This window comes from Streptomyces sp. NPDC005195, from assembly GCF_040608315.1.
GTDB classification, from domain to species: Bacteria; Actinomycetota; Actinomycetes; order Streptomycetales; family Streptomycetaceae; genus Streptomyces; species Streptomyces kaempferi.
The window spans coordinates 1-93,826 of record NZ_JBEXHZ010000025.1 but is presented as its reverse complement, the minus strand read 5'-3'; the positions used below and the strand labels follow the sequence as shown (position 1 = coordinate 93,826).

94 protein-coding genes and 1 pseudogene are annotated in these 93,826 nt (G+C 69.6%); 58 read left to right on the top strand and 37 right to left on the bottom strand.

The features are described 5' to 3' along the window. Window positions 1-79: 79 nt before the first annotated feature. Window positions 80-262: a cold-shock protein gene (locus tag ABZV34_RS24190; protein WP_356280280.1), complete on the bottom strand. Its 183-nt coding sequence runs from the start codon at window positions 260-262 to the stop codon at window positions 80-82. 202 nt (window positions 263-464) lie between these two features. After that, window positions 465-746 carry an HU family DNA-binding protein gene (locus ABZV34_RS24185; protein WP_356280277.1) on the bottom strand — a complete coding sequence of 94 codons (282 nt, stop codon included), beginning with the start codon at window positions 744-746 and terminating at the stop codon, window positions 465-467. A 204-nt stretch (window positions 747-950) separates the two neighbouring features. On the opposite strand from ABZV34_RS24185, the gene ABZV34_RS24180 reads away from it, so the two are divergent. Further along, the gene (locus tag ABZV34_RS24180) at window positions 951-1,292 is read left to right on the top strand and encodes a hypothetical protein (RefSeq protein WP_356280274.1); all 342 of its coding nucleotides are present in this window, start codon (window positions 951-953) and stop codon (window positions 1,290-1,292) included. Window positions 1,293-1,636: 344 nt separating this feature from the next. On the opposite strand, the gene ABZV34_RS24175 is transcribed toward ABZV34_RS24180, so the two are convergent. After that, window positions 1,637-2,527 carry a DNA ligase gene (locus ABZV34_RS24175; RefSeq protein ID WP_356280271.1) on the bottom strand — a complete coding sequence of 297 codons (891 nt, stop codon included), beginning with the start codon at window positions 2,525-2,527 and terminating at the stop codon, window positions 1,637-1,639. Between the two features lie 111 nt (window positions 2,528-2,638). On the opposite strand from ABZV34_RS24175, the gene ABZV34_RS24170 reads away from it, so the two are divergent. The 3 genes from ABZV34_RS24170 (at window position 2,639) to ABZV34_RS24160 (ending at window position 8,398) form a co-directional block, all read left to right on the top strand. Continuing rightward, complete coding sequence (locus ABZV34_RS24170) at window positions 2,639-3,577, top strand: Ku protein (RefSeq protein ID WP_356280269.1); 939 nt, start codon at window positions 2,639-2,641, stop codon at window positions 3,575-3,577. Window positions 3,578-3,812: 235 nt separating this feature from the next. Continuing rightward, window positions 3,813-7,265: a DNA polymerase III subunit alpha gene (gene dnaE / locus ABZV34_RS24165; protein ID WP_356280266.1), complete on the top strand. Its 3,453-nt coding sequence runs from the start codon at window positions 3,813-3,815 to the stop codon at window positions 7,263-7,265. Between the two features lie 5 nt (window positions 7,266-7,270). Further along, a complete protein-coding gene (locus ABZV34_RS24160; RefSeq protein ID WP_356280263.1) occupies window positions 7,271-8,398 on the top strand; it encodes a hypothetical protein in 1,128 nt (375 codons plus the stop codon). Here ABZV34_RS24160 and ABZV34_RS24155 read toward each other — a convergent pair. From ABZV34_RS24155 to ABZV34_RS24100, 12 genes are all read right to left on the bottom strand, one after another. Further along, window positions 8,316-8,678, bottom strand: a complete 363-nt coding sequence (locus ABZV34_RS24155; RefSeq protein ID WP_356280260.1) for a hypothetical protein — start codon at window positions 8,676-8,678, stop codon at window positions 8,316-8,318. The genes ABZV34_RS24160 and ABZV34_RS24155 overlap by 83 nt on opposite strands. Before the next feature lie 306 nt (window positions 8,679-8,984). After that, window positions 8,985-9,656: a transcriptional repressor LexA gene (gene lexA / locus ABZV34_RS24150; protein ID WP_356280257.1), complete on the bottom strand. Its 672-nt coding sequence runs from the start codon at window positions 9,654-9,656 to the stop codon at window positions 8,985-8,987. Window positions 9,657-9,770: 114 nt separating this feature from the next. Beyond that, window positions 9,771-10,826 (bottom strand): phosphotransferase, encoded by a 1,056-nt coding sequence (locus ABZV34_RS24145; RefSeq protein ID WP_356280254.1) that lies wholly within the window; start codon window positions 10,824-10,826, stop codon window positions 9,771-9,773. A 368-nt stretch (window positions 10,827-11,194) separates the two neighbouring features. Beyond that, a complete protein-coding gene (locus ABZV34_RS24140) occupies window positions 11,195-12,328 on the bottom strand; it encodes a glycosyltransferase (RefSeq protein WP_356280252.1) in 1,134 nt (377 codons plus the stop codon). A 63-nt stretch (window positions 12,329-12,391) separates the two neighbouring features. Next, entirely contained in the window at window positions 12,392-13,174 is a 783-nt protein-coding gene (locus ABZV34_RS24135; RefSeq protein ID WP_356280250.1) for an SDR family NAD(P)-dependent oxidoreductase, read from the bottom strand. Window positions 13,175-13,219: 45 nt separating this feature from the next. Further along, window positions 13,220-13,972, bottom strand: coding sequence for a 5-deoxy-glucuronate isomerase (locus ABZV34_RS24130; RefSeq protein WP_356280247.1), 753 nt, complete (start codon window positions 13,970-13,972; stop codon window positions 13,220-13,222). Beyond that, window positions 13,969-15,081, bottom strand: a complete 1,113-nt coding sequence (locus tag ABZV34_RS24125) for a Gfo/Idh/MocA family oxidoreductase (protein ID WP_356280244.1) — start codon at window positions 15,079-15,081, stop codon at window positions 13,969-13,971. Before ABZV34_RS24125 ends, ABZV34_RS24130 begins: the two co-directional genes overlap by 4 nt. Then, complete coding sequence (locus ABZV34_RS24120; RefSeq protein WP_356280241.1) at window positions 15,078-16,226, bottom strand: amidohydrolase family protein; 1,149 nt, start codon at window positions 16,224-16,226, stop codon at window positions 15,078-15,080. Before ABZV34_RS24120 ends, ABZV34_RS24125 begins: the two co-directional genes overlap by 4 nt. Window positions 16,227-16,258: 32 nt before the next feature. Further along, window positions 16,259-17,485 (bottom strand): glycosyltransferase, encoded by a 1,227-nt coding sequence (locus tag ABZV34_RS24115; protein ID WP_356280238.1) that lies wholly within the window; start codon window positions 17,483-17,485, stop codon window positions 16,259-16,261. Beyond that, complete coding sequence (locus ABZV34_RS24110; protein WP_356280235.1) at window positions 17,482-18,225, bottom strand: polysaccharide deacetylase family protein; 744 nt, start codon at window positions 18,223-18,225, stop codon at window positions 17,482-17,484. Before ABZV34_RS24110 ends, ABZV34_RS24115 begins: the two co-directional genes overlap by 4 nt. Continuing rightward, window positions 18,222-19,214 (bottom strand): NAD-dependent epimerase/dehydratase family protein, encoded by a 993-nt coding sequence (locus ABZV34_RS24105; RefSeq protein WP_356280232.1) that lies wholly within the window; start codon window positions 19,212-19,214, stop codon window positions 18,222-18,224. Before ABZV34_RS24105 ends, ABZV34_RS24110 begins: the two co-directional genes overlap by 4 nt. After that, window positions 19,211-20,515 (bottom strand): nucleotide sugar dehydrogenase, encoded by a 1,305-nt coding sequence (locus tag ABZV34_RS24100; protein WP_356280289.1) that lies wholly within the window; start codon window positions 20,513-20,515, stop codon window positions 19,211-19,213. The genes ABZV34_RS24105 and ABZV34_RS24100 overlap by 4 nt, the downstream gene beginning before the upstream one ends. 644 nt (window positions 20,516-21,159) lie before the next feature. Between ABZV34_RS24100 and ABZV34_RS24095 the strand changes: the two genes are divergently transcribed. After that, window positions 21,160-22,428, top strand: coding sequence for an XRE family transcriptional regulator (locus ABZV34_RS24095; RefSeq protein ID WP_356280229.1), 1,269 nt, complete (start codon window positions 21,160-21,162; stop codon window positions 22,426-22,428). A gap of 448 nt (window positions 22,429-22,876) precedes the next feature. Continuing rightward, complete coding sequence (locus ABZV34_RS24090; RefSeq protein ID WP_356280226.1) at window positions 22,877-24,001, top strand: sporulation protein; 1,125 nt, start codon at window positions 22,877-22,879, stop codon at window positions 23,999-24,001. Window positions 24,002-24,043: 42 nt separating this feature from the next. On the opposite strand, the gene ABZV34_RS24085 is transcribed toward ABZV34_RS24090, so the two are convergent. The 10 genes from ABZV34_RS24085 to ABZV34_RS24040 all read right to left on the bottom strand — a co-directional run bounded on the left by ABZV34_RS24085 (window position 24,044) and on the right by ABZV34_RS24040 (window position 37,286). Further along, a complete protein-coding gene (locus ABZV34_RS24085) occupies window positions 24,044-25,561 on the bottom strand; it encodes a hypothetical protein (protein WP_356280223.1) in 1,518 nt (505 codons plus the stop codon). 209 nt (window positions 25,562-25,770) lie between these two features. Further along, window positions 25,771-26,304: a hypothetical protein gene (locus tag ABZV34_RS24080; RefSeq protein ID WP_356280220.1), complete on the bottom strand. Its 534-nt coding sequence runs from the start codon at window positions 26,302-26,304 to the stop codon at window positions 25,771-25,773. 44 nt (window positions 26,305-26,348) lie between these two features. After that, on the bottom strand, window positions 26,349-27,350 hold the full coding sequence (locus ABZV34_RS24075) for a GNAT family N-acetyltransferase (protein ID WP_356280217.1): 1,002 nt from the start codon (window positions 27,348-27,350) through the stop codon (window positions 26,349-26,351). Beyond that, a complete protein-coding gene (gene trpA / locus ABZV34_RS24070) occupies window positions 27,347-28,255 on the bottom strand; it encodes a tryptophan synthase subunit alpha (protein WP_356280214.1) in 909 nt (302 codons plus the stop codon). The genes ABZV34_RS24075 and trpA overlap by 4 nt, the downstream gene beginning before the upstream one ends. Further along, window positions 28,252-29,559 (bottom strand): hypothetical protein, encoded by a 1,308-nt coding sequence (locus ABZV34_RS24065; RefSeq protein WP_356280211.1) that lies wholly within the window; start codon window positions 29,557-29,559, stop codon window positions 28,252-28,254. Before ABZV34_RS24065 ends, trpA begins: the two co-directional genes overlap by 4 nt. A gap of 41 nt (window positions 29,560-29,600) precedes the next feature. Then, window positions 29,601-30,617, bottom strand: a complete 1,017-nt coding sequence (gene egtD, locus ABZV34_RS24060) for an L-histidine N(alpha)-methyltransferase (RefSeq protein ID WP_356280208.1) — start codon at window positions 30,615-30,617, stop codon at window positions 29,601-29,603. Then, the gene (locus ABZV34_RS24055) at window positions 30,614-31,873 is read right to left on the bottom strand and encodes an MFS transporter (RefSeq protein ID WP_356280205.1); all 1,260 of its coding nucleotides are present in this window, start codon (window positions 31,871-31,873) and stop codon (window positions 30,614-30,616) included. The genes egtD and ABZV34_RS24055 overlap by 4 nt, the downstream gene beginning before the upstream one ends. Then, window positions 31,870-33,117 carry an MFS transporter gene (locus ABZV34_RS24050; RefSeq protein WP_356280202.1) on the bottom strand — a complete coding sequence of 416 codons (1,248 nt, stop codon included), beginning with the start codon at window positions 33,115-33,117 and terminating at the stop codon, window positions 31,870-31,872. Before ABZV34_RS24050 ends, ABZV34_RS24055 begins: the two co-directional genes overlap by 4 nt. Window positions 33,118-33,343: 226 nt before the next feature. Further along, complete coding sequence (locus ABZV34_RS24045; protein WP_356280286.1) at window positions 33,344-33,877, bottom strand: hypothetical protein; 534 nt, start codon at window positions 33,875-33,877, stop codon at window positions 33,344-33,346. Window positions 33,878-35,375: 1,498 nt separating this feature from the next. Next, a complete protein-coding gene (locus ABZV34_RS24040) occupies window positions 35,376-37,286 on the bottom strand; it encodes a helix-turn-helix domain-containing protein (RefSeq protein WP_356280199.1) in 1,911 nt (636 codons plus the stop codon). Window positions 37,287-37,882: 596 nt separating this feature from the next. On the opposite strand from ABZV34_RS24040, the gene ABZV34_RS24035 reads away from it, so the two are divergent. The 4 genes from ABZV34_RS24035 (at window position 37,883) to ABZV34_RS24020 (ending at window position 41,734) form a co-directional block, all read left to right on the top strand. Continuing rightward, window positions 37,883-38,494: an XRE family transcriptional regulator gene (locus ABZV34_RS24035; RefSeq protein ID WP_356280196.1), complete on the top strand. Its 612-nt coding sequence runs from the start codon at window positions 37,883-37,885 to the stop codon at window positions 38,492-38,494. Continuing rightward, window positions 38,491-39,087, top strand: a complete 597-nt coding sequence (locus ABZV34_RS24030) for a toxin-antitoxin system, toxin component (RefSeq protein ID WP_356280193.1) — start codon at window positions 38,491-38,493, stop codon at window positions 39,085-39,087. Before ABZV34_RS24035 ends, ABZV34_RS24030 begins: the two co-directional genes overlap by 4 nt. 102 nt (window positions 39,088-39,189) lie before the next feature. Continuing rightward, entirely contained in the window at window positions 39,190-40,335 is a 1,146-nt protein-coding gene (locus ABZV34_RS24025; RefSeq protein WP_356280190.1) for an MAB_1171c family putative transporter, read from the top strand. Beyond that, window positions 40,304-41,734, top strand: coding sequence for a pyridine nucleotide-disulfide oxidoreductase (locus ABZV34_RS24020; RefSeq protein ID WP_356280187.1), 1,431 nt, complete (start codon window positions 40,304-40,306; stop codon window positions 41,732-41,734). Before ABZV34_RS24025 ends, ABZV34_RS24020 begins: the two co-directional genes overlap by 32 nt. Window positions 41,735-41,853: 119 nt before the next feature. On the opposite strand, the gene ABZV34_RS24015 is transcribed toward ABZV34_RS24020, so the two are convergent. Beyond that, window positions 41,854-42,603, bottom strand: a complete 750-nt coding sequence (locus ABZV34_RS24015) for an SOS response-associated peptidase (RefSeq protein ID WP_356280184.1) — start codon at window positions 42,601-42,603, stop codon at window positions 41,854-41,856. A 203-nt stretch (window positions 42,604-42,806) separates the two neighbouring features. Here ABZV34_RS24015 and ABZV34_RS24010 point away from each other — a divergent pair, with 203 nt between their 5' ends. The 3 genes from ABZV34_RS24010 (at window position 42,807) to ABZV34_RS24000 (ending at window position 44,459) form a co-directional block, all read left to right on the top strand. Next, window positions 42,807-43,787, top strand: coding sequence for a hypothetical protein (locus ABZV34_RS24010; protein ID WP_356280181.1), 981 nt, complete (start codon window positions 42,807-42,809; stop codon window positions 43,785-43,787). A 106-nt stretch (window positions 43,788-43,893) separates the two neighbouring features. Continuing rightward, entirely contained in the window at window positions 43,894-44,202 is a 309-nt protein-coding gene (locus tag ABZV34_RS24005) for a DUF6247 family protein (RefSeq protein ID WP_356280179.1), read from the top strand. Further along, a complete protein-coding gene (locus ABZV34_RS24000; protein ID WP_356280176.1) occupies window positions 44,199-44,459 on the top strand; it encodes a hypothetical protein in 261 nt (86 codons plus the stop codon). The genes ABZV34_RS24005 and ABZV34_RS24000 overlap by 4 nt, the downstream gene beginning before the upstream one ends. Window positions 44,460-44,468: 9 nt before the next feature. On the opposite strand, the gene ABZV34_RS23995 is transcribed toward ABZV34_RS24000, so the two are convergent. From ABZV34_RS23995 to ABZV34_RS23980, 4 genes are all read right to left on the bottom strand, one after another. Then, window positions 44,469-46,160 (bottom strand): hypothetical protein, encoded by a 1,692-nt coding sequence (locus ABZV34_RS23995; RefSeq protein ID WP_356280173.1) that lies wholly within the window; start codon window positions 46,158-46,160, stop codon window positions 44,469-44,471. 211 nt (window positions 46,161-46,371) lie between these two features. Continuing rightward, window positions 46,372-47,307, bottom strand: a complete 936-nt coding sequence (locus tag ABZV34_RS23990) for a hypothetical protein (protein WP_356280170.1) — start codon at window positions 47,305-47,307, stop codon at window positions 46,372-46,374. Window positions 47,308-47,402: 95 nt separating this feature from the next. After that, window positions 47,403-47,726 carry a hypothetical protein gene (locus tag ABZV34_RS23985; RefSeq protein ID WP_356280167.1) on the bottom strand — a complete coding sequence of 108 codons (324 nt, stop codon included), beginning with the start codon at window positions 47,724-47,726 and terminating at the stop codon, window positions 47,403-47,405. After that, window positions 47,720-48,142, bottom strand: a complete 423-nt coding sequence (locus ABZV34_RS23980; protein ID WP_356280164.1) for a hypothetical protein — start codon at window positions 48,140-48,142, stop codon at window positions 47,720-47,722. Before ABZV34_RS23980 ends, ABZV34_RS23985 begins: the two co-directional genes overlap by 7 nt. An 88-nt stretch (window positions 48,143-48,230) precedes the next feature. Here ABZV34_RS23980 and ABZV34_RS23975 point away from each other — a divergent pair, with 88 nt between their 5' ends. Then, the gene (locus tag ABZV34_RS23975) at window positions 48,231-48,695 is read left to right on the top strand and encodes a hypothetical protein (protein WP_356280161.1); all 465 of its coding nucleotides are present in this window, start codon (window positions 48,231-48,233) and stop codon (window positions 48,693-48,695) included. Between the two features lie 108 nt (window positions 48,696-48,803). Further along, entirely contained in the window at window positions 48,804-48,962 is a 159-nt protein-coding gene (locus tag ABZV34_RS23970) for a hypothetical protein (RefSeq protein WP_356280158.1), read from the top strand. A gap of 81 nt (window positions 48,963-49,043) precedes the next feature. Here the strand turns inward: ABZV34_RS23970 and ABZV34_RS23965 are convergent, their stop codons facing one another. The 4 genes from ABZV34_RS23965 to ABZV34_RS23950 form a co-directional block, all read right to left on the bottom strand. Continuing rightward, window positions 49,044-49,568, bottom strand: a complete 525-nt coding sequence (locus ABZV34_RS23965; protein WP_356280155.1) for a hypothetical protein — start codon at window positions 49,566-49,568, stop codon at window positions 49,044-49,046. Next, window positions 49,565-52,192 carry a hypothetical protein gene (locus tag ABZV34_RS23960; RefSeq protein ID WP_356280152.1) on the bottom strand — a complete coding sequence of 876 codons (2,628 nt, stop codon included), beginning with the start codon at window positions 52,190-52,192 and terminating at the stop codon, window positions 49,565-49,567. The genes ABZV34_RS23965 and ABZV34_RS23960 overlap by 4 nt, the downstream gene beginning before the upstream one ends. A 1,128-nt stretch (window positions 52,193-53,320) precedes the next feature. After that, window positions 53,321-54,088, bottom strand: a complete 768-nt coding sequence (locus tag ABZV34_RS23955; RefSeq protein ID WP_356280149.1) for a GntR family transcriptional regulator — start codon at window positions 54,086-54,088, stop codon at window positions 53,321-53,323. Next, a complete protein-coding gene (locus ABZV34_RS23950) occupies window positions 54,085-54,627 on the bottom strand; it encodes a UTRA domain-containing protein (protein WP_356280147.1) in 543 nt (180 codons plus the stop codon). Before ABZV34_RS23950 ends, ABZV34_RS23955 begins: the two co-directional genes overlap by 4 nt. 82 nt (window positions 54,628-54,709) lie before the next feature. Here ABZV34_RS23950 and ABZV34_RS23945 point away from each other — a divergent pair, with 82 nt between their 5' ends. The 19 genes and pseudogenes from ABZV34_RS23945 to ABZV34_RS23855 all read left to right on the top strand — a co-directional run bounded on the left by ABZV34_RS23945 (window position 54,710) and on the right by ABZV34_RS23855 (window position 75,223). Then, window positions 54,710-55,003, top strand: coding sequence for a helix-turn-helix domain-containing protein (locus ABZV34_RS23945; protein ID WP_356280144.1), 294 nt, complete (start codon window positions 54,710-54,712; stop codon window positions 55,001-55,003). Between the two features lie 259 nt (window positions 55,004-55,262). After that, entirely contained in the window at window positions 55,263-56,075 is an 813-nt protein-coding gene (locus ABZV34_RS23940; protein ID WP_356280141.1) for a hypothetical protein, read from the top strand. 380 nt (window positions 56,076-56,455) lie between these two features. Further along, window positions 56,456-56,701: a hypothetical protein gene (locus tag ABZV34_RS23935; protein ID WP_356280138.1), complete on the top strand. Its 246-nt coding sequence runs from the start codon at window positions 56,456-56,458 to the stop codon at window positions 56,699-56,701. 78 nt (window positions 56,702-56,779) lie between these two features. Continuing rightward, window positions 56,780-56,959, top strand: a complete 180-nt coding sequence (locus tag ABZV34_RS23930) for a hypothetical protein (RefSeq protein WP_356280135.1) — start codon at window positions 56,780-56,782, stop codon at window positions 56,957-56,959. A 157-nt stretch (window positions 56,960-57,116) separates the two neighbouring features. After that, window positions 57,117-57,431 (top strand): WhiB family transcriptional regulator, encoded by a 315-nt coding sequence (locus tag ABZV34_RS23925; RefSeq protein ID WP_356280132.1) that lies wholly within the window; start codon window positions 57,117-57,119, stop codon window positions 57,429-57,431. A 605-nt stretch (window positions 57,432-58,036) separates the two neighbouring features. After that, a pseudogene (locus ABZV34_RS23920) lies at window positions 58,037-58,192 on the top strand (DUF5999 family protein); the annotation flags it as partial. Window positions 58,193-59,484: 1,292 nt separating this feature from the next. Further along, window positions 59,485-61,161, top strand: coding sequence for a DUF2637 domain-containing protein (locus ABZV34_RS23915; RefSeq protein ID WP_356280129.1), 1,677 nt, complete (start codon window positions 59,485-59,487; stop codon window positions 61,159-61,161). 225 nt (window positions 61,162-61,386) lie between these two features. Then, on the top strand, window positions 61,387-61,758 hold the full coding sequence (locus ABZV34_RS23910; protein WP_356280126.1) for a hypothetical protein: 372 nt from the start codon (window positions 61,387-61,389) through the stop codon (window positions 61,756-61,758). Between the two features lie 1,047 nt (window positions 61,759-62,805). Continuing rightward, window positions 62,806-63,234 carry a hypothetical protein gene (locus tag ABZV34_RS23905; protein ID WP_356280123.1) on the top strand — a complete coding sequence of 143 codons (429 nt, stop codon included), beginning with the start codon at window positions 62,806-62,808 and terminating at the stop codon, window positions 63,232-63,234. 2 nt (window positions 63,235-63,236) lie between these two features. Beyond that, complete coding sequence (locus ABZV34_RS23900) at window positions 63,237-63,629, top strand: hypothetical protein (RefSeq protein WP_356280116.1); 393 nt, start codon at window positions 63,237-63,239, stop codon at window positions 63,627-63,629. A gap of 85 nt (window positions 63,630-63,714) precedes the next feature. Further along, complete coding sequence (locus ABZV34_RS23895) at window positions 63,715-66,270, top strand: hypothetical protein (protein ID WP_356280113.1); 2,556 nt, start codon at window positions 63,715-63,717, stop codon at window positions 66,268-66,270. Between the two features lie 39 nt (window positions 66,271-66,309). After that, window positions 66,310-66,537 (top strand): hypothetical protein, encoded by a 228-nt coding sequence (locus ABZV34_RS23890; RefSeq protein WP_356280110.1) that lies wholly within the window; start codon window positions 66,310-66,312, stop codon window positions 66,535-66,537. A 96-nt stretch (window positions 66,538-66,633) separates the two neighbouring features. Then, window positions 66,634-67,158 (top strand): hypothetical protein, encoded by a 525-nt coding sequence (locus tag ABZV34_RS23885; RefSeq protein WP_356280107.1) that lies wholly within the window; start codon window positions 66,634-66,636, stop codon window positions 67,156-67,158. Window positions 67,159-67,330: 172 nt separating this feature from the next. Next, on the top strand, window positions 67,331-68,011 hold the full coding sequence (locus ABZV34_RS23880) for a hypothetical protein (RefSeq protein WP_356280104.1): 681 nt from the start codon (window positions 67,331-67,333) through the stop codon (window positions 68,009-68,011). A gap of 295 nt (window positions 68,012-68,306) precedes the next feature. Beyond that, on the top strand, window positions 68,307-70,826 hold the full coding sequence (locus tag ABZV34_RS23875) for a DNA translocase FtsK (RefSeq protein WP_356280101.1): 2,520 nt from the start codon (window positions 68,307-68,309) through the stop codon (window positions 70,824-70,826). Window positions 70,827-71,059: 233 nt separating this feature from the next. Continuing rightward, window positions 71,060-71,458 (top strand): RRQRL motif-containing zinc-binding protein, encoded by a 399-nt coding sequence (locus tag ABZV34_RS23870; protein WP_356280098.1) that lies wholly within the window; start codon window positions 71,060-71,062, stop codon window positions 71,456-71,458. A gap of 53 nt (window positions 71,459-71,511) precedes the next feature. Beyond that, window positions 71,512-72,636 carry a tyrosine-type recombinase/integrase gene (locus tag ABZV34_RS23865; RefSeq protein ID WP_356280095.1) on the top strand — a complete coding sequence of 375 codons (1,125 nt, stop codon included), beginning with the start codon at window positions 71,512-71,514 and terminating at the stop codon, window positions 72,634-72,636. Then, the gene (locus ABZV34_RS23860) at window positions 72,633-72,956 is read left to right on the top strand and encodes a helix-turn-helix transcriptional regulator (RefSeq protein WP_356280092.1); all 324 of its coding nucleotides are present in this window, start codon (window positions 72,633-72,635) and stop codon (window positions 72,954-72,956) included. Before ABZV34_RS23865 ends, ABZV34_RS23860 begins: the two co-directional genes overlap by 4 nt. After that, entirely contained in the window at window positions 72,953-75,223 is a 2,271-nt protein-coding gene (locus tag ABZV34_RS23855) for a hypothetical protein (RefSeq protein WP_356280091.1), read from the top strand. Before ABZV34_RS23860 ends, ABZV34_RS23855 begins: the two co-directional genes overlap by 4 nt. Before the next feature lie 13 nt (window positions 75,224-75,236). Here ABZV34_RS23855 and ABZV34_RS23850 read toward each other — a convergent pair whose 3' ends face one another. Continuing rightward, window positions 75,237-75,761 carry a hypothetical protein gene (locus ABZV34_RS23850; protein WP_356280088.1) on the bottom strand — a complete coding sequence of 175 codons (525 nt, stop codon included), beginning with the start codon at window positions 75,759-75,761 and terminating at the stop codon, window positions 75,237-75,239. Window positions 75,762-76,144: 383 nt separating this feature from the next. On the opposite strand from ABZV34_RS23850, the gene ABZV34_RS23845 reads away from it, so the two are divergent. From ABZV34_RS23845 to ABZV34_RS23735, 23 genes are all read left to right on the top strand, one after another. Continuing rightward, window positions 76,145-76,540: an RNase adapter RapZ gene (locus tag ABZV34_RS23845; protein ID WP_356280085.1), complete on the top strand. Its 396-nt coding sequence runs from the start codon at window positions 76,145-76,147 to the stop codon at window positions 76,538-76,540. Between the two features lie 95 nt (window positions 76,541-76,635). After that, window positions 76,636-77,157: a hypothetical protein gene (locus tag ABZV34_RS23840; RefSeq protein WP_356280082.1), complete on the top strand. Its 522-nt coding sequence runs from the start codon at window positions 76,636-76,638 to the stop codon at window positions 77,155-77,157. A gap of 123 nt (window positions 77,158-77,280) precedes the next feature. Further along, window positions 77,281-77,658 carry a hypothetical protein gene (locus tag ABZV34_RS23835; protein WP_356280079.1) on the top strand — a complete coding sequence of 126 codons (378 nt, stop codon included), beginning with the start codon at window positions 77,281-77,283 and terminating at the stop codon, window positions 77,656-77,658. 66 nt (window positions 77,659-77,724) lie between these two features. Beyond that, the gene (locus ABZV34_RS23830) at window positions 77,725-78,447 is read left to right on the top strand and encodes an NUDIX domain-containing protein (RefSeq protein ID WP_356280076.1); all 723 of its coding nucleotides are present in this window, start codon (window positions 77,725-77,727) and stop codon (window positions 78,445-78,447) included. 254 nt (window positions 78,448-78,701) lie between these two features. Beyond that, window positions 78,702-78,926, top strand: coding sequence for a hypothetical protein (locus tag ABZV34_RS23825; RefSeq protein ID WP_356280073.1), 225 nt, complete (start codon window positions 78,702-78,704; stop codon window positions 78,924-78,926). Window positions 78,927-79,018: 92 nt separating this feature from the next. Continuing rightward, on the top strand, window positions 79,019-79,474 hold the full coding sequence (locus tag ABZV34_RS23820) for a transcriptional regulator (protein ID WP_356280070.1): 456 nt from the start codon (window positions 79,019-79,021) through the stop codon (window positions 79,472-79,474). After that, entirely contained in the window at window positions 79,471-80,160 is a 690-nt protein-coding gene (locus tag ABZV34_RS23815; RefSeq protein ID WP_356280067.1) for a hypothetical protein, read from the top strand. Before ABZV34_RS23820 ends, ABZV34_RS23815 begins: the two co-directional genes overlap by 4 nt. A gap of 197 nt (window positions 80,161-80,357) precedes the next feature. Further along, window positions 80,358-81,317: an ATP-binding protein gene (locus ABZV34_RS23810; RefSeq protein ID WP_356280064.1), complete on the top strand. Its 960-nt coding sequence runs from the start codon at window positions 80,358-80,360 to the stop codon at window positions 81,315-81,317. 316 nt (window positions 81,318-81,633) lie between these two features. Next, window positions 81,634-81,936, top strand: coding sequence for a hypothetical protein (locus tag ABZV34_RS23805; protein WP_356280062.1), 303 nt, complete (start codon window positions 81,634-81,636; stop codon window positions 81,934-81,936). A gap of 94 nt (window positions 81,937-82,030) precedes the next feature. Beyond that, entirely contained in the window at window positions 82,031-82,708 is a 678-nt protein-coding gene (locus ABZV34_RS23800) for a GGDEF domain-containing protein (RefSeq protein WP_356280059.1), read from the top strand. Then, window positions 82,705-83,148 carry a hypothetical protein gene (locus tag ABZV34_RS23795; protein WP_356280057.1) on the top strand — a complete coding sequence of 148 codons (444 nt, stop codon included), beginning with the start codon at window positions 82,705-82,707 and terminating at the stop codon, window positions 83,146-83,148. The genes ABZV34_RS23800 and ABZV34_RS23795 overlap by 4 nt, the downstream gene beginning before the upstream one ends. Before the next feature lie 112 nt (window positions 83,149-83,260). Then, window positions 83,261-83,467, top strand: coding sequence for a hypothetical protein (locus ABZV34_RS23790; protein ID WP_356280056.1), 207 nt, complete (start codon window positions 83,261-83,263; stop codon window positions 83,465-83,467). Then, window positions 83,464-83,940 (top strand): hypothetical protein, encoded by a 477-nt coding sequence (locus ABZV34_RS23785; protein ID WP_356280053.1) that lies wholly within the window; start codon window positions 83,464-83,466, stop codon window positions 83,938-83,940. Before ABZV34_RS23790 ends, ABZV34_RS23785 begins: the two co-directional genes overlap by 4 nt. Continuing rightward, complete coding sequence (locus tag ABZV34_RS23780) at window positions 83,940-84,125, top strand: hypothetical protein (protein WP_356280050.1); 186 nt, start codon at window positions 83,940-83,942, stop codon at window positions 84,123-84,125. Before ABZV34_RS23785 ends, ABZV34_RS23780 begins: the two co-directional genes overlap by 1 nt. Window positions 84,126-84,250: 125 nt before the next feature. After that, window positions 84,251-84,595: a hypothetical protein gene (locus ABZV34_RS23775; protein ID WP_356280047.1), complete on the top strand. Its 345-nt coding sequence runs from the start codon at window positions 84,251-84,253 to the stop codon at window positions 84,593-84,595. Then, window positions 84,592-85,341: a hypothetical protein gene (locus ABZV34_RS23770; protein ID WP_356280044.1), complete on the top strand. Its 750-nt coding sequence runs from the start codon at window positions 84,592-84,594 to the stop codon at window positions 85,339-85,341. Before ABZV34_RS23775 ends, ABZV34_RS23770 begins: the two co-directional genes overlap by 4 nt. A 190-nt stretch (window positions 85,342-85,531) precedes the next feature. Then, complete coding sequence (locus ABZV34_RS23765) at window positions 85,532-85,771, top strand: hypothetical protein (protein WP_356280041.1); 240 nt, start codon at window positions 85,532-85,534, stop codon at window positions 85,769-85,771. Window positions 85,772-85,857: 86 nt separating this feature from the next. After that, window positions 85,858-86,250, top strand: a complete 393-nt coding sequence (locus ABZV34_RS23760; RefSeq protein WP_356280038.1) for a hypothetical protein — start codon at window positions 85,858-85,860, stop codon at window positions 86,248-86,250. A 71-nt stretch (window positions 86,251-86,321) separates the two neighbouring features. Continuing rightward, the gene (locus ABZV34_RS23755) at window positions 86,322-87,221 is read left to right on the top strand and encodes a hypothetical protein (RefSeq protein ID WP_356280035.1); all 900 of its coding nucleotides are present in this window, start codon (window positions 86,322-86,324) and stop codon (window positions 87,219-87,221) included. Next, on the top strand, window positions 87,218-87,745 hold the full coding sequence (locus tag ABZV34_RS23750) for a hypothetical protein (RefSeq protein ID WP_356280033.1): 528 nt from the start codon (window positions 87,218-87,220) through the stop codon (window positions 87,743-87,745). The genes ABZV34_RS23755 and ABZV34_RS23750 overlap by 4 nt, the downstream gene beginning before the upstream one ends. A gap of 229 nt (window positions 87,746-87,974) precedes the next feature. Further along, a complete protein-coding gene (locus ABZV34_RS23745; RefSeq protein WP_356280030.1) occupies window positions 87,975-88,937 on the top strand; it encodes a phage Gp37/Gp68 family protein in 963 nt (320 codons plus the stop codon). 114 nt (window positions 88,938-89,051) lie between these two features. Next, entirely contained in the window at window positions 89,052-89,981 is a 930-nt protein-coding gene (locus tag ABZV34_RS23740) for a DUF1643 domain-containing protein (RefSeq protein ID WP_356280028.1), read from the top strand. Between the two features lie 329 nt (window positions 89,982-90,310). Continuing rightward, window positions 90,311-90,640: a hypothetical protein gene (locus ABZV34_RS23735; RefSeq protein WP_356280025.1), complete on the top strand. Its 330-nt coding sequence runs from the start codon at window positions 90,311-90,313 to the stop codon at window positions 90,638-90,640. 134 nt (window positions 90,641-90,774) lie between these two features. Here the strand turns inward: ABZV34_RS23735 and ABZV34_RS23730 are convergent, their stop codons facing one another. Beyond that, window positions 90,775-91,686, bottom strand: a complete 912-nt coding sequence (locus tag ABZV34_RS23730; protein WP_356280022.1) for an AAA family ATPase — start codon at window positions 91,684-91,686, stop codon at window positions 90,775-90,777. Window positions 91,687-91,988: 302 nt separating this feature from the next. Then, window positions 91,989-93,161, bottom strand: a complete 1,173-nt coding sequence (locus tag ABZV34_RS23725; RefSeq protein WP_356280019.1) for a hypothetical protein — start codon at window positions 93,159-93,161, stop codon at window positions 91,989-91,991. Window positions 93,162-93,659: 498 nt separating this feature from the next. Between ABZV34_RS23725 and ABZV34_RS23720 the strand changes: the two genes are divergently transcribed. Then, window positions 93,660-93,826 (top strand): DUF2637 domain-containing protein (locus ABZV34_RS23720; RefSeq protein WP_356280283.1); only part of this gene is annotated, 167 nt, incomplete at its 3' end.

Here is a 93,826-nt window from a genome sequence, read left to right as displayed (position 1 = left end):
CCCTCCGCCACACCGCCCGCGACTACCACCGGCCCCTACGAGCCCTCGGTCTCACGTGACGAACCCAGACAGATCCCGATCATGCAATGACCCTGTGGCCCTGGCCCAAGTCGAACGTGACTGTCTCGCCCTCGACGAGTTCCCGGAATCCGTTGCCGGAGATGTTGGAGTAGTGGGCGAAGACGTCCGGTCCGCCGCCGTTCTGCTCGATGAAGCCGAAGCCCTTCTCGGCGTTGAACCACTTCACGGTGCCGCTGGCCATACTGATGTCCTTCAAATCCTGCCGGAATTCCCGGCCTGTCTGGGTGCAGGCCCGTCCGCGAGGGGACGGTGCCCGGCATCCGTTCTACCCCGTGGCGGCTCAAGTACGCGGCTTTGTGTGCGGCGTAGCGTGCCGCGTCCCAGCCTGACACCTGTGCCGATCCGTGCTCCCGGTGCCCGGCAGGGCACCGCGGAGCAGGGGGTCACTTGCCCTTGGCGGCTTCCTTGAGCTTGGAGCCGGCGGACACCTTGACGCTGTATCCGGCCGGGATCTCCAGCGGCTCGCCGGTCTGCGGGTTGCGCGCGGTCCGTGCGGCGCGGTGCATGCGCTCGAAGCTGAGGAAGCCCGGGATCGTCACCTTCTCGTCGCCCTTGGCGACGACATCGCCGACGCTCTCGGCGAGGGCGGTCAGCACCGCATCGGCGTCCTTGCGGGTCACCTGGGCGCGCTCTGCAAGCGCGGTGACCAGTTCGCTCCGGTTCATTGCTTTGCTCCGTATTCCTGGATCAGCCCGGTCTGCGGCGTGCAGGCGGGACAAGCCGACCATGCTGCCATCGGCCACTGACAATGCGACCCGCGGGGCCAAAACAGAAGTGCCAATATCACCCATACGTAAAATATGGTGCGGCTTTGTGCGGGTGCGGCCGGGCATGCCGCCCGGTTGTTCGAACAGCAGTACCGTGGCGGGGTGGCACAGACGTACAACTTTCCCGAGGATCTCCGAGCAGCCCAGGACGAGCTTGATCAGGTACGGGGGGACCTGCAGCGCCTGCTGAAGCGGCAGCCCTGGTCCGTCGAACCGCTGCCCTCGTGGGACTCGCACGAGAACTCGTGGCGGCCGGCATCGCGTCCTGATTCGCCTGGCTGGACCTCCGAGGACCAGGCGACGCACGGCCAACTCCGGGTAAGGGAAGCCGAACTGGCTGCGCTGATCGTCTGTCATGCCTTCTGGGAGACGGTCGAGCCGACCGAGCGGTCCACCGCACGCAGTCAGCTCAAGCACCACCGAGACCACGCGCTCGCGGCATAAGCCACCACGGCCGCCGAGGGCCCGTGCCTTGAAGCGTCTGAGCGCAGGCGTGACCACGTCCCGCCGCGCTCGCTGTAATGGCGCGGAGCATGGGGAGAACGCCTCCGGGGTTGCGGACCTGGAGGCGGTTCTTCTCCCGTCCAGCCCTGGCTCCGACATGGCATCGCTGCTGGTGGAACCGGAAGTGAATGGGTTTAGGTCAATGTCTATCCGTGTGGCCGGTTTGTGGTGCATGGTGTGCATGCGGGCGCCGCGCCAATCCCCCGGGTGAGGCCCCCTGTCGGGCCCTGCCAGTCGCTGCGACCGGTGGGGCCCGCCGCACCTCCCGGCACCCTAGTTCGGCGTCACGGTCCGCGCAGCCGGGTCGCGGTCACGACGGCGTGGCGGGTGGTTCCGGCCGCGATTTCGACGACAGCCATCCCGGGGGGAACGGCGGCGTAGGGCAGACCGGCGCTGGTGCGCCCTGTCGGTCCTGGCCCGGCGGCCGCCAGGAGCCGGCCAATCCGCGCGGCGAGCGGCGTGGCGAGTCTCTGAGTCAGTGCGGTGCGTCCGTCGGGGAGTTGGACGGCCAGGGTGCGGGGCCGTGCGGCTGGTCCGGTATAGCCAACGACCTCTGCGTCGACGGTTTCCGCGTGCCGGATCTTCTGCCATGCGCCGCTGCGGCCGGCGCGGTACGGGGAGGCGGCGCGTTTCGCGACAAGTCCCTCGATTCCCTGGTGCTGGAGGGTGTTGTACCAGGTGAGTGCCGTGTGTCGGTCGCTGGTGGCGGACACGGCCTGGATCGGGGAGTTGGCGGGCAGTGCGGACAGGACATCGAGGAGGGCGGCGCGCCGTTCGCGGTACGGACGCGCACGAACGTCTCCGAAGGGCAGGGGCAGCTGCAGGGCGTCCCAGACGATGTAGTGCGCGGGGCGCCGGCTGGCCAGGATGCGAGCTCGGGAGGGTGAGGATGCGGCCCGGGCCTGCGCGGCCTCGAAGCTGATCCGGCCGTCTTCGATGGCGACGACAGCCTCCCCATCCAGGACGGTCCCGGTCAGGAGCGGCAGGCCGGCGAGGGCGAGGTCGCCCCACACCGCGGTGACCTCACGTCCTGAGCGGGCCTGCAGCCGCACTCCTCCATCGGTCCGCCACATCAGCGTGCGGTGCCCGTCGACCTTCATCTCGAAGACCCACCCCGTTCCGGTCGGCAGTGCCGGAACGGGCTGAGCAAGGGCAACGGAGACGGGCCAGTCCACCCGTCCAGCCTGCGACGGCCGCAGCCGTGCTGCTCGCGGGGCGCTTCGGGAAGCAGACTCGGGGCCCGGCTCCTACGCTGGTGGGGCTCGGGGCCGTCACGGAGGTCCGCCATGCCCCGACCCTTGTGGAGCGGTGCCATCAGCTTCGGCCTGGTGACCATTCCCGTGAAGCTGGTGAGCGCTACCGAGGACCGGTCGGTCCATTTCCACCAGGTCCATACGGAGGACATGGGCCGGGTGCGGGTGCGCAAGTACTGTGAGGCGGAGGACCGGGAGGTGTCCGCGGGCGAGATCGGCAAGGGCTTTGAGGTCTCCAAGGACACGCTGGTCGCGGTCACGGACGCGGAGCTGGAGGCGATGCCGCTTCCGACCGCGAAGGCCATCGAGATCGTCTCGTTCGAGCCGGCCGCCTCGATCGACCCGGTCCGGCTCAGCGGGGACAGCTACTTCCTGCAAGGCGACGGTCAGGTCGCGGCGAAACCGTACGCCCTGATCGCGAAGGCTCTGGCCCGCAATACGAAGGTGGCCATCGCGAAACTGGCGTGGCACGGGCGGGAGCGCTTGGTGCTGCTGCGAGTGCGGGACGGGGTCCTGGTCGCACACGTGCTGAAGTGGGACGACGAGATCCGCGACCCTGCCGAGCTCGCCCCGAAGGAGCCCGAGGTCACGGATTCCGAGATCGACGAGGCCGTGCACCTGATCGACTCGATGACGACGGAGGACATCTCCGGCTACCGGGACACTTACCGTGAGGCCCTTGAAGCGGTCATCGAGGCCAAAGCCGAGGGCCGACGGCCGCCAGAGCCCCGCACGGGAGACGAGGAGCAGGCCGGGCAGGTCCTGGACCTGATGGCGGCCCTGCAGGAGAGCGTCCGTAAGGCGCAGTCCGCGCGCGGCGAGGACAGCAGGGACGCAGAGATCCACAAGATCCCCGAGTCGAAGCCGAAGAAGAAGACCGCGGCTACGAAGGCCACGAAGAAGGCTCCCGCCAAGAAGGCGGCGAAGAAGACCGCGACCGCGAAGAAGCCGGCCCGGCGCCGTGGCGCCTGACCCACCGCCCGTGTCCAGCTTCGAGTTCCCCTGACCGAACGAGCAGCACCAGTCTGTGATGCGTGTCATACGCGTGCTGTCCGAGGCCGAATTCAGGGCCTGACCCGCCTCGGGGAAGCCATCAGCATGGCGCGATGACCGAATCACCCATTCGCACGCTTGTGCGATTTCGTGTTGTGGGCGAACCTGGAGAGGACACAGGTCAGGGAGGGGTCTGGCGAGAGACAGGAGGTGCGTGAGCTGTGGATTTACTCATCTGCACGTCGCGTCCGGCTACTCCGCCCGCTACGGCGCCGCCCTCCCCCACGTCCTGGTCCAGCGTGCGGCCGAGCGTGGGATGACGACGCTCGCGCTGACCGACCGCGACACCGTCACCGGCACCGTCCGCTTCGCCAAGGCCGCCGCGGCCACCGGCATCCGGCCCGTCTTCGGTGTCGACGTCGCCGTCGCCCCACTCCAGCCGCCCTCTTCGCACACCACCCGCACGCGCACACCGGTACGAGGCGGCGCACACGTCGTAGAGCCGCCGCTGCGCGTCACGCTGCTCGCACAGAACCTGGCCGGGTGGGCGCGCCTGTGCCGTCTGGTGTCCGCCGCGCACGCCGAGGCCGACGGCGGTCTGCCGGTCGTGTCCTGGCGGGTGCTGCGCGCGTACGCCGACCGGGACTTGGTGGTGCTGCTCGGTCCTTCCTCTGAACCGGTGCGGGCTCTGTCCGCGGGCCGTGCGGACGTGGCCGCGCAGCTACTCGCGCCGTGGCGGGAGCTGGCGGAGGAGAGACTGCGGCTGGAGGCGGTGTATCTGGGGCAGCAGGGGACGGGGGCTGGGTCGCTGCGGCTGGCCGCGCGCACGGTGGGCCTGGCCGGCGAGCTCGGTGTGCGCGCGGTGCTGACGAACGCAGTCCGGTACGCCGACCCCGCGCAGCACCGGCTGGCCGATGTGCTCGATGCGGCGCGGCTGCTGCGGCCCGTCGACCGCCGGCACCTGGACGGTGGCGAGCGGTGGCTGAAGGACCCGGCTGCCATGGTCGCGGCCGCCGAGCGTGTCGCGGAGGCCGCCGGTGCCGGCCGGTCAGGGGCGGCCCGGCTGTTGTCCGAAACGGAGACCACGGGTCAGTCCTGTGCCCTGACTCCGGTTGACCTGGGTCTGGGCAGACCGCACCTCCCCGAACCCTCCGTCGTCGGTGCTGGCAGCGAGCGGGATTCGGCGATGCGGCTGCTGCGGCAGCGCTGTGAGGCCGGGATGGTCGCCCGAGGCCTCGACAGGGACGAGTCCGCGGTGCGGCAGCTCGACTACGAGCTGGAGGTCATCGGCCGTCTGGGCTTCGAGGGGTACTTCCTGGCCGTCGCGCAGGTGGTGGCCGACACCCGGGCCCTGGGAATCCGGGTGGCCGCGCGCGGCTCCGGGGCCGGTTCGATGGTCAACCACGCGCTCTTCGTCGCCACAGCCAATCCGCTTCAGTACCGGCTTCTGTTCGAACGGTTCCTCAGCGAGCGCCGGACGTCGCTCCCCGACATCGACCTGGACGTGGAGTCCGCGCGGCGCCTGGAGGTGTATGACGCGATCATCGAACGCTTCGGGCCGGAGCGGACCGCGGTCACCGGCATGCCCGAGACCTACCGGGCCCGGCACGCCCTGCGCGGCACCGGACTCGCCCTCGGCCTGCCACCCCAGGTGGTGAACGAGATCGCCAAGAGCTTTCCGCACATCCGGGCCCGCGACATCCGCTCCGCCCTGGCCGAACTACCCGAACTCCGGCAACTCGCCAGCCAAGCAGAGAAGTTCGGCCCGCTGTGGGAACTCGCCGAGGGCCTGGACGCGCTGCCCCGCGGCTACACGATGCACCCGTGCGGGGTGATCCTGTCGAACAGATCGCTCCTGGACCGGCTCCCAGTACAGCCGACGCCAGCCGGCTACCTGATGGTGCAGGCCGACAAGGATGACATCGAACTGGAGGGCTTCGGACTCCTGAAACTGGATGTCCTGGGCGTGCGGATGCAGAGCGCGATGGCCCATGCGGTCACGGAGATCCACCGCACCACCGGCCAGCAACTCGATCTCGACAACCCCGACCACGTCGACCTCAACGACCGCCTGGCGTTCGAACTCATCCAGGCCTCCGACACCGTGGGCATGTTCCAGCTGGAGTCCCCCGGTCAACAAGACCTGGTGGGAAGACTGCAGCCACGCCATATGGATGACGTGATCGCGGACATCTCCCTGTTCCGGCCCGGGCCCGTGTCCGGGGGCATGCCCGCCCTGTTTATCGCGGCCCGCCATGGCGCCGAGCCCCACTACCCGCACCCGGACCTGAAGCCGATCCTCTCCGACACCTACGGCGTGGTGATCTGGCACGAGCAGATCATCGCGATCCTGTCGAAGATGACCGGTTGCGACCGGGCCGCCGGCGACGTGGCCCGCCGCGCCCTCGCCGACCCCGAACGGCTGCCGAAGGTCGAAGCCTGGTTCCGCCAGACCGCGGGCGAGCGCGGCTACAGCACCACGGTGCTGGACGAGGTGTGGGAGACCGTCTCCCAGTTCGGGGCGTACGGCTTCTGCCGCGCCCACGCGGTCGCCTTCGCCGTTCCCGCACTCCAGAGCGCCTTCCTCAAGGCCCGGTATCCGGCGTTCTTGTATGCGGGGCTGCTGGAGCACGATCCCGGGATGTGGTCGCGGCGCGTCATCGTCTCCGACGCGCGCCGCCACGGTGTGCCGATCCTGTCCGTCGACGTCAACCACTCCCGCGCCCAGCACCGCGCCGAACAGACCGAGCAGGGCTGGGGAGTCCGGCTCGCCTTCAGCACCGTGAAGGGCATCAGCGAAGGGGAAGTCGGCCGGCTCGTCGGCGGGCAGCCGTATGCCGGTCTGCAGGACCTGTGGCAGCGCGGCCGGCCGGCCCTTCCCACCGTGCAGCACCTGATCCGTGTCGGCGCGCTCGACGCGCTCGCGGGCGGTCTCACTCGGCGGGATCTGCTGTTGCAGGCGGTCGAGCTGCACCGGCAGTCCCGGGCCCGGGCCGCCACCGACGGCCAACTGCCCTTCGGCGGTGAGCTGGTGTCTGCCGAGCCGAGCGGTCTGCCGGAGATGACCAGCCGCGACCGGCTCGACGCGGAGCTGGAGACGCTGCAGATCGACGTCACCCACCACCTGATGGATCACCATCACCGGCTGCTGAACGAGGTCGGTGCGACCGACGCCCGTCATCTGCGGACGATGGCTCCGGGTCAGAAGGTGCTGGTCGCCGGGGTGCGAGCCTCCACGCAGACCCCGCCGATCCCGTCCGGGAAGCGGGTCATCTTCGTGACACTCGAGGACGGCGCGGGCCTGATCGACCTGGCGTTCTTCGAGGACTCCCATGAACAGGTCGCGCACACCGTCTTCCACTCCGGGCTGCTGCTCGTGCGCGGCACAGTGGAGGCCCGCGGCCCGCGGCGCACCGTGGTCGGCGAGATGGCCTGGAATCTCGAAGAGGTCGCCGCGGCCCGCCGCGACCACGGCCCCCAGGCCGCCCTCGACCTCCTCGGCCGCACCACCCCCTCCCCCACCCCGGCCGGGAAGGCTGCGCCGCAGCGCACCCTTCAGGACGGCACCGCGGGAGCCCGCCTGCACCCGTATGCGGACCAGCCCGCCGGGACCCGCTCAGCCGACCTGCGCCGCCTCGGGCACCGCAGCCCTGGAAGCGCAGGGTGATCGCCATGAGCGGCCATGGTCACCGCACCGTCCTGCAGCTGCGGTTCGTGCTCCCGACGGACGGCGACGCGGAGCTTCGTGACGGTGTGCGCGCGTTGCTGGAGGCCATCACGCCGCGCGTGCAGATCATCGAGCCGGACACCGCGGTCCTCGACCTCACCGGCGCACTCGCCTACTGGAAGCGCGAGGCACGTGGCCTGACCGAACTCATCCAGCTCCGTGCCCTCGCCCTGCTGGGCCTGCACAGCGCCGCGGGCGTCGGCCCTAACCGGATGCTCGCCACGATGGCCTGCAACCTCACCCCGCCCGGCCGCCGCACCATCATCGACCACTCCCCCGATGCCGTCGCCGCGTTCCTGCGGCCGCGCCCGGTACGGGAACTGCCGGGCGTGGGCAGCAAGATGGCCGCGACGCTGACCTCGTACGGCCTGCACAGAGTCGGGAACGTCGCTGACCTGCCGCCGGCGACGCTGCAGCGCCTGCTCGGGGCCCGCGCCGGCCGCACCCTCCACGAACACGCCCTCGGCCGCGACGCCACCACCGTCGACCCCTCCCCCACACCGGCGAGCATCAGCACCGAGCACCGCTTCCCCCGCGACGAACTCGACCCGGCCGCCCACCGGCGCGCCCTGCTCACCCTCGCCGACGACCTCGGCACACAGCTCCGCACGTCCGGACAGATCGCGGCAGGACTGACCTGCACGATCCGCTACGCCGACCACACCAGTACCCGCCGTAGCCGCACTCTGTCCGAGGCCACCCAGCACACCGTGCTCCTGGCCCGCGCGGCATACGCGCTCTATGAATCCCTCGGCCTCCAGCGGGCCCGGGTCCGCAGTATCGCGGTCCGCGCAGATGCTCTGCGTCCAGCTGAGGGAGCGACCCGGCAGCTCACGCTCGACAGCGGTGACGAGAAGCCGCTGGCGATCGAAGCCGTCGCCGACCGGGCCCGCACCCGCTACGGAAGCCCCGTCATCTACCCCGCCGCTCTTGCCACCGGCAGACACGACCGGCAGCAGACGCTGGCACCGACCGGACGGGGTCAGACGGTCACGCGAGCGGAAGCTGTCCCAGCGGCCGTCCCGCGTCGGCCTGCGCCCGGAGATGGGCAGCGATCTCGGAGTCGCTGGTGAAGACGGGCCCCTTCCACGGTGGCGGCACGGGCACCGGTGCAAGGCACACCTCGGTCCCGTAGGTGCGGGCGATATCGAAGAGCGTCTGCAGGGTGCTGAGTCCGGCCAGGTTGAGGGCGCCTATGTGAGCGGACCATGTCTGTGTGGCCTCGTTGTATTGGGCGATCGGGCGAAGCTGGTTCAGTTGCTCGTTCCACTGGGTCTTCGCTGCGGGCGCGGACGTGATGGTGATCTGCAGGATCCAGCTCGCGCCTTCAGCAAGGTGGTGGGATGCGGTCATGCTCTGACGGTAGGGGGCACGACTGACAACGTCCCAGGCTTCTACAGGTCAGCAACCTGGAAGCAGCCACCGATTGCTTTGCGCTGGTCGACCCGGGTGGGATGCACGCGGTGTGGGCGGTCCCGCGCGGCGTGCGAACGGAGCGCGGGACCGCAATGCCCTGCCGTCCTGTCAGCGAGCCGGGCTCATACGACAATACGGACGTTGATGACGTGGGAGACGGCACCGCGCCGGAACGGGACCGTCAGCTAGGACCGTCTGTAACAGAAAGACCAAGTAAGGCATCGGGCTGGGAGGCCGACGTGGCTAGAGCATGCGCAGGACGCCGACGACCTTGCCGAGGATCTGTGCGTCGTCGCCGGGGATCGGCTCGTAGGTGGGGTTGCGGGGCATCAGCCACACACGGCCGTCTTCGCGGCGCAGGACTTTGATGGTGGCCTCGTCTTCCAGGAGCGCGGCGACGATGTCTCCGTGGTCGGCGCTGTCCTGGCGGCGGACGGTGACGATGTCGCCGTCGCAGATCGCCGCGTCAATCATGGAGTCGCCGGAGACCGTCAGAGCGAACAGGTCACCGTCACCCACAATCTGGCGCGGCAGCGAGTAGACGTCCTCGACCAGCTCTTCCGCGAGCAGGGGCGCGCCAGCAGCGATCCGTCCGACGAGCGGCACATCGACCGGGTCCGCGCTCCGGGCATCGAATTCGGGAGCCCAGGAGGTGCGTATGCGGTAGGCACGGGGACGCTGCGGGTCGCGGTAGAGAATGCCCTTGCGTTCAAGGGCCATCAGCTGGTGGGTGACGGACGAGGTGCTGGCGAGGTGCACCGCCGCGCCGATCTCCCGCATGGTGGGCGGATAGCCCTGCCGACGGACCGACTCGGTGATGAAGTTGACGATGGCTGCCTGGCGGCTGGTCAGCTCACCGCCGTCGTTCCGAGTGCCCGGGGGACGGCCCCGTCGTGCGGGCGCGGTGTTCTCCATCCCGGGCACCTCCGTCAGACAAGATCTTTACCGAATTTGACCTTATCCCGCCATGTGGCGCATAGGGAACAGTGCGTGCTGCGCTTGCCTGTCCGCGCGTGGGCCGCGTGGGATTCAGGACGGGAGGGCGCCGGGGTAGGGGTGTCCTTCCAGGTAGGCCTGCATGTTGGCGACGATGCCGGTGATCCTGCGTGGCCCCCAGGAGGCAACATCAGCGTTGGCGGCCGCGGCGGTGACGAAGTTGAGGATGAAGGCGTCGCGCAGGAGGAGGTAGGGCTCCAGCAGGCGGGTCCAGTCGTCCGGTAGGGGGCGGATCTGGGTGTAGCCGGCGAGGTATGCGCGGGCGAACTCCTCGTAGGCGCCCGGGACTTTCTGCGCGATACGGTGGATCGAGGACAGCACCGTGGCGATGTCGATGAGGTAGTGGCCGGTGCCGCAGTCGTCGAAGTCGATGAGGCCGACGCCGCTGCCGGGCAGGGCGATCATGTTTTCGCGGTGCAGGTCGCCGTGGACGCGTCCACGGTCGCGGGGCGTTCCTTGCTGCAGGGCGGGAGTGATCAGCTCGATGATCTTGCGCAGTGTGGCTGTGCCGTCGGCACCCAGTTGCTCGGGTCCGCCTGGGCCGCTGAGGGCGTGGCCGTGGTGGAGGATCGTTGTCTCGTTCCAGTTCGGCCGGTCGAAGTCGGGCATCTCCACGGTGACGGCGTGCTGGTGGAGGTGCGCCGTGGCGATGCCCATCTCGTGTGCAATGCCGCGCTGGTTGTAGGGGGGTTCGGCCGTGCCGGGCAGCCAGTGCAGCAGGGCGAGAGTGGCCGGTTCGTCGTGGCCCGGGACGTCCATCAGGACCACGTAGCTGCCGGCCGTCGTGGTGACAGGCTCGGGCACGGCGACGGTGTGGCTGGCGGCCAGGCTCTCCAGCCATCGCATCTCGCTGCGCTGCTGGGGTTCGGGGCGCCCGTCGCGGACGGACAGGCGCGCGACGAAGGAGCTGGCCTCTCCTACCGGGGTGATCCTCCAGACGGCGTTGTCCTCGTACTGCTGGAGTTCCACGCGCGCGGCCGCGCCGTCCAGCCCGTAGTGGTCGCTCAGCGTGGTGCGCATCAGTGCTTCGAGCACGGTGAGCTGCTCGGCGTGGGAGAGGTCGTGGGAGAAGTTCTGCACGGGGGGCACGGGCTTCCTCCGGTGGTCGGGGCGGGCGGGGGTGCCGGTGAGGGGCTGGCGCCGGCGGGGGTGCGGGTTTCGGCGGGCGCGGGCGCCCGAGGAGCGCAAGGGGCCGGCGCCGGTGCTGCGCTCGTGGTGTGCGCTGTCTGCCGGTGGTCCGGGGCCGCGGCGGCTGCGGTGTCCGTGATGACGCTATCAGGAGGATGCGGTCATTCCGGTCCGCTCCGCTCGCGCTTCAGCCTTGAGTGCCCGGCGGAACGGGGCCGCTCTCGGGCCGGCGAACTGCGCGCAGTACAGGCGCCTTTGGAGCCCTCGGGTGGGTGCGGCATCAGGTGGGGCGAGCGGGGCGGGCCGGGATCCTGTCGCGAGGAGCGGCTTCAGTGCTGTGGCTGTGTCGTGGTGTTGAGGGGCGTCCGCTGCGGGTGCGCGCTGGCCGGGGCGCTGGGGGCGACGATCCCGAGGAAGGCGTGGGCGTAGCGCTCCCATTCGCTGTGCAGAGCCGTGGTGTCGGGTTCGTGGGGGCGTGGGGTGTCGAACAGGTCCAGGACGTGGCGGGCGAAGGCGGAGGTGTCGTCGACGGGGACGAAACTGGCGGGGGAGGTCGCGGCGCCGTCGCGGTGGCCGGGGATGTCGGTGAGGACGAGGGGCAGGCCGTGCTGGCGGGCTTCCAGGATGGAGATGGGTACTCCTTCGAAGCGGCTCATGGAAACGAAGCCGCGGGCGCCGGCCAGCACGCTGTCCACGAGGTCGGTGTGCCAGACGGCGCCGAGCCAGATGACGCGGTCGGTGATGTGGAGGCGGTCGGCGAGCTGGCGCAGCGGGATGGTCTGGTCGCCGTCGCCGATGATGACGAGGCGGACCTGCTGGTCGCTCTGGTGGACGACGCGGGCGAAGGCGTGCAGGAGCGCGTCATGGCCCTTGTGGGGATAGAGGCTCTGGACGGCGACGACGTAGGGGTCGGCGGCCCAGGGCCAGGGCGGGGCGGCGGGTGTGGTGCGCGGTTCGGTGGCGTTGGTGAGGGTGGTGACCTTCGAAGGCTGGACGCGGACGTCGTCGAGGAGGAACCGGGTGGATCGGCCGCCGACGGCCACGATGCGGTCCTCGGTGCGGGAGAGGGCGCGGTCCAGCGTGTTCTTGGTGCGGGTGCGCAGGTGGGAGTAGTCGGAGTGGCAGAAGCGGATCACTGTGTGCGCGGTGCGTAGCGCGGGGCGGATGGAGGGGTAGAGGCGGCCGTCGCCGAACTGGAGCAGGACGGTGGTACCGCGCACGAGGCGGGTGAGGAAGCGGTGGCGGGCCGGGCGGCTGCGGGGTGCGGTGAGGAGGCGGGCCTGTGGCGGGAGTTCGGCGATGAGCGCATTGTCGCGGCCGGGGTCCAGGACGCAGACGGTGACCTGGATTCCGGCCGCGAGCAGGGTCCGGACGTGGGAGAGCAGGACGCGTTCGAGGCCGCCGACGGTGAAGTGGCGCAGGATCATCACCACGGGGCGGCCGGAGAGCTGTGCTTCGGTCATGAGGGTCTCCGGGGACTGGGTGAGGGAGCCGGGACCGCAACGGCCCCGGCCCGGCGGGTGGGGTCAGCGGGTGCGGTGCACCTTGTGCTGGGCGGCCTGGGCGAGGGGCCGGATCTCCAGCAGGTCGATGTCGACGTGTGCGGGGCGGGTGGCGCACCACACCACGGTGTCGGCGATGTCGTCGGGGGTGAGCGGGTGGTCGACGCCTTGGTACACGGCGGCGATGGCCTGCGGGTCGTTGTCGAAGCGGGTGCGCATGAATTCGCCGCCGGCGTCGTCGCCGCGCATCATGCCGGGGGCGATTTCGGTGATGCGGAGGGGTTGTCCGTTCAGTTCCAGGCGCAGGGTCTGTACGAGGGCGGTCAGGGCGTACTTGCTGGCGGCGTAGGCGGCGCCGCGTTCGTAGGGGACGCGGCCGACGGTGGAGCCGATGAACTGGACGTGGCCGCGGTTGCGGATCAGGTGGGGCAGCAGGGCCTGGGTGGTCTGGACGGCGCCGACGACGTTGGTTTCGTAGGTGCCGCGCCAGTCGGCGAGGTCGCTGTCGGCGATGGTGGCGGCCCGGGTGGGGATGCCGGCGTTGTTGACGAGGAGCGTCAGCGGCACTGGATGGGAGGCCACGGTGCACTCCAGGGCACTCACCGAGTCGGCGTCGGTGACATCGAGTTGGTGGGTGGTGATGCCGGTGGTCTGGGATGCGGTGGTCGTCAGGCGGCGGGAGGCGGCGATCACGGCGTATCCGGCCTTCTCCAGTGCTGTTGCGGTCGCGCGGCCGATACCGACGCTGGCGCCGGTGACGACTGCGAGGCCGCGCGGACAGGCGGCTGTGGACGACGGTGCGGGCATGGGTGTGTCCCTTCCGGGTGGTGGCTGGTGAACGGGGGCCGTGGGTCAGGGGTGCAGGAGCCAGGCGTGGGCCGGATCGGTGTGCAGGGCCAGGTGGGTGTCGGTGTCGCCGTGTGCGGCCCACAGGTAGTAGAGGTCGTGGCCTGCGGCGGCTGCGATGGTGTGGTAGCCGTGGGGGACGGCGGCCAGCGAGGTGTCGGTGATGACCGTGGGGTGGGCGTCGGTGACGTGTTCGTCGTAGGTCAGCAGGACTCCGAAGCCGGTGGCGGGCCGCACGCGGAAGGCGAAGGCTTCCTCGAGGGCACTCTCGTCGGGCGGGTTGCTGTGCTGGTGGCGGTGCGGGGGGTAGGTGGACCAGCGGCCGTCCAGGGCGAGGGTCTCGCCGAGCAGCAGGCCCGCTGTGCGCGGGGGCGTGAGCAGGGTGGTGACGTGGCGTTCGAACGATCCGCGGCCGCGTACCTCTGCCCGGGGCGCGGTGATCACGGTGGCGGTGGTGGTGTCGGGCCGGGTGCCGGCGAGGGGTGCGTGGACCGCGACGGTGTCGGCGCCGCCGTTCCCGGCGGTGGCGTCGGCGGCGGTGCCGGGCGGCAGGTACCAGGCGGTCGCGGCCGCGGTGAACGGGTCAGTGCGCTCGGCTGTGTGGCGGCCGCCGGGCAGGGTGAGCGTGATCTGGCCGGAGAGCAGGATCAGCGCGGTTTCCTGCTCCGGGCGGGAGTGCAGGGTGAGCTGGGCGCCGGGGGCGAGCCGGTGGCGGGTCACGTCAAGGCCGTTGGGCGTGCGGACGGTGGCGGGATTCATCGTGTACCTCCAGCAATCGGGGGTTGGGGTACGGGCACGGTCTGGCCCTGGCGGCTGGATGCGTACATGGCGGTGCCGGTGGCAACGGCCAGCGCGGCCGCGGTGGGGGTCGCGAACTGGGTCGAAGCGTGGGGCGGGTGGCGCAGGATGCGGGTGAGCTCGGTGAGCATCCGGTGGTCTGCGCCTGCGTGGCTTCCCGCTTCCCGGGCGATGTGACGGCGAGTGTTGGCGTCTTCGCTGCCGGTGGTGGTGCGCACGTGCACGGTGTGCGGGCCGGACCTGGCGTCGTAGCGAATGGTGCAGGTTCCGGCTGTTCCGCGCAGCGTGCACGTGTAGCCCTCGGTGGGCGCGTCGGCTATCAGCGTGTAGCGGGCGACGGTGCCGCAGGTGTAGTCGATGGTGGCGCGCAGGGTGTCGTGGATGTCGGCGTCGGCAGGGATGCCCTCGGTGCCGGGCCGGTAGTGACGGTGCTGGAGCTGTGCGGTGACGGCGACCGGCCGGGTGTCGAGCCACCAGGCGAGCAGGTCCAGGTGGTGGGAGGCCTTGGTGACTTCGAGTCCGCCGGAGGCGGCCCGGGTGCGGTGCCAGCGGGTGAGGTAGCTGCGGGCGTGCGACGGGCTGAGGGTGTAGTGGAAGTCGGCGCTGGTCACCGTGCCGATGCGGCCGTCGGCCAGCAGGGCGCGGATGTGGGTGTGGAGGTTGGTGAAGCGCAAGTTGTGGCCGACCAGGAGCCGTGCCGGGGAGAGCGCGTCGGCGTGGACAAGGGCGAAGGCGTCGGCGGTGGTGGTAGCCAGCGGTTTTTCCACCAGGGTGGTCACGCCCGCGGCGAGGGCCTGCAGGACGTAGTCGTGGTGGGTGGCGTCGGGGGTGGCGACGACTACCAGGTCGGGCTGGTCGCGGTTGAGGATGCGGTCCAGGTCCTGCGGCCGGGCTGCGGCGGCGCCGGGCAGGACCGCGGCCGCCGTCCGGGCGGCGTGTATGTCGGTGTCCACCACGGCCAGCGCCGTCATCTGCTGCTGGTAGGGCGGGGCGCCGGACAGCCAGGGCGCGTACAGCTTGTGGGTGCGCCGGCCGGCTCCGAGCAGCACCACGCGCGGGGCCCGGGTCACCGGGCGGTCCTTGGGCTGCCTGTTTGGGGGTGGCCGCCGAGGATGACTGCCCGCACGTGCAGATCGGGGTCGATCAGGACGGCGTCGCCGTCCGCGCCGGGCAGCAGGCTGCCCTTGCGCGGGTAGAGGCCTGCAGCGCGGGCGGGGGTCGCGGTCGCCATGGTCAGCACGTCGGCGAGGGGGGCTGCGGTCATGTCCCGCATTCGGGACATGCCGGTGGCCAGCGGGGTGATGCTCCCGCACAGGCTGGTGTGGTCGGCGGTGGCGGCGTATCCGTCGTGGACGCGGCCGAGGCTCGCACCGGTGTGGAAGGTGCGCCCGTTGTCGAGGCCGAAGCCGGCGGTCGCGTCGGAGACCAGGCACAGCCGGTCCGGTCCCAGGCAGCGCAGGGCGACGGTCAACAGGGCGGCCGGCAAGTGGTGTCCGTCCGCGATGACTTCGGCGGTCAGTGTCTGGGAGGCGAGGGACTCTTCCAGCAGTCCGGGAACGCGGTGCAGGGCCGGGCGGGTCAGCGTGGACTGTCCGCTCCACAGGTGCGCGAGGTGGCTCAGGCCCAGGCTGCGGGCGCGGGCGAGATCGTGGCCGGTGGCCGCGCTGTGCCCGGCGGACACGGTGACCCGACGCTGGGTGAGGTAGGTGATCAGGGCGTCGGCGCCGGGGAGTTCGGGGGCGAGGGTCACCATGCGCAGGGCCTCGGGCAGCGGCGTGAGCTCGGCCAGAACCTGCTGCGGGCTGCGCAGGTGGATGGTGTCGTGCGCGCCGCGCTGTTCGGGGGCCAGGCACGGTCCTTCGAGATGGACTCCGGCCAGGGTCGGGGCGAGCGGCATCAGGGCGGCCGCGGTGGCCAGGGCGGCGGCCGTCTGGTCGGGGGTGGTGCTGGCGAGGGTGGCCAGGACGGTGGTGGTGCCGGCGGACAGATGCGTGTCCAGGACCGTGTGCCAGGCCCCCGGGTCGGGGTCGGTGAGGTCGTGGCCGGCCGCGCCGTGCACGTGGATGTCCACCAGGCCGGGGGCGACGAGCAGCCCGCCGGCGTCGACCGCCACCGGATCGTGGGGGCAGGCGCGGCTGACCTTGCCCCGGCAGATCAGCAGGTCGCCGGGTTCCTGGTGGCCGGGAGCGGTGTGGACGGCTCTGGCGGAGTGCACGACCACGCACCCGCCGCCGCTCGGGCGGCCACTCATCGTGCCGGGCCGGTCTGCGCGGACGGGCTGGTGGTGCAGGCGCACGCGGTGCCGTCGGGGCTGCCGGGCAGGTGCCGGTCGTAGGAACCGCCGTCCCACAGCAGGCGGGTGCCGTCCGGGGACAGCGGGGAGGCCAGGGCCTGCGCCACCGCCGTGTGCAGGCCGCCGCCGAGCGCTTCCAGGAGATCCACCTTGCGTACCAGGCCCAGGTCGTGCAGGCGCCGGGCGTGTACGAGTTGTTCGCTCTCGCGGATCTGGCGGGGGATGACGAGGGCGTTGGCGCGGGTGGCCAGGACCTCCCCCAGCATGTTGGAGCCGGCCGCGCCGATGAACAGATCGCAGGCCCGCATCCAGGGCATCAGATCCGGCTCGTAGGCGCGGATGTCCACGCCGGCGTCGTCCTGCCACAGTTCCCGCAACGCCCGCTGGTCGGGCGGCTCCAGGTAGGGGCCGGTGACCAGCAGTGCGCGGTCGAAGGCGTGGCGGCGCCTTTGCAGCGCGGCGGACAGGGCACGCCACAGGTCGCCTGCGCCCTGGCCGCCGCCCATGGCGGCGACGATCAGGCGTTCGTCGCCGACCCCGGTCTGGGCGCGGGCCTGGTCGCGGGGGATCGTGCAGGGCTCGGCCAGGTAGCCGGTGTAGTGCAGGCGGCGGGCGGCCTCGCCGGGGATCTTGTAGTAGTCCGCGAGGTCGAACACCTCGGGGTGGGTGTGGACGTTGAACTGGCAGTAGTGGTCGAGGACCCACGGGCCGCGGCCGTTCGTGCCGAAGTACTTGCGGGTCGTCTTCTCCCTGTCGAGGAGCACACCGCGCAGGCTGAGGACCGCGTGCTTCGGGTACCGGGCCTCCAGGGAGGGCACCAGTTCGTCGTCGGTGCCGCGGGGGATGTGGTCGCTCATCAGCACGTCGGGTCGGTAGTGGCTCAGGAACGAGGTGATGAGGTCGGCGCGGGCCTGGTGCAGCGTGGCGGTGTCCATGGCCAGGCGCGGGCGCAGGTTCCAGCCGTCGGGGTCGTCGAAGTTCGCGAACGAGGGGATCTTGACGAGGTCGACCTCTGGGGGCAGGAGGTCCAGGCCACGGTAGGCGCCGGTGATCCCGGCGATCGAGGGGGGATTCGCGGAGCGCAGCAGGTAGCGGGCGACCTTCGCGGTGCGGGAGGTGTGGCCCAGGGACCGGCCGTTGTGCCAGTACAGGGCGATCGTGCGGGCGCCGGGGTTCGTCATCGGCGGGGCTCCTTGGGTGTGCCGTCCAGCAGGGCGCGGGCGGCGCGCTGCGCGGCCGCCGGGCCGGCAGTGCTGTCCAGGGCGGTGCGGAAGGCGTCGATGCTCCAGGCGGGATCGACCTGGATGCGGGAGAGGGCGTAGGGGTGGCGCAGGTCGGGGTGGTGATGCTCGTCGGTGGCCAGGGCCAGCGGGTACAGGCCGGCGACCACCCGCTGCACGCGCGGGTCGTAGGCGCCGTAGGGGTAGGCGAAGGTGCGCGGCGCGCATCCCAGCAGTTCGGTGAGGGCTTCGTGGTCGCCGGCTGTCTGCCAGGCCAGCTCATGGGGGGTGCAGCCGGTCAGCCGCCGGTGGGTGTAGCTGTGCGCGGCCACCGTCCGGCCGGAAGCCGTCCACGCCTGCACCTGGCTGAGGTCCACGGTCTCCTGAACGGGGTGCGGTACGTGGCGGGGCCGGTCGACGGTGAGGTAGCCGCCGCACACCGCCATCACGGCGGGGAGCCCCAAGTGCTCGAGGACCGGGAGTGCGGTGGTGACGGTGTTGGCGTAGCCGTCGTCGAAGGTGAGCAGGACGGCGTGGTCCGGCAGGGGCGAGCCGCGGCCGTGTGCCGTGTGGAGGTCGTCTTCGGTGATGACCGTGTACGGGCCGCGGCTGAGGAGTTCCATCTGTGCCCGGAAGTGACCCGGGGGCACGGCCATCGGGCCGGGCAGGTCCTGCACCAGGTGATACATGAGGATCTTCACGGGCGCTCCCCGAGGCCTGCGCGCGGGCGGCGCCCAGCGGCAGGCTGGGCCTGGTGCCAGGCGACGGCGCGGTGAAGGCCTTCGCGCAGCGCCACCGCGCGCACGTGCGGGAACAGTTCGCGCAGCCGGGCGGGGTCGGCTTGCGAGTGGGCCACGTCCCCGGGCCGGACGGGGGCGTGGGCGATCCGCAGGGGGGCGCCGAGGACCTCGCCCAGGAGGCGGGCCAGTTCCCGCAGCGAGGTGCGGGTGCCCAGCGCCAGGTTGACCGGCCACGGTGACACCACCCGGCCGGTGACCGCCGCCGTGATCACTTCGCACACCGTGTCCACACAGGTCAGATCCCGGGTCTGGGTGCCGTCGCCGTGCACGGTGACCGGCCGGCCTTGCAGCGCGGCGTCGATCCACACCGGGACGACTGCCGCGTACGGGTGCCCGGCCCGCTGTCGGGGCCCGTAGACGTTGAAGAACCGCAGCGGGAGCACCTCCAGCCCGTAGCAGGCGTGGTACGCGCCGAGGTACGCCTCCGTGGCCAGCTTGGACACCGCGTAGGGGCTCAGCGGCATTGCCCTGCTCGACTCGGATTTCGGCAGGGCGGGCTGGGCTCCGTAGACGGATGATGAGGACGCGGCCACCACGAGCGGACCGCCGGCGCGGCGCGCGGCCTCCAGTACCTGCAGAGTGCCGGTCGCATTCGCGTGGTGGGTGCTCAGCGGGTCGGCCACCGACCGCGGTACGGACGGCAGGGCGGCCAGGTGCACCACCGCGTCGGCTCCGGAGAGAGCCGAGGTGAGGAGCGCCTCGTCCAGGATGCTGCCCTGCCGGAAGTCGACCTCCGGCAGGTCGCTTCCCAGCAGGCCGGCGCTGCCGGTCGACAGGTCGTCGACGACGGTGACGGCGCCGACCTCGGGCTGCCGCAGCAGCCAGGACACCAGGTTCGATCCGATGAAACCGGCCCCGCCGGTGACGGTGACCCGCAGCCCGCCGCTCACAGCTGCTCCACCACGGCCGCGGTGTCCCCTCCGGCCAGCCGCCCGCGGCAGTCCAGCACGAACGCCGAACAGGCCGCTACCTGGGCGTAGTCGAACTCCTCGTGGTCGGTCAGCACCACCACCGCGTCCGCGGCGGCCAGCTCCTCACCGCTCGCGGACACCAGCTGCACGCCGTCGACGGCCGCCGGCTCGACGAACGGGTCCGCCGCCCGTACGCGGGCGCCGCCGGCCGCCAGCAGCCGGGCGACCTCCAGGGCCGGGGACTCGCGCAGATCGCCGCTGCCCGGCTTGTACGACAGGCCCAGCAACAGAATCTGCGCTCCCTGCAGGGTTGTGCCGCGGGAGGCGAGATGGCCTCTGACCCGGTCCACGACGTGCGCGGGACGGGCGGTGTTGATCTGCTCGGCGAGGTCGATCAGCCGGCAGCCCGCGCCACCGCGGGCGCGCGCCGCCCACCACGACAGATACACCGGGTCGATCGGCAGGCAGTGCCCGCCGATGCCCGGTCCCGGGGTGAAGGCCATGAATCCGAACGGCTTGGTCCCGGCGGCGGACACCGCCTCGCGTATGTCGAGTCCGGTGTCGTGGGCCACCTGCGCCAGCTCGTTGATCAGCGCGATGTTCACCGCCCGGAAGGTGTTCTCCAGCAGCTTCGCAAGTTCCGCCTCCTCGCACCGGCTCACCGGGACCACCTGGTCGACCAGGCGGCTGTAGAAGTCGGCGGTACGGTCCCGTGATTGCGCGTCGATCCCGGAAACGAGCTTCGGGGTCGTCTCCAGCGTCCAGTTCCGGTTGCCCGGGTCGATCCGTTCGGGGCTGAACCCCAGCGCGAAATCGCGGCCCATCAGCAGCCCGGACTCTTCCTCCAGGACCGGGCCCAGTACGGTCCTGGTCGTGCCCGGGTAGCTGGTGGATTCGAGGACCACTAGCGCGCCTTCCCGCAGGTGACGGCCCACCATCCGGCCCGCCGCGACCACATGCGACAGGTCAGGCTGACTCCCGCGCAGCGGTGTCGGAACCGCGATCACCGCCACGTCGAACCCGGCCGCAGCCTGCGGATCAGCAGCAGGCCGGTAAGAGCCCAGGCCGAGCATCATCTCCAGCTGTTCCGTGGTGACGTCCTCGACCGGGGACCGTCCGCTCGCCAGGTCCTCCACGCGGCGCGCGTCGCTGTCCAGGCCGACAACCTGGTGCCCGACCTGCGCGGCACGCAGCGCCAGCGGGAGGCCCACGTAGCCCTGCCCGACCACCACGACCCGCAGGGAGGACTGACGGTCAGGGGTGGTGCCGGCCCGCACCATGACATCGGCTGCAACCGGTGTGCGCACGGGCACAGGGGTAGAGACACTCGCCATCAACGGCTCCTCACGATCAAAAACGCGTGGCATTGGGGCATGCCGGCTCGTGCCGGGGCGCCTGCTGTCGGACCAGAGGGGAAGGGGGGCGCGCGGCCGACGCGCCTTACGGCGGCCGCGGGTATCGCACGGGGGGGGTTCACGCGAGTCCCGCACGCGGCAGTGGGACCGTGCCGGGAGGCTCGTGTTCAGGTAACCGGAGCCCGATGCGTGTGGGGAGGCGCACAGAGGGGGCCCACAGATCGCACACGCATCGGGAAACGGTGGGCCCGGACGGGCTCCGTACGACGTTGTTCGCGGCCGCGCTGCGGGTGGTCGTGCGCCGCCTGCGCTGGACCGCCCTCCGCGTGGGACACCGCTCGGACCGGCTGCACGACTCCCGCCTCCCTTCTGTGTCCTCTTGCGTGTGGTGGCCGTGGTGGATGGTGCGGCCACACTCAGAGAATGGGCTCAAACGTTCGACCGCGTCGACGGTGAAGAGGGAGTCCCGCGGGAGTCCCGATCCTGCCAATCCGTCACAAGCCGTACACGCTCGGTGATTTGATGGATGCGTGGAAGAGACGCCCCGTCACCCGCTGGCTGTCGCACGGATGGCACGCAGCCTGACGCAGGATGCGCTCGCGGCGAAGGTCCGGGCCGCGGCCGGCCGCCGGGGGCTGCGCTCGGGCACCGACCGGGCACGGGTGCGTAAGTGGGAACGGGGCGTGGAACCCAGCGAGGAGTCGCAGCTCTACATCGCCGAAGCCCTGGACCTGCCGGCGGGAACCGTTCGCTGCGACGACTGGCCCGGCTGGATCCCGCTCACGACATCCGGCGTGGTTGCTCTGGGCCCCTTCAGCTCTGTGCCCGCCCTGAGAGAGGCCCTGAGAACAGCCATGGAACGTCGCACCTTCCTGACGATCTCCGCCAGCGCTCTGACCGTCCTGGCCGCGCAGTGGGCTGAGAGCGACGCCGGTCCGCTCACCCCCGCCCGCGACGGCAGGCCCATCGGCGACGAGTTCGTCGCCCTCCTGGAAGACACCTCCCGGCATCTGGCCGCGCTGCCTACCGAGCAGCGCCAGCACACCGCGGCGCTGCTGGACGCGCACCTGTCCACGGTGACCGATCTCCTCGAACACGGCCGCTACACGCCCGCCGTCGGCCTGCGCCTGCACACCCTGGCCGCTTCCCTCGCCCAGACGGTCGCCTGGCACCGCTTCGACCTGGGCCACCACACCACAGCCAGCCAGTACTGGGTCGCCGGCCTGCACAGCGCCCACGCCGCCGCGGACCCCGACATGGGCGCCGGCGTCCTGGGCGACCTCGCCTACCAGGCGGCCTGGCGCCACGACCACCCCACCGCGGCCGCCATCCTCACCCGCGCGCTGACCCGCGCCCGGCACCCGGCCGCCCGCTCCCTGCTGCAACTGCGCCTGGCCCGGACCCTCGCCGCGCAGGGCGAACAGCGCCCCGCCCTGCGGGCCATCGCCGCAGCCGAGCACCACCTCAGCGACGCCCGGACCGACCGGCCCGCCTGGTGCGCGTGGATGTCGGAGGCCGACCTCGCCGTGGACACCGGACAAGCCCTCCTCGACCTCGGCGACACCACCCGCGCCCACCAGCTCATCACCGAAGGCGAACACCTCCTGCCCGCCGCCCGCGACAAGACCCGCGGCGTCTTCCTCGCCTACCGCGCCTCCAGCTACCTCACCGCCAAGGAACCCGCGGCCGCCGCTGCCGCCGCCACCGAATCGCTCCTCCTGGCGCAGCGCATCGGCGCCCCCCGGTGCGTGACTCTCGTCCGAGACCTGCTCCCCCGCTTCCAGCCCTACCGGCAGGAGCAGGGGGTGCCGGAGCTCCTGGAGCTCGCCGCCGCGTGACGCGCAAACAAAGCCGAGCCTCGCCGGGTGAAGTCCACCGACCAGGCCAGGCTGATGCGACGCAGGCGCACGGAGGGGGCCCAAAAATCACAGTCCGTGTCTGGGGTGTTCCGCGGGCCCTGGCCGCCCTACGCTCGTGCCCATTCCAGGACGACGGGGCGTTTGGCCCCGACCCTTTGGGGGCTCTGTGACAGGCACGCCACGACGCTCGCAGGAACCGAACGAGGAGCTGGAACGCCTCATCAAAGCGTCCGGGGCCAGTCACAAGTCCCTCGCTCACCGGATCAACGAGATCGCCCGGGCAGCCGGTCATGAGACCGCGTACGGCCATACCAGTGTCTCCAATTGGGTGAAGCTTGGGATGATCCCCCGAGCCCCCGTGCTCCGGTTCGTGGCCGCTGCGCTGGGAGAACGTCTCGGGCGGCCCGTCGCAGTCGAGGAAATCGGCATGTTCGAGCGTCAACGCGGCAAAGGCGACCTGGGGTTGGATTTCCCCCGCGCTCCCTCCGACGCCATCAGCGTCGCCGCGACCTTCTGGAGAACCGTGGACCGCCGAAACTTCCTGAGCAACGGCTTCGCCGTCTCCGCTTTCACCACACCCGTCACCCGGTGGCTCACCCAGCCCACCGACGCGGCCACCGCCCACCAGGGCGGGCGTCGTGTCGGCCGCACCGATCTGACCGAGCTGTGGCACGCCGCTGACGAGGCCCGCCGGTGGGACTCCAAGTTCGGCGGGGGCAACTGGAAGACCAGTTCCGTCACCGAATGCCTCCGCCTGCGTGCCGCTCCCCTCCTTTCGGGCACCTACACCGAAGCCGTCGGCAAAGAGCTGTTCTCCGCGACCGCCGAACTCTCACGCGTCGCAGGCTGGGCTGCCTTCGACTCCGGCCGCCACGAAGAAGCGCAGCGCCGCTTCGTGCAGGCGCTACGCCTCGCCCGGGCAGCAGGAGACGTCCAGGCCGGTGCCTACGTGCTGACCACGATGTCCCTCCAGACCATGCTCCGCGGATATCCCCACGAGGCCGCCGACATGGCCGAGGCCGCCTTCGAGCGGGCCAAGCACGCAGCTGCGCCACGGGTCCTTGCCTTCGCCAAACTGGCCGAGGCGCGCGCCTACGGCCGCGCCGGCGACGCGAACGCAGCCGGGGCTGCGCTCTCCCGCTCCGAGGAACTCCTCGGCTCGATCCGGCCCGGCAGCCACGATCCGGAGTGGCTGTCCTACTTCACGCACGCCCGGCTCGCCACCGACGCGACCAAGATCTACCGCGACCTCGGGCAGCCGCAAGCAGCCAGGACCTGGAACAGCCAGGCCGACGCCATGCCGTCCGGCCGTTTCACCCGAGCCGTCGGCATCCGGCTGTCCGTCCTGGCCAGCACCCACCTCCAGGACGGCGACCTCGAACAGAGTCTGCAGGTCGGCTCCCGCGCACTGGAGGTACTGGTCAACGTGTCCTCGACCAGGGCCCACGGCTACCTCCGCAGCCTCGCCACCGAACTGGAGCCGTGGAAGAAGGACAGCACCGCCGTCGCCGAGTTCATCGACAGGACCCACAGGGAACTGGCAGCGGCCTGATCAGAATCCGCCGGGTCCCGGAGCCGGGCGCACGGGCACTGTCTATTCGCGTACATCTCGCCAACAGGGATCGTCGTCCGGCCCACCGACCACGGCGCCATCGAGCACGTCAGCGGACTCTCTCTCCCACCGGGCGCGCAACCTCTCACAGGCCTGCGCTGCTGCCACGTGATCGCGGAGATGCTCCTGCCATGCATCGTCAGTGGCAGACAGCACCCGCCCTCGGCCGGCAGTGCGGCGCTCTGCTCGGGCCGCATAGATTTCACGCGGTGTCGGAGTGTCGACCCACGAATCGGCCGGGAGCGATGCGAAGAAGGCCTCTTCAGGTTCCCGCAGAACGGGCCGGTAGACCGGTGCGCCAGCAGCAGCCTGCACGCGTCGCCGCTCGCGCAGTTCGGCCAGATCGGCACGGAGCCGGGGCCGCGCCAGTTGGACGTAGCGCTGCCAGGCAGGAATGCTGCGGGCACGGTCGCGGAGCATCGCCTCGTACCGGGCACCGTCATCCCCGCGGGGCGCGGTGGAGGGTCCTGCAGGTGCGGGCGGGAGCTCTCCGAGACGCTGGCGTCGACCGGCCTCGTGGTGGACGTAGGCGGCAGGGTCCTGCAGGCGGGCAGGGACTCCCCAGGTGGCCAGTTCGGCAGCCAGCTGCACAGCGGTCCACCCGGCCGCGATGAGCGGGCGCAGGGCGTACGCGATGCGGCGGGAGCAGGCGTTGTAGAGCCACCACACCTCACGTTGAACCTGCTCGGTGAGAGCGATGGCCTGCCGGCATTCCCCCGGCGTGATCGGCGAACGAGACGTGCAGCGGGCATCGGTCTGCTTGCGGGCGCGTCGCATGTTCTTCATTTCCCCCGTGTCTACCTGCAGAGGAGATGGGGCTGAGGTGACCACAACAGAAGGGGTGCAGCGCTTCCGTGGTGTTGTGCGTGCCCGTCGTGCCTGTCGTGCCCGCGACCGGGCGGCTGCGACGGCCCGGTCGCGGCCCTTGTCCGTGTAGCCGATGAGCCGGGCCCGGTAGCCGGCGCCACGGATGCGGTGGCCGTGGGCGTGGTCCCAGGCGGGTGGGGCGACAGGGGCGTAGATGGTGGCGGTACCCCGGTAGCCGTCGCCGGGACCAAAGACGCCGCCGCGGCGGGTGCGTAGGACGTTGCGTTTCGAGCCGTGCTCGACCCAGGCGATAAGGCCCAGTTCGCGCAGGTAGCGCGCATGGTTGAGGACCGTGCGGCGGCTGAGGCCGAGCTCGCGGACTGTGGCTTCGAGGTTGAAGGCGACGTGGCCATGGCGGCTGCGGTGCATGCGCGCGGCGAACGCGGTCGCCAGGCGCATGGTCGTCGCTCCGGCGTTGGGGTGGTCCTGCACCATGTACCGGGCTGCGGCGAGGAAGGCGTCGGCGCGGCGGAGCTGGCGTGAAGTGGTGGTCCCAATCTCCTGAGAGTCCCGTTCCGTGATCAGCTCGAACCGCCTGACCCTGCGTGATGAAGTCACCGCGGTTGTCTGGGAGTTCGTGCTGGAGTCGTGATTCTGAGAAGCGTGGCGGCCGGTGGTGTGGTCGGGCATCATGGAGTCCGTCTCGGGGTTCGCCTCGGGGCTGTGCGAGGCCGGAAGGTCAGGTCCGGAAGGTCTTGTGGTTCGCGTAGAACCGTTGCTGGTGGAGGGGTGCGACCCTCGTGCTGGCGTTTGGGCGGCAGTCGGACTGGTGGCGACCAGGCCGTACGGCTGTGGGGCGGCTCGGCCTGGTGGCCGTGGACCGCCCCTTTTCCGTTGCCGGGCTATCCCGTGACGAGATGGACGATGAGTGCCGCCGCCCAGGCGGCGGGGATGAGCGCGACGTACGCCTGCGGCCGTAGCAGCACGGGCTTCCCCGGCGCGAGGGACGTCCGCCCGGGCGCCGGCACGGACGTCGGCAGAGCCCTGAACTGCCGGTGGGCGGACCGGTTGTGGAGCAGGGCCGCGGGGGTGTGGAAGAACAGGCTGAGGATGCCCCAACAGCCCTGCCACAGCGTCCTGGTCGTCATGGTGCGCACCAGGGAGATGCCGCACTGCCGACACAGCAGCGTCGTGATGGTGCGGGTCTGTCCCCACAGGACCAGCCCGGTGTGGGACCTTATCTCTGCGCGGGTCGCCGGGTGCGCCTGGCAGACATGGCAACCGGGCTCCGGCGGCGCTGGGACGGCGCCCAGAGAGTGCCAGGGGATCGGCGTGTTCGCGTCCGCGATGCCGCTCCAGGACTGGGTGGTGTACCAGGCCGGTGCCGTGTACTGGGGGACGAAGTCGTCGTCGCTGCCGGCGCTCGGGGTGGTCATGCGGGTGTTCCTCCTCCTGGAACAGGTCCTGCTGCCGAGGTGCTTCAGGCCGCCGCGGAGCGGGCCGGGGTCCGTGCCTCCGGGTGCGCTGCCCCGTACTGGCCTCGGCCCACGTACTGCCGGCTGGTGGTGGGGTCGAGGTGCAGGGTGTGGAATCCGTCTGCGGCCAGGTCGTCGACGAGGTGGCGCAGCAGGGCGTGGCCGGGGGCCAGATGTCGGCGGGCCGGGTCGGTGGCGAGGGGCAGGGTGTAGCAGTGGGGGCCGCGGGTCAGGCACAGCTGTGCTGCGATCACGGTGCTGTCCACGTGCAGAGTGGCGATGCAGGCCACGGCCGCACCAACCTCTTCCAGGACGGCTCGCCAGTCCCCCGCTCCCGCGTCATGTTGCAGCGGGTCGTGGCGACGCCGTAGATCAGCCCACGCCGTGGTCGCTGCCGCGAGGTCCTGGGAGTGCCGAGTCCTGGTGTAGGTGATCGTGTGGCTGGCGGCGAGGCGGGTCCAGGTCCGCCGCCGCCGTGCGTGCTCCCGCTGCACGGAGGGCGTCAGGGAGTCGTAGCGGACCGGCACCAGGATTGCAGTGCGCGCCGGTGCAGTGCGGGTCCAGGAGATGTCCGCGCCGACGAGATGCAGCGCGCGGCCGAGGGGACTGTCGGCGTCGACCGCCTTCAGGGCGACGTCGGTGTCCTCTTGTTCAGCGGCCAGCAGTAGGTGGAAGGCGAAAGCTCGGGCGACCGCCTGGTCGTTGGCGTGCGGGCCGATGGGGCGCAGGCACGGTGCGTGCGGCCCGGACAGCGCTGAGATCCGCAGACGCGTCCTGTCTTCATGTCTGGCCAGCGGCAGAGCAGCGACGATCCGCCCGGTCGGACTCACTGCCGCCAGCACCAACGGGGTCGCCGTGCGGGGGAGTTGTCGGGCCCAGGCTGTGAGCCAGTTCGCGGACTGGAAGGGAGTTTGCCAGCGGTCGTCGGCATAGAGGTCCCGCCACTTCCCCGTGAGGAGGTCCATGGCTTCCGGTCCCCGGAACTCTCGTACGGACAGGAGCGTCATGCGGTGGCCTCTCGGGTGGTCTGGTCGGTTCGGGGGCGGAGGGCGGCGGCGAAGTCGCGGCCGGCGGCGGCCGCGGCGGCGGTCTGTGCGCGCGGGTTGGCCTCCATGCGGCGGATGACGGCGGAGCCGACGACCACGACGTCGGCCCAGATGGCTGCGGTGCGGGCCTGCGCGGGGGTGGAGATCCCGATCCCGGTGGCCACCGGCAGGCTGGTGAGATTGCGTATGCGGGTGATCAAGCCGGGCAGGCGGGGGCTGACGGGCTGAGGGTTGCCGGTCGCTCCGTCGGTGGCGGCCGCGTAGAGCATGCCGGTGGCCGCGGCGACGGTGCGGGCCAGGCGGTCCGGCTGGGTGCGGTGAGAGACGAGAGGGATGGCGCCGAGGCCGGTTGCCCAGGCAGCGGCCAGCCACGGTGTCGCTTCCTCGATGGGCAGGTCGGGGATCAGGACGGCGTCGATGCCGGCGGCGGATGCGGCCGCCGCGAACCGCAGCGGCCCGTAGGCGTGCACGGGTTGCCAGTACGACATCGCCACCAGCGCAGCCGGTGAGCTCGACGACAGCTCGCGTGCCGCGGCGAAGAGGTCCTCGATGCGGAAGCCTGCGTCCAGAGCGGTCCGGGAGGCCTGCTGGATGACCGAGCCGTCCAGCAGACCGTCGGCGTGGTGGTGCGGGACGCCCAGCTCGATCACGTCCGCGGACTGCGCCAGCAGGTGCAGGGCGTCCAGGCCGATCAGCCGGTTCGGATAGCCGACCGGCAGATACATGCCCAGCGCGCACCGGTCCTGGGCCTGGGCCGCGGTGATGGCCTGCTGCAGACGGGAGCCCGCGCTGGCCTGATTCAGCCCGAGCGGCGGCCAGGGCTGGGCAGCGAAGGGGCGTGAGTCCGCTGCAATGTGCGTGCTCATCGCGCGCCGCCCTGGTAGAGGCCGGAGATCTCCATGGCGCGGATGACGGCATGGTCGTGGTCGATCTCCCTCGGATCTTCCGCCGCGAGCGTGAGCCGACCCGGTGAAGTCAGCAGGTCGACGGTCCGCTGGACGCGGCCGCCGGGCTCGAGCGCGCCGACGTGTCCGCGGACCGTCGGCAGGCTCAGCAGCCGCTCCACGAACTCCCCGTCGAGGACACCGTCGTACGGAGCGATCAGTGAGATCTTCGCGACGGTGGCCCGGGGCCGGTCGGCGGCCAGCCGGCGGGGCTTGCCGGTGACGACGGCGTGGACGGCGTCGCGGATGTGGTCGCTGCCGGTCGCCTCGCGCATGGAGTGCGGATCGTAGAAGCCCTCGGGCCGGGCGCCGGTCTCGATCATTACCGGGCCCCGGCCGGGTACGTACATCACCTCGGTGTGGGCAGGCCCGTTCGTGATGCCGAGGGCGTCGAGGACGCGCACGGTGTAGTCCGTCAGCACACGCGGGACGAGCCGGTTGCGGTGGAGGAGGTCGAGACGGTCGTAGAGGTGGGTGCCGGGGGTGCGGCGGTCGGCCCAGCACTCGGTGACCGTGTGCCGGGCAGCGCCCCGCAGGTTCGTGGCCGAGACGCTGTTGACGACGTATTGCGAGCCGCGGAGCCGCTCCTGAATGACCAGGCAGTTGTTGGTCCCGCCCATCGCGTTCGGGATCAGGTGGAGCCGCTTCCAGGCGGCCCGGATGTCGTCGTGACTCGCGCAGAAGCAAACGCCGTCGGATCCCGCGCTGTCGGCCGGCTTCACCACGAAGTCCCCGACGCCCGGGAGGGATTGGGCCCAGGACAGCGCGTCCTGTAGCCGGTCGGTGCTCAGGCTGCGGGGTGCGTCCAGGCCGGCCCGTGTGAGCGCGGCCGCCATGGCGCCCTTGTCCCGGCGCAGGTGGGAGGTGTTCGGGTCGTTGCCGGGCAGGTCCAAGCGGGCGGCGAGCTGCTCCGTGAGCGGGACCCCGATCTCTGTGCCGGCGACCACTGCGGTGACACGCAGCCTGCGCAGGGTCTGCGCGGTCTCGTCGAGGTCCCCGTGATGCGTGACGACGCCCTGGTAGCCGACAGGTGCGATGCCGCCTCGGTAGAGGGGAGGCAGTGCAGCGGTTGCGGAGCTGACCGCGACGCACTCCCAGCCCCGGTGCACGAATTCGGCCCTGTAGTACTGGCCGGAGCTGAACGGGGCGACCACGGCGACGCGGCCGCCGGACAGTACGGCCGGGTCGGGCGGCGGTGAGGTGACGGTGAGCGAGGACGTGTCCATCTGCTGCTCCAGACTGGGGATGGGTTGGGGGCTGGGTGGTGTCAGCGGACGCAGGCGGTGATGCGATCGGCCGCCGGGCGTAGTGCCGGCGCAGGTCGTGACGGGGCGGCGAGGGCGAGTCCGTAGAGCTCGCCGGGCGAGGTGAACCACTGCGTCAGGTCGAATCCGGCGGCAGCGAGTTCGCGTCGCACTCCGTCCTTGCGGAACTTCGCGGAGATCTCGGTGCGCAGGTCCTCGCCGGCCGCGAAGTCGACGGCGAGGTCGAGGGCGGGGATCTTCACGGTCTGCTCGGTCCGCGAAACCAGCCGCATCTCGATCCACTCGTGCTCGGCGTCCCAGACGGCGACATGGGTGAACGCGGCCGGGTCGAAGTCGGCGCCGAGCTCGCGGTTGACGACCGTCAGGACGTTCTTGTTGAACTCGGCTGTGACTCCGGCCGCGTCGTCGTAGGCGGCGACGAGCACCGACTCGTCCTTGACCAGGTCCGTGCCGAGCAGCAGCGCGTCGCCCGGGGAGAGCTGGGCCCGTACGGAGGTCAGGAACGCGGCGCGTTCGGCGGGCAGCAGATTGCCGATGGTGCCGCCGAGGAATGCCACCAGCCGCGGTTCCGGCGCGCGGGGCAGGAGAAGCTGTGTGGTGAAGTCCGCGATCAGTGCGTGGATGTTCAGGTGCGGGCGTTCGGCGATCAGCGCGTGTCCGGCCTGGGTGAGGGCGCTCTCGCTGACGTCGACCGGCACGTAGGTGTGCAGGCCGGGCAGCGCGTCGAGGAGGAGACGGGTCTTCTCGGAGGAGCCGGAGCCGAGTTCGACGAGGGTGCGCGCGCCGGTCGCGCGGGCGATGTCGGGGGCCCTGGTGGCCAGGATCTCGCGCTCCGCCCGGGTGGGGTAGTACTCGGGCAGTTCGGTGATCTTGTCGAAGAGCTCGCTGCCGTGCGCGTCGTAGAACCACTTCGGCGGCAGCGTCTTGGGCGAGCAGGTCAGGCCGTGCAGGACGTCGGCGCGCAGCGCGGCCTCGGTGGCGTCCTCGGGCAGGGTGCGGGTCAGGCGGAAGGGGCTCACGTGGTCGCCTCCAGGGAAGCAGGGGGTGCGCTGGGAGGTGTGGTCCGGGTGCCACCGTGGTCGGCGAGGTTTCGGCGAGCGGTGAGCAGGATCAGGGCGCCGGCTGCCGTGGCGGTGGGGAGGAACAGGGGGTGCAGGAGTCCGGTGGCCGCGGTACCCAGGGCGCAGCCGAGATCGAGGGCGGCCACGAGCAGGGCGTGCGCCTCGGTGACGGTGCCGCGCGGGGCGAGGGCCCCCGTCACAGCGAATGCGGCCGCAAGGAGAGGTGCCATGAACAGACCGGTGCCGGCCGTTGCGGCGAACACCGCGGTGGGGCCGCCTGACACGCTCACAGCGAGCCATCCCGCGCTGAACAGGGCAGCGAGTGTGATCAGTTGTTGGGGTGTGGTGCCGGGCCAGGGCCGTGCGCCGTAGGCGAGGCCTCCGAGGACTGCACCGGTGGACAGCACGGCGGGGAGGCCTCCGACCAGCCAGGGGGCGTCGTAGCGGGTGCCTGCGTTGATCGCGAGGGGGGTGATGGCGCCGATCGGAACGCCGATGCAGGTCATGGCGGCGTACAGGGTGCGCAGGTGCGGGGACCTGAGCGGCCCCAGCCAGTCCCCTGGGCGGTCGTCGACGGGGGTCCAGGAACGGGAGGTGCGTGTCGTGACGACCAGCGCGATGCCCGCTATGCCGAGGACGGCTGTCACCAGGAGCGCCGCCGACGGTGAGGCCACCAGGACAATGACCGCGACCACGATGGGGCCGGCGATGTAGATCAGTTCCTGGCTCGCGGCGTCCAGGGCTAGGGCCGTGCGCTGGTGAGCACGGGACGGCATCACGGAGCCCGGGCCTGTCCCCCACAGTGACCGGAGACCGGCCTCCAGCGGAGGCTTCAGTCCTCCGGCGACCGTCACCGCGGTGGCCACCTGCCAGAGCCGACTCGACCCGGCCGCGACAGCGACCAGGGCACCACAGCTGATGAGGCCGCTCACGGCGAACACCGCGGTCTGCCCGTGCCGGTCGGCCTGGCAGCCAATTAGGGGGCCGCCGACGGCGCTGGCCAGCAGGTAGAGCGCCGCCAGCACCGCCCCGCTCGCGGGACCGTATGCGTGCGTGCCGGCGAGGACGATGGCGAGTGGTGCCATCCCGTTCGGCAGCCGGCCCATGAGCGTGCCGGCCAGCAGCTGCTTTGCCTCCGGCTCGCGCAGAACGTCCCGGTACCGCAACCGGGCCGATCCAACCAGGGGCACCGTTGTCGGCTGTGCGGTGGTCATGACAGGTCAGCCGTCTGTGCGCGGGAGTGGCGCAGCAGTCGGTGCAGCGGTAGGCACGCCGCGGCGCCGAGGAATCCACTGGCCAGCGTGGTGAGCGCGGTGAGTTCGGTACCGCCGTGGGTGAGGGACCAGCCTGCGAGGGCGGGGGCGCACATGACGGCGGCGGCCAGGGTGGTGCCCCAGATTCCTGCGTAGGTGGCGCGGGCGCGCGGGGGTGAGATGCGGTTGAGGATGTCGCCGGCCGCGACGAACGCGATGATCTCGCCGGGAACGGCGAGGAAAACGGCGGCGCTGTAGCCGAGGGTGGTGGAGGCAAGGCCCGCGGAGCCGAGTCCGGCGCCGAGAACCATCCCGCTGAGTGCGAGGGGCCCGACCATCGCATGGGGGCGGGCTGCACGGCGGGCAAGGAGGGGGTTCAGGAGCGGGGAGAGTGCGAGGACTGCGACGGCGCTGGTGACCTGGGTCCAGCCGTAGGCGGCGGCGTCGAGTCCGTCGGAGGCCATCATCAGCGGCAGCGCGGAGAACAGCGCGCCGACCGGGATCAGGGTCAGAAGGCTGGCGAGCCAGAGCACCCACAAGCGCGGGTCGGTGCGCGCTTCGCGGAAGCGGCCGGCCTCGGTGTCGGCCGTGCGTGGGGTGCGGGGAAGGACAGAGAGAATGAGGACGGCGATCACGGCGCACACGGCGCCGTTGGCCCAGAACAGGAATGGGATGCCGGTGCGGCCGGCGAGTGCGCCGCCGACGGCTCCCGTGGTGGCGGCGCCAGCGTTGGTGGCGAAGTGCCGCCAGCCGTTGGCCTTGGCCCGGCCCGCCTCGCCGGGGATGAGGTCCGCGACCACCGCGGCGACGACCGGTCGTGGCGCGTCGTAGACCGCGCCGGACACCGCTGCGGCCGCGGTCAGCGCGACGGGCGTCTGCAGGTGAGCCAGCACCGGGAAGGCTGCTGCGGCCAGCAGCATGGCGCTGACGAGGGTGGCACGACGGCCGAGGCGATCGGCCAGCCAGCCGCACAGCGCCTGTCCCACCAGCCATCCGGCGCCGAACGCGGCCAGCACCATGCTTGCCGCGGACGACGTCAGGCCAAGGCCGTCCAAGCGATAGGACAGGAACGGGTAGACGAATCCGCCACCGCGAGCGGCGAATGTGGTCAGGAGCAGGGCCCAGACGACGGGTGGCCAGCGGGCCGGCACTGGCCTGGTGACGGGAGGAGTCGGGGCGGCGACGGCAATCGGTGCGGTGGACACGGGCAGCTCCAGGCGGCCGCCGGCGACACGGGTGTGGGCCGCTGGCGGTGGAAGGGGGGTGGGAAGGGGTGCCGTCGGGGGATGACGGCACCCCTCGGGAAGCTGAGTACGCCCGCAGAGGTGGAGGGGACATGCGGGCACGCGCTGGCAGGACAGCGGTCTCGGCCTCGGCCCGGCCCGGCAGGGGGACTGCTGGCCGGGAGTCGAATCGAGCGGGGCGCCTGTGCTACACGGTCGGGGACGCGGCGAAGTTGGTGGTGCGGTATGCCTTGCCGTCGTGGTTCCAGTCGAGCTGGATGTAGCCGTCGGCGAGGTACCGGTAGCCGGAGGCGGCCTTGTACTTGATCGTCCCGGTCGTGTAGCTGCCGTTGCCGGCGAAGTTGCCGTGCTCGAGCTTGTACTCGATGCCGGTGAAGTTCGCCGACTTCACGACGGGGTCGGTGCCGGAGACGGACTTCTTGGTCTCGAGGTGGAAGCGCGCCGCGTCGAGGGTGGAGGGCTCGTTGACGTACATGATGGGGCCCTCGAAGCTGACCTTGGCGTAGGTGTAGATGTAGCCCCCCGAACGCTTGGCGCACAGCGAGACGGAGAAGTTGTAGTTGTCCGCCCACGGGCCGTTGTAGGACGGGTTGTCGACGGATGCGCTGCTGGTCTTGCAGTGGTAGCTCGCCGCGGAGGCTGTCGGTGCGGTAGCGATCGCGCCGCCGAGAATCACGGCGGCGGCGGCCGCCACGGCCGCCAGGCGGCGTGGTGCTTTGATTTTGGGCACAGGTGTCTCCCTGACGTGTGCGGGGAGCTCTGTGCCAGGAGACGCTGGCCGGCAGGGACGTGCTGTCTGCGGGGCAAGCAGGTCTATTCTGGCCGCGGCGGCGTGCTCGCAACACGCTGCCGGAGCTCCACTAGCGGTTTCGTTTCGGTCCTTGCTCTGGTGGGGCGCTGTGGGTTGCCGCCCCTCTTTCCAGAGGGGCGGCGACTCGACTCCGCATGTGCTGCCCTGCCGTGCGGCCGGTACGAGGGGCTCGACCCAGGTGCATCCTGCCGCGCATGGCAGCTGCCATGCGCGGCGTCGGAATACGGGGGTCCGGCTGGGCTTGCACAGGCAACGCTATGCATATGCGCGGGACAGCACCATTAGGCGGATGCACCATTCGCAGGGTGTGGCCTTTAGGTTGTGCACCATCGGGCCTGTTTGCGGTGGCGAGGTGCACTTTCCGTACCGGTGGCCTTTACGGAGTTGCACACCCGCACGGTCGGAAGGCTGGTTTCCAAGCCTCAGAAGCGGCAGTCGATTGTCACTAAATGGCTTTCCGGGAATTTCAGTTGGAACGCCCTCAATTCAGACACCAGAAGACAGTCGCCCGCGGAGACGGCCGGTTCAGGTGCCATGTTCGGATCTCCGGATGCCCTGGTAGGGGCCTCGCGATCGCATCTGTGTGAGTGGCTCTGTCCACGAGTTCGGGCAGCGCTTTGACAGCTGTCGGGGAGGTACCTGGAGCATCTGGCGGGCTCGGATTGTTCACGAGTTCCGACGGCACCGAGGAGCCCGGCATGCCTCTGGAGACGCCACGAGAGAGATCCTTGAGGTATGGGCCGTCGCCGGTTCTGTGCCTCCTGCGGCGCCCAGGCTGCCGCTGAGCGCGTCGGCTCGGCGCCGGTACTGCGATGATGCCTGCCGTGCCCAGGCGTACCGGGACAGGCAGGTCGCAGAGCGGATCTGGGGGCTCGGGCTGATGCTTGGCGAGGCGGAGTGGAACGGCGACACCGGCATGATCTGGCTGCTGACCTGCCCGGTCTGCGGGCAGCTCACATTCGCCGGCGGAGACAGACGATGCGACGCCGTGTATTGCTCCGGGCGGTGCCGATCAAGAGCGTGGCGGCGCCGTGCGGCCCGCGCAGCGAGGCGCACAGCGTGACGTCCACCCGTCACGGAATCGGCCGCTACTGAGGCGTACGACGGCTCTACGTCACGATCAATTTGGATGCCTGCCGGGTGCTGCCCAATCTCGTGAACATCGTCTCCGGCGCAAAACGGGTGCCTCCCGTCGAGCTGAACATCTGCTGTTCAGAGTCGTGGATAAAGCCAATGGGGGGCCGTCTCACGCATTCTTTCCGTCCAAGCCGAGTTGGCCCATATTCGAGTGGAGCAACTGGCGCTACGTTAGGAACTCGTTGGAATGTCGACTAATGAATCTGGGAACTCGGAACGCGCGGTTTTTGGGCAGCTTGATGCGCCGGGTGCTGCAGGAATCGGTGTCGGGTCAGGCGACCGCGTGCAGGCCCTGGCTGGCGCCTACGGCGTTGAGTTTGCCCGTAGTGAGGTTCAGGGCGACGTACAGGTCGCGCAATCCGTCCAGCGACGAGAGGTCGCGGCCCAGGTGGGCTTCCAGGGCTCTGAGGTGGGAACGGACGGTGACGTCCGACAGGCCCAGTTCGCGTGCGGTCGGTTCGAGGTGCGCGTCCGCGGTGAGCCAGGCCGATGCCGTGGCAAGTAGGTCCCTTCGGTCCGAGCGGGCGGTGCTCAGCAGCGAGTCGGCCCAGGCGCGGATCTGGGGGGTGTCGAGCAGTGTGTGTAGTTGGGGTGTTCCGGTGTCGCGTGGTTCGGAGGGAACATCCGACGGTTGTCGGTGGGTGACGACTTCGAGCGCAAGGGCGACAGTGATGCGGTCGGTGAGGGAGGTGAAGTCCCTGCCCAGTAGCTCTGCGGCCCGCGTCATACGCCTCATCACCGTGTTGCGGTGCAAGTCGAGGCGGCGTGCGGCGACGGTGTACGGATAGGCGAGAGCGATCGGCAGCGTGTCCCGCAGCAGGTCCCAGGCGTCCGTCTGCATCAGGGGTCTGAGGATTTCCCGGGCCCACCGCTGTGACTCGTGAGGTGACAGCAGGGTGACCAGGTCCGTTTCCTGCACGGAAAGGGCTACTGAGCCTGGGTCGTGGACGGCGAACCGGGCGGCGATCGTGGCTTCGTTGAGGGCGTCGGTGAGCAGGGACAGAGAGTAAGTTCCACTGCCGCCCAGTGAGGCGCCGGGCCTGAGAGCGCAGACCAGCCGGGTGAGTTCGCCGACAACGCTGTCGGCGGGCTCGTCAAGCCAGACAGGGTGGATGATGAGGACCCGGTCGCGTCGTTGTGGGTCGGCGACGACGAGGGCCCGGCCGGCGGCGACCGTTTCGCAGCGGCGCAGGGTGGCGTCTCGTCGGGTGGCTGAAGTCTCGACTATGAGGACACGGGCCATGTCGGTGTCGAGCAGGCCTGGTTGGAGGTTCTGCATGATCCTGCGGGCCTTGCTGACTTCGCCGTCCAGGAGGAGTTCGACTGCTGCGAGCCTTGCGGCATGCGATGCGGTGGCCACCGCACGATATTCGCGGCATGCCTGCTCGACGAGGCCGAGCAACTTGGCAGCGTGCTGAAGCAGGCGTAGTTCGCTGTCGTCGAAAGGGGATCTTCGGGCGACCGCGAGGACGGCTTGCGTGCCGGTGGCTGGTGCGAGCGGGATGAGCTGGGTGTGCGGGCCGGTGTCGGGAATGCTGCCGTCCACGGACTGCCGGATGATCGCGTGGGCGAGATGCTCGGCGGCGGTGGCCGGTGAGGCAGCAAGGACACGTTCCGTCTCGCTGACGAGGACCTGGACGCTCAGGGCGCGGGCCAGCCAGTCCGCGATGCGCTGCATCGCTTTCGGGTCGGCGAGCTGGCTGGGTAGCTGCTGGACGAGGGTATGTAGCTGTTCGGCACGGTGTTCAGCCACGTTGAGGCGGTCGTGCTGGATTCTGGCATCCGCATGAGTCCACCGGTCGCTCTGCGCCGTGGTCACCATCAGCGGGATGCTGAGACTGTCGGAGAGATCCCGGATGGACTGCGGGAACGGCTGATGGCCTGGCTGCCCGGGTGCGGTGCTGACGACCAGTCCAACGCATTCGTCGAGAGCCATCTGCTGCAGCAGCGCTTCCAGAGCGGCTGCGATGCGGCCCCGGACACGGAAGGGCATCTCTCCGATGACCAGCACGAGGGAGCCCGCGGGAAGAGTACGCGTCCTGCCGGCCTCCATCAGCTCCGTCGAGGAAAGGACGGCCAGCCCGGCGATCTTCGCGGTGTGGTGGGGGGCAGGGTTTCGCGGCCAAGCAAACGTGAGTTTGAGTTCGGGCTCGGCCACCAGTAACGAGCCAAGGGTGGACATGCGCTCTCCTTGAGGGCCCGGCCCCGTGGGAAAGGGGCCGTTCCAGGGGCAGAGGGGCGGTCGGCTTCCGGGTGCTGGAGATCAGTGCCTCGTCCCCACTTGGATGAGAGGAGCAGGGTGCGGCACCTGGGCCAACTGGCGTCAGGGGCGAAGGCTGAGCCCTACGCCAACCCGATACCTTCGCGCGTCGGGTGAAGAACCGTTCGCAGCCGGTCCGATATCCGTGGTCCGACGCGTGGTCTCATCCGTGCCCTGGTGCAACTGGCGGCAGTGAGTCTCGCCGTACGGCCTGTTCATGGGGGTTCTCCGAACGTAGGCGGCAACGAACAGAGGAACAGCGGAGCGTGATGAGAGCGTCCCCCGTCACGCCTCAGGAGCGGTTTCCGTCCCGTCGTGTGACGGGAGTGGCGATGTGCTGACGCAACCGGAAGGCTGCCTCTCACGTCGAGTGACGATCCTGCTACTCCTGATCGCTCCATGTCAATTCCGATTGAGGTGTTTCGCAAAAGCTCTTGATTCGATCTGTTGGGTTCCGAGCGGAGCCGCTATCGTCCCTGTCGTCACTGCAACCCCACCGAACCGAGGGAGAGTTGAAGGTGCGTGACTCGCAAGCGACCCTCACCGAGACGCTGCGCCGACTCGAGGCTCTCCTCCAAAAGACCGGCAGGGGTCGCGACGACGTGGTGAACGTCGAGTCGCTTTCCTGCGAGAGCGGGGTCCCTCCCGAGGTCGTCACAGCCCTGCTCAGAGGCGAGGCGGTGCCCGAGGAAGACTTCGGGGCCCGGATCCGCAGCCGCATCACGCACCTGCGTGAGACACGCCGTCGGCCCGACGGAAACCGCTACTCCTACAACGAGATCGGTGAGCACTTCGGCTCGTCCGGTGCCGCCATCTCGGCGATCGTCAACAGTGGAGGGCGCAGCGGCCCTCTCGCCGCGACCCAAGCGGGTATCGAGAGCTTCTTCTTCGGTACGCCCAACGGTTTCCTTTCGGCGGAGTCGGTGCCGGCGCTGGATGCTGCTCTTCAGCCCGTGCTCAGGGAGCTCGAACGCGGCGACGAAGACGGCCGCGACGCGCTGTTCGGTTTCGATGACGTCCGTGGAGGCGCGCTCCGGCGAGCCCAGGGTCTTCCGGAGCACAGCTGGAAGGTCCTCAACGCCACGCTGAAAGCACTGCTGGAGCAGGACGAACTGGAGGACGACCGGTGAGCGGGGCGGCCAGGGCGATGCGGAAGCGAAGTTCTCAACTGCTTGCCGCGCTTGATGCCCCAGGCAGCGACAAGGACTTACTGCGGGCCGTACGTGCGGCTATCGAGCACGTACGAGGCAGGCCGGTCCGGCTGCGCGCCGTCGCCTTCCCTCCCGACGTCGCAAGCGGCCTGTGGATCGACCGCACGACTCACGACGTGATCGCCTATGAGGAGCAGACCGACCTCGACCATCAACTGGTCATCATCGGGCACGAGGTCTGGCACATGCTCGAAGGCCACTGCGGGTCCCTCACTGGGCACGGAGCTGCTACACGCTCTCAGCAGGACAGAGCAGGGTTGCAGGCGGTCGTGGCGGCGATCTCCGAGGCCGACGCAGCAGAGCTTCCCCTCATGGAGCAGATGGATGCGGGGCTGCACATCGCCCTCCGTGCCGACGATCCCTCCGTGATCCACCAGGAGGAGGAGGCGGAATTCTTCGGGTACAAGTTCGCCACCGCAGTGCGGGACGAGGTGGCCGCGGCACGGTCGCTGGCCGACCCTGAACACCTTGCCGGCCGGATCCAGCTCTCCATGGGCATGCGCCGTTTCTGACCCAACCGCACGCCGCCTGACCCTTCCCGGCCTGAGGAGAGCCACTCCGTCGTGAGCCACCAACACGGACCAAACAATGAAGTGTTCTACATATGCGGCATCTTGCTGTTACTCATCTGCCTCTTCAAGGTCCCCGCACTCCTGCGTCGGCGCCGAGACCCACTGCTGAGCTCGGTCGTCCTTCTCCTCCTGGATGGCGGCCTCGTCTTCTTCTTCACCGCGCCGGACTCGATCTCTGCCATCAACCGCGCCACTGGAATATCCAACTTCGCCGCGCCCGTCGCCTACTCGGCCCTCGCCGTGTTCGGCGGCGCCAACCTGCTCCTGCTCGTCAACTGGCGACCGTCGCCGCCGGAACAACGGCGCCGCGCGTCGAGAATCTGCGTCACCACCTACAGCCTCGTCGTCGTCCTGATCATCGGGTTCTGCTGGCTGGGAGATGCACCCGTTGAGCAGGTCACCCTGTTCGACTGGTACTACGCCGACACCCCGTGGATCCGGGAGATGATCCTCACCTACCTCGTGGCCCAGGGCGTAGCGACGATGACCACGTTCGTTCTGTGCTGGCGCTGGTCCAAGCAGGTCGACGGGTTCCTCCGCGCGGGCCTGCGAATCCTGGCCCCCGGATACCTGCTGCACGTGTGCTACGACGTCATCAAACTCGTTGCCATCTACGGCCGCTGGACCGGAAAGCAATGGGACTTCCTCATCGACCAGGTCGCACCGCAGACGGCGGCACCGTCCGCCGCTCTGGTGGTCATAGGGTTCACGCTCCCGCTCGCCGGACCGCGAACAGCCCAGACGGTGCAGGCCCTGGGGCAACTGCGAGACCTCGGCCCGCTGTGGCGGGAGCTCAAGGCAGTGCCCACTCCCGGAGCCATCCGGACCTCGCTTCCCTGGTGGTCATCCCCCGCAGTCCGTCTGACCCGCCGCAGGACCAGCATCTTCGACGCCCTCCTCACGCTGTCGCCGGCCTACGACTCAACCGTGCGTGACAAGGCCTACCAGGCGGCCCTGGAACGTGGCGCCGACGCTCCCACCGCCGAAGCCGCGGCAGACGCCACGATGATCGTCGCAGCCCGGATGCAACAGCAGAGCGGATCCAGCGGCAGCGAGACCCCGGACACCGAACCATGGCGCCCCCGCGACCTGGTACCGCTGTCCCGGGCCCTCACCTCCCCCTTCATCTCCCAGCCCGTCCTCGGTCAGCACCACGGTGCTCCTGCAGAAAGCCACCACCATGACTGACATACCGGCGCGAACAGGCACCCACGCCATCGTCATCGGCGGCAGCCTCGCCGGAATGCTCGCCGCGGCGGCAGTCAAAGACCGCGTCGACACCGTCGAGATCATCGAAGCCCACGACCTTCCGCTTGCCCCCCAGGCCCGCACCGGTGTTCCCCAGGCCGCACACATCCACCCACTGCTGTCGGGCGGAGCAAAGGCGATCGACATGCTGCTGCCAGGCACCATCGCGAGCCTGCTTGATGCTGGTGCCAACAGGGTCCCCATGACCACCAACATGGTCTACCTCTCCCCCGAGGGGTGGTACCGACGGTGGCAGCGCGACACCCACTACCTCATCGCTGCCAGCCGCGACCTGACCGATTCCGTCATTCGCCGGCACGTTCTCAGCGACGCCCGCGTCAAAGTCCGCTCCCATGCCCGGGTCGTCTCCTTGCTGGGCGATGCGCACCGGGTCACCGGGGTGAAGCTTCGGACAGCTGACGGCAGCGAACACGCTGTGTATGGCGACGTCGTCATCGACGCGTCCGGACGCTCCACCCGCACCCCGCGCTGGCTCGCCGATCTCGGCATCACGGACCTGGTCGAGGACCACATCGACTCCGGAATGGCGTACGCAAGCCGTGTCTACCGGGCTCCCGTTCCCACCGCCAACTGGCCGTTGATCAACGTCCTCCCCGATCCGGCGCTTCCCGGACCTGCGGGCGGCATCCTGCCCATCGAACAAGACCGCTGGCACGTCAGCGTCTACGGGCCCCCAGGCTCCCATCCCGGCCGAGAACCGGAAGGCTTCGAAGCGTATGTCCGCAGCCTGCGCCACCCCATCGTCTCCGACCTGCTCAAGCACGCCGAACCCCTCACCGACGTCACCATCACTCATTCCACGGCGAACCACCGCTTCTACTACGAGCGACTCAAAGCCTGGCCAGAGGGGTTGATCGCCCTGGGAGACTCGGTGGCAGCCTTCAACCCCATCTACGGACACGGCATGTCCGTGGCAGCCCAGGGCGCTCTCGCAATCCGAGACGTGCTGACCGCGGGCCTCTTTCCCGGGTTCGCCCGGCAAGCGCAGCGAGCCGTGTCGCGTCCCATCAACGTCGCCTGGTCCCTGGCAGTCGGCCAGGACGTCCTCTACGCCACCACAACAGGCAAACAAGCGACCCCAGCCGACCGGCTCCTGCACAGCTACGTCAGCCGTCTGTCACGCACCGCAACAGGCAATTTCCGCGTCGCCACAGCACTGACCGACGTCCTGACGCTGGAAGCCCCACCCGCCGTGCTGCTCCGCCCCGACATCCTCCTCGCCTCCATCATCGGGCCCCTACGGCCACCGCACATCGGACCCGGCTTCACAGCCCAGGAACACCAACTGCTGAAGCGGGCAGGCGTTCAACTCTCATAGCTGCGCCCCCAGACAGCTCTACCGCCTCAACGGCAACACAGAGGTCGGCAGGCGCACAGGACGGACCGGCCGAGACGCATCGCTCGACGTCGGCGCCCGGAAGCCGACCGGCTTCGCTCCTACTCAGGAATCCGGTTCAGCAGTTGGGCGCCGTTGTTGCGGACGCTGTTGACGGCCGTGGAGACCGGCCGGGTGTCGAGATGTCCGCCGGCGGGCTGGGTGAGCAGCGCGCGCAGCTCGTCGGGGTCCTGGTGGTGGGGGTCGAGCCAGACGTCGTAGTTCTCGGGTGCGAGTGCCAGCGGCATGCGGGGATGCACTCGCCCGGCGGCGTCCGTTGCTTCCGTGGTCAGGATGGTGCAGGTCAACAGCCACGCGGCCGGGTCGTCGTCTTGCTCGATGTCGGGACTGCGCCAGTATTCGTACAGGCCTGCCAGCGCCATCACCTGATCGTCTTCGGGGTGGATGAAGTACGGCTGCTTGCGAGGCTTGCCGCTGGCCCCGTCGTTGATCTGCTGCCATTCGTAGAAACCGTCGGCCGGCAGCAGGCAGCGGCGCTTGCCGAAGGCCCGCCGGTACGCGGGCTTCTCGTGCACCGTTTCCACCCGCGCGTTGATCATCCGCGCGCCGATCTTCACGTCCTTGGCCCAGGACGGGATCAGCCCCCAGCGCATCGCCCGGAGCTCCCTCTCCACCGGTGCATCGTCGTCGGGTTCGCGGTCGCGTGACGTGGGTTCGAGTACGGCCCAGACGTCGTTGGTCGGGGCGACGTTCCAGTTCGGCGCCAGGGCTTCCTCGGGACGCCAGTCGTCGACGTGAAAGAGCTGCACGAGGTCCTGAGGGCTGCGGGTGGAGACGTAGCGACCGCACATGCCCACCACTCTCCCACCGCCGGCATGGTGCCGGGCCTCACCAGCGCGCAGCGTGTCGAGGTAGGGGCTCGCGGTGCGCCGTGCCGTAGAGACACCATCGAGTGAACGCAATTGCGACAAACGGGTGATGCGGCCTGTAGATGCCCTGCCCGCGGGTGCAGTGTGTGGGGCGACCAGTCCACGCACAGAGACGGACCCAGTTGATGACCCTGTTCGGAGCCGAGGAGGTCCTCCCGTCCGGCAACGAAGCGTCGCTGTCCGGGGCCGCGCTGCGCGAGCAGGCGGACAGGGCGGTCGACGAGCTGTCCGCGGCCGTCGGCGAGGATCCGGAGACACTGCGGAAGCGGCTCCTCAAGCTGGTCAATCACGCTGGGCTGGGCGACTGCGACGACCACGAACTGCGCGAGGTCCTCCGTGAGCTGCGCATCTGCGCCCTGGAGGGTGGAGGGGTTTACCGCAAGAGATTGAAGCGCATCACGCAGGTGGACCGGCCGCAGGGCATCGGCCGGCTTCCCCGGCCCCGCTCGGTCAAATCGGCGGCGGCCGCGGGCGCCTGCGGGTTGTGCGGCGATGCCTACGCGACGGGAGATCTGATCGGCCGGAGCCCGTTCACTCCTGGCGTGCCATACGAGCAGATGGGCTGGCAGTGCTGGCACTGTCTCGTGGACCGCCGTCAACAGCCGCGCCGCCGCGATGTCCTGCTGCGGTTCTTCCACGCGCTGTTCGCCGGCGCGGAGGGGGTGGGTCTCAACGCTCACGAGTGCGCGGTGATTCTGCAGTGGCTGACCGAGGAGCCAGCACTGGAGAACTGCAAGCCGTGGATCGCCGACCCGCTCGAGAACACCCTGGTGCGGCTGCGTGCGAGCATCGTCGACCAGCGGCCGACGACGTGGCTGAGTGCACAGACGGCACACACGATCGTCGCGGTGCTCCAGGAAGCTCCCGCCGCTGCGGCCACCACGGCCTCAGACTCCGACACGCTCGCGGCCCTGGTCCAGCACCTCGCGGAGTGGGCCACCAACCCGGCCGCCGTCCCGAGTGCCCAGTACGGGACGGGCTGGCGCTACCGCCAGAAACTCCTTTCGCTCACTACGCACCCCACCGTGCTGTCCCGACAGGGCGGTCCATTCCATCTCTTCCAGTGCCGGGTCTCCGCCACCGGCCAACTCGTCGAAACGGACTGACCCGCACAGCGGCGGCGGCCTCCGAGCACGTACGTGGACCGCTGCAAGCGTGCGAAGCCCTCCCCGGCCAGGCTCCGCACAGCTACCGTGGGCGTACGACCCGTGTATGGAGGAGCCCGTGAGCGCGCCGTCCGAGGAAGCCCCCGCACCGCCCGCACCGGCGGCCGCCGCCCACCTGCTCGCTCAGCTGCGTGCCGACCGGCGCGCAACTTCGTGGGTGCCGGCATTCGAACGGGACTGGGCGAAAGCCCTCGAGGACTCCCGGCACACCTACAGTCTGACGCCACTGCATGACGTGGTCCGGTCCTGGCAGCTGCGCGTTGCCGGGGCGCCGGCGGTCGACGCCTTCATCGACTCCGGCCGTGACGAGAGCGGCTTCGTCGACCTGGACGATGTGCTCGGTGCCGGCCGGTGACTGGTACGCCGTGGGGGGTGCGGTTGTCGCCGCAGGCCGCGAAAGTCGTCGCCGAACTCCCCGAGGCCGCGACTCAGATGGTCCGCGACGTCCTCGATCTCGCTGCCTGGACTCCGTGGGGCTGGCCGCAGTGGAACTCCGGCGACATTGAGGGTGAAGACGTCCGGGCCGCATCGATCGGGCAGTTGTCCGTCATCTATTTCATCAACCGGCCGCTGCGCCACCTGTCTGTTCTGGACATCGTCTGGCTCGGCTGACCTCGACGCTCACCCGGTGTGGGGTGCGCGAGGTGTGTAGGCGGGATCGTCGTCTCTGGTTGGCGGAGGCTTGCGAAGGCGGCTGTTTTCCCTGGCCAGTTCGACGCGTGAGCGGTGCGGGCCGCCTGGGCTGTCGCAGCGCGTGTCACAGCCGCTGTGGCAGTCTGGACAGGTGACCTCGTACACCCTCCACGGGCGTGGGATCTGCTTCTGCTTGGCCTTGCGGGCTTCGACGATCGGCTGCAGCCGGTCATCGTGAGGAACACGACGTGGGCCGCCGGCGTTGGGGCCTGTCCTCACCATGCAGTCCTGCCCCTTGCGCGCGTGGCAGCGAGGGCAGCTCTTTTGGATCCAGTGCCGGCGTGCTACCTGGCGGTGGAGCGACGACGTGGCCTCCGGCGTTGTGTTCGCGGCCCGCTTCTTCCAGACTGCGACGTCTCGTGCCTGGCCAGCCGTGAGTCTCTCTCCGGCTACTGCGGCGGCCTGGATCAACGTCTGGACCTCATCGTGCAGGTCGTGGGTGTAGATGCGGTGGCGGCGCAGCCGCTTCAGGATGGCTCGTACGCTGCGCGACGCAGCCACGGCCGCCTTCTCGGCGGCCACCGCCGCCGCGATCGTTTCGGGCGACAGACCTTCGTAGTACCGGGTCGCCCTCGTCACGATCGCGAGTTCGGTCTCCGTACGGCCATGCGTGGCCGTCGAGTTGACTGCGGCCACCAGATTTCGGACCCTCACGATCCTTTGATAGGCCACGGCCCGGTCCAGGCGGTGGAAGAGTGCACGCCGGGTTTCGTTCTGCTCCTCCAGCCAGTGGTGCGCGTGGCGTACGGCGGTCTCCAACTGGCCTTGTAGCTGGGAGCTCACCCCGCCGAGGTCGGCGATCTCTTTGCAGACCTGCGTCACCAGGCGTGGAGACTCCGTCCGGCGCCCGTACAGCAGCCGGCGCAGCAGGGCGCGGGCCTGCTCGTCGGATCCGGACATATTCTGTGTCTTTCCGGGGGACCATTTCGCCGGCGGGCTGGTGCGGTGCGCGTGGACGATGCGTTCGACCGCCGGCGTCGACAAGCCTCGGTCCGTGATCGTGCAGTCGTCGAATGTGAACCATTCGGTTGGCCGGGCGAACGCCTCGGTGCCGATGTGCACGCGGCGGGCGGTGCCCTCGCTGTGGAGCCGGATCCGGTGAACGTACCAGCGTTCGATGAGGGTGTCTCGGTCGACGGGGACGGACATGCCGAGCACCGGTTCGTGCTCTTCGTCCCAAGCAGGGGGAACCGTCTGGTCGAGGTGCACCCGCAGTCTGTGGTCGCTGACCCGGATGTCGACGACGGAGCCGATCGGCGCTCCGGCGGCCTGGCCGAAGTCGAAGCGGCCCTGTTCCCCACGGCCGCGCAACCACGCGGCGGCCGCGGACTTCACGTACAGGTGATCGGCGCTGGTAACGCCCCGGGCGCGGCGCCTGCACTCGTGGGGTACGCCGTCAGGACCCGGATGATGGGCGAAATGACAGACCCGGTCGGTATACAGCTTGGTAGTCAGCTGGCTGCCGCAACCGCCCAGGAGCAGACCGCACCAGAACGTGTCGGCAGAGTGCGTAGCGCGGAACTGGTTCAGCTCGATGGCTTCCAACGGCAGCGTCAGCGGGGCATCAGAGCCGGGACTGCCCAGTACCGCTGTTTGTATCTGGCGTCTGTCTTCCCGCAAGAAACCCCCACCTCTCGCTCCAAGCCATCGTGCCATTTCGGAGAGCTCCTCGACAGCCTCCAGGAGGCCGGAGCACCTGCACCTGCTGCGATGGTGTGATCACTCCAAGCTGAGGGGCCCGCCACCGGTGGTGACGGGCCCCTCAGCTGTGTGCTCCTTGACTGTGGGGTCTGGTGCTGGCCGGCTGCTGGACGGTGCTCCCTGTCAGGGATCAGCCGGCACGGTCGAGGGGTCCGGTGATGCCGGTCTCGCAGAACAGGGCGTCGTCGTGGAGTACGTCGACCGGCCACAGACCCTCGCAGCGCCGTTCGTCGACGATCACGTGCCCTGTCTCCTGGAGGAAGAACGCGAACCAGGCGAAGGGCCGCTGACTGCGGTCGAGGTCGCCGCCGCCCTCGATGACGCCACGCGGATCGGACCAGGGAGAGACGGCAGCCGACCCGGGCACCGTCTCCCCCTGGTCGTCGATGACCGGCTTGAAGGCGCCGATGCGCAGGTCGAGTCCCATGCAGGCGGCGCAGTAGCAGTGTGCTCGGGTGTAGGTGCCGCGGTGGCCGGTCACGCTCCAGAGCGGCCAGTGGTTGGTGCGCGGGCCCCAGCCGAGCTTCTTCTGCTGTCGTACGGTGCGGGCGCAGGCCTGGCAGTGCTTCGGGATCCGGCCGTGCGCGGCGATCATCTTCTCGTAGTCGGCGCGGGTGTCGGGCAGGTGGAAGTCGACCATGTCGCTGCCCAGGCCGGTTCCCCAGTTGGGCTTGTCCCGGGGCCGCAGCGGCAGCATGTCCGGGGTGCTGGAGGCCTGCAGGGCGTAGGGCAGCAGGGTGCTGGTGTCGGCGCCGGCCGGCCAGGCGCCGCCAGGCAGCGCCGCGGCGATGCGGGCGGCCGCCGCTTCCGCGTCCGGGCGGGTCAGGCAGGGGAAGCGGGCCGCGGTGTGCCCGTCGGGTGTGGAGATGTTCCAGCACTGGGTGCTGTAGCCCTCGTAGGCCGGGTGCTGGCGGCGGATGTGGGGTGCGGCGTCGAGCGGGCGGGACCAGCCGGTGTGCACGACGAGGCCGCCGGGGGTGAGGTAGCCGGTGCCTGCTTCGGCTTTCACGTCGTCGGGGAAGGCCGGGGTGAAGGAGATGGCGTGCGCGAGCGTGGTGTCTGTCATGGTCGGTCTCCGGGGGATGCGGGTGTCGCTGCGCGGCGTGTCCGGGTCCTGGAATGTGACGGTGGGGCCTCCGCCGTGGCGGGGCCCCACCGGGTTCACGGGATGAGGGGGATGCGGCCCTCGATGCGGGCGAGGAGTGCGTCGGGTATGAGGTCCCGGTCGGTGGCGCCGTTCAGCTCGATGCACGTGGAGTCCATGTCGACGACCCCGTTGGGCAGGACGCGGTAGCCGGACACCTGCGCCGTCCAGGCCAGATCCCGGGACCCCGTGGCCGGCCGGTAGGCGATGCTCGCGCTGTAGGGGGCGATCGTCGTGCCGTTCCGGTCGCTCACGTGCGGCATGTCCGTGAGCGCGACGAACGTGAGGAGGGGGAACCGGTCGGCGGGCGTGGACGGTGCGGGAGGGGCGGGATTCAGCACGGGGTGCTCCGATCCGGCGGGGAGATGTGGTGCGACGGTGGACTGGTGCGGGCGTGGCGTGATGCCGTGTCACTTGTGGGCTGCGGGACCAGGACGATGGGGCGGCCGTCGGCGTCGATGACAACCAGGGGGTGGCCCTCGTTGGCGGCGTCGAAGACGGTCTGGGCAATGTCCTGGCTGCTGGTCACGGCGTCCGGGCTGCTCGGTGCGAGCCCGAGGAAGTCGACCGGGCACTCGACTGCCATACGGACGCCATCGCGGGTCTCGGGCTGAACGGGCGGGCGGAGGCCGGCCGCGCGGGCGAGCCGGTCCAAGTCGCTGTCAGAAGCGGCTTCCAGGCCGGCATTCAGCACGGCGTGGACGAGGGCTGCCTGGTAGGCGGCGGGCTGGGTGCGCTCAGTGATCCTTGCGGTCATGGGTCCCCCACAGAAATAAATGGCTTGCCACTTCCAAGGTAGCCGTCCCCATTGAAAGTGGCAAGCCACTTGTGGGAGTGTTTTCGACATGAGCAGCAACCACCGCGACCCCGGCCTCACCGTGCGCCCGCCCGTCGCTCTCAAGGCCGCGGCCCAGGAGCAGTTGGGCCAACGCGGCCGTGAGACCAAGGCTTTCGTTGTCGCCTGCCTCAACGCCCTGGTCGCAGACCCGGACGGATTCCTGGAGACCCTCGCGGAACACTGGCCGGCCGAGTCCCGCCGCGGCCGGCCGCCGAAAGAGAACCGGGCTTCGGCAAGCGACACATCCGCGGCAGGAGCAGGGACAAAACACCAGGTCACCGCGCCCGTTCCAGAAGGCTGGGGCGATCACGACGACGCACCGCGCGCCCTGCTCGATGAACCGCCCTCGCCGCCCGACCGTGGCCCTGCTGCCACCAGGTCGTTCGCCGACGGGCCGGCCGAACGGCCGGCATGGGGCGATGACGATGCCCTATCCGGTTTGGAGTTCCTCCGTGACAGCGACGCCGAGTAGGCGACAACGCGGCCCCCGCCGTCGGGAGTTGCGCGGCTAACCCCGCCACCCTCCACAGTCGCTGCGTCCCGCCGACCGGCGGGCGTCAGTTCCTCCTGGAGGTTGCGCGTGTCCCCCTCTCCCGCCGACGATCGCACTGCTCTGGCGGTCGCCCTGCTCGGCTCCGTCCTGGTCGCCGTGGTCGCTGTCCAGGTACCCGCCCTCGTATCCGCGCTGACCCTGGGTCTGGCCACCTGGGCCGTGCTCTACGTGTTCCTGCGCCTTTGACGGCTGCACTCCAATCCTGAGCGAGCAGAGCACGGTCTGCCCGCTTGAGTGAGGGCTGGAGGCGAACGTGCGGGGCCGGTCTCAGTGACCGGCCCCGCACGTGTCCGCGTTCCGCGGCTCTCCGCGTTGCTGCTGTCGTCTCGCGAGCTGGTGGTGCATCGACGGCCACGCCGTCGCGCAGGGCATCGGCGAGAGCCATTTACCGGTCGGCACGGCGCCGTCGCTGTGATCAGCCTGGGTGCGCTCCAGCGCAGCTTCGTGCCGTACGCGGGGGCTTCGGGAGGCGACGTCCAGGCGGCCGGTGTCCGCGTCGAATGTCACGGCCTGGACGTGGCCAGCGAGTTCGGGCGCGGCCGCGGCAAGGAGGTCGCCGAACTGCGCGAGGAGGCTGCTGCCGGCGGCCGGGGCGACCATGCCGCGCTCGGTCATCATCATGGTGATCGCCGTGCCGAGCCCGAGCGGCTCGCTGCCGTCGCGCTGTGCCACCTGCCTCCGGGACCGCTTGGGTTTCTTCTCCTGGCGGCGGCCGCCGTTCTTCTTCGCCGCCTCCCGGGCCGCGGCCAGGGCCTGGCGCGCGAGGTCGACCCCGCTCAGCTCGCTGCTCACGCGATCGCCGCGCCGGCCGTGTCGCCATCGAGGGGCCGGGCCGCGATCTCCGTCAGCCGGGCCGCCCACGGCGCAGGCGCGACCGTCTCGGTACGGGCCGCCGTCCGCTTACGCAGCTGATCCAACCGCATCGCCAGCAGGTACTCGGCAGTGCGCTCCCGAGCGGCGTCGGCGGCCTTCGTCGCGGCGGCGATCGCGTCCGCGCCGTTCGGGTTCGCCCGACACCACCTGCGGTTCTGCTCGGTCTTGTATGCCCGGCAGGCTTCCGCGTCGGCCTCCGGGGTGCCGCCCAACCGCCCGAGGGCGCTGCTGCGGTACTCCGGCATGGCCTGCTGCACGGCTTGGAGGGCGTTGAAGGCGAGCACCGACGCCCCAGCGATGGGGTTCGCCTCCAGCTCGCCCGGCTCCATCAGCTGAAGGAACTGCTGGTGGGTGGTCTCGATGTCGGCTTCCAGGGTTGCCCGGACGTGCGCGGCCACCGCGGCGACGTCGGCGGCGTCGTCCAGGTCTGCCGCCCAGGTGGCCGCGACCATCCCGGCCTCCGCGATCGCTGTCTCAGTCTGGCGCCGGTAACCGCACGCCTCACACAGTCCGGCCGACCGCTGCTGCCCGCAGTCCCCGCACGCCAGGGCCTGGCGCACTGCGTCGGCGGCCGCCGCGTCCCGGCGCTCGCGCTCCCCCCGCTCCCGGGCAGCCGTACGGGCCTTCTCCCGCCGGGCCTGCTCCGCGCGGGCCTGCTCACGGCGCCATACGAAGTCCTCCGCCTCCGCCGCGGCGTGCTCACGCAGCCGCTCCTCGAGGACCTGGCGGCGCCCCGCGACACCGAGCCCGGGCAGCTCCCGGTCGATGTCGGCCGCGATCCGCACGCGGCGGGCACGGCGGACGTGAATTACGTTGCCGCAGTTGGCGCAGTCGCCGCCGGTGTCCAGCCGGATCCCGTCGTCGCAGCGCACGTCCGAGCAGGCCGGCCGCTGCACCAGGCCCCGCCGGGTGATCCAGCCGAACGGGCTGCTCACCCGCGCCTCACCACCGGTCTCCTCCAGCCGGTCGGTGAGCCGGTCGGCCAGCAGCCGAGGCGCGTTCTCCGGCTGCATCAACAGGTCCTTCAGCTGCTGCAGCTCGGCATCCACAGCCTTCACGACCTGGTCCTGCTGCCAGCGGTTCAGCCCCGGCCACAGCCACGCGACCGGCCCCAGAGCAACCTGCAGATCAAGATCCTCGGGAAGGCCCGTCCTCGCCTGCTGCTGCGTCTTTCCGCCCGTCACGGTCTTGAGTCGGCCACCGGCCTTGGTCCCGGCAACACGCTGCCTCTGCTCATCGACCACGCACTTGGCAAGCATTTCCCCGCGGAGCGGGCTGACCTCCGCCACCGGCGACGCAGGCTTGGCAGCGGCGGCTTCGCCTCCCGCGGCCTGGTTCTCGCGCGCACGCACGCGCTCCGGCCGACGGCCTTCACCCCCACGGCCTTCGCCGGAAAAACCGCCAGAGAGCGGAGGAGAAGAAACCGGAGTAACCACAAACGCGTGGTCTGCGTGGAACTCTGCACCATCGGGACGCTCCCGATCTCCCGCCTTCACGGCCGCCTCAGCACCACAAATCCCAGAGGTACCAAGGCCACCGGCATCCTGGCCGGGAGCAAGATCTCCGACTGCACCATCGGGACGCAGCGAAGACACCGACCCAGAGCCCGAAACCGGCTCCACAGGCGCCAGAACACGGCCATACGCACGAGCGACCGGCAGCAGCATGACCCGGCCACGGCCGTTCATCCGTGTCACCGTTGCCTTGCGCTGCCGCGCGACGACACCGGTCTCCGTCAGCCGGGCTAGCACCTTCCGCGCCCCGGACGGCGAGCAGCCCAGCAGCCGGGACAGCGTCGCCGCCCCACGCCCCTCCTTCTTTCGCACCGAGCCGCCGCACAGCTGCAGCCAGCCCGACGCCCGGCTGTTCAGCACCATCAGCAACAGCCCGAGCCGGTCCGTCGCCGCGCCCTTGCCCGTGCGGCCGGCCAGCAGCCCGGGCGGCGTCGGCTCCTTGTCCTCCGGCGCCCACCCCGGCCCGAACAACGCCTCTATCAGGCGCAGTAGCACCGCCAGCTCAGCCTTGTTCAGCGCCAGAGGGTGCGCGGCTCCCCCGTGCTGGTGCGCCCGCCACAGGGGCATGACCAGACAGTCCAGCCCGACCGGGTGCCCCTCATCGTTGATGACCATCCGGGTGTGCAGCGCGTCCGTCTCCCGCAGAACGGGCAGCACGTCGTGATGGACTGTCGACGCCGTCATCCCCAGCCACCGACCCAGCTCCGCACCCCAGATGTACGACTGCAGATCGCCCTTGCGGCCCTCCGGCGCCCGCGACTTCGCAAACAGCACCACCGTGGTCAAGCGCGCCGCATCCCCGAGCCCGGCCAGCGACTCATCCGCTAGCAGCGCCCGGACCGCGGCGAGCAGCCGCAGCCGCATACCCCGACCCAGCCGCAACGCGTCATCCAGGCTGCCGTCACCCGGCTGGCCCCCGCCCGGCAGCGACAGCAGACCATTCCGCTGCGCGGGAAGCATCGGAGTGTCGACCACGACGTCCTCGACGAACTCCGACAGCATCGCGGCCGACGCTGCGATGCCGCTCACGTGGATGTCCCAGAGAACTGAGCTCGAGGTGCGGTGCTAGTCCGCTGACACGGCGGAATGGGTGGCTCAAGAAGAAACTGTGACCCGATAGACGTCGCAAAATGCGCCAAACGGGCATTGATGGGCTGACAAAGAGCAGCACGATGCTGCAACATGGGACCTGCTCTCCTGTGGTTGAGAGAGGGCATGAAAAATGCGCCTTCGGCGCTGGTTCGGGGAGAACCAAAGATTGAACTGTTCGGCCGACTGTGAACCGGACGAACAATCCCTTCAGGAGGGCCTGCGAAGCCCGCCTGGTGGCAGATGGGGCGCCATAGCCGAAGTGACTGCGAATCACTTGGGTGGCCGGGCGTCCCGGCGGCAGTTAGACCCGCTCAGCGGGTACCGCCCATCACGATTACGACATATGGCCCCCTAGCGGGGCAGTCGTGTACCCGTACGCGGATCGGTGCGGGAAGTCCAAGAGAACGCCACGCCGGAGCGACGCACTGGTCGCTGCTACAGCTGGTGCCGTGATGTGTGTCGTGCGGAGGGTACGGGTACCCTGCTGCATGTCGATCACCTTGGTCGTGGAAGGGGTGGTCGGCTGGCCGCTGAGCCTCCGCCAAGAGGTCCCGGCCCGCCCCCTTGACTTGCCTAAGGTCTTGGGGGCCTTTTCATTTTTTGGATCAAGCTCGGAGACACGATACTCCCCACCTGTGATCCCCGTAGTGGCCGGGGAAGACGTGTCGTCGAATCCTGTAGGGGTCCCGCCGGGCGACCCTATGAGGGGTGCGTCGTCACCGCAGGCGCAGGCAGGGCTCTCGAAAACACGCCTCATCAGACGCGCCTGAAGGAGCACCAGTTCAGGCCGCGCGCTTAGGCGGCGTAGCGCGTTGGCCTGACGTGCCCTAGGTGTGTCAGCCACCTTCGTGCGACTGTGCTTCCGCGGCTGGCGGCCACTTCAGGTGAAGCGGCATTGCTGCCCTCCTTCGATAGGCGCCGTGAGGGTCCGTCAGCGGGTCCCCGTCGTAGCGGGAGATCCGAGGCCACCCGGTGACCTCGGTGACCCTAAGATCCCCATCCGCGGGCCAAGCTACCAACCTTTCGCGAAATGCGGCAAGGTCGCCGCGTGGCTGCGCGCGAACTTTAGAAGTCGTAGCGCAGTTCGTAGAGGTGGCTGGCCTTCGCCATCTCTGTCACCTCAATCACGCGATCGTCGTGGCTGAGCACCACTCGCAGCGTACGGAGGATCGGAAGGTCGCTCGGCAGTCTGAGTGTTTCGTACTGCTCCTGGGTTGCGATGCACGCCGAGACGCGGTCAACGGTCCGGACCGGGGGGTAGCCCGCTTCGGCGAGCAGAGCGGGGGTACCCCCGCGAATCCGCCTCTTCTGCATGATTGGCGTATCTCGCGCAAGTTCCAACGGGTAGTAGGACTTCACCAGCTCACACGGCTCGTCGTTGAGCAGCAGGATCTGCTGACGAAGCACGGCCGTTTCGTTCTCGGCGATGCGGAGTGCCTCGCGAACGTCAGCAGGAGGAATGACCTCCCCGACTGCCTGCAGCTGAGATTTCCCCGTCTGTCCCCTGTTCTCTGCCTCCGTGATCCACCGGTACTGGTCGCCCGGGGCGGCCGGCGGGGAGTACTGAGACGGCGTCATTGTCTGCACGCGCTGGCGTTGCACCTTCACGGAGCTTCCAGGGCGGCCGACGATCAGCCCTTCGGCCTTCAGTAGCCCCAGGGCTTTTTGGATAGTTGCGGCCGAGGCATCGAAACGCGTCTTCAGCTGCTCCGTTGACGGGATGGCAGTGTCAGCTGCGTAGTCGCCAGATCTGATTTGCGCGCGTAGGTCAGCTGCGATCCGCTCGTGGAGGGGGCGCGGGTCGATGCTGTCACTGTCGATGGCGGGGCTCATCCCTGCTTCTTCAGGTCGTAGGAGAGGTGGCGCCCTCGCGAGGGCATGGTGATGGCGTCTACCTGAACAGGCTTGCCGTCTGCGGCGACGTGAACGCGGAGCAAGAGCAGAACCGGCTCGTCCGGTTCGAGGTGCAGGAGGCGCCGCTCGTCTGCGGTGGGCATCCGCGCGCTGATGTCCTCGTGGATATCGGTCACGTGGTGTCCGAGGTTCGCGAGCAGCGTTACAGCTCCGCCTTTGATCTTCTGAGCGGAAGCCAGAGGCGTGCCGGATGCCACCGAAGTCGGATAGTACGAATCCGTGAGTTCCACCGGGTCGCCGTCGAGAGTGATGATCCGCTTTCGCGCCACGACGCCTCCCCCTGTGGCGACGCCGAGTGCCCTTGCCACCGGCGACGGTGCTTGCGCGGTTCCAGCGAAGATCAGCTCCTGACCGCCCTTGCGGCCGTGACCTGCGGCTTCTTCAGACCAGGCATCACGCTCGCCTAGTGCGCGTGGCGCCAGGTATGGCTCTGAGGCACTGATCCACTTGTCGGTCACCAGCTCGACCTCCCCGCTCGTTGCGATCGCCGAACCTTATCGCTCTTCACGATAGGTGCCCTGGTGAGGTGGGTGCACCTCGATGCGAAAGCTTGCCACCTTTCGCGAAAGGCAGTACGGTCGTCACGTTACTCGGCCTAGAGGAGCGAGATTCATGGAACAGCCTGAGGCTTCGAGGCCCGACCTCTCCGTCGCACAGGTGGCCCGTCGACTGGGAAAGCACCCGGCGACTGTCTACCGGTGGATCAAGAACGGAGAGCTGGATGCCGTTCGAGACGAACGACCCTGCACCTGCCGCGCAGGTGTACGAAGTGGGGCGATCCGTATCCCGGTCAAGGCCCTCGAGACGTTCGAACCTGCAGCTGCGACTCGCTGAGCCAGCCCGTCGGCTTCTGACGAACTTCTAGTCGCAGCAGCCTTGCTATACCGCAAAACAGCAGGTGTCAGCCGCCTTCAGGCGGTGGCAATGGGGTCGAGCCGAGCTCCCCCGGCCAGGCATCTGTACCCAATAGCTCTACCTGCTTCAGCTCGAATAGCGCTGCTGCGCTGTCTGTCCGTCAGGCTGGTCGAAAAGCCAGCCTGACGCGGCAGAGAAGGCAGCACCGCACTCGCTCTTGCTCGCGTCAGGAGGATCGATGCCCCACATTCGTCCCGGTCGTACTCGCTCCAAGAACACCAACCGCCGCACGGCGCTGCTGCTCAGCACCATGGCACCCGAGGACTTCAACCTCCGGCATGGTGAGGTGCGGTCGATCGTGTGCCCTGACTGCCGCACCTGGCGCAGGATCATGGGCGACACGGTCCTTAAGATCCGAGAGCACTGCAATTCAGTGAAGGTGCCGGAGGGAGAGAAGCACGTCCAGTGCCCCGGTGCTGATCAGGTCGTGGAGATCGACATCGACGTCCGGCGCTGGCAGTCCAGGCAGGACCGCTTGCTGCGAGATGCGATGCCCCAGGAGAGCCGGCGCGCAGCGCAGCAGTTCTACAAGCCGATGCCCGCTTCGGCGACTCCGGTCTCGCGGATCACGACGGAGATCACGCTGGATTCGGAGCGTCAGACGTACCTGGCCCACCGCAAGGGCTGCACCGTGTGCGTCGGCGGTCAGCACTGCACGGACGGAGGCATGCTTGCCCGCCGGTACGTCCTCGCTCTCCAGCTCGAACCCACCCGGCGCCTCGCTCGTGAGCTGATCGCGGAGGAGGAGCGCCGTAGGGCGAAGAAGGTGGCGGCGCACTGGCCGGCCGGACGTCGGCAGCAGTGGGCACGGCACGGCGGCGAAGCCGTCGAAAGCACCAACAACCAGTGCGCACAACGCACCCCAGGATCGCTCTCTGACTTCCGCGGTCCGCAGCTGCCGCTGAAGCCGCAGAACTTGGCGGCGCACGAACGACGGCAGGCCGAACTGGGCAAGCAGTACGGGTCGCGGAAGGCGTCGCCAGCCGGCTGACCTGCGCACCGAGACGAACATCCACGGCCCCAGTCGGGGCCGGGGATGTTCGTGCGGCAGCCCAATACGACGAGTGGGGGACAACATGGACATGGGTGACGACTTGACGTTCGAGGAGTGGTGCGCGGCGCTGGAGGCCATGGACCACCAGGAGTACCTGGAGGTCACGGCGGAGTTGGAGGGCCGCGACGCCGACCCGCGCAGTTGATCGCAGCCTGTGCTGCCCGCCGTCGACCGCCCCGCTCGCTGCGGGTCGGCCGACGGCGGAGTGCGCAGGACGCACTGCCCCGCCGCGGCGGGGCCCATTTATGGCAAACCCCCGGGGGTATCGACCCCGGGGGTTCTTTGCCGCTGGTCACCCTCCAGACAGGACGACCCGCATGACCATTCTGACCTACGCCCCCGCGGCCGCCACTCGCCCGCCGCTACCGCAGCGGCCGGTCCCGCACGAGAAGACCCCCGACCGGCCCACGCCCTCCGACCCCCGACCTCACCCCCAGACCGTACGCACCACCGCGCAGCCGCAGGCCGGCATCGTCGACGACATCGAGCGCGAGGACGATCAGAAGGGCTACGAGCCCGACGACGCGACCCACGTGCCCAGGAGCTGGCTGTACGGGAGCTGACGGCATGACTGACGCCGAACGCGAGGAGCTCTCGCAAAAGAACGCGGAGAAGAACAAGCGGTCGGAGAACCACCAGAAATGACCAAGCCGACCGATGACCTGTACGTCCGCTACATGCACGCCTTCGCGGACTCCTCTGAACACACCGCCAACTGCCCCGCCTGCAGGGACGCGACGCCGTGCGCGGACGGAGAGCCGATCCACGAACGGTTCGCCCGCTTGCAGGACGCCTACCACGCACGACAGAAGCAGCGCTGAGCCCGGCCCTGCCCGTCGTCCCCGTGCCCTCGCCGGCCGGGGCCGGCGGAGAGCGTCGGGAGCTCCCCCGCTCCGGCCAGCCGGCCGCCGACATCAAACAGCCCCAGGGTGGCCGCCCCGGGGCTGTCTCTTGAACTGGACCTTCTGGGAGGCCCTGATGAACCGCGACTCCATCGTACCGACGTGGGGCTACGGCTCCGTCTCCACTGACGCGGGACCCGAACGACCCAGGGCCGTCTGCGTCGACGAGGACCCCGAACTGTTTTTCCCCATCGGCAACGCCGGACCGGCGCTGTACCAGATCGAGGAAGCCAAGGCCGTCTGCCGCCGCTGCCCGCTGCAGGAGAGCTGCCTCCAGGGCGCGCTGGAGCGCGGTGAGTCCGCCGGCGTGTGGGGCGGCCTGAGCGAGGACGAGCGTCGCTCGATGAAACGCCGTGCGGCTCGCAGCCGTGCGCAGCAGGCCAGCGCCTGACACCCCACCTCCAGCCCGCCTGCCCCGACCGGATTTGAGGAGACGGACGTGGCCCTCCCCGCTTGGCTGCAAGACCAACTCGCCGCAGCCCAGACCGAAACAGAAAGCGACGGAACGACTTGGTCCGCGTTCGTCACCACAGATGACGGCCTCGCTCCGATCGTTGGCGCTCATGACCGAGAGCACGCCCAGCAATGGCTGGACGAGTCCGGGCGTTCCGGCCTCGTCGCTCGTAGCCGCCGAGAGAGGTAACGGCCAAGCCGCATGCTTGCCTGCTGTCCCAGCGGCGTGCCACACAACCACTCATGACCGCAGCCCTGCCCAGCCCATCGTGACCTGCCCAGCGACCGGTCCGATGACGACGGAGAACGCAGGGACCGCACGCGGACTGCGCTGCCGCGCTGCCGGACCCGTTCTGTCGGCTGCCTGACCCGCCCGGCCCGTCCCAGCACCCCGTGTGCAGGGACGGGCCGGACGGCGTCCAGGGGAGCCGCGCAGCCGCGCAACTCACCCCGCTACCCAAAGCCCGGAGGCATCGCATGCGTATGGTCCCGTTACTGGCCCCGCTGGACGACACCGGCCTGCACCACACCCAGCCGCCGCACCTGTGCCGTCACACCCCGGCCTGCCCGGCCGCCGACAGCACGGACGCTGTGGCTGCCCGCATCGTCGCGAGCCACCCGGAACAGGGCTGGAACCTGCTGTGCAACGGCGTGTTCGCCTTCGAGGACACCGGCGAACTACGCTCTGACGGACAGATCACCGGTCCGCGGCCCGCGCCCATCGCCATTCCCGCGCTGGTGACGGAGAGCAAGACGGCCCTCGGAAGCTCCCTCCACATCACCAAGGAAGGCATGGTGGAGATCTGGGAGCGGCTGCGGCCCTACATGCCCCCGTACCTGATGGCGGTGCAGCACCACCCGACCTATCTCCGGTTCGAGTTCGCCCCGTTCACCGGACGGGAGCCGGAGCCGGCCACGCCGGACCTCCACATCGACCCGAAGCTGTCCTACAAGACGGAGGACGAGGCGGAGTTCACGTTGCGCCGCGCGGCCCGCGAGATCCTGGATGACCTGTACGGGCAGGCGCGCGAGCAGTGGCGTGACGCCGCCTACGTCGCCGACCTGCGGCAGGCCGTCAAGGACACCGGCGCCCGCTGGCAGGCCTACGAGCGGGACGCGGCCGCGCTGGAGGCGGCCTGCGCGTATCTGCGCACCCCGGCGGCCGGCGCGGAGTGGCCTGCCGCGCTCGCCCGCCTGGTCGACGCGCAGAACCGGGCCCTGGCCGCGGCCGGTACGTTCGATGCCCGGGCGGAGGAGATCGCCCGCGTCCACGACAAGCACCTCTACGCGGACCTCAGCCACCAGGGCGCCCTCGACAGGGCCGGCTACCCCGAGTCCAAGGACTGGCCCATCGCACTGGCCGACCACTACGGCTCCAGCTCCTACAGCGAGTTCATCACCGACGTGCCGCTCACCGAGCAGGTGCGCCGCCTCGTCAAGGAGCAGGACGCGCACGTCGCCAAGGTCGGCCGGCTGTCTGATCAGGTCGCTGGCTGACCGCAGAGGACCTACCTGATCGGCACGCCGCACCGGTGTCCTGGGCCTCGTCGCGGTCGACTCGAAGTGCCGGCCGTTCGGTCCGGCGATGCTGAAAGCCTTCAACGCCGTGCCGCGGCAGAAGCACGGTCGGCGCACCCATTGCTGCCCGACGATGCCGCGTCCGCGAGCTCCGCGCCGGCGTCGGCCCGCGTGTCTACCGCGACTCAAGCCCACTTCCCGTGATCTCAGCGCCCGGCTCCCGGTTGTGTCGATGCCGGATGGGCCGGCTGCCCCGGATGACCAACACCGCCCTGACTCCCTGCGTTGCCCGTGGTCCCCGCCCGCCAACTGGGCGGGGGCGGCGGGAAGCGGCAGAGGCTTTTCCCGCGATTTGCGCTTCACGGCCGGCCTTCCCCGTGGGAGGCCGGCCGTCCCGCTGCCGGGCCCCGTACGACCATCTCCGCACGGGGCCCGGTTCCTTGTCCTTGTTCCTCCACATCCAAGGAGCTGTTATGGCCAGCCCCCCGCAGGTCGACGAACGCGTCGACGTCGACAAGCTGCCGCTCCGCTCGGGGCTGCCTGGTCACGGGGACGCCCCCGTGCCCGGCGTTGCCTCGGCCGCGTCGGTCGACGAGAGCGAGTCGGACCCGCGCACCATGAAGGCGCTCGCGATCGTCGCCGGCACCGGCGGTGCAATCCTCGCGGGGATCGGGTTCACCGGTTCGTACAACACGCTGCGGCAACTCGCCGAGGCCAAAGGCTTCGGCCAGTTCTCGTATGCGTTCCCGATCGGCATCGACGCCGGGATCCTGGTGCTGCTGGCCATGGATCTCTACCTGACGCGGAAGCGGGCGTCGCTGCCGGTGCTGCGGTGGCTGGCCCATGGGCTGACCGCCGCGACGGTCGCGTTCAACGCGGCAGCCCCTGAAGGGCCGTTGTCCGCGGACCCGCTCGCGGCGTCGATGCACGGCGTCATCCCGGTGCTGTTCATCGCCGCGGTGGAGGCCGCCCGCCACTACATCGGCCGCATGGCCAAACTCATCGCCGGCCAGGACCTCGGCAGCCCGCCGTTGTCACGCTGGCTGCTCGCGCCGCTGCCCACGTGGCTGATCTTCCGTCGGATGAAGCTGTGGAGCCTGCCGTACGACGGTGTGGTGACCCGGCTGAAGGGCATCACGATCTACCGGCAGCTGCTGAAGAAGCGTTATGGCCGCGGCTGGCGCCGGAAGACACCGGCGGATGAGCTCCTTCCGATCAAGATGGCTCGTTTCGGGCTGACGGTCGACGAGGCACTGGAAATTCCGGCACGCGAAGCCGAGTCGGCCCGTGGCCGCGAGGAGGCGGCGGAGCTTCGGGAACGCGAAGCCGACGCTGCTCGGGCGCTTCGGGCGGCTGAGGCAGAGCTTCGGCAAGTCGAAACGGACTCTCGGATCGAGACCGCGAAGATCGCCGCCAAGGTCGAGCGAGTCGCCGCCGAGGGCCGGTTGAAGGCTGCCGAGGCGGAGGCCGAGAACGCCGCCGATCTTGAGATTCGGCGATCCGAAGAGCGCCTTCGGGTGCAGCGCGCGCAGTCCGACGCCGAGATTCAGCGGCTGGACAGCCAGACCGAGGCCGAACGTCGGCGTGCTGAGCGTGAGGGGCAGGAAGAGCAGGTCAAGTGGGCCGCGCGCCAACGGCAACTGCAGCAGGAGACCGAGGCGCTCGAGTCGGCTGAGACGGCCGAGGCGCGGGCTCGTCAGGCGCGGGCCGATCAGGAGGCCAACGAGGCGACGCTGGCGGCCGCGAAGGCCGGGCGGGAGGCGGCCGAAGAAAGCAAGCGGGTCGCCGAAATCACCCGGGAGGCCGTCGAAGCCGAACAGCAGGCCGTGGAAGCGGAAGCTGCGCGTGCGGCCGCCGAGCGCCGTGCGGCAGAGGACCTGCAGGCAGCCGCCGAAGCGCGCCGCCGTACGGCCGAAGACGACCAGGCCGCGGCCGAGGCCGAGGCGGAAGCCCGGCTCACGCTGCCGGAGCGGGACGCGCGCAAGGTGGCCCGGATGATCGTCGCGGCGGGAGGCGACCCGAAGGCCGTCACCCTCAAGCAGATCGAGGAGGAGCTCGGCGTCTCCCAGACCACCGCGCACGAGCGCAAGGCCCGGGCCCTGGAGTACCTCCAGGAGCCGCAGGAGGACGACGAGCCGCAGGCCGCCTGACCTGCGAGAAGAGCCTTTCGACGGCTCCACCGGCCCCCGAGATGCCGTCAACACCTCGGGGACTCGGTGAAGGCGCCGAAGCGCCGGGTCCACCCTCTCACCCCCACCTGCCCGTCAGGAAGGTGAGCAGCGGCGTGACCAGCACGAACAGCGGCTGGGACTGCGTGGCAGCCCCAGCCGTTCCATCCCCCGCTGACCCAACAATCGAACGGAGGATCACGCAACGTGGGCGGAACCGCGTTCTGGACAAAAGAGATCAAACGGGCGGACTCGCAGTCGCCCAAGCAGGGCGCGACACGCCGGCTGGACCGGCTGCGCGGCCTGCTGAGCGGGGCCGATCCGTCGGTCGCCGACCGCGTCTGGCGCGAGGTCGTCGACCTCCTCCAGCGGACCACCGACAGGCACTCGGTCCGCGGATCCGCGTACTGGACCAACGAGATCAAACGGGCGGACAAACGGTCGCCCAAGGAGGGCGCGACCAAGCGTTTGGACCGATTGCGTGGCGTGCTGCAGAAGGTCGATCCAGTGATCGCGAACCGCGCCTGGCGCGAGGTGAGCGACACCCTCCAGCAGATCACTGTTCGTCACACACGGTGATCATTCACCCATTCATTCACCCGGGGACGAGATGAACCCGACCCGCCCCTACACGCGTACGTACGCGCACGAGGGCGGGCCTTCACTCCCCCGGTTGCAATCCGTGAGGGGAAAGCGATGGAGTTACTGCTTCTCGCTGCGTGCGCGTGGCTAGCGCATACGGCCGGCGCGCAGAGCGAGCAAGCGAGGATGGGTCTGTCCCCGGCTCAACGGGACCTCATGAGGGAGCAGACTCGGCACGACAAGGCCGTGCAGAAGATCGCTGACAAGCACAGCGTCGCTGCGCCGGCCGAAGGCACGACCGACGCGCCGGGGAAGAAGCCCCCAGCCTCCTCGGAGCGTGCACCGGTTCTCAACATCCCGGAGGCGCTCCGGTCGGGCTACCGCGACCACGTCCGTATCGAGCGGGTGGCCACGCCTGCGGGGCGCCGGGCGGGCCTGTGGGCCGCGCGGGGTGTCGCCTGGGCCACGGACACCGGCAAGGGCGCGGTCGGCGAGTACCGCCGCCGACGTCGCGCGGAAGGCCACCCGGACCCGGCTCCGGTACTCATCCCGCTGCCGCCGGATCATCCGCCTGCGGTGCCGCCGGTCCCGGCGCACCCGCCGACGGCCGGACCCGGCAGCGGCGACAGCGAGGGAGTATCCCTCGGGAAGCCGGACCCCCAGTCGGAGCCGGAAGCAGGCGAGAAGCCCCCTGAGGGGCAATCTGAGCCGCCCACCGTAGACGGCCAGACCTCGAAGGGCTCGACCGACTCAACAGGCCCTGAGGAAGCCACAGATGGGCCCGTGCCGAGGCCGGAACCCGAGACGGCGCCGACGGCCCCCCAGGCCGAACCGGAGGATGCCACGGAGCCGAAGAGCTCCGAAGCACCCCCCGGGGCAGCCGAAACGGAATCCCCGCCGACGGCCCCTGGAAGCGAAGAAAAACCAGCCGGACCCGAAGACCCGGTTCGTGAATCGGAAAGTCCGGCGGCCGTGCCCGAAAGGGCCCCACTGGCACTGGTCAAGGACAGCGAACCGGCGCCCGCCGGCGAAGGAGTTGGGCGAATGGCAGCAGAAGTGACCTACGAGTCGGTGGCGGAGGAGAGCGATGAGCTCTCCCTGATGTGCAAGGAGGACTCACACAGCTGCGATCGGATCAAGAACCGCGCCGACAGGGAAGTCGGGCGCGGTGACGACCTGCTCGCGCAGATGGAGAACACCGGCTTCGGGGCGACCCTCAAGGCCTGGGTCGCCCGATGCCGGGAGGACTACCAGGGGATGGGGACGCACCTCGAGGACCTGAAGAGGAACACGCTCGCCCAGGACGAGGCCGTGGTCAGGGCCAAGGGCCATCTGATCGCGGGCCAGGGCGTCTACTACGACATCGCCCAGGACATGGAGCAGGTCGCCGAACGCGAGGCGTACATCAGCGACGCGGTCGACGCCGAGGACACCTCCGCACACGCCGAGGTCTACGAGACGAGGGGGGCCTGACCATGAGCGCAGGCAAAGCTGTTGGCTCGTTCGTCACCGTTGCCGCCCTCCTGGCCAGGGCGACGGCCTACGGGGTCCGAGCCGCCCTGACCAAGCGGGCCGTCGAGCGGCTGGAGAAGCGGTACAAGGACCGCGCCGACTCGGCCCGGTACCTGTCCGAGGCCATGGGCAAGCTGGAGGTCGACGAACCGACCACGAGCGCCTACATGGAGGTCTCCACGCTGTCGGAGGCCATGGCCGCCAACGTCCAGGGCATCGTCGGCCGCGCCGACTCCCTGCAGGCCAACGCTCAGGGGCTGGCGGAGGCGACCGAAGGTGAGCACGGCCGGATGAGAGACGCCAACCGCACCCACACCGTGAAGATGGCCGACCGGCGCTTCATCCAGCCTCGCTAGCCCGCACACACCACCCCTGCACGAAGGGCGGGACCGCATCACGCGGTCCCGCCCTTCGTCTTCGCTGAAATCGGAGAAGAACCGGATGGCCACGACCCCCCCGACCCAGGAAGAGACGAAAGAAGACGCTCCGCCGGAGCTGACCGGACTGCGTGCGCGGATGGCCCAGATGCACAACCCAGGCCTCTACGCCGGCTCAGGACTCGGCTTCGCCTCCGGCTGGCTGTCCGGTGACCCGCTGCTGTACACCACCCTCGGTACCACCGGTGTCGCCGCCGCCTGGACCGCACTCGGCACCCACCCGGGGCCGTGGCGATGGCTGCCCGGGCAGGGCGAACCGTGGGAGTGGATGTGCCGCAGCAGCCGGCGCGGCTACCGGCGCCGAGTCCGCCGGATGCGCCGCCGCCTGGACCTCGACCACTCCCACAAGCCGGCCGTCGGCTCCGACGGCCTGCTCGTGCCGACCGTCGGCATCGCCGAGAGCTGGCAGAACCGTCCCGACCGCGCAGCCCTGGTCCGCGACGCGAAGGCCGAAGCTTTCCGCCGAAGGTCCGCGGCGCTGCACGCTCTCTGGGCGAAGGCGCTGCCCAACTGGGAGCGCGGTTGGTGGCGCCGCTACAGCCCGGCCGAAATGGCGCTGCGGGCCGGCCCCCTGGCGGCGATCCCCGCCAGCAGCTACATCGACGTGCCCTGGTGGGCCCGCCTGGTCGTCGCCTCCACCGCGGCGACCTGGGGCTCGCGGATGTGGGCCCTGCCCGACCGGGGAACGCCGGCCGCGGCCGCGGACCTGACCGGCCTCGACTGGTACCTGGCCCGGTGGGACGAGTGGATCGCCTGCGAGCAGGGCCCGCTGGCCGCGTCCAAGCTCGCCGACGTCCACCTGGACGAGGACCGGTTGACCGCGATCATCGTCTCCACGACCGCCAAGCCCGCCCTCGGCGTCGGCCAGGACTCCGTGTCCATCGCCTTCGAGGTCCCGCCCCGGGCGGTCAACATCTACCGGCCCGACGACATGGCCGCCTCCCGCGCCAAGCTGTCCGTGCGCTTGCGGAGCAGGTCCTCCGAGCTGGACATGGACGACCTGGCGGCCGTGTGGGAGGAGTACACCCCGTACCACGGCAGCGAGCTGTACGACGCTGAGCAGACCGCGTTCGGTAGGCGCTTCAAGCTGCTGATGCCGCGCCGCGGCTCCTCGGTCTCCGACGTGCAGCCTCTCGCCATCGCGCAGGCCCTCGACATGGACGGCGAAGACGCCGTCTCCCACCTGCACCTGCGGGTCCTCGATGCCCGGCGCGTCGAGGTCAACGAAATGTCGGTCAACCCGCTCCAGGACGGCGTGCCGCTGGACACGCGCGCCCTCGTCATGGACGACCAGGGCTACGTCACGGTCGGCGAAGACATCTACGGCAATCCCGCCCGCTGGCGCCTCATGATCCCCAACGAGGGGAAGTACGGGCTCACCGGCTACCAGGGCATGTCCGCCGTGCACTCGTTCTCCTCCGGCACCACAGGCTCGGGCAAGAGTTCACTGGAAGAGACACTCCTGATCGCCCAGATGATCAACGGGATCGTCGGGTGGCTGGCCGACGGCAAGTACGGCGCCGGGTTCGCCTCGTGGACCCAGATCCTCGACTGGATGGTCAAGAGCCACTACGGCGCCATGCTCATGGGCCAGGCTGCCGTCGACGTCGGGAAGTTCCGCTTCTCGACCCAGATGAAGATGCAGTGGCAGGACGCCGACGGGTGCGTCATGGACGGCCGCAGCTTCTTCGTCCCCGGAGAGCCGTTCGCTCCGATGCAGGTCACCTGGGACGAGTTCAACGAAATGGTCATGGAAGGCAACGACCACGTCAACCCGCTCCTGGCCTCCGTTTCCAACCTCGGCCGCCAGACCCGGTCCGCCGGCATCGGCGCCCGGGTGTACGTACAGATCCCCAACCTCGACTCCATCGGGACCAACCGGCACGCCAGCGCCATCCGCGACATGCTCCAGTCCGGGAACATCGCCCTGTTCCGCACCGCGCGCGCGGACGTCGACGTGATGTCGCTCGGATCCAGGACACCCAAGTTCCGCCTGGAGCCGATCCCGGAGACCTTCCCCAACGGTTCCGGAACCGGCGGCCTCGGATACATCGCCGACGGGTCCGACCAGTACACCCAGGCGCGGATGGCATTCCACGCCAACCCGGTGCGCATCGCCCGCGACCTGCCCCGCCCGACCCTCACACAGGCCGAAGCCGATGCCATCGCGGACATGAGCCCCGCCGGCATCGCCTACCTGCGGCGGGACGAATACCGGCACATGGACGCCGGCGAGGAAGAGGAGTTCCTGCGCGACATGGTCAAGCAGGAGCGAGAGAAACGCGGCCTGGACACCACCGTCGTCGACCTCGCCTCCGCCAGCCCGGCCGACACCGACACAGACGTCGAAGACGACGACCTGGACGACCTGGTGCCGCCTAGCCGATCCGAACTCGTCTGGCACGCCGTCGACCGAGGAGCCCGCCGCAACAAGCAGATCGCCGAGGCCACCGCCCTCAAGCCGCCCAACGTCGCCAACGCGACGCGGCGGCTCGAGCGGCTCGGAAAGCTCGCCCAGGTCGACCGCGACTGGCACACCGTCGAGCGCCTCGACGCCTGACACCCCTCCATCCCCCTCAAGAATGCTGGAGATCACACCATGGAACTGACCATTTCGGGTCTCGCTCTGCTCGTCGCCGGCGGCATCGGCTGGTGGATGAAGAAGGACAGCAGTTTCCGCAAGCGCGAGGTCGCCGTCGTCTCGATCTTCTGGATCCTCGTGATGATGACGCCCCTCGGCGCTTCCGGCGTCGAGAAGGTCCAGCAGTTGTTCGGCAACGGCGCCGGCGCCTTCAGCGACACCGTCAACAACGTTTCCGCCAAGTAAGAGAACACCCCCGCCAGGGAGGTGTCCCGCCGCGCCCGGCGGGACACCTCCCTGCGTCCTTCCCGCAGCTTCGGCTTCCAGTAAGGAGTCACCACCATGGACGAGCACAGCCGGCCGGGACGGCAGCTGACGGCCCAGGAAGAGTTCGAGTCGATCAGGCTGATCGCCGAGGGACTCAGCGGCAACAACCCCACGCCCACTGCAACCCGGTGGAAGGACGTCGCAGCTGCGCCGGACCGCCCCACCGTGGGCACCGCGGTGCCCTTCGCTCAGGACGGCCGGGCCCCCATGTCCCAGAAGGCCACCGACCACGCAGTCCTCGTCATCGTCTACTCCTGGGGCTCCCTGCCCGTCGGCGGCGCGATGTCCCTGGTGCTGTGGCGTCTTTCCAGCATGAGCCCCACGCAACTGGCCATCGCAGGCCTGGGTGCCGCCGGAGTGTTCATCGCCGTTGGCGCCGCTGCCCGCATGATCGGCCGAGCCCTCCGCGACGTGGCCTCCGAGATGCCGGACCACACGGTCAACCAGTACACCGGCACCGTGAACGTGCAGCACACAGAGCTGCACACGCACACCCGCGGACTGGGGCGGACGCACAACGAGATCACCGACGGCCAGTAACCGGCCCGCCCGACCCCATGAGCCCACACCCGCAGATGCCCAGGACACCGTCGAGCACGTCGACGGGCTGCTGTTCCGCGCCCGCTGGGACGCGCTCCCGCAGCACGCCGTCCGGACCTTTCGACACCTGTTCCCGCGGCACCGTGCGCGCTACGAAGAGAGGGACACCACCATGACCATCAGCTCCGACGACGGGAACAGCCAGGAGCGCGCGCCCCGGCGGCACTGCCTGAACCAGGTCATCTGCCGGGCAAGCGGCCGGATTCGCCCGATGCGATCGAACCTGTCGAGGCTGTGGCAGCACGAGAGCGTCGCCCGCACGAGGTTCACCGCCGCGATCACACTCACTGGCGCCTTCCTGCTGGCCCAGGTCGCGCCACACGCCACGGGCCTGTCCGCGGCCATCGACGGGACGCTGGCCACGATCGACCAGCCGGTACGGCGCTACCTCCTCACTCACGCACAGGCGCTGCCCATCACCGCTGCCGCCGCGTACGGCGTCTGGCAGGCCCTCGGCTTGGCCTCCTTCGCCGCCAGCGTCTTCTACAACCGCGCCGCGCGGCTCACCTGGACGGTGTGGGGCGCGACCACCGTGATCATGGTGTGGATCGCAACCCCCGCCCCGGGGCGCGAGGTTGCTGCCGGGCTCGCCCTGCTGACCTGGGTCGTCCTGTCCGGCATCGCGCTGCGTGGCCTGCGCCTGCGACCAGCGGCCTTCGTCCAGGTCGACGTGCACAACGAGGCCCTGGCCCCGCCCGATGTCGAGGTTCACGCGGAGATCCACACGCCGCAGACCCAGCAGGCCTACTACCTGCCGTACGCGCCCCCGTACCTGCCGCCGTCGCCGAACTGACGTCTGCCTGTCCGCCCTTCGACCCCCTGACCCGGGGGCCGGGGGCGGGCAGGGAGCCGGTACAGCCCACGCGCCGCTGTCCCCCCATCACTTCGCGAACTGCTCGGCCCGCCCTGTCCCGCATGCGGGGCGACGTCCCTGGGCACGGAGTGCCGCTTCGTCTGCAGTCGCTGCACGACCGCCCGACGCACCGGCTGAAGGACTTCGCCGAGACAGGCACAACGGCCGTCCGCGCGGCTCCACCCGTCCTCGCCGTCCCGTACCACCTGCCTCCCGAACCGTCATGGAGCCCACAATGAAGAAGAAACCTCCGGCCAAGAGGCCCCCCGCCAAGAGGACTGCCGCGAAGAGGACACCGGCCAAGACCAATCCGGTGAAAAGGGCACCGGCAAGGCCCGCAGCCAAAAGGACTCCCGCCAGGAGGGCAGCGGCAAGGCCGGCGTCCATCTCTACCCGGATCGTGTTCCGGCTCTTCCGCCACATGGGGAAGGGCACCAGGAACCTCGATCCGGCACACCGCAGGGACGGCCTCGCACTTCTCCTGTTCAGCAGCGCCCTGATCGTCGCCGCGGGCACCTGGGCCCACCTCCAAGGCCCCGTCGGCGATCTCGTCGAGATCCTGGTGACCGGCTCCTTCGGCAGCCTCGACCTGCTGGTGCCGGTGCTGCTCGTCACACTCGCCGTGCGGCTCATCCGGCACACGCAGAAGTCCGAGAGCAATGGCCGGGTTGTCATCGGACTGTTCGTCCTGACTATCGGAGTCCTGGGCCTGATCCATGTCGCATGCGGCTCCCCCGCCCGCAGCGACAGCATGCAGGCCATCCGGCACGCCGGTGGCTTGATCGGCTGGGGCGTCGCGACCCCGCTGACGCACTCCATGGGAAGCGTGCTTGCCGCGCCGCTCCTGGTGCTCGTCACCGTCTTCGGGCTGCTCGTCGTCACGGCCACGCCGGTGACCGCCATCCCGCAGCGGCTACGAAGCCTCGTCGGCTACCTCGGCGTCGCCCAGACGAAAGCCGCCGACCTGCCCGAAGAAGACAAAAAAGGGCACACCGAGCAGCCGAGCGAGACCACGCCCGCACGTGCCTCCCACCGCCGAGAGGCACGAGGGGAAGCCAGTAGCCGCGACGCAGTCGCGCGGGCCGCCGTCCCCCCGCGGCGAACACCACAGGTGGCGCCGGCTGGAGCTCAGCCGCACCGGGTGATGCCCTCTCCCCGGGCCGTACCCGATCTCACCAAGCCGTCCCTCGCCAGCGCGGACAGCACCCGTCCCGTGATCACGCCGCAGCCGCAGCCGTCCAACGGCAACGCCTACTCCCTGCCGGCACTCGACCTGCTCACACACGGGGGGCCCGGCAAGGCGCGCAGCGCCGCCAACGACGTCGTGGTCGCCTCGCTCCAGAACGTGTTCACCGAGTTCAAGGTCGACGCCCGGGTCACCGGCTTCACACGCGGTCCGACGGTCACCCGCTACGAGGTGGAGCTCGGCCCGGCCGTGAAGGTCGAGCGGATCACCGCGCTGACCAAGAACATCGCTTACGCGGTCGCCAGCCCGGACGTGCGGATCATCAGCCCGATCCCCGGCAAGTCGGCGGTCGGCATCGAGATCCCGAACACCGACCGCGAGATGGTCAACCTCGGCGACGTGCTGCGGCTGGCCACGACCGCCACAGACGACCATCCCCTGCTCGTCGCGCTCGGCAAAGACGTCGAGGGCGGCTACGTGATGGCCAACCTCGCCGAGATGCCGCACATCCTGGTCGCCGGGGCCACCGGCTCCGGAAAATCCTCATGCATCAACTGTGTGATCACCTCCGTCATGGTGCGCGCGACCCCCCAGGACGTCCGGATGATCCTCATCGACCCCAAGCGAGTCGAGCTGACCGCGTACGCCGGTATCCCGCACCTGATCACACCGATCATCACCAACCCCAAGCGGGCCGCCGAGGCGCTGCAGTGGGTCGTGCGGGAGATGGACCTGCGCTACGACGACCTCGCCATGTACGGCTTCCGCCACATCGACGACTTCAACACGGCCGTCCGGCGCGGCACCGTGACGGCGCCGCCGGGCAGCGAGCGGGAACTCCAGCCGTACCCGTACCTGCTGGTGATCGTCGACGAGCTCGCGGACCTGATGATGGTCGCCCCACGCGATGTTGAAGACGCGATCGTCCGCATCACGCAGCTGGCCCGCGCGGCCGGCATCCACTTGGTGCTCGCCACGCAGCGGCCGTCGGTCGATGTCGTCACCGGACTGATCAAGGCGAACGTGCCGTCGCGGCTCGCCTTCGCCACCTCCTCGCTCGTCGACTCGCGCGTCATCCTCGACCAGCCCGGCGCCGAGAAGCTGATCGGCAGGGGCGACGGGCTGTTCCTGCCCATGGGAGCGAACACGCCTGCCCGGATGCAGGGTGCCTTCGTCACCGAGGACGAGATCGCGGCTGTCGTCCAGCACTGCACGAACACGATGACGCCTGTCTTCCGGGCCGACGTCTTCATGGGCACCCAGCAGAAGAAGGAGATCGAAGGAGACATCGGCGACGACCTCGGCCTGCTGCGTGAGGCAGCCGAACTGATCGTCTCCTCGCAATTCGGTTCCACCTCGATGCTCCAGCGCAAACTGCGGGTCGGCTTCGCCAAGGCAGGACGACTGATGGACCTCATGGAGTCGCACGGCATTGTCGGGCCGAGTGACGGATCCAAGGCACGCGAGGTCCTCGTGAAGCCGGACGAGCTGGACGGGGTGCTGGGAACGCTCCGTCCCACATCCGTCAGCGCACAAAGCGAAGGCACTGAGGCGGCACCCCTCACATAGCGGGTCATGCGCCCGACACACCCAGCGAGCGGCTGCGACGAGCAGCACAACAGCACAGCCCTGCGTCCCGCGCCCGTGCGCAGGGCGCAGGGCTTTCTACCCACCGACGCCTGGAGGACCAGACCCGTGCTCATGCCCCGCCCGCGCCGCAGGATCGGCCGGCCTCGCCCGATGCGCCCCGGCCCCCGCTTCCCGCTCCGGCCCGTCCGGCTGCCCGTCGCCTGGACACGGTGATGGACAGCGGCGTCTACCTGGAGACGTACGACTGGGGAACCGCTCCCGAAAACCTCGTCACCCGGCGTCAGTTACGCGTCCTCGGACTGCGCCCCGCAGGCCAGCCGCCGATCGTCCTGCGCTGCAAGTCGTGCGGGTTCTGGCCCGGACGCATCTGCAGCCGGCCCACCTACTTGTACCGGATCGATCGCGCCCTGCCGGTCCGGCCGATGACCTTCGCGAAAGAGCGGGCCCTGGACCGGGCGATGGAGGCACGCCAGCGATGCCCGGCGTGTCGACGCCGGTATCACCACTGCATTAAGCGAGCGATATTGCATCGGATGCAACATTCGCCGTGGATGACGCGGGCCTTGTTGCTGGGGTGGAGCCACGCTACACCCGTCGCAGGGCCGGGTTGAGGGCGTTGACCTGCGGTTCGTAACCGTCTCAACGTTGTTGCGTTAGAAGCAACGTGACCGAATCGACGGACCTGGCAGGCGCTGCCCATCTGGTGCTTGCCCAAGGGGTGGTGCACCTCGATCCGGAGCCAGCGGTGTTCGCCGCGATGATCGAGGGCTGGGCCCGGCAGCAAAGAACGCGGTTCCTGAACTACGAGTCGACGATCAAACCGCGTCTGTCGGTGGTGAGACGGCTGGCGGACTTCTCGAACCAGTACCCCTGGCAGTGGCAGCCCGCGGAAGCCGAGGCATTCTTCGACTTCCTGCGGGCGCGGCGGCCGAACTTCGCGGTGTCGACGGCTCGCAACTACCAGAACGCACTCCGCATGTTCTGCGAGTACGTCACCGACGAGCGGTACGAGTGGCCGCGGGTCTGCCTGGACCGGTTCGGCCGTCAGCCGGTGGAGATCCTGCACGAGTGGAATTCGATCACTCACACCAGCACCTACGAGGGCTCGCCGGGGCGGCGTCCGCTGTCGTATGACGAGGTCCAGCTGCTGTTTGACGCGGCCGACGAGCAGGTGGAGACCATCCGCCGACGCGGGCGCAAAGGGGCGCTGGCGGCGCTGCGCGACGCGGTGATGCTCAAGGCCGTCTACGCCTACGGACTGCGCCGCCAGGAAGCGTGCGGGCTGGACCTGGTCGACCTGCGGCGGAATCCGAAGGTCACCTCCTACGGGAAGTTTGGGGGTGTGTTCGTGCGGTTCGGCAAGGCGTCCAAGGGCGGTCCACCCAAGCGCCGCACCGTGCTGACGGTTCCGGAGATGGACTGGGTCGTTGACGTCCTGGCCGACTACCTCTCGGAGGTTCGCGGCGGGTTCGCGCCCGGCAAGCACCCGGCGTTGTGGGTGACCGAGCGCCGCGGCCGCGTCTCCCTGCGGGGCCTGAACGGCGCTTTCACCAGAGCCCGTGAACTTGCTGAGCTGCCGGAGGAGCTCGATCTGCATAGTCTGCGGCACAGCTATGTGACGCACCTGATCGAGTTCGGGTATCCGGAGCGGTTCGTGCAGGAGCAGGTCGGTCACGCCTATGCCAGTACCACCGCGATCTACACCGGGGTCTCCGACGAATACCGCAACCGGCTGCTCGAGCGGGCGTTGAAACAGCGCCACGGCGATCTGTGGGAGGAGCCGGCGTGATCCGCAAGATGGGGGTGGTCTGGCACCTGAGGCTGCGCATGGCGGAGAAGGGCATGTTCCAGACCTCCGCGCTGGCGCCGCTGCTGGCAGAGCGGGGCGTCGACCTGTCGCGGGAACAGGTGTTCCGGCTGGTGACGCAGCCGCCTCAGCGGCTGTCGATGGACACCCTCGCGGCGCTGTGCGACATCCTGGACTGCCAGCCGAACGACCTGCTGGAAGTCAAGGTCGTCAACGCCGAGGTCCGCAAGACAGCCGGCGAGGCGGGGCCGTCGCAGCCACGGCCGCGTCGCACCACGATCCGGCGCCCCGACCTGACGTGACCCGGCAGGGCAGAACCACCGGGGCCCTGGCGCGGATCCGGCAGCATCTGCACGCAGCCCTGCCGGGCCTGGACGGCTTGGTCCTGGAGGAGGTGCTGGGCGAGGCGGGCCTTCGCGGAGCCGCGGTCGGCATCCTGGAGCGGCATCTGGCTGCGAACTCCGATGCGCTGACACGTCCCGGCACGGCGGAGCCGTTCGCCATGGTCCGGCTCGCGCACGCGATGATCGACCACGGCATTTCCGCAGTCACGGCGCCGGCGTGCGCGGACTGCGGCAAGGCCTCACGCCAACTGGGGCGTCAGATCGAGGGGCGGAGCCTGTGCCCGTACTGCTTCAGCCGGGCCCACTACGCGACCTGCGTGCGCTGCGCGCGCCCGGCCCGCCGCACCACCGAACAGGAGGACGGCCCGGTCTGCCGCAGCTGCACACGCGCCGCGTCGATGCCCCGCTGCGCGACGTGCGGCCGGGAGGTGCGCAAGACCGGCGTCGTGGACGGTCCGCCGCTGTGTCACCACTGCCGGCCCCGGATTGCCCGCGTCTGCATCTCGTGCGGGACCGAAGCGCCCGTCCAGGCGGTGACGCCTGACGGGCCGGTGTGCCGGCGCTGCTACCGCTCACCGACCCGGACCTGCGGGAAGTGCGGGCAGATGCGGCACATCATCAAGCGCGCCCGAGGAGGGGAGCCCGACCTGTGTTCACTGTGCTACCGCGTGCCCGACCGCCCCTGCTCCCGCTGCGGCCGCACGCGCCCGGTGGCGGCACTTCTCCTCGGCGAGCCGCTGTGCCCGACCTGCCACGAGAGCCGACCGCGGTCGTGCGCTGTGTGTGGTCGCTCCCGCAAAGTGCAGGCCGAATGGCCGGTGGGCCCGGTCTGCGGCACCTGCTATACCCAGGTCCGTCGCGCCCCGGCCCCGTGCGGTGACTGCGGCCAGGTCCGCCCCCTCATTGGCCGCCACGCCGATGGCGCTGCCTGCTGTGGCCCGTGTGCTGGGACCGGCCAGGCCTACGAATGCCAGGGCTGCGGCGTCAGCGGTCTGCTCTTCCGCCGCGGATTTTGCACCCGATGTGTCCTCGACCACCGCGTGACCGGCCTGCTCGCACCACCCGGCGCACCCACGGTCCCAGCGCGACTGGAACCGCTGCGCGCCGCGCTCCTGGCCGCCGGACGACCCGTGACCGTGCACCACTGGCTCGACCTCGACGGCGTCGCCGACCTCTTCAACGCCCTGGCCACCAGGCACAGCGCGATCACCCACCGGGACCTGGACTCTCTGCCCGACAAGCTGGATACCACCTACGTCCGCGATCTCCTGTCGACCGCCGAGGTGCTACCCCAGCGCTACGAAGAAGTGGAACGCCTGCCCCGCTGGGCCGACCACGTCCTCGCGCAAGCGCCCGCGGAGCACCGGCAGATCGTCAGCCCCTTCGCGCACTGGTACGTCATCCGACGCCACCGCGACCGAGCCCGACGCGGCCAGGGATTTGCCGCGTCGTCCCTGGCGCGGACCCGCTCCCTCATCCAGCGCCCCCTGGAACTGCTGGCCTGGCTGGACGACGAAGGCCTCACCCTGGCCGACCTCAACCAGCACTCGCTCGACCGGTGGTTGTCCCAGGGCAAGCGTCACCGCAGGGACATCCGTGTGTTCCTGCACTGGGCGGAGCGCCACAAGCTCACCGCCCGCGACTTCGACGTTCCGCGGCGCCGGGTGGAACAGCCCAGCGTCTTCATCGAGGACGAAGAGCGGCTGCAGCAACTGCGGCGCTGCGTCGGGGACGAGACCCTCCCACTGGCGACACGCGTGGTCGGCAGTTTGGTCCTGCTCCTCGGCCTGCAAATCAGCAGGATCCTCCGATTCACCACCAGCGACGTAGTGCGGGAGGGCAAGACAGTGCGCCTTCAGTTGAACGGGCACCAGGTGGACCTGCCACCACGCATCTCCACCCTGGTCGGCCAGCGCCTGGAGTTGGCCGAAGCGGCCTGGCAGAACAACCGCTCCGCCAGCACCACCCCGTGGCTCTTCCCGGGCTCCAACCCGGCGCGGCCGCTGTCCCTGCAGTCGATGCACATCCAGCTCCGGAAAGCCGACCTGACAGGACTCGCCGGCCGCAACACAGCCCGCCTCGCCCTGGCCACCGACGTCCCGGCGTCCATCCTCGCGGAAGTCACCGGTACGAGCGTGCACAACGCGACGCGATGGGCCACCTTGGCCAAGCGCGACTGGACGGAGTACATCGCCACCCGCCGAGACGACTCCGGAGCTCGCTGAGCGGTCACCCCGATCACGGATGGTTTTGGCTCTGCCTACCGTCGAGGATGTCCACGAGATCTTCGAGTATCCCAACGAGCTCTGCGGTCGGGATTTTCGCTACGAAGACCTGGCCCGCATGCTCAGGATGCTTGAGCAGGTGTTCGTCCCGCCGGAACTGCAGCGTGATCAGTGACCCGTCCCCGTCTCGGAAGAGGTGGGTCGTCACATTGTCGGTCGTGGGGCCCCAGTCCATGACACGGAACCGGCTGCGAAACTCGAAGTCGGCTTCGGTTTCGTCGTCAGTTCCGGCGCGGAGCATGAGACGCCGGTGTGTGGCTTGCGGGGACAGGCCATCGAATGGCAGTGCAGAGGCCATGCCGGACCGCAGCCAGGCGGCCGTGTCCCGTACGTCGCGGCGGAACTGCCGGACGAAGACCATGTTGTCGTCGCAGGTCAGCCACTGCCCCGCAGCCCAGATGTCCACCCGGCACAGCTCGTGGTCCCGGTCACCCACTTCCGTGGCGAACCGCTGCCTGTCTCTCAAAATCGTGCTCACGCCGGGACCCTCGCAGGCCACGCCTTCGTCCGCAAGTAAGTTCCCGCGCTGCAATGGCCGCCACACGGCACTGGGGCTTCAACTGTGTGCCGGGGGTGCTGCACACCACTCGTGAATCAGGCGAGGCCACCCTTTTTTCAATGCTGCGCTGCTCTGCTGTTGGAAAAGCGGTCCCGCCCGCGCCTCGGTACCGCGCCCGCGCAACTGAAAGCCACCTACCTGGACCGGAATACGACACCTTCGGAACATGTGCACTCCGCCAGTACCGCTGCGCGCCCTGGGGAGCTGCCTGGAATGCCACGACGGCACCCCCGCCGACCCCACCACCTACAGTCCCGCACCCGCCCACCAGCTCACCCCCTGACACCTGAGAGGACCACCGCATGGACATCCGCATCACCTCGTTCGGGCACCTCCACGGTCCCCGCCCCGACGACGCCCACATCGTCCTCGACCTGCGCCAACATTTCCGTGATCCGCACTGGGACAAGGGCCTGCGAGAGCTGACCGCCCGGAACCGACGCGTGATCCGCGCGGTCCTCGGCACGCCCGGCATACGGCAGCTGCTCGCAGCGACCGTCGCCCAAGCCCAGGCTTACGCCCGCGGCCCGGGCGGGGACGGACATCCGCTGTCCATCGCGGTGGGCTGTGCGGGCGGCCGGCATCGTGCAGGTGTCACGGCGCACGCTCTTGCCCGGCGGTTGCGTCGGCGTGGTCACCAGGTCGTCCTGGTCCACCGCGATCTGCATCGGCCCGTGGTGCACCGCGCGTCTGCCTGACGGCCCTCTGTGCCGCGCCGGCCCGATCATGGGGCGGCGCGGTGCTGAGGACCGGACAGTCCGGCCCGTACGACCCATCCCGACAGGGAGACCAGATGACCGACACACTGCACGCGGCCGCCCGCTCATTCTGCGCGGATTCCCCCATCGCCTACCTGTTGGAGCTCGTGGACCAGCACGGTGATTCCCCCTCCGAGGAAGAGCAGCGGCAGGACGCCGAAATGGCCGCGGCCCACCACGTGTATGGCGTCTATGGCGTCTCACTCGCCCAGGTCGTCGGCGCGGACGACTGGCAGGGCTACCCGGCCGTCACCGACGAAGGGACCCGGCACTGGGAGGCGTCCGCGGTGGCGTGGCTGGACGGCGGTCTGTGGCTGCACCACACCCTGCTCATCACCGAAGCCGATGGTGCAGCGAACGTGCTGACGCTGATCGTGCCGTGCACTTGCGGCCGGGGATACATCGACATCCGCCTCGAGACCGAAGAGCACTTGATGGAGGTCCTCTCTGACTTCCGGCCTACCGCCGGTCTCTCTCCTCACGACGAGAGGGACCCGGACGACTGCACCAGCATCACCGCCGAACCGCACAGCCGCACCGTCGACGCCTGGCGGTAGCGGATCCCACACAGGAAGCCCCGGCGCTCTCGGCACGTCCTCGACCGTTTGGGTAGCGGTCGTGGACGTACCGTGTCCGCCCGGTCGCCCGGACCAGGCGACGACCTTCTGCAGGAGGTCCTCGTGCCCGCAACCCGTTCCCTGATCGACGCCGTCGCCGCGCGCTTCGGCCGGCGGCGCGCCTACGCCGACACCACCGACGTCGACGCCCTGCTCAGCCAGCAGACCGACCTCGCCTACAGCCAGGCCCCCGACCCCACCGACCTCGCCGCCGCCCAGCACGACGAACTCACCGTGCAGCCGTGCCTCATCGACATCCGCGCCCGGGCGCTCGCCGACTTCGTCTACCTGGAGGCCGTCCTGGCCGACGCCCGCAGCCGGCACCTGGCGCCGGAGCTCATCCGGAGCCTGCGGACCGTCGTCAGCCACAGCCGAGAGCTGACGGCGTTGCTCGCGGACACGGTGCGAACCACCACCGCCGTGCACGCCGACACCCACTGAACGCAGGAAGGGCCGCAGCACCTGGCTGCGGCCCTTCCTTCACCCACCACGAGACCAGGAGAGCCCATGAGCGATACCACGGAGAACATCCCCACTGGCCTGCGCTGCTGGTCGGCGAGCTGGCCCGGGTACACGCCGGTCGACATCACGCCTCCCGAGCTGCACCCTGCTGCACTGGCCAGGCACGTTCCGGACTGGGCTGAGGCAGCCGCCACGCCGACCGACGTTGACGACTGGGACCACCGACGGGCCACCGCGCTCATCCCCTACGAGCTGGACGCACGGGGCTGGCCCTTGCACCCACCGGGCCGCACCGGGCGCACCGGCCGGAACCTCGGAAAATGGGGTGAGAACGCCGCCGCCGACCCGATCGTGGTCGCGGGCACCGGCGAGCAGCGACGGGTACTGCTCATCACCCGGGACGACATCCACGTCGAAGCGATTCCCGGCGGCATGGTCGACGCCAGCGAGACCGCCCCCGCCGCCCTGGTCCGCGAGCTGCGCGAGGAGACCGGCGTCGACCTGGCCGACCACCACCCCGTGATCCTGGGCCGGGACGTCGTCGACGACTGGCGCACCTCGGATCACGCATGGGTCGCATCCACCAGCGCCCTGTACCAGTTGCCCGCCCCGGTGACCGCCGTCGCCGCCGACGATGCTCTGGACGCCACCTGGTGGCCGTTCCAGTCTCTCAATGAACTCGACGCCGCGATCACCGCCGCAGGCCGCACCCTCTACGCCGCGCACCGCCCCCTGCTGCAACGCGCCCTGGACCACCTGCCCAAGTAGCGCCCCGCCAGCCGCAGCACAGGCACTGCCCCCCGCCCTTCCCCGCGCGCTTGCGGGGACCCGTGGAGCTGTCTCCGGGACCCCGCGCGCGTGCTGCAGCGGAACTGGCCCGCCGTTCGGCAGGACGGGGTGGAGCTAGCCACATCACGCCGGCAGTCCACCGAGGCCGCGCCCGAGTGGGATGCCTCTCGGTTCGGAGCCCGTCCCCCCACGGCAACGACCAACCCGACCACCACACCAGAAAGGCCCCAGACATGACCGCACCCGCAAGCGCCTGGCGGGCCGCCGCTCCCCCTCCCGAGCTGCGATTACGCGAGGACGAATTACAGCAACTCCGTCGGCGCATGCGCAGGGTCGCTGACTTCGTGCACGACGACCAGCACGATCTCGACGCCCGCCAGGAGCTCGCGAAGATGCTGGGGATCCCGGCACCAGCAGCGCGGGTCAGCACCGCACGAGTCAAGCCGCACGCTCTGTGACACGCACCAGCCGCGGGCGTAGCCGACCCGCTCACACCCAGGCTGGCCACCCCCACCTCCGCCCTGCCTACAAGATCAGGAGAACGACCACAATGCCCCAACGCAGCCTTCGCGGTGCCCAGTTCGCAGCGGTGTACGCCCTGCTCCGCGCAGCATCGGATCTGGGCGACCACTGGATCCAGTCCGACCATCAGGCCACCACAAAGGGCCAGCACGACGAGACAGAGGGACAGTCCAGCAGGGTCGGCCGCATCGCCTGCACCATGCACGTCGTCACCTACACCGCCACGCAGGCGGCCGCTCTGTACGCGGGATCCCGAGCACTGGGCCTGGGACTTCGCCCTCGCCGCGTCGCTGCGGCGCTCGCCCTCTCGGCCGGCACCCACTGGTGGGCCGACCGACGCATCCACCTCAAAGCTCTCGCCAACGCCACCGGCAACGGGAACTTCTACCAGATGGGCGGACCCCTCGGCGGAAGCTACGCCCTTGACCAGGCCTTCCACCACGCTGTCGAGACGGTCGCAGCTGTCATCGCCGCGTCGAAATGAATGCCGCCCACGACCCGCCCTCGCATCCGACCCAAGGCGCCAACGAGGGCGCCGGGGTCTGGCACACCAATCAGTATGCGGGCGGTGCCCCTTACCCGACCCGTCACCATACCCACGTCGATTGCGGCGACCACGGCAGCCGGTACCTCGCACTACCGACTGAATCCATGCAGAAGATCCGCGCCATCCACGAGGCCGCACACGCCGTCATCGCGCTCACCGGCGGCGCTCACCTTCACCACACGCAGATCGAACCGCCGGGCAACCCCGGCGGCACAGGAGGAATCACCGGCGTCTGCGGGCTCACAGACCCCCAGAGCCTCGCCGCCTTCTGTGCAGCCGGCGAACGCGCCGACGACCGGTGGCTGCGCGACAACGGCCTGTGGACCGCTCGGCGCGCCGTCTGCGTAGAGATCGGGGCCCACGGCGACCGCCTGAACCTACTCGCCCTGAACCCCCACGTTGGATTCGGCGACACGGACATTCACTACCAGTCCATCCATGACCTCGCCGATCAGGTCATCGACCAACACTGGGACAGGATCACAACTCTGGCCGATCAACTGGTCGACCGCCTCCACCTGGACGGCAGCGACGTCGCTTCCCTCACAGGGATCGACGGACCGGCGTGCACGTGCGGGCGCAGCACCCCGCGCAGGCCGGCTTGGCGCCCATGGCGGCGCTGAAGTGCGGCATCCCCTCGGCCAACGAATGGGCCGCTCTCCCGGTAGCAGCGCGCTGCACCTACCGACTTGGTCTTCCAACCACACCGAGCCAACGCGACGGGCATTCCGCCTGCTCTCCCACCGAAACTGACGCCCCGCCTCACCAGCCTCGCGAGACAGCACGTCACCACCGCTGCCTTGACGCAAGGAGAGTCCGCATGAAGAAACCGATCTACCCGCACCTGCCAACCAACAGTTTGGTGGTCCTGATCGGCCCCGCAGGGGCCGGGAAGAGCGCCATCGCCATCACGTGGCCCGACTCGCAGGTCCTGTCCCTGGATGCCTTACGCGAGGCTGTCAGCGACGACCCCGGTGACCAGGCAGCGACCGCCGACGCGGTCGACGCCCTGCACCTGCTCCTGGAGCGGCGGATGGCCCGCCACCTCAACACGGTCATCGACGCGACGAACGTCTCCCGCGAAGCCAGGGCACCGCTGGTCGCCGCCGCCAAGCGTCACAACATGCCCGCCCTCGCGATCCTGGTCCCCACCCCGGTATCCGTGTGCGTGGACCGGCAAGGCCCGCGGCCGGACAACTGCACCGTTCCCGACGACGTGGTCCGCGCGCAGCACAAGGCCATGGTCCACGCGCACGCCGGACTCGCGGCCGAAGGCTTCACCCACGTCGTCTACGCCGACACCCTCGACAGACTGCTGCCCCACCTGCAGCGGCTGAGCGAGAACAGGGCCGCACGCCTCGGACTGGACGGCGGGAAGGGCCTCGGTGACCTGCTCCTCGTCGAGCGGATGTTCGGACCGCAGATCGTGCCGCTGTGGCGGTGGCGGCCCGCTTCGGACGTCGCCGGCGGCGACCGTGTAGCGGAGATCCGCCTCGGCAGGCACCATCTCACCCTCGCCCTGCGCACCGACGTCGACGGCGAGGGAGATTTGGGCTTCGACGTCCTCCTGCCCTGCCCCCACGACGCCGAATGCACCGGCTCCGCATGGGCGCCTGTCTACAGCGTCACCTGCCTGGCGCGGGCGCTGACAGGGGACCTCAACGGCAGCGAGGACATCATCTGCACCGTCCACGGCCCGAACACCGGTGACGGCCAGGACGACGACCCTGCCGGCCGGTCGGATCTGCAGGCGCCGTTCGCGGGCGCGGCCCGGGGATGAGCCGGGCCGCCGACGGACCGCACCCGCACCCGCTCACCCCGGCCGAACTCCCCAACGGCGACGACTGGTTCCACGGATGCCCGGACTGCCACCTGCCCATCCAAGGCGGCGGCGCAGGCCTTTCCGCGCACCAGCGCACCGTCCACACAACCACCGGGGACCCCCGGCGAAAGATCACGATCCACCTGGATCCCTGACCTGCACCCCACCCCAGCATGACGGACATTCCGTGCCGCCCCGGCCCTCCCCCGCACCACGGAGGCCGGGGCGGTCGCGGTGGTCCCTCACACCACGATTACGAAAGGAGATGGACGTCATGCCCCTGCCCGTCTTCCAGGTCGACGTCCCGATACACCGCACCGACCAGCCCGCCGCGAGCGGCGTGCACGTCTTCACCGGGCGCGCCGACAGCCGCAGCGCCGCCGTAAGAAACGCCCACGAGGTCTACGACGCGGCACGCACCGCCCAGGACGCCGGCCGGGAGATTCCCCACGAGAGCGCGGACGGCTGGTGCGCCTGCGGCTACCGGCCCGGCTGGCAACTCGACTGGTCCGCCGCGAGGGCCAGCCGCTGGGTCAACCCCAACCGCTGGACCAAGGCCCGCACCTTCGAGCTGTAGCTCCGCCCCGGGACGGACAGCGAGGCGTCCAAACCAACCGCCCGTCCCGGGCCCAACCCAATCCCGTACGAGACGAGAGAGGGAGATCCTCAGTATGGACTCCGTCCTGCGCGCGCACGGCTCGATCGGCCCGCGCACCCTCCTGATCACCACCGCCGCCGTTCCCCTGACCGGCTGGACCGTGCACGCTCTGGTGCTGCACCACAGACTTGCCGCGACCCGGCGGGAACCGCTGACCGGGCTGCTGCGCCGCGACGCCTACACCGCCCGCGCCCGCCGACTCCTGGCCCGCCACCACGGCGACACGACCGTAGTCATGGTCGACGCCGACCGGTTCAAAGCGATCAACGACACCTACGGACACGCGGCCGGAGACACCGTCCTCACCGCGCTTGCCGACCGGCTCACCGCCTGGGCCGGCCCCCGTGCAGCCGTCGGGCGGCTCGGCGGCGACGAATTCGCCGCGGTCCTGGAACTGCCCGCCCACCATCGGGCCCCGCGGCTGCAGCAGCTGGTCCGGATGCTGCACACCCCGGTCACCCTGGGCGACGGCCGCACCGTCGATGTCGCCGCGTCCGTCGGCGCCGCTGCACCGGACACGACCGGTGTACACGACCTCAGCGGACTGCAGCGCGCCGCCGACGCCGCCCTGTACGACGGGAAGCACACCGGCCGTGCGGTTATCGCCACGGTCCAGCACGTCACGGTCCCGTCCATCAACGGCCGCCGGGCAGGACGACCGGGCACATCCGCCTGGGGGCGCGCCGCATGACCGCCCCCGACCTCACACCCGGGGACTGGATCCGCGGCATCACGATCCGACAGCCCTGGGCGACGTGCATCCTCGCCGGAAAGACCATCGAGAACCGGGTCTCGGACTGGCCGTGGCGCGGCTGGATCCTCCTTCACGCCGGGAAGACAAAGCCCGACCCCGCCGTACTGCGCGACCCACTGGTCGCGACCGCGATCCGCGGACGTGAACTCCAGCTCGGGGCAGTCATTGGCGTTGCCCGGCTCATCGACTGCCACCTGGACCGAGGGCCCGAGCGGTGCACCAACCCCTGGGCACAACGCGACGCGCACCACCTGGTCCTCGCCGATATCCACGAACTGGCTCTGCCCGTGCCTGCCAGAGGCGCCTTGCCGGCCTGGAAGCCGACAGGCGACCTCGTGGGCCAGGTTCTCCAGCAACTGCCTGGCCTGAACCCATGAGTCGCATGGCAGGTAGGAAGCCCGTTTTGAAGCAGGCCTGATCCCGCCTCCCGGATGCCTTCTGGACTGGCGCGACGACGACCACGCCTGAACCCCTCCAACTGGAGGCCCCATGACCACCAATCGCGACGTCGACCACGCCCTCGCCTACCCCGAGCCCCCCGCCTCGTCGCTGTGGCACCGCCACGGCGGCATGCAGGCCCGGCCCCTCACCGACGCACAGAAGAAACGCAACCGCGAACTCCTGCTGCTCGCGCAGCACGGCCCTCGACCCCGCACCCCTCGCCGCACCAAATCCCTGACGGAGACCAATCGATGAAGACCACACGCAGCCTGTTCGACGGATGGATCGAAGCGGTCCCCGTCCGCGGCCCGCACGGCACCGTCACCTTCGACCTGGTGGTCCGGCCCCCGGACATCGACAGCCTCCCCGACGACGCCCCCGACACGATCATCTCCTGCACCAGCGACAACCCCCAGATCAACCACGAACTCCTCAACGCCATAGACCTCGGAACTCTGGTACGCGCCAAGGGCACCCTGATCCAGTCCCAGACCCTTGGCGAGAACGCCTGCCTCACTATCGACACCCTGGAGATCCTGAACGAAGTCGAACGGAAACCGAGTGCGGGCCGCTACGACGGATACTGCGCCGTCTTCGGCTTCGACGCCGACACCGACGCCGTCTCCGTCTTCACCACGCTCGGACGATGGGTGGGAATCGCTGACAACGTGGACACCGTCGCCGACTTGATCGACATCGATCAGCGTGTGAACGGCGGTGACGCGTGATGGACGCCACCGCCAAGCACGGCACGGTCCTCGAGCGGTTCCCCGCCGGAGGCCCCCGCGGCTCGTGGCCGGCCGAGGAATTCGCGGCCGCCCAGCGGACCCAGGGACAGAACGCCAGGGTCGTAATGGACCTGCCGAGCGACCAGTTCTGGGTGCTCACCGACAACTCGGAGGCCCGGACGTGAAAGCCACAGGCCTGAGCACCCGCAAGACGTCCCCGCCCCGCTCAACCCATCCGGGCCGCCCGCACAGCGAGTCGCCGCGACGGTACGCGAACGCCGAGCATCCGGACGCCGAAAGGAGCCACCTCATGGCCACTCCCGACACACAGGACAGCACGCTCACCGCCGCGCAGGCCGTGGCGCTTGTCCTGCTGCGTGACGGCTCTACCGAACGCAGCATCACGAAGCGCACCGGCACCTCCGGCGACGACCTCTACCAGCTGGCTGCGGCCCACGGCATCACCGCCCCGCACGCCACCGTGGAAGGCCACCGCTGCCATGAAGCGGCCGGCAGCGAGCCCTGCGACGGATGCAGCCTCGCCGCCGCACGCGCCCAAGCCCGCACACTCGCCCGCCAACGCAGGTCCGTCAGCTCCCTGCCCCACGCAAGCCGCCGCCAGACCACCCGACGCAAGAGGACAGCAACCCGATGATCGAGCGCATACCGATCGCCCTCACCGGCTACCAAGACACCGCCGCCACCCCCGGAGCCGACGTCGACACCGCCGCCTGGCGGATCATCTCCTCCCCCGCCGACTGCGAGGCGGCAGACGAGGCCATCATCCCCTGCACCACCAGCCACCCGGACGTCGCACGCAAGCTGCTCACCGAATGCCAGCCCAGCGACCTGCTGCGTGTCACCGGCCACCTCACCCTCCCAGGCACCGCTGACGGCGGTATCCGGCTGGACGTCGACACCGTCGAGATCCTGTGGGAGGCGCCGCTGCAAGAACAGCCCCCCAACCGCCCGACCGACGACCACACAGACCGGGACAGGGCGATTCAGGCCCTGGCCGAAGCCCTCACCGGCCTCCCCTGCACGACGACCGCGGGGGAGCAGCCGGACGTCCGCATCAACATCGGACCCATCGGCCTGCACGGCCTGGACGTCACCAACTGCCACAACATCGACATCACCACAACCCACACACACCAGCTGACCAACGCGGTGGCCGCCATGCACGCCACGCTCAACAGCTCTCCCCCGCACACCGGAACCAGCCTGGGCCCTCTGTCCCCCGCAGACATCCCCGGCTTCTTCGACGACCTGGACCTCACCGAACTCACCGGCGGCATCGACGCGAACCGGCCTGAGAAGAAGGGTGCCACCGCGCCCCGCGCATCGCACGACCTGCTCGGCAATTCCCCCGTCGCCGGCGCCGACGACAGCGACCGGTAGACCGCCGGACTTCCACAACGGCACCACCGGCCCTCGCCGGCCGGCCGCCTCCACCGCGAGGCGGCCATCGACGCAGCTCCGGCCGCCCCACAGCACCACCGTGTCCAGCCACCCACACACCCCCGAGCACCGCGGCACCTCCCCTGGCAGGAGCCACGGTGCTCTCGCGTCTGCGAAGGAGACCCCCCCCATGGCCCGCATCATCGTTGGCATCGAGCCCCGGCACGCCGACAACAGCCCCTGCGACCACGCCGTCAAACCCTCCGGCAAGCCCCGCGACCCGGATTCTGGGTGCCCGGGAAGGACGGCGTTCGCCGTCGTGTGCAGCGAACACGGCGACGTCAACAGCCCCCACCGCGTGAAGGCCGTAGCCGAGCCCGCGGCCCGCGCCCACCGCGACGAGCACCGCACGGCGCTCGCCACCCGCTGACCTGAACTGCGTGCCCGGTCCAGCCACGCCCGGCAGGACCGGGCACGCCCACAACCCCGCCCGCCAGCTCGTCCCACGAGGACCTCATGACCGTTACCCACCCACGCCCCTACGCCGCCGCCTCCAACGCGGCCGCCACCCTCCTCGCCGCGCACCCCGAACTCTCCGTCACGTCGGTGGACGTCGCCCACGTGCACAGTCTCGGACCGGCCGCCCTGATCCAGGTCGAGAACACGTCCGCACTTCGGTCCTGGGCACAGGCCCTGAACACGACTGCCCACACCACGGGCGCAAGCAGCTACGGCACCACCGAACCCCGCCAGGAGACCGGCCTGCCGCAATGGCTGTGGTGGCGAATGACGTTCATCGACACGACCGTCGACCAGATACGCATCCGGCTCTGGACACTCGACGCCACCGACGAGCCACGCACCCTGGCCGCCTTCCTTGCCTCCACCGTGCACACCCCTACCCCGTAGCCACCGCCACCCCGGGAGCGCCGCACCCTCCACCAAGCAGCCGCGACGCTCCCCCTTCTCAAGGAGTGACCATGCCCATCAATCCGCCAGCACCCGAGCGGACTCAGCACGTGCTGGCGCAATTGGAGCAGTACGCATCCCTCCAGATTGGGCAACTAGCCGCCGCCCGACGCCTGCTACGGCAGCACCCCAGCCTGCCGCTGGACAGCTTCGGGATCTCCAGCAGCATCACCCCCGAGCCGGGACGCCCCCAGCACAGCCTGATCCTGCGCCTCGGCGCGCACGACACAGCCGGCATCACCGCATGGGCGCGCGCGCTGGACACCGAGCCCCTCATCGACGGTGCCCGACACCGGCTCAACACCGCCCTGGACGACATCGGGATCTGGGCGTCGGCCACGGTACCCGAGACCGAATACGACATGGACCAGGCGGCGTTCACCCCCACCGCCGACGACGTCACCGACACCATCGGGGGCCTACTCGTCACCGACTCCGGTGACGACGGAGACCTGCTCATCATCGGGCACCCGCCCGTACGCGACGTCCTGGCCGCCACCAGCGCCTACTACCGCGAGACCTGCGGGCTGCGGCTACGCGCCTTCGACGGCCACGTCCTCGCCGACAACATCCACCGCGACTGGGGCGAGTTCGTCGCCTACCTCACCCGCGCGGAATGGCGGTTCAACAGCGTCACGGAAGACGCACCCAGCGCCGTCCCCGTCACCTGGATGTACGCCCGCGACAGCCACTCCCAGGACATCGGCGCCCCCGCGCCCTGCCCGGCCTGCAGGCGCCCCGGCCGCGGACTCGACTACCACCCCCAGACCGGGCAGCGCATACACCTCTGCCCCTCCCCCCTCTGCGGACACCAGTGGCCCGTCGACACCTTCGGCGCCTCGCCGAACCTCACGCGCAAGAACGACGCCGTGCCGCCCCTGGCCGACACCACCAACGGAGCGAACACATGACCGCCGCCCTGTCCGACACGGCGACCAGCACGAGCACCGACCTCGCCACACACCCCAGCGAGATCCTGTGGACGCCAGCAGGCAAGGACGCCGCCCGCCACGGATTCGTCATCCACAACGGGCTGTACACCAGCGGCCTCAGCTCACCGCCCGACGACGACCTGTACCCACAGGTGTTCATCACCCTCGGACACCACCGGTGGTCCGACGCCATCGAGGGCGCCAGCGCCTACATGAACCTCGTCCACGAGTGGCGCACCCTCCACATCTACCCCGGTGACGACCCCGAAGAGACCATTCCCCGCATCCCGCGCGCCGTCCTGGCCTGGGGGGTGTTCCTGCGTCACCTCCACGACGACGAACGATGCGCCTGCGAGCAGGAGGGAAGCTGGCGGATGGTCTGGGCGCCTCCCACCGAACCGGGCGCAGTCCCGGTCACCGCGATACGTCACCCCGCTGCAACGGCGGCCGCCGCGGGCATACCGGACCCCGACCAGGCTGAGCACGAGACCTGGGCGGCCTGACCCCATCAGCCGCCCCCCGCAGGGAGCCGGCAGCCGGTAGGTCCGCGCTCAACTGCGGGGACCAGCCGACGGGTTCGGCCCGGGACGGCCGCTGACCACAGAGTCCAGCCGCCCGGATGCTCCCGCCCTCCCCCGACAAGGCAGCCGCGGCACACCACCGCGGCGACAACGCGGGCCCGGCCGGACGTCCTGCCGCTCCAGGCACCCCCCGTTACAGAGGAGCCCACCCATGGGTGACACCCGAATCGAATGGACCGACAAGACCTTCAACGCCTGGTGGGGCTGCACCCCCGTCTCACCAGGCTGCGACCACTGCTACGCAGACACCCTCGCCCGACGATGGGGGCACCAGGTCTTCCAGCACCGCGGCCCCCGCCGCATGCTCTCCGACGACTACTGGCGCCAGCCCCTCACCTGGAACCGCGAAGCCCAACGCACCGAAGTCCCGATCCGCGTCTTCACGATGTCCATGGGCGACCTCTTCGAAGACCACCCCCACGTGACCGAAGCACGCGAACGGCTCTGGCCTCTCATCGACCAGACTCCATGGCTGCGCTGGCAACTCCTCACCAAACGCCCCCGCAACGTCACCAGCATGGTCCCCTGGGGGAACGCCTGGCCGGAGCACGTATGGCTGGGCACCTCCGCGGAAAATCAGCACTGGGCGAACATCCGCATCCCGGCCCTCCTGCAGATCCCCGCGGCCGTACGGTTCTTGTCCTGCGAACCCCTCCTCGGCCCAATCGCCCTCCAACAGGCCGTCATCCCCATGGGCAGCCAACGAGGCCACGGCCTCACCGCCTCCTACGTCCACACCGGAGACTGCTGCACCAGCCGCCTCCACGGCATCGACTGGGTCATCGCCGGCGGCGAGTCCGGCCCCAACGCCCGCCCCATGCACCCCCGCTGGGCCACCGACCTCCGCGACCAATGCCGCAATGCGGACGTCGCCTTCTTCTTCAAGCAGTGGGGAGCGTACGCACCCGAGACACACCACCACGACCGCGGCCGCACCACCGTGATCGACCTCAAGGGACACACCTGGGACGACGCCGACCCCGCCACACCACCCGACGCCATCCGCATGCGCCGCGTCGGAAAAGGGAAAGCCGGCCGCTGCCTCTCCGGCCGGCTCCACGAGGCGACCCCGCCCCTCTCCCCCACACGCACGCCCAACGCACCCGACAGCTGACCTGCCATCTCAACGCCCCCTGACTGCCGCACACAACACCGGCAGATTCCGCCAGCAGTCCCCCACACCCCGAACTCCTCACGAACAGAACCCGCCGCCACGAAACGGACCACCATGACGCAACCGACGACCCCACCACACCCCGACGTCCGGCGCTCCGCCGCCCTCTCTCCCTGCGGCCAGTACCGCTACCTACTCATACGGGAATGGGCTGACACCGGGAAGATCGCCGTCTTCGTCCTCCTGAACCCTTCCACCGCCGATGCCGGCCGAGACGACAACACGACCAGGCGATGCATCACCTACGCACGGACATGGGGCTGCGCAGGCCTCCTCATCGCCAACGTCTACGCGTGGCGCTCAACCAAGCCCTCCGGCCTCGCGGACGCGGAAGACCCCGTCGGACCCGACAACGACCGCTACCTCCAGACCGCGGCCGCCGTCGCCCACGACACCGGAGGCCCCCTCATCGTCGGCTGGGGAACACACGCCCAGCCCGACCGTGTCGCCCACATCCGAGCCCTACCCGGCATGCACCGCCTCCGCGCCCTCGCCGTCACACAAGGAGGCCACCCCCGCCACCCCCTCCGCCTCGCGGGCAACCTCACCCCCCGCCCCTGGGGAGACGACCTGGCCGGCGGACCACGGGCCTTCGACCAGCACGGAACCTGCGCCGTCGTCGTCGCACGTCCCGGGCTCGGGGACATCCGGCTGGGTCCCTACGGATCGGTCACCCGAGCCGGCTCAGTCGCCAGCAGCCTGCGACAACAGAGGACCAGCACCCAGCACGTTCCCGGCACGACCATCAGCGTGGAGCCGTACTTCCCGGAGCACGACCACCTCGACCCGTACCTCCCGACGGATCCGGACCTCATCGCCGCCCTGATGGACAGCGAGCCGGGCGGGGACGGTACCGGCCGCAACTTCCCTGGCCTGTGGGCCCGACTGCACGCACAGGAGGGGTACGAGAGCGCCGCCCGGATCTGGAAGGCAGCCGGCTCCGCGTACGACCTCCTGCACCACGACCCCGCGGAAGCGGAGTAAGGGCAGACGCGAAGCCCTCACACCGAAGCTGCGTCAGAACACCAGGCGAAGCCCGTCTTCCCGGACCCAGGTGTCCGGGAAGACGGGCTTTTTGCGTTTTATAGCCGTCGCGTACACGGCGGCCGAGCTCGTTAGCCTGGCCAGCCTGGGGAGCTCTTGGCAACCTCCTCGGACATCGCCCGGGCTGGCACTTCGATGTCGTCAACCGCAACGAACCCCTCTGGTCGGTTGGCGTACTTGGCGAAAGCCGCCTGAACGTCTCGGTCGAGGACCTCAATCGCTTGCGTTGCTACGACGCTGTGCGAGACGAAGGCGCCACCCTGGAGGGCATGGTCGCCCTCGAACTCTGGCTGGCATTCCGTGAAGAAGAGGCCCGACGGCCCAGCCCAGTGATCCTGAACATTGCCCGTAGTGACGGCTGGGGCATCTTCAAAGCCCACCAGTTTCGGCTCTACGTCAGTTGGTCTGATGGGTACTTCGCTGCCTCGCTGCCGGCACTCACAGAAGCAGGATTCGGGAGGACGCTCGCCGAGGCTGTCAATCATGCTGCCGAAATGCTCTGTCTCCTCTTCGGAGCGCCGGTGGACCTGGCCTCCGAGCTGACGATGGAGCTAGAGCTCGATGCTTCGGCCACCAGGCAGTTGCGATCTGCGGGGTAGCGCTTCAGACGTTATGCGTGCTTCGCGGAACTGCTTCGGCCAGTCACGGGGCATGCAGAGGGGAGGCGCTGAAGTCCGGATACCCGGGCTCCTTGCCTCCCCTGTCCTGCAAGCTGATTGCGGCGCAATCAGCCTCACCGTCGCTTGAAGCCAAGCGCCTGAGTCACGAGGTAGTAGTCGTCCGTTGCGGACAGCGCCGTGGCTTCGGTGAGCTTTGACGGATTCTCCGTCACAGGGTCGTAGAACCGCAGAACTCTCTGTGCCGCGTAGGCCTCAGGGATCCGCGGGCTTCGCCGCACCGTCGGCAGAACGAGCTCCTCGTAGGCATCCTTTGCCTGCTGCTGACTGTCGTCGTACACCGCGCCCTGGTTGCGAGTGGTGGGGCAGTCGACGATCAGGATGTTGGAGAGTTCAGCTCGGGCGCCCATTGCGGAGAACGTCTCCCGAATCCCGTCGATCTTCGCCTCCATACGAGTCAGCGCCCGGAGCTCCTTCCAACCCGGCTTGACGCACGCGACGACCTCGTCGGCCGCGACGATGGCGTTCACCACGATCAGGCCCAGGTTCCCGGGACAGTCGATCAGGATGAGGTCGTAGCTGTCGCGGATCCGCTCGATCTGAGTCCGCAGCCAGAACTCACGGCCGGTCTTCGGGGCGAGCAGCTGCTCTGCCTCTTCCAGCTCGCTCGATCCGAGAACGATGAACATGTTCGGGATCGGCTTCGTGTCGTCCTCCCCCATCGGACCTGCCAGTGCCGGAACGACAGCGTCTTCGAGCTTCGCGGCACCCGTGAGGACGTCGTACAGGTTCGCCTGGTTCGGCACGTCGTCGGGATTGTCATAGCCTGTGGCGGCCGACGCATCGCACTGCGCGTCGGCGTCGATCACGAGAGATCTGTACCCGAGATCTGCAGCGCTGGCAGCGACGTTCACGGCCGAGGTCGTCTTTCCCGCCCCGCCACTCTGGTTCGTGAGAGCAAGGACGCGTGCGAGCTGGCGGGTTGCCAGAGCGTCGTTGTGGGCGCTGCGGTTCTTGGATGAAGTCATGGATGGCCTCCACGGGTGATTGCGGCGCAATCAGTGCTGGCGTGATGATCGCGCGGGTTCTGGCACGTGGTCCGCAAGATGTGGGTTCGGTTCAGCTGATGCGGCCCTGAGGGCGGGCGCCGGGCCCACTCAAGTCGGTGGGGGTGATTGCGGCGCAATCACACATCTCTGAAGGCCAGCACTGAGCGATGGTGTTGGGTTCAGGAGGAAGTGCGATACCGCGCCGCACGTTACAGGGCACTCGTCCGGAAAAACCAGCCACCCCACCAGTTCAGACCGATGGGGTGACGAATCAGTCATGGTCAGGCAGACAGGTGCTCTTTCAGCGCCTCGATCTCCGCAGGGTTGAGCAGATCGATGATGCTGAGAGCCAGCTGCTCGACACTCTGCACCACGATGACGCCTCGCGGCTCCTCCCGAGTCACTACAGCGACACCAGGGGCAGCCGACTTTTGTGGTGCGCTCTGCGGCGATGCGGTCCCGCGGCTGCCGTCACCTTCAGGGGCAGGTACAGGCTGAGGGCTCTGCGCAGAGTCTCGAACTGGCTTCGCGTCAGAGTTGCTGCCCTGAGCGCTTGAATCACTCCCCCGCGGGACCGGCAGTGCGCTCTTGACGGATTCCTCCTGAGTGATTGCGCCGCAATCACCGTCGTCCTCGGCAGACGGCAGCGCCTGCTGATCGCCAGGAAGCTTGCTGACCGCAGCCACATCGCCGGCCGCAAGCTCGCCGCGCACAAAGGCCTCCTGGAGGTCCGGCCGCAGGCGAGCGTAGACCGTGGCAGCCTCACGAACCGGGAGAGCCAGCAACGCTTCTGCGTTTCCGGCGTCCCGCCCTTCGGTCTCAAGAAGCTGCTGCTCCTTCAGCCAATGGTTCACAACCGCCTGCTGCAGCGGGGGAACCAGGCGGAGCAGAGCAACCCGATGTGACACGTACGTCTGCGAGCAGCCGGCCCGCTTCGCGAGCTCTCGCTGCGACAGCTGCTTTCCGTTCTCGTCCTTCTCGTCGAGTGCGGCCTGGAACTCGAGCGCCTCCTCGATGGGATTGAGACCCATCCGCTGGAGGTTCTCCTGAATCGCGGCGATCCGGAGACTCGGCACGTCTCGACGTACCAGGATCGGCACCTCACTCAGCCCGGCCTTCAGGGCAGCGGCAAGCCGGCGGTGGCCATGGTGGACGACGAAGAGGACACCTTCGGCGACCTTCTCTTCGACGGCCTCTTTGTGCTGCGGATAGAACTCCACGTAGACGTCCGGCGGGATCACGGTCATCGCGGTGTTCATGCCGTCGGAGGTCAGCGAGGCCGCCAACTCCTCGATCTTGTGGAGCACCTTGCGCCCGTTCTCCGGGCTCGACATCAGCTGATCCGGTCGCACGGTGGGCAGCCCCTGCGGCACCAGCCGTGCCTGCTGACTGGCCGCCTTACGCGCTGCCCTCTCGGCAGCAAGGTCTCGATTGAGGCCGGGTTTCTGAGGCATGGGCGTCTCCGTAGGGTGCTGAAACGTGTGCGAGGCCGGAGCCTATCGGCCGCGGCGAAGTCTCCGCCGCACCCCTGCGTGATTGCGGCGCAATCACGCAGAGATGGAGCGCGGCTAATAGCGGCCTTTGACTCCATGTGTCCGATGGGCGCCTATCTGACCGCCGTTGACCCTACCGTCCACGTCACAGTGTCCAGTTGCCCAAACCCCACGGCACCCCACTTTCCGCTCCGCAACGTGCCGCGGCGGGTAACGGTGAGGTGAGATGACATCACGAGACGGGCTTGTGTGAGCCAGGCGTGGGGCGCCAGCCGGGAGGTCAGTCGGATCCGTCGTCGAGCTCCTGCCTCCACAGCAAGCAGAGGAGCACTCACCAGCCCACGATTACTTTTCGTTGACGATCCGCCAGGAAGCCGCACCGGAGCACCCCCACCTGCCTCACCCCGTGGCAGTGTGAGAACAGTCCAGAAGCGAAGCGTGGAAACAGGGGAGTGGAACGTGGCTGCGGGGAATGAACCGGCACCGCAGCTGACTCGAGCGCACCGGATTCTGATCGGTCTTGTCGTCGCTGGTGCGCTCGTCATCGCGGGAATCGGCTTCGCGGGTTCGTACGCGGCCGTACGCGAACTTGCCCTCAAGAAGGGCTTCGGGAACTTCGCGTACGT

Bases quoted from the DNA above. Each gene is read 5' to 3' on its own strand.
- ABZV34_RS23770 (WP_356280044.1), top strand. From the start codon at position 84,592: ATGATCGAGCGCATACCGATCGCCCTCACCGGCTACCAAGACACCGCC.
- ABZV34_RS24170 (WP_356280269.1), top strand. From the start codon at position 2,639: ATGCCCCGACCCTTGTGGAGCGGTGCCATCAGCTTCGGCCTGGTGACC.
- ABZV34_RS23935 (WP_356280138.1), top strand. From the start codon at position 56,456: ATGACCATTCTGACCTACGCCCCCGCGGCCGCCACTCGCCCGCCGCTA.
- ABZV34_RS23930 (WP_356280135.1), top strand. From the start codon at position 56,780: ATGACCAAGCCGACCGATGACCTGTACGTCCGCTACATGCACGCCTTC.
- ABZV34_RS23760 (WP_356280038.1), top strand. From the start codon at position 85,858: ATGACCGTTACCCACCCACGCCCCTACGCCGCCGCCTCCAACGCGGCC.
- ABZV34_RS24005 (WP_356280179.1), top strand. From the start codon at position 43,894: ATGGAGGAGCCCGTGAGCGCGCCGTCCGAGGAAGCCCCCGCACCGCCC.
- ABZV34_RS23765 (WP_356280041.1), top strand. From the start codon at position 85,532: ATGGCCCGCATCATCGTTGGCATCGAGCCCCGGCACGCCGACAACAGC.
- ABZV34_RS23955 (WP_356280149.1), bottom strand. From the start codon at position 54,088: ATGAGCCCCGCCATCGACAGTGACAGCATCGACCCGCGCCCCCTCCAC.
- ABZV34_RS23940 (WP_356280141.1), top strand. From the start codon at position 55,263: ATGCCCCACATTCGTCCCGGTCGTACTCGCTCCAAGAACACCAACCGC.
- ABZV34_RS23975 (WP_356280161.1), top strand. From the start codon at position 48,231: ATGAGCAGCAACCACCGCGACCCCGGCCTCACCGTGCGCCCGCCCGTC.
- ABZV34_RS24090 (WP_356280226.1), top strand. From the start codon at position 22,877: ATGTTCGAGCGTCAACGCGGCAAAGGCGACCTGGGGTTGGATTTCCCC.
- ABZV34_RS23880 (WP_356280104.1), top strand. From the start codon at position 67,331: ATGACCATCAGCTCCGACGACGGGAACAGCCAGGAGCGCGCGCCCCGG.
- trpA (WP_356280214.1), bottom strand. From the start codon at position 28,255: ATGAGCACGCACATTGCAGCGGACTCACGCCCCTTCGCTGCCCAGCCC.
- ABZV34_RS23810 (WP_356280064.1), top strand. From the start codon at position 80,358: ATGAAGAAACCGATCTACCCGCACCTGCCAACCAACAGTTTGGTGGTC.
- ABZV34_RS23740 (WP_356280028.1), top strand. From the start codon at position 89,052: ATGACGCAACCGACGACCCCACCACACCCCGACGTCCGGCGCTCCGCC.
- ABZV34_RS23945 (WP_356280144.1), top strand. From the start codon at position 54,710: ATGCGAAAGCTTGCCACCTTTCGCGAAAGGCAGTACGGTCGTCACGTT.
- ABZV34_RS24155 (WP_356280260.1), bottom strand. From the start codon at position 8,678: ATGACCGCATCCCACCACCTTGCTGAAGGCGCGAGCTGGATCCTGCAG.
- ABZV34_RS24015 (WP_356280184.1), bottom strand. From the start codon at position 42,603: ATGTGCGGTCGCTACGTCTCCACCCGCAGCCCTCAGGACCTCGTGCAG.
- ABZV34_RS24100 (WP_356280289.1), bottom strand. From the start codon at position 20,515: ATGGTGCGGGCCGGCACCACCCCTGACCGTCAGTCCTCCCTGCGGGTC.
- ABZV34_RS23775 (WP_356280047.1), top strand. From the start codon at position 84,251: ATGGCCACTCCCGACACACAGGACAGCACGCTCACCGCCGCGCAGGCC.
- ABZV34_RS23915 (WP_356280129.1), top strand. From the start codon at position 59,485: ATGGCCAGCCCCCCGCAGGTCGACGAACGCGTCGACGTCGACAAGCTG.
- ABZV34_RS23845 (WP_356280085.1), top strand. From the start codon at position 76,145: ATGGACATCCGCATCACCTCGTTCGGGCACCTCCACGGTCCCCGCCCC.
- ABZV34_RS23895 (WP_356280113.1), top strand. From the start codon at position 63,715: ATGGCCACGACCCCCCCGACCCAGGAAGAGACGAAAGAAGACGCTCCG.
- ABZV34_RS23840 (WP_356280082.1), top strand. From the start codon at position 76,636: ATGACCGACACACTGCACGCGGCCGCCCGCTCATTCTGCGCGGATTCC.
- ABZV34_RS23790 (WP_356280056.1), top strand. From the start codon at position 83,261: ATGACCACCAATCGCGACGTCGACCACGCCCTCGCCTACCCCGAGCCC.
- ABZV34_RS23830 (WP_356280076.1), top strand. From the start codon at position 77,725: ATGAGCGATACCACGGAGAACATCCCCACTGGCCTGCGCTGCTGGTCG.
- ABZV34_RS23800 (WP_356280059.1), top strand. From the start codon at position 82,031: ATGGACTCCGTCCTGCGCGCGCACGGCTCGATCGGCCCGCGCACCCTC.
- ABZV34_RS24190 (WP_356280280.1), bottom strand. From the start codon at position 262: ATGGCCAGCGGCACCGTGAAGTGGTTCAACGCCGAGAAGGGCTTCGGC.
- ABZV34_RS23905 (WP_356280123.1), top strand. From the start codon at position 62,806: ATGGCAGCAGAAGTGACCTACGAGTCGGTGGCGGAGGAGAGCGATGAG.
- ABZV34_RS23885 (WP_356280107.1), top strand. From the start codon at position 66,634: ATGGACGAGCACAGCCGGCCGGGACGGCAGCTGACGGCCCAGGAAGAG.
- lexA (WP_356280257.1), bottom strand. From the start codon at position 9,656: ATGGAGAACACCGCGCCCGCACGACGGGGCCGTCCCCCGGGCACTCGG.
- ABZV34_RS24075 (WP_356280217.1), bottom strand. From the start codon at position 27,350: ATGACGCTCCTGTCCGTACGAGAGTTCCGGGGACCGGAAGCCATGGAC.
- ABZV34_RS23780 (WP_356280050.1), top strand. From the start codon at position 83,940: ATGGACGCCACCGCCAAGCACGGCACGGTCCTCGAGCGGTTCCCCGCC.
- ABZV34_RS24040 (WP_356280199.1), bottom strand. From the start codon at position 37,286: ATGTCCACCCTTGGCTCGTTACTGGTGGCCGAGCCCGAACTCAAACTC.
- ABZV34_RS23990 (WP_356280170.1), bottom strand. From the start codon at position 47,307: ATGACAGACACCACGCTCGCGCACGCCATCTCCTTCACCCCGGCCTTC.
- ABZV34_RS23745 (WP_356280030.1), top strand. From the start codon at position 87,975: ATGGGTGACACCCGAATCGAATGGACCGACAAGACCTTCAACGCCTGG.
- ABZV34_RS24055 (WP_356280205.1), bottom strand. From the start codon at position 31,873: ATGACCACCGCACAGCCGACAACGGTGCCCCTGGTTGGATCGGCCCGG.
- ABZV34_RS24185 (WP_356280277.1), bottom strand. From the start codon at position 746: ATGAACCGGAGCGAACTGGTCACCGCGCTTGCAGAGCGCGCCCAGGTG.
- ABZV34_RS23890 (WP_356280110.1), top strand. From the start codon at position 66,310: ATGGAACTGACCATTTCGGGTCTCGCTCTGCTCGTCGCCGGCGGCATC.
- ABZV34_RS23875 (WP_356280101.1), top strand. From the start codon at position 68,307: ATGAAGAAGAAACCTCCGGCCAAGAGGCCCCCCGCCAAGAGGACTGCC.
- ABZV34_RS24085 (WP_356280223.1), bottom strand. From the start codon at position 25,561: ATGATGCCCGACCACACCACCGGCCGCCACGCTTCTCAGAATCACGAC.
- ABZV34_RS24095 (WP_356280229.1), top strand. From the start codon at position 21,160: ATGGCACGCAGCCTGACGCAGGATGCGCTCGCGGCGAAGGTCCGGGCC.
- ABZV34_RS23825 (WP_356280073.1), top strand. From the start codon at position 78,702: ATGACCGCACCCGCAAGCGCCTGGCGGGCCGCCGCTCCCCCTCCCGAG.
- ABZV34_RS23820 (WP_356280070.1), top strand. From the start codon at position 79,019: ATGCCCCAACGCAGCCTTCGCGGTGCCCAGTTCGCAGCGGTGTACGCC.
- ABZV34_RS24010 (WP_356280181.1), top strand. From the start codon at position 42,807: ATGACCCTGTTCGGAGCCGAGGAGGTCCTCCCGTCCGGCAACGAAGCG.
- ABZV34_RS23870 (WP_356280098.1), top strand. From the start codon at position 71,060: ATGGACAGCGGCGTCTACCTGGAGACGTACGACTGGGGAACCGCTCCC.
- ABZV34_RS23980 (WP_356280164.1), bottom strand. From the start codon at position 48,142: ATGACCGCAAGGATCACTGAGCGCACCCAGCCCGCCGCCTACCAGGCA.
- ABZV34_RS24080 (WP_356280220.1), bottom strand. From the start codon at position 26,304: ATGACCACCCCGAGCGCCGGCAGCGACGACGACTTCGTCCCCCAGTAC.
- ABZV34_RS23900 (WP_356280116.1), top strand. From the start codon at position 63,237: ATGAGCGCAGGCAAAGCTGTTGGCTCGTTCGTCACCGTTGCCGCCCTC.
- ABZV34_RS23815 (WP_356280067.1), top strand. From the start codon at position 79,471: ATGAATGCCGCCCACGACCCGCCCTCGCATCCGACCCAAGGCGCCAAC.
- ABZV34_RS23805 (WP_356280062.1), top strand. From the start codon at position 81,634: ATGCCCCTGCCCGTCTTCCAGGTCGACGTCCCGATACACCGCACCGAC.
- ABZV34_RS23755 (WP_356280035.1), top strand. From the start codon at position 86,322: ATGCCCATCAATCCGCCAGCACCCGAGCGGACTCAGCACGTGCTGGCG.
- ABZV34_RS24135 (WP_356280250.1), bottom strand. From the start codon at position 13,174: ATGCCCGCACCGTCGTCCACAGCCGCCTGTCCGCGCGGCCTCGCAGTC.
- ABZV34_RS23730 (WP_356280022.1), bottom strand. From the start codon at position 91,686: ATGACTTCATCCAAGAACCGCAGCGCCCACAACGACGCTCTGGCAACC.
- ABZV34_RS23925 (WP_356280132.1), top strand. From the start codon at position 57,117: ATGAACCGCGACTCCATCGTACCGACGTGGGGCTACGGCTCCGTCTCC.
- ABZV34_RS24130 (WP_356280247.1), bottom strand. From the start codon at position 13,972: ATGAATCCCGCCACCGTCCGCACGCCCAACGGCCTTGACGTGACCCGC.
- ABZV34_RS23725 (WP_356280019.1), bottom strand. From the start codon at position 93,161: ATGCCTCAGAAACCCGGCCTCAATCGAGACCTTGCTGCCGAGAGGGCA.
- ABZV34_RS23750 (WP_356280033.1), top strand. From the start codon at position 87,218: ATGACCGCCGCCCTGTCCGACACGGCGACCAGCACGAGCACCGACCTC.
- ABZV34_RS23785 (WP_356280053.1), top strand. From the start codon at position 83,464: ATGAAGACCACACGCAGCCTGTTCGACGGATGGATCGAAGCGGTCCCC.
- ABZV34_RS23735 (WP_356280025.1), top strand. From the start codon at position 90,311: ATGGTCGCCCTCGAACTCTGGCTGGCATTCCGTGAAGAAGAGGCCCGA.
- ABZV34_RS24065 (WP_356280211.1), bottom strand. From the start codon at position 29,559: ATGGACACGTCCTCGCTCACCGTCACCTCACCGCCGCCCGACCCGGCC.
- ABZV34_RS23795 (WP_356280057.1), top strand. From the start codon at position 82,705: ATGACCGCCCCCGACCTCACACCCGGGGACTGGATCCGCGGCATCACG.
- ABZV34_RS24140 (WP_356280252.1), bottom strand. From the start codon at position 12,328: ATGACCGAAGCACAGCTCTCCGGCCGCCCCGTGGTGATGATCCTGCGC.
- ABZV34_RS24160 (WP_356280263.1), top strand. From the start codon at position 7,271: ATGAGCGGCCATGGTCACCGCACCGTCCTGCAGCTGCGGTTCGTGCTC.
- ABZV34_RS24115 (WP_356280238.1), bottom strand. From the start codon at position 17,485: ATGACGAACCCCGGCGCCCGCACGATCGCCCTGTACTGGCACAACGGC.